We start from the raw sequence: 99,813 nt of genomic DNA on the forward strand, positions 1-99,813 counted from the left end.
CGGAGGCCCGCCGTCAACCCGTCGAGATCATTCCAGCGGCGAACCGTTCGACTCCTGCGACATCCAGTTCCACGATCCAAAGATCGCTGTCGAACCTGCGCCGACGCTCAATATAGCCCGAAAGTTCCTCTTTTTTCGTCAAGTCGTGCGGACCTGTCGGCGACCAGCGATAGTCCCCTTTTGGGTCAAGAAGCCGCTCGAGCAGCATTTTAGGGGCGCCGCGCTCGGCCAGCAGCAGCAGGATCGCGCCGGCTTCCGGATCGCCCCGCCGCAATACGGCGGCATGACCGCCCTCCCCTTCCACTCGACGGATCAGGGCGGACACCTCCACCCGCGCGGCGAGGCGCGCGCTCATCCTTTCGGGGCGGAGGCGCTGGCGTAGCCGGGCAGCGAGGACAGCGGGAAATGCGAGCGCATGAAGGTGCCCGTACCGCGCGACACTTCCTCGCCCGTGGAATCGAGCAGGCGCGCATCGGCCACCAGCACGCGCCGCCGGCCACTCACCCACCGTCCTTCCGCCACCGCGGGGCCCGCCTTGATCGGGCGGGTCAGGAGGAGGTTGAACGCGGTGGTCAGCACGAAGCGATCGCTGACCAGGCTGTTCGCCGCATAGAAGGCCGCATCGTCCAGCATCTTGAAATAGATGGTGCCGTGCGCCGCCCCGGCGGCGTGATAGAAACGCTCGTCCACGTCGAAATGGATGCGGGTGACGCCGGCTTCCGGGATTTCGAGGCGGGATGCGAACAGCTTGTTGATGGGCGCGGCCGCATAGAGCGATTCCAGCGCGGCGAAATGCGCGCGCTCGCCCGCGGGCGTGTCAGGGGCTCCGGTCACGCGGCGTCGCGGGTCTGGCTGTCGGCGAACAGGGCGTAGAGCGCGTCGGCCGATCCCGCGCCGCGCAGCTTGGCGACGAAAGCCCGGTCCCGGAGCCTGCGGCTCACCCGCGCCAGCGCCTTGAGGTGGTCGGCGCCCGCGTCCGGCGGCGAGAGCAGCAGGAAGACCAGATCGACAGGCATCCCGTCGATCGCGGCGAACTCGATCGGCTGGGGCAGCTTGGCGAACAGCGCCACGACATGGCCGAGATCGTCGATCTTGCCATGCGGAATGGCGACGCCGCCGCCGAAACCGGTGGAGCCCAGCCGCTCGCGTTCGGCCAGCCGCTCGCCAACCTGGCGCGCATCGAGGCCGAGCCTCTCCGCCGCCAGATTGGCGAGAGTCTGGAACAAAGCCTTTTTCGAGGCCGCCGCCAGATCATGGAAGACGGCCTCGGGAGGCAGGATATCGCTGAAATCGTCCACTGTGAATTAACGCGCGATCAGGCCCCCCGGTTCGGTTCGACCCACCCGATCGTCCCGTCTCCCCGGCGATAGACCATATTGAACGCTCCCGTACCCGAATTGCGGAACAGTAGCGCGTTGGTGTTACGCAAGTCGAGCATCATCACCGCATCGGATACCGTCGCATCGGGGATATCGACGCGGGTTTCGGCGATCACCAGCGGATGATCGATCGGCTCTTCCTCGTCCACCAGTTCGAAGACGGTGTAGCCGGCATTGGCGTCGATGCCGCCATCGATGTCGCCGGTCTGGCCGTTGCCGCTCCGCCCCTTCAGCCGCTTCACATAGCGACGGAGCTGCTTCTCGATCTTGCCGGCAGCCTCGTCGAAGGCGGGATGCGCCTCCATGCCCGAGCCGGACGCCTTCAGCACCACGCCCTGCATGACATGGGCGATGATGTCGCAGCTGAAGCCATTGTCGTGCGGCCCGGAGCCGAACGTGGCCGTCGCCGAGATCGCGCGGGCGAAATATTTGTCCGCGATGGAGCCGAGCCGATCCGAGACATGCTCACGAAGAGCCTCGCCGGTGTCGACCTGATGGCCGGAAACGCGGATGTCCATGTCTCGTCCTCCTTCTATTTGCGGGCGGGCTATGCCTGCCCACCCGACGCGTCAACCGTCTGGCCGATCGTGGCCCAGACGGGATTCACCAATGTTGCGACGAACGCCTCGTGCCGCTCCAGCTCGGCGGCGCTCGCCTGATGCGGACGCGGCGGGCGGGCCCGCGCGACCGCCATCGAGGCGTCCGCTCCCCCCGCCAGGATCTCGACGGCCGCCGCCGCAGGCGCCGCGTCGAGCAGGCCGAGCCCGATCTGCCGCCCCCCGCTCAGCTCGACATAGAGCTGCGCCAGAAGCTGGGCGTCGAGCAGAGCGCCATGCTTGACGCGATGGCTGCGATCGATGCCGTAACGCGAGCAGAGCGCATCGAGGCTGTGCTTCGCACCCGGATGGCGGGTGCGCGCCATCACCAGCGTGTCGACCATGCGGTCCATCGACACGGTGTCTCGCCCGCACATCGTCAGCTCGGCATTGAGGAAGCCGAAGTCGAAGGCGGCATTGTGCGCCACCAGCGGCGCATCGCCGATGAACTCGAGCAGCGCATCCACCGTCTCGGCGAAACGCGGCTTGTCGGAGAGGAAGGCGATCGACAGGCCATGGACCCGCTCGGCCTCGGCCGGCATGTCGCGATCGGGATGGAAATAGGCGTGGAAGGTGCGGCCCGTCTCGACCCGGTTGCTCAGCTCGATGCAGCCTATCTCGACCAGCCGGTCCCCATTCGCTGGGCTGAGCCCGGTTGTTTCGGTGTCGAAGACTATCTCACGCATGAACGACAATATCGGATTCCATGCGCCCGTAAGCAAGCGATCAGCGAAAAGAGCTTTGCGCGCGTCTCGACGCGGGTGACACCCGTGGGCAGCACGAAATCGGCGCGGCGGCGCTTCTCCGCGGCGGGCATCTGGCGGGCGAGAATATCGGCGAAGCGAGCCTGCGTCATGCCCGGCCGTGCGAGCACGCGGCGGCGCTGCACCCAGGCAGGCGCGGAAACCACCACCACCGCATCCACCCGCCGGTCGCCGCCCGTCTCGAACAGCAGCGGCACGTCGTCGACCACGATCCGGTGCGCGCGATGACGGCGGAGGAAGTCGGCCCGCGCCCGTGCGACGGCGGGGTGCACGATCGCCTCCAGCCGCCGGAGCGCGGCGCGATTGCCGAACACGGCCCGGCCAAGCGCGGCGCGATCGACGCCCCTGGGGCCAGTCGTCCCCGGAAAGGCTGCCTCGATCGCGGGCAACAGCGCGCCGCCCGGCCCCTGAAGACGGTGCACGGTCGCGTCGGCATCGAACACCGGAACGCCGGCCGCGCGGAACATGCCCGCCACCGTGGACTTGCCCATGCCGATCGAGCCGGTGAGCCCGATCAGGATCATGCCGTCAGCAGCGCCCGGAGCGCCGCATCCTCGCCGCGCGGCGGCGCAGCGCCGAAGAAGAGGCGGAAGGCGGCGTCCGCCTGCCCGATCAGCATTTCCAGTCCGTCGACGGTCGGCATCCCGCGCGCGCGCGCCGCGGCGAGCAAAGGCGTCTCCGGCGGAGCGGTGACGATGTCGTAGACGATGCTGCCCGGCGGGGCGTGGCTGAGATCGAAGGCGAGCGGCGGCTGGCCGGCCATGCCGAGCGCGGTCGCGTTGACAATGAGATCGAGGCAGCCGGCGCGGTCGTCGAAGGGGAAATCGGTCACGTCGGCAAAATGGCCGAGCGGCGCGACATGATGGTCGCCGGGTGCCAGTTCATCGAGCAACGCCCGCGCCTTCTCGGTGTCACGGCCGGCGAGGACCAGCGTGAAACCCTCCCCCGCCAGCGCGGTGATGATCGCGCGCGCGGCCCCGCCGGTGCCGAGGACGCGCGCCATACGGAACAGGTGCCGGCGCCGCAGCCACGGCCGGAGCGGTTCGAGAAAGCCGGATGCATCGGTGTTATGGCCCGTCAGCGTGCCGTCCGCGCCGCGCACCACGGTGTTGACCGCGCCGATCCGCTCGGCCGAAGGCTCGAGCTGGTCGAGCAGCGGGATGATCGCCTGCTTGTGCGGCATGGTGACGTTGCAGCCGCGCCAGTCCGGATCGGTGCGGCGGTCTGCGAGATAATCGGCAAGCCCCTCGCGATGGACGAGCTCGCGGCGATAATCGCCGGGAAGCCCCAGCGTCTTCAGCCAGAAGCCATGGATGACAGGCGACTTGGACTGGGCGATCGGATCGCCGATCACCTCGGCATAGGGAGCGTTCATGCCGGCATCTCGCCGACATCGCGCAGCCAGCCGAGCAACGGCATCAGCGGCATCCCGAGAATGGTGAACTGGCTCCCCTCGACCTTCGAGAAGAGCTGCACGCCCGGCCCCTCGATGCGGAAGCAGCCGACGCAGCCGGCAATCGCCGGCCATTCGGCATCGAGATAGGTCTCCAGAAAAGCGTCCGAGAAATCGCGGACATGGAGCTTCGCCACATCGACATGCCGCCACACCGGAACGCCGTCGCGCGCAGCCACCACGGCGCTCACCAGCCTGTGCGTGCCGCCGCGCATCAGGCGGAGCTGCTCCGCCGCGCGCTCGCGCGTGTCGGGCTTGTCGAGCATCGCGCCGTCGGCGAGCGCCACCGTGGAGTCGCTCCCGATCACGATCCGCCCCGGCGTCCGCCGCGACACCGCCAGCGCCTTCAGCTCTGCGAGCGCATCGACGAGGCCACGCGCCTCGATTCCCTCCGCCTTCAGGGCGTCCTTCGCGGCATCCTCGTCCACCTGCGGGCGGACGATCTCGAAGCCCACGCCGGCGGCCTCCAGCATGGCGCGTCGCGACGCGCTCCCCGATGCGAGAATGATGGTCATGCCTGCGCCTGTTGTTCGCGCCGCTCGGCGACGAGGTTGATGATCGCCGCGGCCGTCTCCTCGATCGAGCGCCGCGTGACGTCGATCACCGGCCAGCCATGGTCGGAGAACATGCGCCTAGCATAAGCGATCTCGCGCGCCACCCGCTCCTCGTCGACATAAGGCGTCGTCGTCGTTTCATTGAGCGAGAGCAGCCGGTTGCGGCGGATCTGGATCAGCCGGTCCTGGCTGGTGGTGAGGCCCACGACCAGCGGCCGCTTGAGGTTGAACAGGATCGGCGGCGGTGGGCTCTCGATCACCAGCGGGATGTTGGCGACGCGATAGCCGCGATTGGCGAGATAGATCGACGTCGGCGTCTTCGACGAGCGAGACACGCCCGCGAGCACGATGTCCGCCTCCTCCCAATCATCCGATGCGATGCCGTCGTCATGCGCGATCGTATAGTGGATCGCCTCGACGCGATCGAAATAGGCGGCGTCGAGCGCGTGCTGCCCGCCCGGCCGGCTGATCGTCTCCTTGCCGAGCAGCCGCGAGAGCGCGTCGATCACCGGATCGAGCGCCGACACCGCATGGAGCCCGAGGCCATGGCAGCGGGACTCCAGTCGCTTGCGCACCGTCGAGTTGACCAGGGTGTAGATCACCAGCCCCGGCTTCGCAGCGATTTCGAGGAGCACGCGGTCGAGATGCCCCTCCGATCGCACCATCGGCCAGAAATGCTTGACCGCCTCGACTCCCTCGAATTGGGCGAGGCCCGCCTTGGCCACCGTCTCGAGCGTTTCCCCCGTCGAGTCCGACAAAAGATGGAGATGCAATCGCGTCATCGCGGCCGGTTTCGTCCTCTCGTTCGATGCCTGTGGGGCAAAGGCTGTGGATAAACATGAGAGTCTTCTGGCGACAAGTCGGCGGGCGATCCGATTCGAACGATTCGCCCCCGTGACTCGAAACCGGCCGACGGATTCGCCCACAGCGTTCGAGTCTTTTCCCCCACCTGTGGATAACGGGGGGGAATCATTGCGACTCGTGACTCATTCACGAGTCGCTGAATCGGACTCATGTTGGCGAATCGAGCGAGTCGCGAATAAACCCCGATTCCGGCGGCCCCACTGCCTCCCCAGACTCAAGATTCAAAAAAGGATAGTTATGGAGTCGACCCGCGAGTCCGTACCGGATCGCCCTCTTCTCGCGGTGCTTCAGGGCGAGCGGCGAGACCCTCCGCCCGTCTGGCTCATGCGTCAGGCCGGCCGATATCTCCCGGAATATCGGGAACTTCGCGCCCAAAAGGGGGGCTTCCTCGATCTCTGCTACGATCCGGACTCCGCCGCCGAAGTGACCCTTCAGCCGATCCGGCGCTTCGGCTTCGACGGGGCGATCCTGTTCTCGGACATCCTCGTCATCCCCCATGCGATGGGTCAGCATCTGAGCTTCACGGCCGGTGAAGGCCCCCGTCTCGATCCTCCCCTGACCCAGGCTTCCCTGTCGTCGCTGGTCCCCCAGCCAGAGCGGCTGGACCCTGTGTATGAAACCGTGCGCCGGGTCGCCGCGGCCCTCCCCGCCCACACCACCTTCCTCGGCTTCGCGGGCGCGCCATGGACGGTCGCAACCTACATGGTCGCCGGCGAGGGCTCGAAGGATCATGCCGCAGCCCGGATCATGGCGTATCGCGAACCGCACGCTTTCGCCGAGCTGATCGAGCGTATCGTCGAGATCACGGTCGACTATCTGTGCGGCCAGATCGATGCGGGCGTCCACGCCGTGCAGATCTTCGAGAGCTGGGCCGGCAGCCTCGCTCCCGATCAGTTCGAACGCTGGGTGATCGAGCCGACGCGGACGATCGTGCGCGCCGTGAAAACGCGTCGCCCCGGCGTGCCGGTGATCGGCTTTCCGAAGGGCGCGGGCGGAAAGCTCGTGGCCTATGCCGAGGGCACGATGGTGGATGCGCTGGGTCTCGACGAGACGGTCGATCCGCTCTGGGCCGACAGCGTGCTGCCGCCGGGCCTTCCGGTGCAGGGTAATCTCGATCCGCTTGCGCTGCTGGCCGGTGGCGAGGCATTGGAGAACGCGGTGCGACGCATCGGCCAAGCCTTCGCGGCCCGCCCGCATGTGTTCAATCTGGGCCACGGCATCCTGCCGCAGGTGCCCGTCGATCATGTCGAACGACTGCTGGAGCTGGTGAGGGCGTGATGGCAGGTTTTATCGATCCCGCGCTCTATCCCTGGGTGAAGGCCGCGCACCTGATCTTCGTGATCTTCTGGATCTCCGGGCTGTTCATGCTGCCGCGATTCCTGATCTATCAGGTGTCGACCGTGCCCGGCTCGGCGGAAGATCTCGCCTGGGTGGAGCGCGTCCGCCGTCTGCGGTCGATCATCCTCAATCCATCGATGATTCTTGTCTGGCTGCTGGGGCTCAGCCTCGCGCTCGATATCGGCGCGTTCCAGATGGGCTGGTTCCACATGAAGCTGCTGCTGGTGCTGCTGCTGTCGGCCTATCATGGCTGGGCGGTGGGCGCGGCCAAGAAGATCGCGCGCGGCTTCCGGCCTGAATCCGACAGATCGCTCCGCCTGGCGAACGAGGTGCCGGGCATCGCCACGGCGCTGATCGTCATCCTCGTGATCGTGAAGCCGTTCTGAACCGGAATCTTAGCGGATGGGCGTGCCATGTGCATGACTCATCCGCTGCTGCTTGACTTGAATCCGCCTGCGCCGTAACCGCCGATTCAAGGCCGGTCGCCGTTCGCGCTGACCTCCATTCCCGACATCGGCGTTCCCGCCCCGTCCCAAGACCGTCGCGAAGCCTCTCCATCAGGATCCTCAAGGCACCCATGCATCTCAAAGACCTCAAGAAGACGTCCCCCGCCGAGCTGGTGAGCATGGCCGAGGAGCTCGGTGTCGAGGGCGCGTCCACGATGCGCAAGCAGGATCTGCTGTTCGCCATCCTCAAGGAGCAGGCCGAGCAGGGCGACCAGATCATGGGCCTCGGCACGATCGAGGTGCTGCCGGACGGCTTCGGCTTCTTGCGCAGCCCCGAGGCCAATTATCTGGCCGGTCCGGACGATATCTACGTCTCGCCGAACCAGGTCCGGAAGTTCGGCCTGCGCACCGGCGACACGGTGGAAGGCGAGATCCGCGCGCCCAAGGACGGCGAGCGCTATTTCGCGCTGACCCGCCTCATCTCGATCAACTTCGACGATCCGGACGTGGTCCGCCATCGCGTCAATTTCGACAATCTGACGCCGCTCTATCCGGAGCGGAAGCTCAACCTCGACACGCTCGATCCGACCGTGAAGGATCGTTCGGCCCGCGTGATCGACATCGTCGCCCCGCAGGGCAAGGGCCAGCGCTCGCTGATCGTCGCCCCGCCGCGCGTGGGCAAGACCGTGCTTCTCCAGAACATGGCGAAGGCGATCACCGACAACCATCCCGAAGTCTTCCTGATCGTGCTGCTCATCGACGAGCGCCCGGAAGAAGTCACCGATATGCAGCGTTCGGTGAAGGGTGAGGTCATCTCCTCGACCTTCGACGAGCCCGCCCAGCGCCACGTCCAGGTCGCCGAGATGGTGATCGAGAAGGCCAAGCGCCTCGTCGAGCACAAGAAGGACGTGGTGATCCTCCTGGACTCGATCACCCGCCTCGGCCGCGCTTACAACACCGTCGTCCCCTCGTCGGGCAAGGTGCTGACCGGCGGTGTCGATGCCAACGCCCTCCAGCGCCCGAAGCGCTTCTTCGGCGCGGCGCGCAACATTGAGGAAGGCGGCTCGCTCTCGATCATCGCGACGGCGCTCATCGACACCGGCAGCCGCATGGACGAGGTGATCTTCGAAGAGTTCAAGGGCACCGGCAACTCGGAAATCGTCCTTGACCGCAAGGTGGCCGACAAGCGCATCTTCCCGGCGATGGATGTCGGCAAGTCCGGCACCCGCAAGGAGGAGCTGCTGGTCGAGAAGTCGAAGCTGTCGAAGATGTGGGTGCTGCGCCGCATCCTCATGCAGATGGGCACCACCGACGCGATGGAGTTCCTGCTCGACAAGATGAAGGACTCGAAGACCAACGAGGACTTCTTCGACTCGATGAACCAGTAAGACCGGGGCGGCGTTCGCCCGGTCATGGATTTTTCCGACATCCTTACCGCCGGCGGGCTGGCGGCGCTGGTGCAGGTGCTGGCGATCGACCTGATGCTCGCCGGCGACAATGTTGTCGTGCTGGGCACGCTGGTGGCGAGGCTGTCGCCTGAACAGCGGCACAAGGTGCTGGCGATCGGCGTCGGCGTCGCGCTGGTCTGCCGGATCGCCTTCGCCCTTGTGGCGACGCAGCTCCTCAGGATCATCGGCCTGCTGTTCGCAGGCGGGCTCTTGCTGCTCTGGGTGGCGTGGAAGCTGTTCCGGGAGCTGCGCTCCTCCGGGCAGGAGGAGGAAGGCAAAGACGCCACCAGGCCCGTTCGCGGCTTCCGTGACGCGGTTCTTCAGGTGGCGCTGGCCGATCTGTCGATGAGCCTCGACAATGTGCTGGGCGTGGCCGGCGCTGCGCGGGAGCATCCCACCGTGCTCTTCCTCGGACTGGCGGGCTCGGTGGCGCTGATGGCGGTCGCCGCGAACCTGATCGCGGGGTTCATCGAGCGCCATCGCTGGATCGCGTATCTGGGGCTGGCGGTGATCCTGTGGGTGGCGGGGCGGATGATCTGGGAGGGTTTCGCCGATCCCGACATCGGCATGATCGGCCTGCTGCGCTGAGGCTTTAGCGGCGCGCGCCGAACAGCGCGGTGCCGACGCGGATATGGGTGGCGCCGATCAGTGCCGCCGTCTCATAGTCGCCCGACATGCCCATGCTGAGTTGCGACAGGCCATGCTCCTTCGCCAGCTTGGCGAGCAGCGCGAAATAGGGCGCGGGCTCGGTATCGGCCGGCGGCACCGCCATCAGCCCGACAATCGGAAGCCCCGCGGCGCGCGCTTCGTCGAGCAACGCCGGGAGCTCGGCGATCGCGACGCCGCCCTTCTGCTCCTCGTCGCCGATATTGACCTGAACGAAGCAGTCCGGCCGTCGCCCCTGCATCTCCATCGCCTTGGCGAGCGCAGTCACCAGCGAGGAACGGTCGACCGAATGGATCGCGTCGAACAGTGCGACCGCATCGGCCGCCTTGTTGGACTGGAGCTGGCCGACGAGATGGAGGCGGACGTCGGGGAAACGCGTGCGCAGCTCGGGCCATTTGGCCTGCGCCTCCTGCACGCGGTTCTCGCCATAATCGCGCTGGCCGGCCTCCAGCAGCGGGAGGATGCGCTCGGCCGGCACCGTCTTGGAGACGGCGATCAGCGTGGCCGCATCGGCCGGGCGGCCGCCAAGGGCCGCGGCATGGGCGATATGGTCGCGGATGGCGGCGAGGCGGCCCGCCGCGTCGAGAGCTTCGATTTCGGGCATGGCGCGCCTATAAGGCCGACGATGCCGTCCCGCCAAGCCCGCTCGCTGCCGAGCCTGTTCCTGATGACCGACGAGCGCATGGGAGACGCCTTGTGGCGTGCGCTCGAACGGCTGCCGCGCGGGGCGGGCGTGGTGTTCCGTCACTATCGGCTTTCCGCCGCCGAGCGGCGCGCGCTGTTCGAGCAGGTGCGGGTGATCGCGCGGCGACGCGGGCTCCTGCTGCTGCTGGCGGGGCCTGAGCGTCTGGCGCGGGCGTGGGCAGCCGATGGCGTGCATGGCCCCTCTCCCCACCATCTTTCCGCGCGTCCGCTGCTGCGTACGGCGCCGGCGCACGACCGGCCGGCATGGATCGCGGGGCGTCGGAGAGGATGCGACCTGCTGTTCGTCTCGCCACTCTTCTCCACGCGCTCCCATCCGGGGGCATCGGCGCTGGGCATGGTGCGAACGGGATTGATGCTCGGCCCTGATCGGGACCGGGCCGTGGCGCTGGGCGGCATGACCCATCGGCGCGCGCGCTCCTGCGCCGCCATCGGCATCCGGCGCTGGGCCGCGATCGACGCATGGACGGGAGCAGACGCCTAACGGCGACCGTTCGTCGTCGGTGAAACGGGTGGCGTCAGCCCGTCAGAAGCGAAAAGCCGTCCCGACATAGATCGCCTGGCTGTCGCGGCGATCATCGTTCAGATCGAGCAGCCGATCATGCTGCATCTTGTAGCGCAGGCCGCCCGTGACATCGAGGCGGCTGTTGATCGAATAGGAGCCACCCAGATCCACCGAAACGCCACGCTCGCCATCGACGAGGCGCGAAACCTCGCCCAGGCTGCGATCCGCCGCCACGGCCAGACGCGTGCTCCAATGCCTGCCGGCATAGCTGACGGCGACATCGGTCGCCTCATGGCTGCCCGGCACATTGCCGAGATCGACCTTGTTATAATCGCTGGTGACGGCGAAGCGCTTCCAGCCCACCGAGACGCCCAGATTATAGGCATAAGCGGTGAAGCCGCCATTGTTGCCCGTGATCCCGGCATGTTCGGCCTGCTCCGGCGTGCCGGCGCGGGTGCGCACGGCGACGGTGACGCGGCGATTGCTGCCGGGGGCGACCGACGGCGTGAAGCGGAAGCCGGACGACGCCAGCCCACCCCGCCCATAGGTCGCGCCGAAGCGCGGATCGGCGGCGGCAGGCGTGAACGACCCGATCGAGCCGGTCAGCGGTTGCGTGGTCCGCGGCGCGCGCTTCTTGTGAATCTGCTGGGTTTGCGCAGCCGGTGCGAGCGACGGAACGAACGCGAGCGCGAGCGCCGCGAGAACGACCCCCTTGCGCTTGTTGTTCATGTTCCGACTCACATTCATTTGTCTGGCAAACTCCCCTTGTGTCTCGCGGTAGCATGGCGGGCTTGGCGATGTCATCGATACCGGCGGGGTAGGCGTCGGAATCAGGCGGCCTGTTGCATCCAGCCCACAATCCGGCGGCCCCTCCCCTCCGCTGGCGCTTGCCGGGAACGGCCCAGCCTCTATAGATGCCAGTTTCCGAGGCTCTCCACGCGTCCGAAGGCACCCCGATGATGCTGTTTTCTGCCCGCTCCCTGCGTCCGATGACCGGCGCGTTCGCCGCCGCTCTCCTGCTGGGCGGCTGCGCCCACCACCATCGACTGGCCAAGGACGTCAATGCCGACCTCGCCGCGTCCAAGGTTACGCAGATCGGCGTCAACGCCTATCTGTGGCGCGCCGCGCTCGACACCGTTTCCTTCATGCCGCTCACCCAGGTCGATTCCAACGGCGGCGTGATCGTCACCGACTGGTATGCCAACCCGTCGACGCCGACCGAGCGCATGAAGCTCACCGTCACCATCCTCGACCAGGATCTGCGCGCCGACGCCGTCCGCGTCGCCGCCTCGCGCGAGATCAACCAGAATGGCCAGTGGGTCGATGCCCCCGTGGCCGCCCAGACCGTCCAGAAGCTGGAGGACATCATCCTCCAGCACGCGCGCGATCTGCGCCGCGGCGCGATCAGCGGCTGATCGTTCAAGGATTAGACGTTACCTATGTCCCACCCGATGGATCGCCGTTTCAATCCCGCTGCCGCCGACGGGCGCTGGCAACAGGCCTGGGACGAAGCGCAAGCCTTCCGCGCCGACGATGCCAGCCCCAAGCCCAAGGCCTATGTGCTGGAGATGTTCCCCTATCCGTCGGGGCGCATCCACATGGGCCATGTCCGCAACTATACGATGGGCGACGTGCTCGCCCGCTATAAGCGGATGACGGGGCATGAGGTGCTCCACCCGATGGGGTGGGACGCCTTCGGCATGCCGGCCGAGAATGCGGCGATGGAGAAGAAGGTCCATCCCGGCAACTGGACCCGTGCCAACATCGCCGCGATGAAGGCGCAGTTGAAGCGCCTCGGCTTCGCGCTCGACTGGAGCCGCGAACTGGCCACCTGCGAGCCCGATTATTACGGGCATGAGCAGGCGCTGTTCCTCGACATGCTCGAGGCGGGCCTGGTCTATCGCAAGGAAAGCGACGTCAACTGGGATCCGGTCGACATGACCGTGCTCGCCAACGAGCAGGTGATCGACGGGCGCGGCTGGCGTTCGGGCGCGCTGGTCGAGCGGCGCAAGCTGTCGCAGTGGTTCCTCAAGATCACCGACTTCGCCGACGAGCTGCTGGACGGGCTGGAGACGCTCGACCATTGGCCCGAGAAGGTGAAGCTGATGCAGGCCAACTGGATCGGCCGATCCAAGGGCTTGAAGATGCATTTCGCGCTGGCCGAGCCGGTCGCGGATATGGCCTCGATCGAGGTCTACACCACGCGCCCGGACACGCTCTACGGCGCGAGCTTCGTGGCGATCGCGGCGGATCATCCGCTGGCGCTCGCGCTGGCCGGGAAGGATGGGCGTCTCCACGCCTTCGCCGAAGAGTGCCGCCACACCGGCACCGCGACCGCCGACATCGAGACGGCCGAGAAGAAGGGTTTCGACACCGGCCTGTCGGTGGTCCACCCCTTCGATCCGGCGTGGAAGCTGCCGGTGTTCGTCGCCAACTTCGTGCTGATGGATTATGGCACCGGCGCCGTCTTCGGTTGCCCGGCGCACGACCAGCGCGACCTCGACTTCGCGCGCAAATATGCGCTGCCGGTCAAGCGCGTCGTCGCCCCCTCGCCCGAGGAGGCTGAGGCGCCGATCCATGACGAGGCCTACACCGGCCCCGGCAAGCTCGTCCATTCGGGCTTCCTCGACGGCATGACCGTGGAGGACGGCAAGGCCGCCGCCATCGCGCGCGCCGAGGCCGAAGGCTGGGGCCAGGGCACGACCGTGTGGCGCCTGCGCGACTGGGGCGTCTCGCGCCAGCGTTACTGGGGCACACCGATCCCGGTGATCCATTGCGAGGCCTGCGGCGTCGTGCCGGTGCCGAAGGATCAGCTCCCGGTCGTGCTGCCCGAGGACGTGTCGTTCGACATCCCCGGCAACCCGCTCGATCGTCATCCGACTTGGCGTCATGTCGCCTGCCCGACCTGCGGCGGCGAGGCGCGTCGCGAGACGGATACGCTCGACACCTTCGCGGATTCGTCCTGGTATTTCGTCCGCTTCGCCAGCCAGCCGAAGGACAAGGCCTTCGACCGCGAGACGGTCGCGCAGTGGCTGCCGGTCGGCCAGTATATCGGCGGCGTGGAGCACGCGATCCTGCACCTGCTCTACGCCCGCTTCTGGACGCGTGCTCTGAAGCGCATCGGCAAGCTCGATGTGGCCGAGCCCTTCGCCGGCCTGTTCACGCAAGGCATGGTGACGCACGAGACCTACAAGGCGCCCGACGGCCGCTGGGTTTCGCCCGAGGAGATCAAGGACGGGGTGATCGTCGAGACGGGCGAGCCGGTGACGGTCGGCCGCGTCGAGAAGATGTCCAAGTCCAAGAAGAACACCGTCGATCCGACCGAGATCCTCGATCAGTACGGGGCGGATGCGGCGCGCTGGTTCATGCTGTCGGACAGCCCGCCCGAGCGCGATCTGGAGTGGTCGGAAGCCGGCATCGAGGGCGCGTGGCGCTTCGTCCAGCGCATCTGGCGCCTCGCGATCGACCGCGAGCCGGCCGAGGGCACCGACAAGGATCTCGAGCGCAAGCTCCACAAGACCATCGCCGGCGTCGCCGAGGATATCGAGGCGTTGTCCTTCAACAAGGCCGTCGCCAAGCTCTATGAGCTGGCGAGCGCGCTGGAGAAGGCCGCTCCCTCCGCCTCGCGCACGCAGGCGATCGACACGATGCTGCTGCTCGTGGCGCCGATGATCCCGCACCTTTCCGAAGAGGCGTGGAGTGCGCGCGGGCATGAAGGCCTGATTGCGCAGGCCGGCTGGCCCGTCGTCGATCCGGCGCTGCTGGTCGACGACGAGGTGACGATCGCGGTGCAGATCAACGGCAAGCTCCGTGATACGCTCACCGCTCCCAAGGGCGCCGACAAGGCGACGCTGGAGGCGATGGCGCGCGCGTCGGAGAAGGTGATCGCCTTCCTCGAAGGCAAGGAGCCCAGGAAGGTGATCGTCGTGCCCGACCGTCTGGTGAACCTCGTCGCATGAAGCGGCTGGCCGCCCTCGCCCTGATGCCGATCGCGTTCGGCGCACTCTCCGGCTGCGGCCTGCATCCGATGTATGCGGGCGGCACGCATGGCCCGGTCGCCGAGAAGCTGGCGCAGGTCGAGGTCGGCCAGATCGGCGGGCAGGCCGGCTGGCTGATGCGCAACGCGCTGGTCGACCGGCTGGGCGCGAGCGGGAATGCCGCGCCCAAATATAAGCTGGAGGTCGAGCTGAGCGACCAGCTCACCGGGCTCGGCATCCGCTCCGACAACACCGTCACGCGCGAGCGGCGCACGCTGCGCGCCCGCTTCCGGCTGGTGACGGCGGATGCGGCGGGCACCACGCTGCTCGACGCCAGCGCCGGCTCCAACACGGGTATCGACGTGGTCAGCTCGGACTATGCGACCGTCGCCGCCGAGCAGACCGCACTCGAAAATCTGGTGGACGATCTCGCCGACCAGATCGTCGCCCGCGTGGCCACCTTCGCGCACCGCAGCCAGGGCCGCTGACGATGGCCAAGAGCGCCGCGATCGAGCGCGCGCTGGATACGGCGGACCCCTCGGTTCGCTGCTATCTCCTCTACGGCCCGGACGAATCCGGCTCGCGGGCACTGGCGCAGCGGCTGGCCAAGGCGCTTGGGCCGGACGCCGAGCGGATCGATATCGACGCCGCGCGTCTCGTCTCTGATCCGGCGATCCTCGCCGACGAGGCGGCGGCGGTGTCGCTGTTCGGCGGCGCGCGCCATATCCGCGTCGAGGGCGTGATCGATGCTTGCCTCCCTGCGGTCGAGGCGTTGCTGGAGGCGCCCGCGGCGGGCAATCCGGTGGTGCTGATCGGCGGTGCGCTCAAGAAGGACGCCAAGATCGTCAAGCGCATCGACGGCGATGGCGCGGCGATGCTGTTCGCGAGCTATCCGCCGGAAGGCGGCGATGCCGACCGGCTGGCCGCGATGCTGGCGCGCGAACAGGGGCTGAAGCTCGATGCCGATCTGGCGCGCCGGCTGGCCGATGCGGCGGGCGGCGATCGCGCCGTACTCGCCTCCGAGATCGAGAAGCTCGCCCTCTACGCCGATGCCTCGCCCGAGCATCCGCGCGAAGCGAGCCACGACATGATCGACGCCATCGGCGCGGACAATGGCGAGGCGGATCTCACCCGTTTCGTCGATGCCGTCATAGGCGGTCAGGAAGCCCTGCTGGAGCGCGAACTGGCGCGTCTGGCAGCAGAGGGTCAGGAAGGCATCCCGCTCGTCCGTGCCCTGCTCCGCAGGCTGATCTCGCTGGCTGCGGCACGGACGGAGGTCGAGCGCGGGGTTTCGCCCGCGCAGGCGGCGGATCGGATCGGGCGGGCGCTGTTCTGGAAGGAGAAGAATGCGATCGCGCGCGACGTCGGCCGCTGGCCGGCGGCGCGGATCGCGCGCGCGATCGACCGGCTGTCCCTGCTCGATCGCGAACTGCGGCGAAGTGCTGGTCCCGGCACGATCGGCGCCGACGCCGAATTCTTCGCCATCGCCCGCGCGGCGTCACGCAAGCGTTAGGCGTTCGAGGGGCGCACGGCCGTCGAATAGGGGCTGTGCAGACGCCAGCCGATCGCTTCGTACAGGGCTCTTCCCTCCGCCGTCGCGACCAGCAGACCATGATGTGCTCCGGCTGCGTGGGCGGCCGCACCGAGATGGCCCATGATCCTCCGGCCGAGCCCTTGCCGGCGATAGGCTTCGGCGGTTTCGATTCGATCGAAGATCGCAAAGCCATCGACCAGCACGACGGTGCCGCGGGCCGCGATGATGCCGTCCCGAACGATCTCCGCCTTCAGCAGATCGGGCGTTTCTTGCCGCAGCGACAGTCCGTCGGCCGAAGCCGTGCCCAACACCGGCTGTTCCATCAGGTATCCCGGCGGCTGCATCTCCCAGCCCGGCGCCAGGCAACGCGCCATCCTGTCGGGCGTGGAACAGACTTTCAGGAAAATATGAGGCTCCCGGATGGCCTCGGACGCTTCGGACAATCCTGTGGAGGCGGAGGCGAACACCAACCGCGCTTTTTGCTCAGGCAGGCCGACAGCAACATGCCAGCCTCCATTGGAGGCCGTCGGCAAGGGAGCGCCTCGCGCCCTGCACCAACCCTTCAACCAGACGTGGAGCAGCCTGGGATCGGCGGCCGGCACGCTCTGCGATGTTTCAAGCGAAGCGGGAGCACCCATCGAGCTGCCCCCTTCGTTCAGATGCGCTCGCCACTCAGTCGCTGGCAGATCATGTCGAGCTGATCGAGGGTCGAGTAGGACAGCGTGACGGTTCCTCCTGCCTCGCCATGTCCGATCTTCACCGCGAGGCCGAGCATGTCACCCAGCTGGCGTTCCAGCGCGGCGATGTCGGCGTTGGGCGCGGCCTTGCCGCTCTTCGGCTCTCGCGTCTCGCGCCCGGCGGGCTTCACCGAACGCGCCAGCTTCTCCGTCTCCCGGACGGACAGGCCGCGCTTGATGACGTCGGCGGCGAGCTTCTCGGGATCGGGCGCGGTGATCAGCGCGCGCGCATGGCCCATGGTGAGCGAGCCGTTCGCGACATCCTGTCGCACCGGCGCGGGCAGATCGAGCAGGCGCAGAAGATTAGCGACATGGCTGCGCGATTTCTGGACGAGTTTGCCGAGTGCCTCCTGGCTATGCCCGAAATCGCTGATAAGCCTCTGATAAGCCTCAGCTTCTTCGATCGCATTGAGATCGGCGCGCTGGATATTCTCGATGATCGCGATTTCGAGCGTCTGCGTGTCGTCCAGCTCGCGGACGAGCGCGGGGATTTCATGCAATCGCGCCCGCTGTGACGCGCGCCAGCGGCGCTCGCCGGCGACGATCTGATATCCCGTGCCGACCTTGCGGACGACGATCGGTTGCAGCACGCCGCGCTCGGCGATCGACTGCGCCAGCTCCTCGAGCTTCTCCTCGTCGAAATGGCGACGCGGTTGATCCGGGTGCGGGCGGATGACGGCGATCGGCAGCAGGCGCACGCCCTCGCTGCGTTCGGCATCGGCACCGACCGGCTGCTCGCGCTCCACCTCACCCATCAGGGCCGAGAGGCCCCGGCCGAGCCCGGCGGGCCGGCGGCGTGCGGGAATGGCGCCCTCGCTCATGCGGCGGCCTGTGCGGGCGCCGGCAGGCGCTGCATCAGCTCACGTGCCAAGGCAATATAGGCTTCCGAGCCCAGGCAGCGATGATCGTAGATCAGCGCCGGCACGCCATGGCTCGGGGCCTCCGACAGGCGGACGTTGCGCGGAATGATGGTCTCGAACACGAGCTTGCCGAGGCAGGCGCGCACATCCTGCGCGACCAGTTCGGACAGCCGGTTGCGGCGGTCATACATGGTCAGGGCGACACCCAGGATCTGAAGCTCGGGATTGAAGCGCGCCCTCACCCGCTCGATCGTCTGGAGTAGCTGGCTCAGGCCTTCGAGCGCGAAAAACTCGCACTGGAGCGGCACGAGCAGAGACGAGGCTGCGCTCATGGCGTTGATCGTGAGCAGGCCCAGCGACGGTGGACAATCGATGATGACGACATCCCAACGCCCCGGCGGCGCTTCGGTCAGCGCCATGTCCAGTCGATGGGCGCGACGCTCCATATCGACCAGCTCGATCTCGGCGCCCGACAGATCCACCGTCGACGCGACGATATCCAGTCGCGGCACCTTGGTGGCGATGGCCGCCTCGGCGACATCGCATCCGCCGACGAGCAGATCATAGCTCGAAAGCGTCCGCTCGGCGCGGTCGATGCCCAGACCTGTCGAGGCATTGCCCTGCGGATCGAGGTCCACGACCAGCACTTTCCAGCCGCTGGCGGCCAGCGCGGTGCCGATATTGATGGCGGTGGTCGTCTTGCCGACGCCCCCCTTCTGGTTCGCAACTGCGATACGAATCATCGAGCCCGTCTCCGTCGAACGCCCTCGGCTATGACGATGGCCGCCTCGGAATCCGTGATGCTCGGAATGAGGCGAAACGTACCCTGCCATGTCTGTCGCGCGGCTTCCAGTTCCGATGCTGCACTTCGGCCCTTCGGAAGCACCCAGCGTGTCGATTCATCGGCGAGATGAGCAGCCATGCCGAACAAGGCATCCAGAGAGGCCACAGCACGCGCCGTAATCGAGCGGACCGGCGGCAATTGGACCCGCTCGATCTTGCTGGCGTGTACGGTCACCCGTTGTCCGATTCCCAATGCCTGCGCTGTGGAGTCCAGGAAGGCCGCACGTTTGGCACGTGGTTCGACGAGATGGATCGGGTCCGTTCGGCAGCAGGCGAGGACCAGTCCGGGGAAACCGCCGCCGGATCCGATATCGACGAGCACGCCATCTTGCAGATGTGGCAGGAGCTGGAGCGAATCGAGAAGATGGCGTTCGTCGAACTGAGGGATCGTCGCGGCGGAGATCAGATTCTGCCGTTGCGACTCCGCGATCACCGTCTCTTTGAGGCGGTGGAGCAGTTCGGCTGTTTCACGTGGAACACTCGCCTCCCAGGTCATGCAGCGGCCCGCCGGGTAGCGACGAGGAGCGCCGTGAGCGCGGCTGGGGTGATCCCACGAACACGCGACGCCTGCGCCACGGTATCGGGACGCGCCGCTGTCAGCCGCTCGACCATCTCGCTCGACAGGCCTGCGACGGTGTCAAAGGCGAAGCCGACCGGGATGGGTTGCGACGAGGCTGCGATGCGTGCTGCCTCCGCGCGCTGGCGGCGTACATAGGGGGCATAGCGATGATCGCTCAGCAACTCGCGGATGACCGGATCGGGTAGATCTGCCCAACCCGAAACATGCTCGCGCGCGAAATCGAGGCTGATATTCTCGGCGAGCAATGCGGTCTGAGCGTTGGTTGCCGAACGATCAAGCGCGGCTTGTCCGACCTCGCGCTGATCGAGGCGGCGCCGAAGTTCCTCGGCCCGCCTGCCCCGTATGGCGCCACTCGAGAGCGCGGCCTTCCCGAGCCGGGCTTCCGCATTATCGGCGCGCAGATGAAGCCGATGTTCGGCGCGTGAGGTCAGCATGCGATAGGGCTCGGTGACGCCGTGCAGCGTGAGGTCGTCAAGCAGGACGCCGATATAGCTGCTCATGCGGTCGAAGCGGAGAGGCTCGCGCCCGTGCACGTCGGCAGCCGCGGAGAGTCCGGCGACGAGCCCCTGTGCGGCCGCTTCTTCATAGCCGGTGGTGCCGTTGATCTGGCCGGCCAGATACAGCCCCTTCATCGTGCTCACTTCCAGCGTGGTGGAAAGGATGCGGGGGTCGACATGATCATATTCCACCGCATAGCCTGGCTCGGCGATCACGGCCTGTTCGAGGCCGGGAACCGTGCGCACGAAGCGTTCCTGCACATCGGTGGGAAGCGACGTGGAAATGCCGTTGGGGTAGACCAGCGCGCCGTCGAGCGTTTCCGGCTCAAGAAAAATCTGGTGCCCGTCGCGATCGCCGAAGCGGTTCACCTTGTCTTCGATCGAGGGACAATAGCGCGGCCCCCGCCCTTCGATATCGCCGCTGAACAACGGAGAGCGATTCAGTGACGAACGGATCGCATCATGCGTCGCCAGCGTGGTGCGGGTGATGCCGCAGAAGAGCTGAGTATTGGTCCGCCGCCCTTCCACAGAGAGCGTCCAATCGCCACCATCGGAGTCCTGACGCTCCAGCCGTGCCCAGTCGATCGAGCGACCGTCGAGGCGCGGAGGCGTTCCAGTCTTGAGACGCGCGATGGGAAGGCCAAGGTCGCGAAGCTGCTGCGCCAGGCGGTGTGCGCCCGGCTCGCCGATTCGCCCTCCCTCGAAGCGCTCTTCTCCGCGAAACAAGCGGCCGCCGAGGAACGTGCCGGTGGCTAAAATCACACGCCCGGCGGAGATGTGCTCGCCGGTGGCCAGGATCACGCCCGCGATCCGGTCCTGCTCCAGAAGCAGTTCCACCACCTCGCCCTCCATGACCGAAAGGGTCTGGAGAGATGCCAGTCGGCGTTGGATCGAAGCCCGGAAAAGGCCGCGGTCGGCCTGGACGCGGGGACCATGGACAGCGCTCCCCTTGCTCGCATTGAGCATCCGGTAATGGATCGCGGCGTCGTCGGCGGCGGGCGCGATGAGTCCTTCGAACACATCGATCTCGCGAACGAGATGCCCTTTACCGACCCCTCCGATAGCCGGGTTGCAGGACATGGCACCGATGCCTCGGCGGTCGATCGCGAGCAACAGGACCGAGGAGCCGGCCCGGGCCGCTGCTGCTGCGGCCTCGCAGCCGGCATGACCGCCGCCCACCACGATGATGTCGAACCGATCGACCACTCTCACTTGTCCCGTTCCACGTGAAACATCATTTGCCGAGGCAAAATCGTCCGAACAGGGCATCGAGCATATCCTCGATGCCCGCCCCTCCGGTCAGGCTATCGATCCGTTCGCGGGCGATACGGATATGCTCGGCGCGTAACAGCGGATCGCTTGTTGCGAGGGCCGCGTCCAGTTCGGTGCGCACTTCATATAGCCGCTCCCGGTAGCGGCGGTCGAGAGCCACTTCGCCTTCCCGAGGCAGGAGGCGTGAGCCGATGTTCGCCAGGCGCGCGTGGAGCGTCGCGAGCCCCTCCCCCGTCATCGCGGATAGGGCAAGCGCACCGTCGCGGGAAGCGATGATGTCGGCCTTGGCCGACACGGAAATGACCGGCTGCTCCTCCTCTTCCATGTCTCCCCGGAGGTCGATGATGATGTCGGCCAGAGCACGCTGATTGTGCGCGCGTTCCACGCCGATGCGTTCGATGGGATCGTCCGTCTCACGGAGGCCCGCTGTGTCGACCAGCACGAAAGGCATACCGGCGATTGAGAGAGGGCGCTCGATCGCGTCGCGCGTCGTGCCGGGAATGTCGGAGACGATCGCCGCGTCACGCCCGACGAGTGCATTGAACAAGGTCGACTTGCCGGCATTGGGCGGGCCGACGATCGCTACTCGCAACCCATCCCGAAGGCGCTCGGCCGGTGGCACCGCCAGCGCGGCATCGATCTCTGCGGCGAGAGCCAGAATGGAGTCAGCGTTAGAGTCCGTATCGAGTTCGATTTCGCCGTCATAGTCGATCTCGGCCTCGATCCGCGCCGCGATAGCGAGCAATGCGCGGGTCCAATCGCCGAGCCGGCGAGCAAGAGCGCCATCGGCTCGGCGTAGGGCTTCCTTGCGCTGGCGTTCGGTTTCGGCCGTCAGCAAATCGGCGAGCCCTTCCACTGCGCTGAGATCCATTCGGCCGTTGAGCAGCGCGCGCCGGGTGAACTCCCCCGGTTCGGCGAGACGCAATCCAAGGTCGAGTTCGGAGAGTGTAGAGAGCACGGCATCCACCACCGCCCTGCCGCCATGCAGATGCAACTCCGCAAGATCCTCTCCGGTAGCCGTGGCGGGGCCAGGAAACCACAGTGCTAGAGCATGATCGAGAATGTCCCCAGCCGCATCACGCAATATACGCAGACCGGCACGGCGAGGCTCGGGGCGAATGCCGGCCAGCCTTTCCAGAGCGAGGCCAGCTTCCGGGCCGCTGATTCGGATGATGGCGATGGCGGCGGGCGGCTGCCCGCTGGATAGCGCGTAGATGGTATCGCTGGACGCGACCTTATTTCTTGTTGCCACCCATATGATCCAGAAGTTGGCGCCAGATGGCGAGTCCGGCCTCCCCCATCGGCCCCCAGCTCTGCGTCATGGCTTGCAGCATGTCAGGCGTGATGCCTTGATCGATCGCCGTGCGCATCTTGGAGAGATAGGCTTCGTGGACGGAGGAAAGATCCGGCAGACCCATGAAGCGACGGGCTTCTTCCGGCGTGCAGTCAACGTCGACGGTAATCTTCACCGGGTCGCTCCTTCGCCGAGAGTGGGTCCTGTGTAGCCGAGGAAAAGTGACAAGCCAACTCAGCGGATCATGAGGAACGATCCGGGCCTGAGCCGTGCCAGAAGCCCTGCTATTGTTTCACGTGGAACAGCGACGCAGCCTTCGGTCGTGTCTCCCTCGCGCAGATGCAGGAAGATGGCGCTCCCCATTCCGGCAACCGGCGGATCGTCATTATGGCCGAGGAGCAGAATGGCGTCGTACAGGCCGTCGTCCCTCCACAGCCGCTCGGCCGAGTAACCATGAGGGTGTCGCACCGGTCGATTATAGGCGGGATCACGCGGATCATCGCTCCAGCCGTCATCCTCGCGCAGCCAGCGCCAAGGAAGATGTTCCGGGGGAAGCAGGCCCCGATTCGGACGCAGCAGCGCGGCGCGGATCGGCCATCGTCCGAGCGGCGTGGCGCCATCCCCCTCGCGTTTGTCGGCCGCCTCACGCGCGCCGCCGCGACCGATGGCGCAGGAGACGACAGTGTTGCCGATCTGGAGGGTATGCGCCGAGCTATCGACGACAAGTTCGGTCACAGGACGTGACCGGTGCGGTCGCGCTTCGTTGCAAGATAGCCTTCATTGTGCGGATTGGCGGCGATCTGGTGGGCGACGCGTTCCACCACATCGATTCCGGCGGCCGAAAGTCCGGCGACCTTGGCGGGATTGTTGGTCAGCAGACGAACCTGATCCTGGCCGAGCAGTTCCAGCATCCGGGCCGCCACGCCGAAATCGCGCGCGTCGATCGCGAAGCCGAGCCGCAGATTGGCGTCGACCGTATCGAAGCCCTGATCCTGCAAGGCATAGGCCCGCAACTTGTTGATGAGCCCGATGCCTCTCCCCTCCTGGCGAAGATAGAGGAGCACGCCCCACCCTTCATGCGCGATGCGGTGGAGCGCCGCGTCGAGCTGCGGGCCGCAATCGCATTTGAGGGAGCCGAATACGTCTCCCGTCAGGCATTCGCTATGGAGGCGGACGAGCGGCGGTTTGCCATTGGGTGCGCCGATGACCAGCGCGACATGCTCCACGGCCTCTTCGGCGGATCGGAAGGCAACGATCTCCGTCCCTTCGTTCGCCTCAACCGGAAGGCGGGCGCGCGAGGCGATCCGCAGATGCGAGGGGGAATCATAATCCGCCACGTCAGCGGCCCGCAGCGTCGCGGTGCCTTCGTGCGGAGCGCTCTCGCGCACGAAGAAGGCCGGCAGCAGCCCGGCAAGGCGTGCGAGCTTCAGGGCAGCCGCGGAAAGCGCCGGGTTCCCGGCATCGATGGTGCGGAACGGCCCCTTGAAAGGGGTGGACAGATCCTGCGCCGGATCGGCGAGCGCTGTGGCAGTATCGAGATCGAGCCAGGGCGCATGCGCCACTCGCACGGCTCCCAAGGACCCGGCATCCGCAGCGGGCCGCTGGTTGGTGAGGGTCAAGGTCGCCGCACGCTCGGGCGACAGCAGGACATCGAAGCGGCCATCGGGAGCGAAGGCGGACAGCCGATCGGCATCGGCGGTTTCGATCGGCAACAGGGTAAGGTGATCGGCGCCGTCGTGCAGGATAACCGGCCAGCCCCGCCGCAACGCGTCGATGCCGCGCGCTACCTCCCGAGGGCCGCTCACCAGTTGAACTCGGTGACGAGCGGAACATGATCCGAGGGCTTGAGCCAGCTCCGGCAATCCTCATGGACGCGATGGGCTGTTGCGGTCTTCGCCACCTCTGGGCTCGCCCACATATGGTCGAGACGGCGACCGCGATCGGAGGCAGCCCAATCCTTGGCGCGATAGCTCCACCAGGTATAAAGTCGTTGCGGTGCCGGCACGAAATGGCGGCCCAGATCGACCCAGTCGTGCGCGGCCTGGAGCCGGCCCAACGCCTCCACCTCGACCGGCGTATGGCTGACCACGTCGAGCAGCTGCTTGTGGCTCCACACATCGGATTCGAGCGGAGCGATGTTGAAGTCGCCGACGATCAGCGTCGGCTCCCGCAGATCTTCGGACCAGCGGGTCATGCGCTCGACGAAGGCGAGCTTCTGTCCGAACTTCGGGTTCAGCGCGGGATCGGGGATATCGCCGCCAGCCGGGACATAGACATTTTCCAGCCGGATGCCGTTGGGCAGCCGCGCGCCGACATGCCGTGCTTCGCCATTGTCCTGCCAGTCATGCCGGCCATGCTCGCCGAGCGGCAGTTTCGAAAGGATGGCGACGCCATGGTGCATCGGCTGGCCCGCGAGGAGGCGGTGGACATAGCCTAGCTTCTCGAACGGCGCGTGCGGGAAGATCGGGTCGGCGACCTTCGTTTCCTGGAGGCACAGCACGTCGGGCTGCTCCTCGATCAGGAAGCGTTGGACGATGTCGATCCGCGCGCGGACGGAGTTGATGTTCCAGGATGCGATCTTGATCGTGGCAGACATTGTCGGCGATGTAATGAGTCGTATCCCGCTTCGCCAGTCGAACTGTGCGACAAATGGAAAGGCCCCCGTTCCGGGGGCATGGAACGGGGGCCGACCTAGCGTTCGTCACGCAGGCGGGACAGGAGGCGTATCCGTCCGGGCAACAGGGGGAATCCCGGAAAGGCCTCATGACCGCCTCTCCGATCTAGGCCCTTTTAGCTGTCGCTTCGATGAACGGGGCCAGCCCGCAAACCTGTCCCGTTTCGGTGCATCGTCGCCGACGCACCATTCATCCTCAGTGGTGCGGGCCGACAGGACGTGGGTCGTTCCAGCGGAAGGCCGAGTCGTCCACGGGGCTATTGAAGCGCTGGTTGGAGAGTCGGACCGTCGTGCGGTTGTTCTGGGCGTCGAGAACCGTCCAGCCATCGAGCTGGAGCCCGCCGGGCGCGCCCGCCGAGCGACGGAAGGCGACGGTGATGCTGCCATATTCGCGATGCTTGGCATCCTGCCCGGTGACGAGCAGTGTCTCGGGATCGCCCGAGGGCACGATCCGGGCGTAGCGCGCGATATCCTTGTTGGGATCGAGCAGCAGCGCGAGCGGCGTGTTGCCGATCGGCCAGCGCGACACCTGCTTCACCTGATAGTCGATCATGATGAGCGCCTTGCCGTCGCCGACGACGAGCAGAGGGACGCCCTTCTGATACTGGAAGCGGACGCGGCCGGGCTTCTTGATCTGGAGCGTGCCGGTCAGCGTGGCGCCGTTGCGGTCTGTCTGTGTGAAGTCGGCGGTCATCGTCGTCACGGCGCGCAGATGCGCCTGCACTTGCGCGAGATCAGGCGAGAGCGCGGCTGCGGGCGCGGGCGCCGCGGCCTGGGCGGCGGCGGGCGAGATCAGGGCGAAGGCGCCCAGCAGGGGCAGGACACGCATGGGGAAGCTCCGGGTCATGTGGGCGCGGCTAGCGCAGCGGATTTGAACGCGCACTGAACTTGCGCGGGTGTGAAACGATCCGTCCGCGACGATTCAGACCGGCTGGCCGTCGCGGTCGATCAGCACCTCGCGGCGGCCGACATGATCGGGCGCGCCGACCTTGCCCTCTTTCTCCATCCGCTCGATCAGGCGCGCGGCCGAGTTGTAGCCGATGCGGAGCTGGCGCTGGACATAGCTGGTCGAGGCCTTCTGCGATTCCGCCACCACCTGCACCGCCTTGCGATAGAGCGCGGCGTCGGGGGAGTCGTCGTCGGCCGGGGCGCCGTCGAGGGCGAAGCCGCCGTCCTCGGGCTCCTCGGTGACGGCGGAGATATAGTCGGGCGTCCCCTGCCCGCGCCAATGGTCGGCGATGGCGCGCACTTCCTCGTCGGACACGAACGGCCCGTGGACGCGGGCGATCTGCTTGCCGCCGGGCATGTAGAGCATGTCGCCCTTGCCCAGGAGCTGCTCGGCGCCCTGCTCGCCGAGGATGGTGCGGCTGTCGATCTTGCTCGTGACCGAGAAGCTGATGCGGGTCGGCAGGTTGGCCTTGATGACGCCGGTGATGACGTCGACCGAGGGGCGCTGCGTCGCCATGATGAGGTGGATGCCTGCCGCGCGCGCCTTCTGGGCCAGGCGCTGGATGAGGAATTCCACCTCCTTGCCGGCGGTCATCATCAGATCGGCCAGCTCGTCGACGATGACGACGATCTGGGGCAGCGTCTCGAAGTCGAGCTCCTCTTCCTCGTAGACCGGATGGCCGGAGTCGGCGTCGTAGCCGGTCTGGACGCGGCGGCCGAGGCGCTGGCCCTTGGACTTGGCGACCTTCACTTTCTCGTTGAACGAGGCGAGGCTGCGCACGCCGACCGACGCCATCATGCGATAGCGCTCCTCCATCGTCTCCACCGCCCATTTGAGCGCGCGCACCGCCTTGGCGGGCTCGGTCACGACCGGCGAGAGGAGATGGGGGATGTCGTCATAGATGCTGAGCTCCAGCATCTTCGGATCGATCATGATCATCCGGCACTGTTTCGGATTGAGCCGGTAGAGCAGCGAGACGATCATCGCGTTGAGGCCGACCGACTTGCCCGAGCCGGTGGTGCCGGCGACGAGCAGATGCGGCATGGGCGCGAGATCGGCGACGACGGGATCGCCGAAGATGTTCTTGCCGAGCACGATGGGGAGCTGGGCGGCGCCATCCTCGAAGGCCTGGCTGGAGATCAGCTCCGACAGCATCACCGATTCCCGCTTGGCGTTGGGCAGTTCGATGCCGATCACGGTGCGGCCGGGAATGGTGGCGACGCGCGCCGAGAGCGCCGACATGTTGCGCGCGATATCGTCGGCCAGCGCGATCACGCGCGACGCCTTGATGCCGGGCGCGGGCTCCAACTCGTACATGGTGACCACCGGGCCGGGGCGTACCTGGATGATCCGGCCCTTGACGTGAAAGTCCTCCAGCACGGTGGCGAGCAACTGGGCGTTGCGCTCCAGCGAGGCCTTGTCGACGGTCTGGCCGCTATTCTCGGGCACCGGCGCGAGCAGATCGAGCGAGGGCAGCACATAGTCGTCGCGCAGATCGAGCGAGGCCTGACGGCCGTTCTCGGTGCGCCGGGCGGCCGCAGCCTGACGGTCCGCGATGATCGGGCGGGCCGGCGCGCGCGGCGGCTCGGAGATCACCGGCGGCGTGTCATACGCGTCGTAATCCGCTTCCTCGTCTTCATCCTCGTCATAGAAGGCGTCGTTCTGCCGACCCTTCCCGCGCGAACGGGCGACGCGTGCGGCCGGGCGGGCACCGGCACGGCCGGCCTTGATGAACCAGGCACGTTCGTCGGCTTCCAGGCCGATCGCGACAAACCAGAGCCAGAGGCCCGCAATCAGGCCGATCCCCATCATGCCATAGCGCAGAGGCGTGATGAGCCCCGGCGCCGGGATCAGGCTGAGACCCGCATCGACCAGCTTGGCACCGATCAGCCCGGCGATGCCGCCCCACCCCGCGGGCAGCGCGAGGCTGGCGCCCTCGCGGAACAGCGATGCGGCGGTGCCGGCCAGAAAGAGGCCGAGGATAGTGAACAAAGTCACGCGGCCCCAGCGACCGGAATCGCGCCCCCGCACCAGCCGCACGCCGGCAAGCAGGACGATCGGCACCCACGCGCCGCCGAGTGGCCCGAAGGCGGAAAGGATGAGATCGGCGGCCCAGGCGCCCGGCTGGCCCAGCCAGTTCAGCGGCGGGCCGCCCGCGTCGGTGTTGATCGCGGGGTCGCTGCGCCGGTAGCTGACGAGCGCGAGCACGATCAGCACGGCGGCGGCGATCAGCGCGATGCCGGCGACCATCCCCCCGCTCCGCGCGAGGACCCGCGCCAGCTTGTCGCGCCAGGGCGCCCCCCGCGCCGCCACGTTGCTCGCCATGTCCGTCTTGCTCCCCGGAGGCTGTCCGTGCCCCAAATGTTCCGGTGCGGGCACCATGTCAGGCGGATGGGGCCGAGGTCAAGCCGAGCGCGGCGGGCCGTTGGATGTGCGCCGACGGTGGCGGTGCGCGCGCCGGATCGCTAGAGCGGCACCGGAGAAAGGGTTCATCATGTCGGATATCATGCGCAGCGACGTCATCATTCTCGGCGCGGGGCTGGTCGGCTCGGCGCTGGCGGTGGCGCTGGCGCGGGGCGGCGTGAGCAGCATCGTCGTCGATCCGGCCCAGCCCGACGCGATCCGCGACACGCGGGCGGACGGGCGCGCGTCCGCCATCTCCAGCTCGTCCTGGCGGATGATGAAGGCGATCGGCGTGCTCGATCATTTCGCGGCCGAGGCGAGCCCGATCGATCAGATCCAGGTCGGCGAGCAGGGCGCGCACGGCCTCCTCGCCTTCACGCCCGATCTCGAAGCCGACGGTCCGCTCGGCATGATGGTGGAGAATCGCTATCTCCGCATCGGCCTGCGCGAGGCGGCGGCGGCTTCTGACGGCGTGACCCTGTTGATGCCCGCCCGCGCGGCGCAGGTGGAGCGCGATGCCTCGGGCGTCCGCGTGACGCTGGAAGACGGCCGCCGCCTCGCCGGCAGCCTGCTGATTGGAGCCGAGGGGCGTCGTTCACCGACGCGCGACGAGGCCGGGATCGGCGTCGCGCGCTGGGAATATCATCATGTCGCGATCGTCGGGATGCTCGATCACGAGGTGGATCACGGCAATGTCGCGCACGAGCTTTTCTACACGGCAGGCCCGTTCGCGCTGCTGCCGATGAAGGGCGGGCATCGCTCGGCTTTGGTGTGGACGGTGTCGGAGAAGGATGCGCCGGCGATGCTGTCGCTCTCCGAGCGCGCCTTCCTTGCCGAGGCCAGCAAGCGGATCGGCGGGATGCTGGGCGAGCTGAAGCTGGCCGCGCCGCTGTCGAGCTATCCGCTCGGCTTCCACCATGCCGCGCGGATCACGGGCGAGCGGCTCGCGCTGGCGGGCGATGCCGGGCACGGCATCCACCCGATCGCCGGTCAGGGGCTCAATCTCGGTTTCCGTGACGTGGCTGCTTTGGCCGAGGTGCTGATCGAGGGCGCGCGGCTCGGGCTCGATCCGGGCGATCACCAGCTCCTTCAGCGCTACGAGCGCTGGCGCGGGCTCGACACCTTCATGGTGGCGGCGGCGACCGACGGCCTGACGCGCCTCTTCGGCGTCCCCGGCCGCACCGCGAGCCGCATCCGCCGCTTCGGCATCGGCATGGTCAATCACATCCCGCCGCTCAAGGGCTTCTTCATGGCTGAGGCGCGCGGCGAGAGCGGCACGCTCCCCCGGCTGCTCAACGGCCAGCAAATCTAGAGGCGGCGGGCTTCCTCGATCAGCATCACCGGCACGCCGTCGCGGATCGGATAAGCGAGGCCGGCCTCGTCGGACACCAGCTCTCCCCGCTCCGCATCAAGGCGCAGCGGCGCGCGGGTGAGCGGGCAGACGAGGATGGCGAGCAGTTCGGGGTCGATCATTGCAAAGTGGCTCCGTGGCCATCGTCTTCTTCGCCCAGGCGGAAGAAGCGGAGGAACTGGACGACGAGATCGGCGCGGCTCGCCATGTCGGGGGCTTCGAGCAGCGCCTGCTTGGACGCCGTGTCGAACGGCGCGACCTGCGCCACGCCGTTGACCAGTGATTCGTCGTCGAGCCGGCTCACCGCTTCCCAGTCGATCGCATAGCCCTTGGCCTCGGCATAGCGTTTGGCCTCACGCTCCAGATCGGCGCGCATCACCAGTGCCAGCGGATCGGGGATGACGGCGTCGCCAGCGAAGGGCTCCCAATCCGCCTCGACCTGCCGGAAGGGCGTCGACACCTCCAGCTCCTTCACGAGACGGAAGCGGCTGACTCCTTCCAGCACGATGTTGAAGCGCCCATCGTCGAGCGCCTCGATATCGCTGATCCGTCCGACACAGCCCACCTCGAACAGCGTCGGCCGGTGGGACTGGCCATCGCGCGGCTGGATCATGCCGATCCGCCGATCCCGCGCCATCGCGTCGGTGACGAGCGCGCGATAGCGAGGCTCGAAGATGTGCAGCGGCAGGTGGGCACGGGGAAAGAGCAGCGCGCCCGCCAGCGGAAAGATGGAGAGGCGCGCCACCCGTGCGGAACTCAGGTGAACAGCACGGCGGACAGGCGCCGGCGCTGCGCCGCCACCCACGGGTCCTCGAGGCCGACAGCAGCGAACAGCTTGAGCAGCCGGTCACGCGCGGCCCCGCCGTTCCAGGCGCGGTCCTGCGCGATGCTGGCGAGGAGCTGGTCCACCGCGCCGTCGCGGTCGCCGATCGCCATCAGGCCGCCGGCGAGTTCGTAGCGCTTCTCCAGATCCTCCGGCGCGGCCTCGACCTGGCGCGCGAGGCCGGCGAGATCCGCGACGGGGCTCGCCTCCCTGGCGAGCGTGACGCCGGCGCGGACCTGCGCGAGGGCGGCGTCCTTGGCCTTGTCAGCGGGGACGGCGGCGAGAAGCGCCTCCGCCTCGTCGACGCGGCCGAGATGGAGCAGCGCCTGCGCATGGCCGGCGATGGCCGGGATGTGATCGGGCGCCATCTCGGCGACCTGCTCGAACACCGAGAGCGCGCGCTGGGCATCGCCCTCGGCGAGCATCGCCTGCCCCATCGCCACGAATTGCTCGATGTCGGCGGCCATCGGATCGGCATCGCCCGGCTGTACGGGGAGCTGCGCCAGCAACTGGTCCAGCATCCGCGAGAGCTGCGATTCGGTGCGCGCGTTGGTGAGATCGGCGACCGGCTGTCCCTGGAACAGTGCGTAGACGGTGGGAATCGACTGGACGCGGAACTGGGCAGCGATGAACTTGTCCTTGTCGACGTCGATCTTCACCAGCTTCACGCCGCGGGACGCATAGTCGGCGGCGACCTTCTCGATCACCGGGCCGAGCTGCTTGCAGGGCCCGCACCATTCCGCCCAGAAATCGACGATGACGAGCTGCGTCATCGACGGCTCGACCACGTCGCGGCGGAAAGCCTCCACCGCCTCGCGTTCCGCCGCACTCAGTCCCAACGTCGCCACGCTCGATCACTCCATCTTGTGTCCGGCGTCTTATGTGGTCGCGGGGGGCGGGCTGCCAAGCCCCGGACGGGTTTCGGACGGCTTCGTGCAAAAAAGTTGTCCGAATGGGGTTGCCGACCCCAAAAGCCGGTGCTAGTGGCCCCCTCCACCGGCGGGGCACACCCCACACGGTAACGCCAGAGCGGGCGTAGCTCAGGGGTAGAGCACAACCTTGCCAAGGTTGGGGTCGAGGGTTCGAATCCCTTCGCCCGCTCCAGTTTTCCAAGACATTTCGGTTGAATGAAAAATCCCCCCGCGGGGTTCCCGATATCGTCTCGCCGCCCTTGCGGCCCTTCCCATCGCATGATTTAAAGCCTGCCCTTCCCGGCACTTCCGGTGCTGTCTTCAAGGGGCTTCCTTTCCATGCGAATCATCTCGCTCGCCTCGTGCGTTTCCCTCCTCATGGCGCTGGGTGCGCCGGCTCTTGCCGCTGACAAGGCGCCCAAGACCGATGCGAAGGAGGCCTCGAAGGACGCGGCGAAGCCCGATTCCGATCTCGAGCCCTTCCCCGCCGCCAAGTCGATCAAGCAGTCGGCGGTGATCGGCGGCAAGCGCCTCGATTACACCGCCACGGTCGGCTCGATTCCGGTCAAGGACGAGAAGGGCAAGACGATCGGCGAGGTGGTCTACACCGCCTACACCGTGCCCGGCCGCAGCGCCTCGCGCCCCGTCACCTTCGCCTTCAACGGCGGCCCCGGCGCGGCATCGGTCTATCTGAACCTCGGCGCGATCGGGCCGAAGCGCGTGCAGTTCGGCGCGCAGGGCGATGCGCCGTCCGACCCGGCCATCCTGCATGACAATCCGGCGAGCTGGCTCGACTTCACCGATCTCGTCTTCATCGATCCGATCGGCACCGGCTTCTCGCGCACCCGCACCGACGACGAGGCGACCAAGAAGGCCTTCTATAATGCCGAGGCCGACATCCATTATCTGAGCCGCGTCGTGTACGACTGGCTGCTCACCAACGACCGCATGACGAGCCGGAAGTATCTCGTCGGCGAATCCTATGGCGGCTACCGCGTGCCGCGCCTGGCCTATTATCTCCAGACGCAGCTCGGCGTCGGCATCTCGGGTATGACGATGGTGTCGCCCTATCTCGACCCGCCCGCGATCGGCGAGGACGACGCGCTTTCGCCGCTGCCGTGGATGATCAACCTGCCGGCGATGGCGGCGGGCAATTTTGAGCGCCAGGGCAAGCCGCTCAACGACGAGACGATGGGCCCGGTCGAACTCTATGACCGCACCCAGTTTGTGCAGGACTTCCTCGCCGGCCCCGAGGACAAGACGGCGACCGATCGCCTCTCGGCCAAGGTGGCGGAGCTGACCGGCCTCGACCCGACGCTGGTGCGCCGCATGAACGGCCGCGTCGACATCGCGACCTATCTGCGCGAGATTCGCCGCAGCGAAGGCAAGATCGGCTCGGTCTACGATTCGAACTTCACCGCTTACGATCCCTTCCCGGCCAGCGCCGACGCCAAGTACAACGACCCGCTGCTCACCACGCTGATCGCGCCGACCACCTCGGCGATGGTCGACTTCGTGACCAACCAGGTCGGCTGGAAGGTGACCGCGCGCTACAACGCACTGTCCTTCGAGGTGAACAACAAGTGGGATCGCGACAACAGCGACAACCCCGTCACCGACCTGCGCAAGGCGATCGCGATCGATCCGAAGATGGCGGTGACGATCGTCCATGGCTGGGACGACCTCTCCTGCCCGTATTACGGCTCGCGCCTCATCATGGCGCAGCTCCCCACCTATGGCGTGCCGAACCGGGTGAAGCTGCACATGTATCCGGGCGGGCACATGTTCTACGCGCGGCCGGACAGCGGCGCCGCGCTTCGCCACGACATCATGGCCGCCTACGGAGCGCTGTAAGATGAAGACGCCCGCCGCCCTGCTGCTCGCAACGCCGCTGCTCTGGGCGGCGGCGCCTGCGCCCGTCATCACTCCGGCCGAGTTGTCGGCCACGGTGAAGGTGATCGCCTCGGATGCCTATCAGGGCCGCGCGCCCGGCACCGCGGGCGAGACCAAGACGATCGACTATCTGGTCGGTCGTTTCCGCGCGTTGGGGTTGCAGCCGGGCGGTCCGGGCGGCCAGTGGACACAGGTCGTGCCGATGATCCACAACATCGCCGGCACGCCCGCTACACTGAAGGTCGAGGTAGGCAGTGCATCGCTGCCCATCGCGACGGGCAGCGACATCGCCCCCGCCACCACCCGCGCGACGGATCGCGTCACCATCCAGAATGCGCCGATGGTGTTCGTCGGTTACGGCGTCTCGGCCCCGGAGCGCGGCTGGGACGACTTCAAGGGCGTCGACCTGCATGGCAAGATCGCCGTCTTCCTCGTCAATGACCCCGATTATGAGGCGCAGCCCGGCGAGCCGGTGGCCGGCAAGTTCGGCGGCCAGGCGATGACCTATTATGGCCGCTGGACCTACAAATATGAGGAAGCGGCGCGGCAGGGCGCGATCGGCGCGCTGATCGTCCATGAGGACGGGCCGGCCGGCTATGGTTGGAACGTCGCGGGCAACACGGTGGGCGGCACCTATGCGCTGCCGCCCGCGGCCGGCGCGCCGGCACCGGTGGCGTTGCAGGCGTGGATCAGCCATGATTTCGCGACCCGGCTGTTCGCCAAGGCGGGGCTCGATCTCGCCCAGCTCAAGGTGAAGGCGCGCTCGGCGGACTTCCGCCCAGTGCCGCTCGATGGTGCGCATTTCTCGATCGACATGCCGGTCCAGTCGACCCGGATCGAGAGCCACAACGTCCTCGCCAAAATTCCGGGCAAGACCCACCCCGGCGAGACGGTCCTCTACGGCGCGCACTGGGATGCCTATGGCGTCGGCGCCCCCGACGCGCAGGGCCGGACCATCCGCCCCGGCGCCAATGACGACGGCTTGGGCGTCGCCGGCGTGCTGGCGCTGGCGAAGGCGTTCAAGGCCGGGCCGCAGCCCGACCGCTCCATCGTCTTCGGCCTGTGGACGGCCGAGGAGCGGGGCCTGCTCGGTTCCGAATATTATGCGCAGAATCCGGTCTATCCGATCGCCAGGACGGTCGGTGCGCTGACCATCGACATCCTCCAGACCGCCGGCCCCGCGCGCGACGTGGTGCTGATCGGCGCGGGGCAGGACAGCCTCGAGAAGGATCTCGCCGAAGCCGCCGCCAAGCAGGGCCGCACCGTCACTCCCGACGCCAAGCCCGAGCGCGGCCTCTTCTATCGCGCCGACCATTTCTCGCTCGCCAAGCGCGGCGTGCCGACTCTGCTCCTGATGGGCGCGGGCGGTGGCGCCGATCTCGTCACCGGTGGCCGTGAGGCTGGGGACAAGTGGGTGAGCGACTACACCGCGCACTGCTATCACCAGACCTGCGACACCTGGAGCGCGGACTGGGATCTGCGCGGCGCGGCACAGGATGTCGGGCTGTTCTACACCATCGGACGCCGCCTCGCGGACTCGCGCGAATGGCCTGTGTGGAACAAGGGGTCGGAGTTCGCCGCGACCCGTGAGAAAACGGCGTCGGAACGCCAATAGGAGCGCAGGGGAGGCTGGAAAAGACAACGCTGCCATCTAGCCTTTCCAGCCCCGTTGAGCCAAAGAAGCCCAGAGGCTCGCCAGAGCCCGCCAGCGAGAGATGCCTGCATGACCGATAGTTTCGCACGGACGCCCTCCACCGCCACCCTGCCCGCCAGCCGGCTGCTGCTGTTCGGCGCCACGGGGGATCTGTCGCAGCGGATGCTACTTCCCTCGCTCTTCTCGCTCCACGCCGAGGGGCTGATCGCGGCGGATGTGAAGATCATCGGCACCGCCCGGTCCGAACTCGACAATGAGGGCTTCCGCAAGGTCGCGGCCGAGGCGCTGGAGAAGTTCCTCTCCGCCGAGGCGCGCAAGCCGGATGCCGTGCCGTCCTTCCTCGAGCGCCTGCATTATGTGCCGCTCGACGCGTCGAAGCCCGAGAGCTTCACGGCGCTCAAGGAGGTGATGGGCAGCGATTACAACCAGCACACCGCGATCTATCTCTCGACCGCGCCGTCGCTGTTCGGGTCGACCATCGCGGGCCTCAAGCTCGCCGGGCTCGATGGGCCGAACGTGCGCGTCGGTCTGGAGAAGCCGCTCGGCCACGACCTCGCCTCTTCCGCCGTCATCAACGATGCGGTGGCCGATGCCTATAGCGAGGGGCAGACCTTCCGGATCGACCATTATCTCGGCAAGGAAACCGTCCAGAACCTGCTGGCGCTGCGCTTCGGCAACCGCATGTTCGAGCCGCTGTGGAACGCCGAGAATATCGAGCATGTCCAGATCACCGTCTCCGAGACGGTCGGGCTCGAAGGCCGCGTCTCCTATTATGACGGCGTCGGGGCTCTGCGCGACATGGTGCAGAACCATATGCTCCAGCTGCTCGCGCTGGTCGCGATGGAGCCGCCGGCCCGCTTCGGCCCGCGCTCGGTGCGCGACGAGAAGGTGAAGGTGCTGCGCTCGCTCCGCCGGATCGACCGCGCGACCGTCGCGACGCACACCGTCACCGGCCAGTACACCGAGGGCGCCGTCGGCGGGAAATCGGTGCCGGGCTATATCGACGAGCTGGGCAAGCCGTCCAACACCGAGACCTTCGTGGCGGTGAAGGCGCATGTCGACAATTGGCGCTGGCACGGCGTGCCCTTCTACCTGCGCACCGGCAAGCGCCTGCCCAACCGGCATTCGGAGATCGTGATCCAGTTCCGCGAGGTGCCGCACTCGATCTTCGCCGGTCGCGGCGCGGTGCTGCAATCCAACAAGCTGCTGATCCGCCTCCAGCCGGAAGAGAGCATCCGCCTGATGGTGATGGCGAAGGAGCCGGGCCTCGATCGCGACGGCATTCGTTTGCGCGAAGTGCCGCTCGATCTGTCGCTGACCACGGCCTTCGCCGGCTTCCGCCGCCGCATCGCGTACGAGCGGCTGCTGCTGGACCTGATCGAAGGCGACCCCACCCTCTTCGTCCGTCGCGACGAGGTGGAGGCGCAATGGAAATGGATCGACGCGATCCGCGACGGCTGGGATGCCGCCAATGTCACACCGCGCCCTTATGGTGCGGGGACGTGGGGCCCCTCGGCGGCGATCGCGCTGACGGAGAGAGATGGAGTGCACTGGCATGATTGAGGCCGAATGGTGGGAATATGACACGTCCGACGAGATGGCCGACGCCGTCGCGGGCGATGTCGGCTTCATCATCGAGAGCGCGCTGGACGCCCGCAATGACTGCCTGCTGGCGCTGCCGGGCGGCAAGTCGCCGATCCCGATCTTCGACCGTCTGAAGGACGCCAGGATCAACTGGAAGCGCGTCACCATCGTGCCGGGCGACGATCGCCTCGTGCCGGTGGACGATCCGCTCTCCAACGTGGCGTTGCTGGCCAAGCATTTCATGCCGCTCGGCGCGCGCGTGGTGCCGACGGTCAGCGCCAATCTCGGCTATCGTCAGGCCGGCGATGCCGCCGAGGCGCGGCTCAAGGATCTGAAGTGGCCGCCGGATCTCGTCTGGCTCGGCATGGGGACCGACGGGCACACCGCCTCGATCTTCCCCGGCCCGGACTATGACGAGGCGCTGTCGAGTCCGCGCCGCGCAATCGGCACCATGCCCGATCCGCTGCCGCCCGAAGCCCCGGTGGCGCGCGTGACGCTCACCAAGGCGGCGATCCTGTCGGCGCGCACGATCCTGCTCACCATCTCGGGCGACAAGAAGCGCGCGGTGCTGGAAGAGGCAATCGAGCAGGGCGCCAAGTCCGCCTACCCCATCGGCCGCGTGCTGGCCGACGCGGAGCAGGCGATCGACATCCACTGGAGTCAGGCATGAGTCTCCACCCCGCTGTCGCCGCCGTCACCGCCCGCATCGTCGAGCGATCGGCGCCGACGCGGAGGCGCTATCTCGATCTGATCGAGGCCCAGCGCGAGCAGGGCGTCGACCGGTCGCGCATGGGGTGCGGAAACCTTGCCCACGGCTTCGCGGCCGCGGGTGAGGACAAGGCGACGATCCGCGCTGGCGGCGCCATGAACATCGGCATCGTCACCGCCTACAACGACATGCTCTCGGCGCATCAGCCCTATTATCGCTACCCCGAGCAGATGAAGCTTTGGGCGCGCGAGGTGGGCGCGACCGCGCAGGTCGCGGGCGGGACGCCGGCGATGTGCGACGGCGTGACGCAGGGTCTCGCCGGCATGGATCTCTCGCTGTTCAGCCGCGACGTCATCGCGCTGTCGGCGGCGGTCGGCCTGTCGCACGGCATGTTCGAAGGCACCGCGATGCTCGGCATCTGCGACAAGATCGTGCCGGGCCTGTTGATCGGCGCACTGCGCTTCGGCCATCTGCCGGCGGTGCTGATCCCGGCGGGGCCGATGCCCTCGGGCCTCGCCAACAAGGAGAAGCAGCGCGTCCGCCAGCTCTATGCCGAAGGCAAGTGCGGCCGCGAGGAACTGCTGGAGGCGGAGGCCGCTTCCTATCATGGGGCTGGCACCTGCACCTTCTACGGCACTGCCAACTCCAACCAGATGATGATGGAGATGATGGGGCTGCATGTCCCCAACTCGGCCTTCATCAATCCGGGCACCAAGCTGCGTCAGGCGTTGACCCGCGCCGCCGTGCACCGCCTCGCCGAGATCGGCTGGGGCGGCGACGATTACCGCCCGATCGGCAAGGTGGTCGACGAGAAGGCGATCGTGAACGCGGCCATTGGCCTGCTCGCGACCGGCGGCTCGACCAACCATGCCATCCACCTCCCCGCCATCGCGCGGGCGGCGGGCATCATCATCGACTGGGAGGATTTCGACCGCCTCTCGTCCGTGGTGCCGCTGGTGGCGCGCGTCTATCCCAACGGCGCGGGCGACGTGAACCATTTCGAGGCGGCGGGCGGCCTCGCCTACGTCATCTCCTCGCTCTTGGAGCATGGCCTGCTCCATGGCGACATCCTGACGATCGCGAAGGAGGGCTTCGCCGCCTACACCACCGCGCCGCGCTTCAAAGACGAGGAGCTGGTGTGGGAGCCGGCCCCGGAGAAGCCGCTCGACGAGGCGATGCTACGCTCGGCGGGGCATCCGTTCCAGCCGGACGGCGGCATGCGTCTGGTCAAGGGCAATATCGGTCGCGCGATCTTCAAGACCAGTGCCGTCGATCCCTCGCGCTGGACAATCGAGGCACCGGCGCGCGTCTTCGCCGACCAGAACGAGGTGCTCGCCGCGTTCAAGGCGGGCGAGCTGGATCGCGACGTGGTGGTGGTCGTCCGCTTCCAGGGCCCGCGCGCCACGGGCATGCCGGAGCTCCACAAGCTCACCCCGCCGCTCGGCGTGTTGCAGGACAAGGGCTTCCGCGTCGCCCTCGTCACCGACGGGCGGATGTCGGGCGCGTCGGGCAAGGTGCCGGCGGCGATCCACGTCTCGCCCGAGGCGCTGGGCGGCGGCCCGCTCGCGCGCGTGCAGGACGGCGACATGATCCGTCTCTCGGCCGAGGAAGGCTCGCTCGAGGTGCTCGTCGATCAGGATGAGTGGGAGGGCCGCGATCCCGCGCCGCTCCCCCCGCCCCCGCTCGGCACCGGCCGCGAGCTGTTCGCCTTCATGCGCCACACGGCGGACGAGGCGGAGAAGGGCGGCTCGGCGATGCTGGCGGCGATGGACGCCATCGTCTGAGCCATAGCCGCACGTCTCAAGGATCGGGCCATCGGAGGCGACTCCGGTGGCCCTTTTTCTGGGATGCGTCGTGCGTTGCCGGGAAAATAGGTCTAAACTTCGCGGCGGCCCCTGTGGCATGGGGCGTTAACCCCAAACAACCGCCCGCCGGCGAGACGACAGGACACACGCGACGATGAGTAAGGCTTACAAGATTCTGACGGCGGGCCAGTGGGCGGGCTGGCAGGATCGGGGCGTGTTCACCGGCGCGCCGATCGACATCGAGGATGGCTATATCCATCTCTCCGCCGCCGATCAGGTCGCCGAGACGGCGGCCAAGCATTTCGCTGGCCTCTCCGATCTGGTGCTGGCCGAGGTCGATCTCGATGCGCTGGGCGATACGGTGAAGTGGGAGCCGTCGCGCGGCGGCCAGCTCTTTCCGCACGTTTATGGCGTGATCCCGCTCGACGCCGTCACCGACGCGCGCGCCATCCCCGAAGATTGATCGACGGGCGGCGCTCAGGCCGCCTCCCAGCGCTCCTCGTCGCCGAGCCGCACGCGCTCAGCCTGCGCGATGGCGTCGGCCGCGCGCAACGCCGCCAGGATGCGCATCAGATGCGCGAGATCGTGCACCTCCAGATCCACCAGGAAGGTGTGGAAGCTGCCGTCGCGGTGGACCAGCGTCAGGTTCAGGATGTTGGCCGCGTGTGCGCCGAGGATGCTCGCCATCGCGCCCAACGCGCCCGGCTCGTTGCGCAGGATCACCGATAGCCGGGCGGTGCCCCCATCCGACTTGTCGCCCCAGGCGAGATCGACCCAGTCCGCATCCGCCGATCCGCTTGCCAGCGAGGCGCAGTCGATGGTGTGGACCTCCACCGGCGCGTCCGGGCGGCGCAGGCCGACGATGCGGTCTCCCGGCACGGGATGGCAGCAATCGGCCAGCCGGAAGGCGACGCCGGGGGTGAGGCCCCGGATCGACACGGCATCGCGCTGCGGCAGCGGACGGGTGGCGGGCCGCGCGATCCCGGCGGCGCCCGGCATCAGCGCCTCGGCGACCGCGGCATCGTCGATGGTGCGGCGTGCGATCGCCTCCATCAGCGCGCTCTCGTCGCCGAGATGGAGCCGCTTCAGCGCCTGCCCCAGCGCGTCCGGCCCGAGCGGGGCGGGGAGCCGCGAGACGATCTCCTCGTAGAACTTCCGGCCGAGCGCGATCATCTCCTCGCGCTCCTTGTGGCGGACGAAGCGGCGCAGCGACGCCCGCGCCTTGCCCGTCACCACGAAGTTCAGCCATTCGGGCTGCGGCTGCTGGGCGGCGGACTTCAGGATCTGCACCTGGTCGCCGTTCTGGATCGCGGTGCGCAGCGGCACCAGCCGGCCGTTCACCTTGGCGCCCACCGCCTGATTGCCGAGATCGGTATGCACCGCATAGGCGAAGTCGATCGGGGTCGAGCCCTTGGGAAGCTGGATCAGCTCGCCGTTCGGGGTGAAGGCGAAGATGCGATCCTGATACATCGCCATGCGGGTGTGTTCGAGCAGCTCTTCCGGGCTCTCGGCATGGTCGAGGATCTCGACGAGATCGCGAATCCAGCTCACCTTGGTGCCGCCGATGTCGGCCGCGGTGCCCTGCTTGTAGGCCCAGTGCGCGGCATAGCCATATTCGGCCTGCGCGTGCATCGCCTCGGAGCGGATCTGGATTTCGATGCGCACCTTCTCGTTGTGGATCACCGAGGTGTGCAGCGAGCGATAGCCGTTGCGCTTGGGCGTCGAGACATAATCCTTGAAGCGTCCCGGCACCATCGGCCAGCGCTCGTGGATCAGGCCGAGCGTGCGATAGCATTGCTCGGTATCCGCGACGACGCAGCGGAAGGCCATCACGTCGGAGAGCTGCTCGAAGCTGATGTGGCGCTCGGTCATCTTGCGCCAGATCGAGTAGGGATGCTTCTCGCGCCCCGTCACCTCGGCCTGGATGCCGTGGCGGCCGAGCAGCAGCGTGAGCCCCGAGGCGATGCGCGCGATCCGGTCCCCCCCGCCCTCCTGAAGCTGGGCGAGCCGCTTGGTGATCGACTCATAGGCTTCGGGCTCGAGGATCTGGAAGGCGAGCGTCTGCATCTCCTTCATGAACTCGTACATGCCCACGCGCTCGGCGAGCGGCGCGTAGATGTCCATCGTCTCCTTGGCGATGCGGCGGCGCTTCGCCTCGTTGGGGATGTGATGGAGCGTGCGCATGTTGTGGAGCCGATCGGCCAGCTTCACCAGCAGCACGCGGATGTCGTCGGACATCGCCAGCAGGAACTTGCGCAGATTCTCGGCGGCGCGCTCGCTTTCGGATTGCGCCTCGATCTTGGAGAGCTTGGTGACGCCGTCCACCATCCGCGCGACGTTCGGGCCGAACAGCCGCTCGATCTCCTCATAGGTGGCGACGGTATCCTCGATCGTGTCGTGCAGGATCGCGGTGACGATCGTCTCGTCGTCGAGGCGCAGATCGGTGAGGATGCCGGCCACCTCGATCGGGTGGCTGAAATAGGGATCGCCCGACGCCCGCTTCTGCGAGCCGTGCGCCTGCATCGAAAAAACATAGGCGCGATTGATCAGCGCCTCGTCGGCCTCCGGGTCATAGCGGCGGACCCGTTCTACAAGTTCATACTGTCTGAGCACGCGCTATGATGTGGCTTTTCGCCGCCCAAGCGCAACCATGGATGTGGCCTTTGAGGCGCGCTTTTTGGCTTTCTGTGCTTTCCGTGCGTCGTGATTTGGGTTTTCGGCGCGAGCATCCTATCTAGGGGCCGTGGAGGAAAGCGACACCATCCGCCGGATCATCACCGGTTGCAGCCTCACCGCGGCGCTGGAGGCCGTGGGCGAGCGCTGGTCGTTCCTGATTCTGCGCGGTTCGTTCAACGGGCTCAGCCATTTCGAGCAGTTTCAGGCGACGCTCGGCATCGCGCGCAACATTCTCGCCAATCGTCTGGCGCGCCTCGTGGCGCATGGGCTGATGGAGCGCCTCCCCTGCGCGGACGATCGTCGCAAGGTGGAATATCGCCTCACCGAGAAGGGCATGGCGCTGATGCCGGCGCTGGTGGCGCTGCGCCAGTGGGGCGAGCGCTGGGGCGACGGGCCGCCCTGCAACACGCGGCTGGTCGATACGCGCGACGGTCTGCCGGTGGCGGAGGTGTCGGTGCAGGCGGCGGACGGCCGCAAGCTGAACCTCGATGAACTGCGCTGGATCGTGATCGGGCAGGACGAGGAATCGTCCGGGAAGAGCGAGGAAGCCTGGCCGAGCCACTCGGCGGCGGGCTGAGCCTTTAGCGCTTCGCCCAAAAGAAAAGGCCGCCGGCTCCCGAGGGAGCGGCGGCCTTTCCTGTTATCGGGCCTTACTCGTAGTCCGGCCCGACATTCTGGTTCCGGGCCGGCGCCGCGGCGGTCAGGCGGAGCGCCTCGGCCGACTGGGCCAGCGAACCCATCTCGTCGACGGCATCGTCCTCGTCCACGCGCACGCGCTGGAGGCCCGAGATGGCCGAATCCGAAAGCTGGGCCGGAGTGATCGTCTGGTCGGCGATCTCGCGGAGAGCGACGACCGGATTTTTGTCGCGATCGCGATCGATGGTGAGCTCCGCGCCGCCCGAGATCTGCCGGGCGCGATGCGCCGCCAGCAGCACGAGATCAAAGCGGTTCTGAACCTTGTCGACGCAATCCTCGACCGTAACGCGCGCCATGGTGGCTCCGTGCTTGCAAAACAGGAATGTCGGATAATCTCGACGCGCTAGCGCCTTGCCACGATTCTGTCAATGAAGAGGGAGACGCGCTTCGTGGGGTTGCAATCGCTCGGGCACCGTCCCCATCAAGGCTTATGGCGACACGCGAATGGATGCCGCAGGTGGAGGAGCCCGACCGATTCGAGGTCGACGGCAACCGTCTCGGCCTGCTGATCGACCGCGACGACCGGCTCGACGCGCTGATGGCGCTGATCGATGGCGCAGAGCGGGAGCTGCGCCTGCTCTATTACATCTTCACCGACGATGCCGTGGGCATCCGCGTCCGCGATGCGCTGACGGCAGCCTGTGGACGCGGCGTGGCGGTGTCGCTGCTGGTCGACGGATTCGGCAGCGAGGAGACGACCGAGGGCTTCTTCCAGCCGCTGCGCGATGCAGGGGGCTCGGTGTGCCGCTTCCTCCCCCGCTTCGGGCGGAGCTACCTGCTGCGCAACCATCAGAAGATCGCGCTGGCGGATCATGGCCGCGCGCTGATCGGCGGGTTCAACATCGACAGCGGCTATTTCGCTTCGGCCGAGGAGGGCGGCTGGCGCGATCTCGGCCTGCTGGTCGAGGGGCCGGCGGCGGCGCATCTCGTCGGCTATTTCGATGCGGTCATGGCCTGGGCGCACGATCCGCAGGCGAAAATCCGCGCCCTCACCCGCACGCTGCGCCGCTGGAGCCAGCGGCGGGGGCATCTGCGCTGGCTGTTCGGCGGCCCCACCCAGCGGCTGAGCCCGTGGACCAGTGCGCTCAAGACCGACATCGTGCGCGGCCGCCGGCTGGACGTGATCGCCGCCTATTTCGCGCCCAACCCCGGCACCTTGCGCCGTATCGGCCGGCTGGCGCGGCGGGGGGCGCTCAGGATCGTCACCGCGTCGAAGTCCGACAACATGATGACGATCGGGGCCGCGCGGCATTGCTATCGCCGGCTGCTCCGGCGCGGCGCGCGCATCTGGGAATATCGGCCGATGAAGCTGCACACCAAGCTCTTCGTCGTCGACGACAAGACCTATATCGGCTCGTCCAACTTCGACATGCGCAGCCTCTACATCAATTGCGAGATCATGCTGCGCATCGAGAACGCCGCCTTCGCCGAGCGGATGCGCCTCTATGTCGACGGCGAGACGGCGGACGGGCGCGAGGCCAGCCTCGACTATATCCGCGAGCATGTCGGCTGGCTGACCCGCCTCAAATGGCGGATCGCCTATTTCATCGTCGCGGTCGTGGACTACACCGTCACGCGCCGCATCAATTTCGGCAGCGCGGGTGCGGAGATCGGCTGAGCCTCAGTTGGTGTGAAACCACCAGAGCTGCGCCGGCGGCACGTTGATCGGCTCGAACGCATGGTCGACGCGGTGGAAGAAGGGCGCGATGATGTTCCGGACGCTCGGCCGGAACTGATAGACGAGGAAGGAGCCGCCGGGCTTCAGCGCCGCCGCCGTCGCCTTGGCGATCGCCGGGCCGATGCCCGCCGGCAGCGTCGAGAAGGGCAGGCCGGAGATGGTGTAGTCCGCCTTGCCGAAACCCAGCTCTTCGAGGATTTCCTCTACGTCGGCGGCCGAGCCGTTGACGATCTGGAGACGGGAATCGCTGATCGAGCGCTTCAGATAATCGCAGAAATCCGGGTTTGTATCGATCGCGACCAGCGTCGCGTCGGGTGCCAGCCGCTCCAGGATCGGCCGCGTGAAGGTGCCGACGCCGGGGCCATATTCGACGAACAGCTTGGTGTTCGCCCAGTCCACCGGCTCGAGCATCCGGTTGATGAGCGTTTTGGACGACGGGATGATCGACCCCACCATGACCGGATGCTTGAGGAAGCCGCGAAAGAACATCGCCATCGGCCCGAGGGCCTTCTTGGCGCGTTTGCGATCTGCGGTCTGTTCCGCGGAAAAGCCGGTCATGTCGTCTCCAGTATGGGGACTTGCCCCTCGCCCCAGCGTTGGCAAGCCAGCGCCGCGAAGGCAAGCATCCTTCGTGACGTTCGCGCGTATATGGCGTTTCAGGGGTGTGTCGGGCAAGAGACAGCGCGACGAACGGCGCCGTTTCATCCTGAGCCGAGGCCGGTCTATCTAGAGGATATGGTGAATCCTCCCCCCGGCGCGATCGCCGTCATCTTCCTCTCCGGCCGCACCGCCACCGACGCGGAGGGCTATGGCGCCGCCGCCGAGGCGATGGAGCAGGCCGCCCGCCAGCGCGACGGCTATCTCGGCATCGACTCTGCGCGCGACGCCGATGGCATCGGCATCACGGTGAGCTGGTGGCGCGACGAGGCCGCCGCCCTCACCTGGCGCGACGATCCCGATCATGCGCGCATCCGCGATCAGGGACGCGCGCAGTGGTACGACTGGTATCGCGTCGTCGTCGCCACGGTCGACCGCGCCTATGGGTGGACGCGGCCGGCCTGAGGCGTCTCAGCGAATCTTCACCTCGTCGCGCTGCATCGTGCCGGGCGTGACGAAGCCGATCGGTTGCAACGCCAGCGCATCCTGCTTCAGGCGTTGCGACATCTGCTCATATTCGCGCTCCATCTCGGGCGTGACGGAGGCGCGGGTTTCTTCCAGCGCCTCGTCGAAATGCGCCATGTGGACGGCCGTGGCGTCGAGCGACTGGCGCAGCGCGATCATGCCCGCGCGGCGGACCAGATCCTCCAGATCGGCGCCGGTGAAGCGCTCGGTCCGCGCGGCGAGCAGGTCGAGGTCGACATCGTCGGCCAGCGGCATGGTGCCGACATGGATGGCAAGGATGCGCCGCCGCCCGCCCTCGTCGGGCACGGGGACGTAGATCAGCTCGTCGAAACGGCCGGGGCGGAGCAGCGCCGGGTCGATCAGGTTGGGCCGGTTCGTGGCGCCGATGACGACCACCGACTGCAACTCCTCCAGCCCGTCCATCTCGGCGAGGATGGTGTTGACCACCCGCTCCGTCACCGCCGGCTCGCCGAGGCCGCCGCCGCGCGCGGGGACCAGCGAATCGAGCTCGTCGATGAAGATCACGGTCGGCGCCACCTGCCGCGCACGGGCGAACAGCTTGGCGATCTGCTGCTCGCTCTCGCCATACCATTTGCTCAGCATGTCGGAGGACTTGGTGGCGATGAAATTCGCCTCCGCCTCGCGCGCGACCGCCTTGGCGAGCAGGGTCTTGCCGGTGCCGGGCGGCCCGTAGAGCAGGAAGCCCTTGGCCGGACGGATGCCCATGCGGCGGAAGGCCTCGGGATGCTTCAGCGGCAACTCGACGCCCTCGCGCAGCCGCTCGCGCGCCGAATCGAGGCCGCCGACATCGTCCCAGCCGACATTGGGCGCCTGCACCATCACCTCGCGCATCGCCGACGGCTGGACGCGCTTCAGCGCCTCGAGGAAATCCTCGCGCGTGACCATCAGCTCGTCGAGCACCTCTGGCGGGATGGTGCGTTCCTCAAGGTTGAGGCGCGGCATGATCCGCCGCACCGCCTCGATCGCCGCCTCGCGGCAGAGCGCCGCCAGATCGGCGCCGACGAAGCCATAGGTGGTCCGCGCGAGCTCCTTGAGGTCGACCTTGTCGCCGAGCGGCATACCGCGCGTGTGGATGCCGAGCACCTCGCGGCGGCCGCGCTCGTCGGGGACGCCGATGACGATCTCGCGGTCGAAGCGGCCGGGGCGGCGCAGCGCCTCGTCGATCGCCTCGGGGCGGTTGGTGGCGGCGATGACGACGAGGTTGGAGCGTTTCTCCAGCCCGTCCATCAGCGTGAGGAGCTGGGCGACGAGGCGCTTCTCGGCCTCGCCCGTCACCTGCCCCCGCTTGGGCGCGATCGAATCGATCTCGTCGATGAAGACGATCGAGGGCGCGGCCTTGCTCGCCTCCTCGAACACCTCGCGCAGGCGCTTCTCGCTCTCGCCATAGGCCGAGCCCATGATCTCGGGGCCGGCGATGTGGAAGAATTCGGCATCGCTCTCGTTGGCGACGGCGCGGGCGAGGCGCGTCTTGCCGGTGCCGGGCGGGCCGTGGAGCAGCACGCCCTTGGGCGGCTCGACGCCCAGCCGCTCGAACAGCTCGGGGTAGCGCAGCGGCAACTCGACCATCTCGCGCACCTGGTCGATCGTCTCGCCGAGGCCGCCCAGGTCGTCATAGGTGACGTCGGCGCGCCGGGCCTCCTTGGGCTCCTCATATTCGGCGCGCAGCTCGACCTCGGTGTTCTGGTCGATATGGACCACGCCCTTGGGGGTGGTGGAGACGACCAGCAGGCGGATCTCCTGCAACGAATAAGCCGGGCGGTTGAGCATCTGGCGGAGCTGCGGCGGCAGATCCTCCTGCGTCACGCGCTGCTGTCCGGTGGTGGAGACGACGTCGCCCGAGGTGAGCGGCTTCATCTGGAAGCTGCGCTTCAACGCCTGCCCCGATCCCTGGAGCCGGAGATTCTGTTGCGCAGGCGCGAAGACGACGCGCTGCGCCGGCTTGCTCTCGATCTTGCGGACCTTCACGAAGTCGCCCGAGCCGACGCCCGCATTGGCGCGCTGGAGGCCGTCGAGCCGCAGGATGTCGAGCCCCTCGTCCTCGGGATAGGGCAGCACGGCGCGAGCCGGCGTCGCGCGCTTGCCCTCGATCTCGACGATATCCCCCTCGACCACGCCGAGAAGCTGCATCGCGCCGCGCGGCAGGCGGGCGAGGCCATGGCCCGAATCGTCCGGCCGGGCGTTCGCCACTTGCAGTCGATGGCTATGGTTCTCGCCATGGTTTTCGGGGTCGGGCATCGTTCCTGCTCCGTTATGGGTCGCGCCAACATAGGCAACGCCTGAGCGCGGCGTGAGAGGCAGGAGACGAAAAAAAGGCCGCCCGGGAAGGACGGCCTGAAGTTTTAGGAGAGGATGCCTGAAAGGCACGGCCCTTTTGCTCTGGTCCGATATATTGTGCAAATGCGAAGGGACTGGGGTATGGTTGCATTTTCTGCATCTAAGCTCTATTTCGCGCAATGAGGCTGGTAGCCGTCGTTGCAGGAAAGAGCCCGATGGCTTATTGCATCGCACAATCGACGCGAGTTTTTCGCACGAACGAGGTTGTCCGATGAGACGCTTGCCGCCGCTCACCGCCGTCGAGGCGTTCGTGCAGGTCGCGCGTCTTGGGTCGGTCAAGGCCGCCGCCGAGGAGCTGGCGCTGTCCTCCCCCGCTTTGAGCCGCCGCGTGCAGGCGATGGAGCGCTTCATCGGCCGCCCGCTTTTCGCCCGCCGCCATCAGGCGATGCTGCTCAACGCCGACGGCGAGCTGCTGCTCGCGCGTATCGCGCCCGCGCTCGATTCGCTGGGTGAGGCGATCGAGCAGGTGACGGGTGAGGCCGAGATCATGCGGCTCAAGCTCGGCGTGCTGCCGCTCTATGCGTCGCGCCAGCTCATCCATCGCCTGCCGGACCTGCGCGCCCGTCATCCGCATCTCCACATCGACATCGACACCGGCGGCCATGCGCTGACCCGTCTGAGCGACGGCCTCGACGCCGCGATCGTGCTGGCGCGGGAGATCGAGCCGCCGCTCTATGGCCGACGGCTGGGGCGCAACCGCATCATCGCGATCGGCAATCGCGATCTGGCGCTGTCCGGCCCCCGCGATCTCGCCAATATGACGATCCTTCTGCATCGCGACATGCAGGAGAATTTCATGCTGTGGCGTCAGGCGGCGGGCATTCCCGGCCTGGAGCCGCGCGCCATCGATCTGTTCGATTCGGGGCAGCTCATGCTGGAATCGGCGGCCGAGGGGCTGGGCGTCGCCTTCATGCTCGACTTCCATCTGGAAGGAGCGACCGATCCGCGGCTGGTGAAGCTCTTCGCCGAAGAGGCCGACAGCGAATCGAGCTACTGGTTCGTCTGTCGCCGCCCGGCCCTGTCGCGCCGGCCGGTCCGGCTGTTCCACGACTGGCTGGTGGGCGGGCCGGAGGCCTAGGCCCCCTCCCCGCGGGGAAGGGGCCGGACGGGGTCAGGCGTCCGCCGCGACCTTCATCGCGTGGATCTTGCCCGGAGCGCGGGGCGGCTCGCCCTTGGGCAGCGCGTCGACATGCTCCATGCCTTCGGTCACCACGCCCCACACGGTGTACTGGCGGTCGAGGAAGGTCGCGTCGTCGAAGCAGATGAAGAACTGGCTGTTGGCTGAGTTCGGGTCCGACGTGCGGGCCATCGAGCAGACGCCGCGGATGTGCGGCTCGGCGCTGAACTCGGCCTTGAGGTTCGGCTTCTTCGAGCCGCCCATGCCGGTGCCGTTCGGGTCGCCGCCCTGCGCCATGAAGCCCGGAATCACGCGGTGGAACACGATGCCGTCATAGAAGCCCTCGCGCGCCAGCTCCTTGATGCGCTCGACATGGCCGGGGGCCAGATCGGGGCGGAGCTGGATCACGACGTCGCCGCCGTCGAGGGTCATGATGAGCGTGTTTTCGGGATCGGCGACAGTCGCCATGGTCAATCTCCTTTGGGATCTGGAGGCGGGTCTAGAGCGATTCAGGGCGCGGGGAAATGGCGCGATGCGTTTTAGCCGATGGCCCGCCCGTGCGCCGGGGCGGAAAGGCCATGGTCATCTTCGCATGTCATTGTGTTGCGAAGCGGAAAAGCGGCTGACACGGCCGATTTCCCCGCTTAAGAGGCAGCAACGCGCACATTGGCAGGGAGGCGGAACCCATGAGCGACACCGACCTCGAGGCGCCTGCCCCTCCCGTGCTCGACGACGAGACGCCTCCGGCGCCCGTCGAGCCCAGCCATGACGAGGACAACCGCCTGACCCGCGACTTCGTCGACACCGTCGTCGAGCGCCTGGAGGAGGGCGACGACGAGGGCGCCCGCGCGCTGGTCCGCCCGCTCCATCCCGCCGACGTCGCCGACCTGTTCGAGCTGGCGCCCAACGAGTGGCGCGCGCCGCTCGCGACCGCGCTCGCCGAGCTGGTTGACGGCGACGTGCTGGCCGAGATGAACGACTGGGTGCGCGATGTCGTGCTCCAGGCGCTCGAACCGCAGCAGGTCGCGGCGCTGGCGACCGAACTCGATACCGACGATGCCGTCGCGATCATCGAGGACATGGACATCGAGGATCAGCGCGAGGTTCTCCGCGCGCTCGATCCCGATGACCGCGCCGCCATCGAAGAGGCGCTGAGCTACCCGGAGGAATCCGCCGGCCGCCTGATGCAGCGCGACCTGATTTCGGTCCCGGAGCATTGGCATGTCGGCGACGTGCTCGACTATCTGCGTCGCAACGAGGATCTGACGACCGATTTCTGGGAAATCTACGTCGTCGACGCCTCGCACCACCCGATCGGCACCTGCAAGCTGAGCTGGGTGTTGCGGACCCCGCGCGACATCGCCATCGCCGACATCATGCAGCGCGAGCAGACGCTCATTCCGGTCGACATGGATCAGGAAGAGGTGGCGCTCCGCTTCCAGAAATACGCGCTGATCTCGGCGGCCGTGGTCGATGCCTCGGGTCGTCTCGTCGGCATGATCACGGTCGACGACGTCGTCCACATCATCCAGCAGGAAGCGAGCGAGGATATCCTCGCCATGTCGGGCGCCGGCGACGGCGACATCAACGAGCCGCTGCCCTCCACGATCAAGACGCGCATGTGGTGGCTGTTCGTGAATCTCGGCACGGCAATGCTCGCGTCCGCCGTGGTGGCGATCTTCCAGGACACCATCTCGCGGCTCGTCACGCTGGCGGTGCTGATGCCGATCGTGGCGGGCATGGGCGGCAACGCCGCGACGCAGACCATGGCGGTGACCGTGCGCGCGCTCGCCACCAACCAGCTCACCTCGTCCAACACGCTGCGCATGATCGTGCGCGAATGGTGGATCGCCAGCGCCAATGGCCTCGGCCTCGGCGCGCTGATGGCGGCGGGGTGCCAGCTCGTCTATCACGACTGGGGGCTGACGCTGGTCCTGTTCCTCGCGATGCTGATCAACAGCCTCAACGCGGGCCTGTCGGGCGTGCTGATCCCGATCGGGCTGGAGAAGGTGCGGATCGATCCGGCCGTCACCTCCACCGTCTTCGTGACGACGATGACCGACTGCATGGGTTTCTTCAGCTTCCTTGGCCTCGCGGCGCTGTTCAACCTGCATTGAGCTTGCCGGTGGGCGCCCGAGCGCCCATCTGGCCGGCATGGCGGCAGAGTTGCACATCACCAAGGTCGCGGTCGGCTGCGCGGAGATCGAGACCCTTCGCGAGCGGCTGGGATCGCGCGCCCATTCGGGCGAGACCTTCATCACCACGCGCTTCCGGCCCAAGCGGGAGAGCGAGCTGATCGGCGGCTCGCTGTTCTGGATCATCAAGCATCGGCTGGTGGCGCGGCAGGAGATTCTCGGCTTCGAGGACGATCCCGACGGCAAGCGCTGCCGCATCCTGCTCTCGGCCGAGCTGAGGCCGGTGCGCGCGCACCCCAAGCGCGCGCATCAGGGCTGGCGCTATCTCGCGGGCGCGGACGCGCCGGCCGATCTCGGCGGCGACGAGGCGGAGGGCATGGCCGCCCTTCCCTCCGCCATGGCCGCCGAGCTGAGCGCGCTCGCCCTGATCTAGTTCTGCGTCTCGTGCGTGCAGTGGACGTCGCCTGAGCCGCTGCGCGAGATCGCGCAGGTGGCCGGGCCGGCGATGGTGATGTCGCCCGATCCGGCAAGGCTGCCCTTCGCGGTATGACGGGCGCCGATCGTCAGATCGCCGGAGCCGACGAGCCCGACCGTCGCATCGTCCACGGCGAGGCCCGCGGCCTTGAGGTCGCCCGATCCGGTGAGCGTGGTGCGCGCCTGGCGGCTGCGGCCGGCGAGTGACAGATCGCCCGATCCGGTGAGCGTCGCGGACAGGCCGGTGACGTCGATCGCCGCCACATCCAGCGTGCCCGATCCGGACAGCACCAGATCGAGCTGATCGCCCTTCGCCCGGTCGACCGAGACATTCCCCGATCCCGAGAGGACGACGTTCGACACCGCCGGCGCCATGACGTCGATCACGATCTTGCCGTGGAAACCGGTCGGCCAGCCACCCCACCCGCCGGGCAGCGGCTTGATGACGAGCTGGTTGCCTTGCTGCTCCACTGACAGGCGATCGATCGCCTCCTGCGGACCGGTGGCGCGTGCCGATGGCGATCCGCCGACATGGACGTGCACGTCGAACGGGCCGCTGACCCGAATCCGGTCGAAGCTGGTGAGGCCATAGCTCCGCGTTGCGGCCACGGCCGATCCGGTGGAGCAGGCGGCCGCTATGGGCAGCAGGGCGATAAGCCCGAGAATCTTGGCACGCATGATGAAATCTCCCCTCAACACGGGCGGGATATCAGCCGCAGCGGACGTTGCCGAGGCCGCTCTTGTGGACGGTGCAGCGTGGGCTTCCGCCGATCTCGACATGCCCCATGCCGGACATGGTGACGTCGACCGGCCCGTTCACCTGCGCGCGGATCTGGCCAGTGCCCGACATGGTGGCCCGGCCTTCCCGTGCCGCCAGACGGGCCGCATCGATCGAGCCCACGCCCGAAACGCGCGCGTCGACCCGGCCTGTCGTGCCGGCGACCGTGATCGTGCCGGTGCCGCCCATGGTGAGGTCCGCCCGGTTGCTGCGCAGCTGGCCGATCTTGATCGTGCCCGCGCCGCCGACATCGGCGGTGAAGGCCGGTGCCTCAGCACGGTCGATGGCGATGGTGCCGGCGCCCGACACGCCCGCGCCCGCGACTCGCGGCATGGTGACGGCGATGCGGAGAGGATTGTTGTGCGTCTCGACCGATCCGCTGTTCGGCTGCCAGCCGAGCACCAAAGTTCCGCCCCGGACATCGGCGGTAAGGCGCTGGAGCAGGCGTGGATCGCCGTCGGCATGGACGGCGAAGCGCGGCCCGGTGGTGATCGTCACCTCGGCGGCGGCGCGCAGGTCGACATGATCGAAGTCGCGCGCAGGATAGTCGCGCGTGGCGGCGCCGGCAGCGGACGGCGCCAGCGCGACAAGCGCGGTGGCGGCAAGCGAGCAGAACAGCAGACGCATCGACATCTCTCCAACTGTATTGCTACTACAATACACCTAGGGGAGATCGGCGCAAGGGGCGGTCCTCCGCATAACAAAAAGGGCGGCCGAAGCCGCCCTTCCCGTTCGCGTGGTCCTGGACCCGCTTACTTGGCGTGGATCGCAGCCGCCTCGCGGAGGATCTCGAGGATCTTCTCCTGCGCGCGGGGCTCGTCGGTCTCTTCCATCGCCGCGAGTTCGCGGGCGAGGCGGCTGGTGGCCGCTTCGAAGATCTGACGCTCGGAGTAGCTCTGCTCGGGCTGGTCGTCCGCACGGAACAGATCGCGCACCACCTCGGCGATCGACACGAGGTCGCCCGAGTTGATCTTCGCTTCATATTCCTGGGCGCGGCGCGACCACATGGTGCGCTTCACCTTGGGCTTGCCCTTGAGCGTGTCGAGCGCTTCCCGCAGCGTCACCGAGGAGGAGAGCTTGCGCATGCCCACGGATTCGGCCTTGTTGGTCGGAACGCGCAGCGTCATGCGCTCCTTCTCGAAGCGCAGAACATAGAGTTCGAGCTTCGCACCGGCGATTTCCTGGCTTTGCAGCTCGATCACCCGGCCCACGCCATGCTTGGGATAGACGACATAGTCGCCGACGTCGAAGCTCAGCGCCTTTGCAGCCATTTTACACCTTTCCGGACTGTCTGGCCGAAGAATCCCTTACGGTCCGCACTCCACTCCCCTAGCCGCGCGGCCGCAGGCAATCCGATCGACCACCCACAAGAAGATAGGGGGACGCTCCTTGCGATCACGCGAAATCGCAAGCCGTCCCCCGACAGGGTCGACTTGTAACACAGTTTCCACGGAAAGGGTAGCGTCTTGGGACGGGATGCGGCGAACCGCCCCCGGATCAGTCGCCCTGGCCGGGCTCCGGCGAGAAATGGTTCTCGTACTTGCCCTCGACACCCTTCCACTGATCGGCGTCGGCGGGCGCCTCGCGCTTGCGGGTGATGTTGGGCCACTGGGCCGAGAAGGTGGCGTTCAGCTCCTGCCACTTCTCCAGGCCGCCCTCGGTGTCGGGCAGGATCGCCTCGGCCGGGCACTCCGGCTCGCACACGCCGCAATCGATGCACTCGTTCGGGTTGATCACGAGCATGTTGTCGCCCTCGTAGAAGCAATCGACGGGGCAAACCTCCACGCAGTCCATATACTTGCAGCGGATGCAGGCATCGGTGACGACGTAGGTCATGGGATCGATCTCTTGAGCGTGTGAAACGGCGTCCCTGCTAGTCTCGGCCATAAGGGGCGTCAATGCCGCCCGTGCGATCAGACGAGATCGGTGTAGCAGGATTGCGCCTCGGGCGCCGGCCCGCGCCGCATCGGCAGCGCCTCGACGCGGACCACGCGGACATGCCCGCCGACCGGCAAGCCCAGCACCGAGCCGATGCGCACCTGCGTGGAGGATTTGGAGACGGGGCGGCCGTCGACCCGGATATGTCCCTGGCCGACAAGGGCCTGGGCGATGCTTCGCGTTTTGGCGAAGCGGGCGAAACAGAGGAACTGATCGAGACGGATCGCCGTGTCAGCCATGCGCACCTTCAGCCTGGGTGGGAAGAAGACGGGCGAGCGCGCCGAACGCGTTGCCGGGCCTCAGCCTCGGCGCATCGACCCGATCGGGACGGCGGCCGCGCCAGAGCCAGGCGACATGGCCGCCCTCGCCCTCGCGGCGGGCGAAGCCGAGCGTGCGCATCAGGCGCGCGACTGATGGCGGCTTCAGCCCAAGGGACGTGGAAAGGGAAGGATCGGGCACGAACGGGCGGCGGCCCTCGCGTGCGTCATGCGCCTGCCGGGCGAGCCGTTCGACGAGATCGACGCGCAGCATCTGGTCGCCGAGATCGCGGAAGCCCGCATGGAGCGCGGCGGCGCGGAGCACCGGGTCCGGCCGGTCGATCATCGCCGCGCCGGGGGTGGGGAGCGGCGGCATCACGTCGTCGGCGCGCGCCGCCAGCAGCGCCAGCCGCCAGCGGATCGCCTCGGGCTTGAGCAGCGCGCTCACGAACAGGTCCAGCGTGCCGATCTTGAGCCCGAGATGCACGGCGGTGCGGCGCTGATCGCGCGACAGAGCAGGAAGCGCGGCCTCCACCGTCTCGCGCGAGACCATGCCGCCCGCCTCGGCGACGGGCGCGAGGATGCCGCGCAGCGCCGGCGCGGTCGCGCGGTCGCGCCCGGCGGCGGCGATGGCGGCGAGCGGAGCGAGCTGCTTGCCGATCTGGCTCTGGAGCCATGTCTCCAGCCGCGCCGAAACGCGGGCCCGGTCATCCTGTGACAGCGGGTCGAGCGTGCGGTGGAGCGTCATCCGCGGAGCAGTCAGCGAGCGTCCCCGGCCGAGGCGGGCGACGACATCGCCTCGCCAGAAGATCGCGACCGGGCGGCCGGGGTCAGTCGCGAGGGTGAAAGCCTGATCGGGATCGGCGGCGAGCGCGCCTGCCCGGCGCGCCATCTCGACGCCGAGGCGACGCTCGGCGGCGGCCATCAGCCGCTTCATGTCGGCATGGCGGGCGTTGGCGTCGGCGACGAAGCGGAAGCCGGTGAGGTGCCCGATCGGCTCGTCGGCCACGCTCACCTGCCCGTCCTCGGCGATGGTGACGGGAAGCATGTCGTTGCCGCGTGCCGACAGGTCGCGCAGCAGCACCGAGGTGCGGCGGTCGACGAAGCGCTGGGTCAGCCGCTCGTGCAGCGCGTCGGAGAGCTTCTCCTCCAGCACGCGGGTGCGCTCGGCCCAATGGACGGGATCGACGAGCCAGTCGGCGCGGTGGGCGATGTAGGCCCAGGTGCGCGCCGAGGCGATGCGGTCCGCGATCGTCTCGACATCGCCCTGCACCGTGTCGAGCCGCTGGATCTCGTCGGCGAACCATTGCGCGGGAAGGCGATGATCGCCCTCGCTCAGATGCTGGAAGATCCGGCCGACGAGGCGGGCGTGGTGCTCGGCTCCGGTCTTGCGGAAATCGGGGAGGCCGCAGGCCGCCCACAGCCGCTGCGTCATCGCATGGCCGCGCGCGCGGTGGGCGACGTCGGGCTCGGCGGCGAGGCGCTTCAGCACCTTCAGGTCCACCGCCTCGGGCGCGGCGCGCAGGCCCGGTCTGTCGGGCTTGGTTTCGAGGCTCGCGATCAGCTTGTCGACGCTCGCGAAATCGGGGGTGCCGCAGCGCCAGTAGAGATGATCGAGCGGGGTGAAGTGATGGCCCTCGATCGCCATCACCTCCTCGGGCTCGAACGCCGCGCCCGAATGTTCGGAGCCGAGCGTACCGAAGGTGCCGTCGCGCTGGTGGCGGCCTGCACGGCCGGCGATCTGCGCCATCTCGGGGATGGTCAGCCGGCGCGAGCGGCGCCCGTCGAACTTGCGGAGCGAGGCGAAGGCGACATGCGCCACGTCCATGTTGAGGCCCATGCCGATCGCGTCGGTGGCGACGAGATAATCGACCTCGCCCGCCTGATACATCGCGACCTGCGCGTTGCGGGTGCGTGGGCTGAGCGCGCCCATCACCACCGCCGCCCCGCCCCGCAGCCGGCGCAGCATCTCGGCGACGGCGTAGACCTCTTCGGCCGAGAAGGCGACGACCACCGAGCGCTTGGGCAGGCGGGAGAGCTTCTTCGGCCCGGCATAGGTCAGCGTCGAGAAACGCGGCCGGCCGATGATCTCGATCCCCGGCACCAAGGCGCGCAGCATCGGGCGCAGCATCTCGGAGCCGAGGATCAGCGTCTCCTCGCGCCCCCTCGCGCGCAAGAGACGATCGGTGAAGACGTGGCCCCGCTCGGTATCGGCGCCGAGCTGCGCCTCGTCGAGCGCGACGAAGGCGAAGTCGCGGTCGGTCGGCATCGATTCCGCGGTGCAGAGGAAATAGCGCGCCTTGGGGGGGAGGATCTTCTCCTCGCCGGTCAAGAGCGCGACCTGATCCTTGCCCTTGATGGCGACCACCCGGTCATAGACCTCGCGGGCCAGCAGGCGGAGGGGAAACCCCATCAGGCCTGAAGAGTGGCCGCACATGCGCTCGATCGCATAGTGGGTCTTGCCCGTGTTCGTGGGCCCCAGCACGGCGACGAGCCGATCAGTGATCTTATTGCCCATCCTATTCAGAATCTGGGGTTTCGCGCGCGCGAACGCAAGAGTCCCCGAGCCGATGCCGACTCGGTTCGTCGCGGGTTTAGAATCGTCCGTCGCGCACCTCCTGCGATTAGCTTGACCTTAACCCTGTCGGGGCAGAGTCCCGCCACGTCGCCTGCCGGTGGCGGAAGACGGCAGCAGGGGAACAAGCGCTTGTATCAGCGCGAGAACCAGGAATTCGGATCGGGAACGGGGGGCGGTGCGGTGGCGCTGGCCCCGGCGACGTTCGGCCGGGCCGGGCTGGTCGAGGCGACCGGGCCCGCGCTGGAAGCGCCGCGCCGCCGCTCGTGGGGCGAGGTCGATCTGGTGGTCGATCTCGGCGTGCGGCTGGGCTCGCCCGAATGGTTCCGTGGCCTCGCGACGCTGGGCGGGATGCTGGCGGCTCTGTGGTATGTCGCGCCCGGTTTCACGCCGCTCCCCGGCAATGTCCCGGCGAAGCTCGCCCCCGCCCGGTTCGACGAGATGCGCGCGATCGGCGTCGCGCCCGCCGCTTATGGCGCGGACAGCGGCCGCCGCCTCGCCGCGACCGACCGTGCCGAGCCGCTGACTTCGACGCCCGAGCGCCCCCGCCTCGATCTGGTCGCGACTATTGGCCTGGGCGACGGCATTGCCCGCATGCTGGAGCGTGAGGGCGCGAGTTCGGCGGATGCCGCGCAAGCCGCATCGCTGGTCGCCGAGGCCGTTCCGCTCAGCGATATCGCGGGCGGTACCAAGCTCGCCATCACGCTCGGCCGCAGGCCCAATCGCGAGGTGGCGCGCCCGCTCGACGGCCTCTCCTTCCGCGCGCGCTTCGATCTGGCGCTGAGCCTGGAGCGCGTGAACGGCGCGCTCGTGCTGAATCGCCAGCCGATCGCGGTGGACGATACGCCGATGCGGCTGACCGGTGATGTCGGGGACAGCCTCTATCGCTCGGAGCGCTCGGCCGGTGCCACGCCCTCGGTGGTGGCGGACTATATCCGCGCCGTCGCGCCGCATGTGGACATCGGCGACATCTCGCCCTTCGACCGCTACGATCTCGTCTTCGAGCACAAGCGCGCGGCGACCGGCGAGGTGCAGACCGGGCGGCTGCTCTATGCCGGCATCACGCATGGGGGGAAGCAGACCCGCCTGCTGCGCTGGACGCTCGACGGGCGCGAGCAATGGTTCGATGCGGCCGGCGCCGGCGAGCGGCGCGAGGGCTTCTCGATGCCGGTCTCGGGCGCGCGGATGACGTCCAATTTCGGGATGCGCTTCCATCCGATCCTCGGCTTCAGCCGGATGCATCAGGGCATCGATCTCGCCGCCCCCTATGGCACGCCGATCGTGGCGGCGAGCGACGGCGTGGTGCGCTTCGCCGGCTGGCATGGCGGGCACGGCAATTTCGTCCAGATCGCGCATGCCGGCGGCATGGGCACGGGCTATGGCCATATGAGCCGCTACGTCGTCCGCCCCGGCCAGAGCGTGCGACAGGGGCAGCTCATCGGCTATGTCGGCTCGACCGGGCTTTCGACCGGCCCGCACTGCCATTTCGAGGTCTATCGCGGCGGCCACCCGATCAATCCGGCGACCGCGCGCTTCGCCATGACATCCCAGATCGCAGGCGATGCGCTCAAGCGCTTCCGGGCGACGCTGGCGCGGCTGACCGCGCTGCCGCTGGGCGGCCGGGCCGAGGTGGCTGCCAGCGCCAAGGCGTCGTCCCGCGGCTGATGATCGGCCCCGCCGTTCCGGGAAGGACGGCAGGGCCTTCCCTTACCGCCCCTGACGCCGCCAGCGGCCGATCACGCGGGCGATCATCTCCCCCTCGCCGCCCGACTGGGTCCAGAGTTCGGAGAAGAGCGGGTCGCTCGATGCCGGGCGCTTGCTCTCCTCCAGCGTGTCGAGCGCGACGCGCATCGGGATCGAGGTGCCCTCGCCGCACACCACGCATTCGCGGTTTCGGAGCGCCGGGATCGTCTCCATGAAGCCGCGCGCGCCCTCGGGCATGGCGGCCTTCACATGCGCCTGGTCGCGCTCGTTGTTGAGGCGCATCGCGATGATCGTGCCGCACTGGGAGAGCACGCCCTCGGCGAGGTCCGACGGGCGCTGGGTGACGAGGCCCAGCGAGACGCCGTATTTGCGGCCTTCCTTGGCGATCCGCTCGAGCACGTTGCGCACCGCCGAGCCGGTGACGACGCGATCGGACGGGATGTAGCGATGCGCTTCCTCGCAGACGAGCAGGATCGGGCGCGGCGTCTCATTGCGCGCCCAGATCGCGTAATCGAACACGAGGCGAGACAGCAGCGCCACCACCACCGACGTGATCTCGGAAGGGACGCCCGACACGTCGATGATCGAGATCGGCTTGCCGTCGGTCGGCAGGCGGAAGATGCGCGACAGCGTGGTCGCCATCGTGTCGCCCACCAGCATGCCCGAGAACATGAAGCTGTAGCGCGGGTCCGACCTTATTTCCTCGATCTTGGTCTTGAGCCGCATATAGGGGCCGGTGTCGCCCGCGCGGTCGAGCTTGCCCATCTCCTGCGTGATGAAGTTGACCAGATCGGACAGCAGATAGGGGATCGGGCTGTCGACGGTGAGCTTGGAGAGGCCCTCGGCCGCCCGGCTCTTCTGGCGCGCGGCGAGCAGGCATTTGGCCAGCACGTCCATGTCGCGCTGCCGCTCCGCGCCCTCCGAGGTGACGAGCACCTCGGCATGTTCCTCGAAGTTCATCAGCCAGTAGGGCAAAGCGAGATTGTCGACGTCGAACAGCTCGCCCTCGCCCTTGAACGCGGCGGGATATTCGCCGTGCGGGTCGATCATCACGATATGGCCGTGGGGCGCCATCGCGCAGATCTTGTGGAGGATGAGCGCGAGGCTGGTCGACTTGCCGGTGCCGGTCGATCCCACCAGCGCGAAATGGCGGCCGAGCAGCGAATCGATATAGAGCGCGCCGCGCACGTCGGCAGTCGGGTAGACGGTGCCGATCTCGATATGCGGGCGATCCTCGGCGGCGAAGATCTGGAGCATGTCGGCATGGACCGCCGGATAGACGCGGTAGCCCGGCATCGGATAACGCGTCACGCCGCGGCGGAAATCGAGCATCCGCCCGGTCGTCGGGCAGACGCGGCCTTCGCCGAGGAAGTCGATCTCGGCGATGATGAGGTCGCCGTCCGCCACCTCCAGCTTCAGCGAGCGGACGTTCGCCACCAGCCACAGCCCGCCGGACTGCATCTTGACCTGGCTGCCCACCTCGCCGGCCAGCGCCAGCCCCTCGCCGGGATCGGCTTCGTGGAGGCGGCGGACGGTGGGCCCGTCGAGGATGATGCGCGCGGTGCCGCCGCCGATGTCGACGACGCGGCCGATCTCGACCGGTGCGCTCCGGGGAGACATGTGCGACGGCGCTTCCGGCCTGCCGTCCGCGCCCTGCCAGGCCAATCCGTCCACCCGCTTGCTCCTCTGATCTGGGGAGCGATGATTCTAGGCGGCGGGGGGTAAACAAATCGCTCCGCCGGAGAGGTCAGCGGCGTCGGAACAGCGCGCCCGCGCCCCAGCCGATCGCGAGCGACATGCCCACCGCGACGAGCCCGTAGGCGAGCGACCAGCGATCCGCCGCCTGCGCCACGAAACGCTCGAAGCCGGACTTGTCGATGCGCACCTCGCGCACCGCGCCGGCCACCACCTTGCCGTCCTGGATCAGGAAGGTCTCGGCGACATAGCGGCCCACCGGCACGCGTGCCGGGATCGCGATGCGCGCGCGATAGAGCACGCCATCGCTGATCTCGACGCCATGCGCATCCTGCACATAGAGGCCGGCGCGGCGCTTGAGGTCGATCAGGCCCTGCTCGAAGCGATTCTGCTCGTCCGGCGGCGCGCTGGAGGCGGGCGACATCTGGAGGCTGTCGAGCCCCAGCTCGTAGATCGCGGCCGTCCGCCCGTCGACGAGCTTGCCGAGCGGGCGCGAGGTCGCGATCGCGTAGAAGGAGGGCGCCGAACGGAAACGCGCGCTGTCGGCGTTGAGCCACATGCCCGCCACCTTCTGCTTCTCGCGCACCAGGATCGACTGGGTCGGCCCCTTGAGCACCACCGCGATGTCGGCGGGGTGATTCGGCGCGCGGCCCTGCGGATAGAGGATCGCGCCGAACAGCAGCAGGTCCGCGCCGGTGAAGCTGTAGATGATCTGCACCTGCCGGTCCGACACGTCGGGCACCAGCACCGGCTTGCCCGCGCCGAGGCAGGCGAGCGCGGCTGCGACCCTCCACGCGCGCCTCATCCGAGCGTCACGCTGTAGATCTCGCCCGGCCGCCAGGTGAGCCCCACCGCCATGCGCACCGCCACCACCAGCACGAGCAGCGCCAGCAGAAGCCGCAGATATTCAGGCTTGAGCTTCATCGCGAAGCGGCTGCCGATCTGCGCCCCGATCGCGGAGCCTACGAGCAGCAGCAGCGCCAGCACGATGTCCACCGCCTTGGTGGTGGTGGCGTGGATCATGGTGGTCGCGGCGGTGACGAACAGGATCTGGAAAAGCGAGGTGCCCACCACCACCTGGGCCGCCATGCCGAGCAGATAGATCATCGCCGGCACCATGATGAATCCCCCGCCGACGCCGAGAACGACGGTCAGCACGCCCGTCAGCGTGCCGAGCAGGAAGGGCGCGAGCGGCGAGATATAGAGTCCCGAGCGATAGAAGCGCCAGCGCATCGGCAGGATCGCGATCAGCGGATTGTGGCGGCGCTGGCGGTGGCGCGGCGTCTCGCCCCGGCGGTGGGCGAGGATGGTCTGGATCGACTCGCGCGCCATCATCCCGCCGATGCTGCCGAGCATCACGATATAGGTGAGCGAGATCACCGTATCGATCTGGCCGAGCCGCTCCAGGATGCGGAACAGCATCGCGCCGAGGCCGGAGCCGACGATGCCGCCCGCCACCATCACGCAGCCCATCTGGAAGTCGACGCCGTTGCGCCGCATCTGCGCGAGCACGCCGGAGACGCTGGCGCCGGTGATCTGCGTGGCGGAGGAGGCGACTGCGACGGTCGGCGGGATGCCGTAGAAGATCAGCAGCGGCGTGGTGAGGAAGCCGCCGCCGACCCCGAACATGCCCGAGAGCAGACCGACGCCGCCGCCCAGCAGCACGATCACCAGCATGTTCACCGACAGACCGGCGATGGGCAGATAGACGTGCATGGCCTAGCGCTAACCGATCCGCGCGCGGAGGGCTAGAAGTCGCTCGCCAGGGTGAGCGCGGGGCCCGAGCCGGGCCGGGCCCCTCCTGCGACGCGCTGCCGCCAGTCGAGCGCGATGGCGATGGCGTGCTGGGCGACCGGGAGGCGGAGCACGGCGGATGGGCCGAGGTCGAGCCGCGCGGCACCGGGCTGCGCCGCGCCCCATGCTCCGCCGCCGAGCGCCAGCGATCGGCCATGCCCGAGATCCAGCGACCGGGCGACGCGGGCGGCGCCGTCGGCGTAAAGATCGCGGCGCTGGATGCCCACCACGCCCGCTTCGGCATAAGCGTCGAGCCGCCAGCCTTTCGCGACTGGCACGGCATAGACTCCGGTTGCCGCTCCGGCGGTCCAGGCGTTGCGGCCGCCCCGGTCGATCGCGAATCGGTGTTCGAGCATCAGGTGGAGCGGGATCGTCCTTGCCGGCTGCCAGTCGAGCCCGGTTGCGGCCTCGGTCTGGCGCGGCCCGCCGACGGTGCGCGAGAATCGGCCGGAGAGCGACAGGCGATCGGCTTCGTCGAGATGGTAGAGGATGCGGACACCCGCCTGTCCGCCGCCGATCTGCCCGCCCGGCGCGAGCGGGGAGGCCTGTCCTCCTCCTCTGGCGAGAAGCCACGCCGAGCCGGACCATCGCGACGCGTGTGCCGCCGGAGAGGGAAGCAGGATGGCAGGAGCGGTCTTGCCGGTGACGTCCTGATGAGACGGGGTCGTGAGAGGCGCAACGGGGGAAGAGGATTCGGGCTGCTCCCCTGTCGAAGCTTTCGCGGCCCATCGGATGGGCGTTGCAGGGCGGCGTGCCTTAGGGCGAATTGCAGTATCCACGGCCCTCTCGTCGGGAACCAGCTTCCCATTGGGGATCAGGAAGCCGTTGAAGTCTCGGGAGGTGCGCGGCCCCTGCAGGAGCGCGGGCACGATGGCCTTATGGTGGGCGATCCATCGCGGCGGAGCCGGGCCGACAGGATCCGTCACCGCTGGCTCGTCCGGCCTCCAGCCGGCGAGCACCACCCCGCGTCCGACCGTCCAGATCAGCACGACCCCGATCAGGAACCGGATAGGCGCCGCCCGGTGGAGCGAGCCCGTCACGCTCCCTCCCCGCCCAGTGGAAGCACGTGCGTCGTCTTGTCCCAGCGCACCCGCCCATGGCGGACGATGCCTGCATAGAGGCCGAACGCCCGCACCGCCGCCGCGATCGCGAGGAGGTTGCCGATCACCATGTGGATCGGCGTCAGCATCGCCATGCGCCAGCCATGCGAGCGCGCCGTCATAGAGAAGCGCATCCCGATCCGCCAACTTAGCAACCCGAGATTGGCGAGCAGAAGCGGCATGGGGATCGCAGGTTGCGGAGCAGCCTCGCCCAGCATCCGCGCGGCGAGATGCGTCGCGGCCCACCCCATCAGCGCCGCATAGCCGCACGTCAGCACCAGCGCGGCCAGCGGCGCGCGCCGATCCCGCAACCGCATCCAGCGCTCGGCGATCCCGCCCGACCAGCCCAGCCTGTCCCACCCCGCCAGCGCGATTCCGGTCAGCCAGCGGGACTTCTGCTTGACCGCGCCCACCACGCTGTGCGGGAAGCAGGCGCGCACGGCGACCATCCCGCGCCCGTCCCCTGCCGGCAGCCGCACGAAGACTCCCCGCCCGCCGAGAGCCCCGATGCGCAGGCCCAGCTCATAATCCTCGGTGAGGCTGCGGGGATCGAAAGGCCCGTCGCGCCCCTCTGCGATGGCGGCGAGCATCGACCGCTCGATCGCGCAGCCGACTCCCGCCGACGGCACCGCCGCTCCGACCGCTTCGCGCACCACGACCTGCTTGCTGTGGGCCTCCGAGAACTCTCCGCAATAATGGGACGAGATCAGCGCGGCGAAGGAGCCCGCCCCCCGCACCGTCACGGCATGGACCGGGAGCTGCACGAGATCGAAACGCCCGATCAGCGCGTCGTAGACGGTCAGCTCGTCGGGATGGACGACATCCTCGGCGTCATGGAGGATGACGGCCTTGAAGAGCGCGCCTTCCGCACGCTCATCCTCCAGCATCGCCTGCCAGATCCAGTTGAGACAGCCGGCCTTGGTCGTGCCGCCCGGTTCGTCGCCGACGACGACGCGCACGCGCGGATCGCCGCCGGATGCCCGTTCCACGGCGGCGATCGTCCCCGGATCGTTGGGATAGCAGCCGACATAGAGCCGCCAGTCGGGATGGCTGAGGCGGGCCAGCGCCGCCGACACCATGCCGCCGATCACCGCCTCCTCCCGCCAGGCGGCGACGAAGATGGCGAGGCGGCCGGGTTGGCTGGCGGCGGCGATCGTGGTGGCGCAGGCGCGGCGATGGCGGCGATAGACGATCAGCGATCGCCAGGCCGAGCGGCCGAGCCAGATGCCGTCGATGAGGAGATCGTCCAGCCCGCCGATCAGGAATCCGCAGGCTGCGAACAGCGCCAGCTCACGCGTCGCCAGCCCGGCGAGCAGGATCGGATACGCAACCATACACGGCCCCCCAACCGGAAGCCGGTGTACGGGAGAGGCGGGAGCGAATCGTAGCCGAAATGGCTTCAATCCGATGGCATCGGCCAAATGGCCGCCCGAAGAGGCTCGGGCTTGCTCCTGCCTCCGCCAATCGCGAAGAAGGCGGGATGACCAAACGCCAGTCCCTGCGGCTCGAAACCTTCCTTCCCTATCGGCTCTCGATCGCGTCCAACCGGGTGAGCGATCTGGTGGCGGAGGCTTATGATCGGCTGTTCGGCCTCAGCATCCCCGAATGGCGCGTGATCGCGGTTCTGGGCGAGGCGGCGCCGCTGACCCAGCTCGCCATCGTCCGGCAGACGGTGATGGACAAGATGACGGTCAGCCGCGCCGTGCGGCCGCTGGTCGAGCGCGGGCTGGTCGACCGCTCGCCCCATGCCGGCGACAAGCGTTCCAGCCTGCTGTCGCTGAGCGATGCCGGGCGCAGGCTCTACGAGAGCGTCGGGCCGGAGGCGCTGGCGATGGAGCGCGCCTTGCTGGAGGAATTTTCGGTCGAGGAGATCCGCAGCCTCGACGCCGCGCTCCGCAAGATGGAGGAGGCGGCGATCCGGCTCAGTCGGCGGCCGGCTTGACCGGCGCCGGGTGCGGCCCCTGCGGCGCGGCGGGCCAGCCCGAAGCGCCGGGCTGCGAGCGCGGCGTGCCCGGATCGAGCAGCGCGGCCGTCTCGATCTGGTCGAGCGCGGCGCGGCCGCTGAGATAGCGGCGGGCGGCCACGATCCAACTGTCGGCGGCGCGGTGATCGGGCAGGCGCGCGATCTCGGCCAGTGCGGCGTCGACCTGCCCCGCCTCCAGCCGCCGCCCGGCGCGGGCGACGCGATCGGCGGGGACGGTCGAGGGTTCGCCGCTGCGACGCACCACCACCAGCCCGGAAAGCTCGTGGCGGAAGCTCTGCCACCAGCTCTTCTGGGGCACGCCGCTGGCTGAAAGGGTCGGGGCGATGGCGTCGAGGCCGTTCTGGAGATCGACGAGCGTCACCGGCTGGCGCGCGGCGGAAAGGATGGTCGCCACCGCCTGCGGCTGGGTGTTGCCGAAGCGCTGGCGCAGCAAGCCTTCGAGATAGCCAAGTTCCACCCCGCGATCGAGCGCGCGGCGGGCGGCGAAGGTGACGAGCAGCCCTTCGGCCCGCGAGGCGTCTCCGGTGGCTTCCCGCGCCTGCGCCTCGATATCGTCGACCTTGTCTTCGAGCGTGGTGATGCGCGTCGCCATCTGCGGATCGGTGGCGGCGGCGCTGGGCGTGCCCGCCGGAGCCGGTTGGGCCGGGGGCGGCGGCCGCACCACGACATGCTGGGCGAGCGCCGCCTGCGCCTGGGCCTGCTCGATCGTCTGGAGGTGCAGCATCCGCGCGGTGCGCGCGTCATGCGTCACCGCATAGCCCATCGCGAAGGCGCCGCCGACGAACGCGGCCAGTACGAGCAGAAGGGCCCACAGCCAGGCGCGCGATCGGCGCTCATAAGGATCGTAATCGCGTTCCATGCAGGCCCCGTCTTCCTCAGGCCTCGTGATTGCACAGCTTGGCGGCCGCCGCCAGCAGGGAGGCGTCGGTGGGTCGCCCGGCGATAGCGGCGGCGCGCCAGCCCTCACCGGCCGCATCGCGCGCGGCCGGGCTGATCGCGGCGATGCGGATCGCCATGGGATCGACCAGGCTGGCGAAGAGCGCGGCGGCGCGCGGCGAATGCAGCAGCGCGACGGCACGGGGGAGCGCGGCGCGGGCCGCCTCGGGCAGCGCCGGGACAGGTTCGGCCGCATAGACGAGCCGGCGCTCGATGGTCATCCCTATGATCGTGGGCGCGCGATGCTCGCGGGCCGCGAGGTGAAGGAGCGAGCGAACGCCGTCGCGCGCAGCGCGGGCCACGACGGCGTCCACGCCCGCGTCGCCGACAAGGATGCGGGTGAAGCCGGCGTGCCGCGCGGCGGCGGCGGTGGCCTCGCCCACCGCATAGAGCGGACGGTCGCGGAGCAGCGCGAGCCCCGTCCCGCCGAGACGCGCGGCCTGCGCGCTGGTCATCAGCACGGCTTCGGGCGGCTCCGTGGGGGGAATCCAGTCGAGCGCGCGCACTTCGAATAATGGCGCCGCGATCGCCTCCAGTCCGAGCGCCCGCGCCGCCGAGACGGTCGCCGTGGCGCCGGGCTCGGGGCGCAGCACCAGCACGGCGGGCATCAGCGCCCCGTGAACAGCCGCGCCAGAGCAGGCGGCGCCTCGGCCAGCAACCGGTCGGCGAGCGTGCCGTCGGCCGCAGCCTCGCCGGATGCCTCGCCACCGACACGGAGTGCGCCGTCCTCGCTCAAAATCTCGGCGCGGATCGTCAGCGTGCCGTTCGCGATCGCCGCCATCGCGCCAACCGGCGAGTGGCAGCCCGCCCCCAGCGCCGCGAGGAAGGCGCGCTCGGCCAGCACACAGGCGTGGGTCTCGGCATGGTCGATGGCGGTGAGTAGCGCGAGGATGTCCTCGTCACCGGCGCGCGCCTCGATGCCGACCGCGCCCTGCGCCGGTGCGGGGAGCATGGTGTCGATCGGAATGGCGTGGCCAACCTCCGGCCGCTCCAGCCGGTCGAGCCCGGCGGCGGCGAGCAGGGTCGCCTCGGCCTCACCTTCCTCCAGCTTGCGCAGCCGGGTGTCGACATTGCCGCGAAAGGGCACGATCGCCAGATCGGGGCGCAGATGGCGAAGCTGCGCGGCGCGGCGCGGCGAGGAGGTGCCGATTCGCGCATTCCGGGGCAGCGCCGCCACGCTCTCGGCGCCCACCAGCCGGTCGCGCACGTCGGCGCGGGGGAGCATCGCGGCGATGCGGATCGCTTCCGGGCGGATCGTCTCGACATCCTTCATCGAGTGGACGGCGAAGTCGATCTCGCCATCGAGGAGCGCGCGGTCCAGCTCCTTGGTCCACAGCGCTTTTCCGCCGATTTCCGCCAGCGGGCGGTCCTGCACCGCATCTCCGGTGGTGCGGACTGTGTGGATGTCCACAGCCTCCGACGGCCAGCCATGGGCAGCGCAAAGGGCGGCCGCGACCATGCGGGCCTGGACCAGCGCGAGCGGCGATCCGCGCGTGCCGAGACGGAGGGGGCGGGAGGGCATATTCATCGGAAGGTTGCTCTAAAGGGCGGAAGCGGTGCAGGGAAGCGCGCCATGCCCCTGATCCTCGGACTCGAATCCTCCTGCGACGAGACGGCCGCCGCGCTCGTCGACGGGGACCGCACCATTTTCGCCCATCGCCTCGCCAGCCAGGAAGCGGCGCACCGCCCCTTCGGCGGCGTGGTGCCGGAGATCGCCGCGCGCGCCCATGTCGAGGCGCTCGGGCCGCTGATCGAGGGCGCGCTGGCGGATGCGGGCAAGACGCTTGCGGATGTCGATGCGGTGGCTGCGACGGCAGGGCCGGGGCTGATCGGCGGCGTCATGGTGGGGCTGCTGATGGCCAAGGGCATCGCGCTCTCCGCCGGCAAGCCGCTGGTGGCGGTGAATCATCTGGAGGGCCACGCGCTCTCGCCCCGCCTCGCCGACCCGGACCTGAAATTTCCTTATCTGCTGCTGCTGGTGTCGGGGGGCCATTGCCAGCTCCTCTTCGTCGAGGGCGTGGGGCAGTATCGCCGGCTGGCGACGACGATCGACGACGCCTCGGGCGAGGCTTTCGACAAGACCGCCAAGCTGCTGGGCCTGGGCTTCCCGGGCGGTCCTGCGGTCGAGCGGGCGGCGGCCGAGGGCGATCCGTGGGCGGTGCCGCTGCCGCGCCCGCTGGTGGGCACGGCCGAGCCGCATTTCTCCTTCGCCGGCCTCAAGAGCGCGGTGCTGCGCGCCCGCGACGCCGGCATCCACCGGACCGAGGATATCGCCGCTTCCTTCCAGCAGGCGGTGGTGGATTGCCTGCTGGACCGCACGCGTCGCACCCTCGCCAAGGCCGAAGGCGCGACCGCGCTGGTCGTGGCGGGCGGTGTCGCCGCCAACAAGGCAGTGCGCAGCGCGCTGGAGGGGTTGGCGGCCGAGCATGGCCTGCCCTTTTCCGCGCCGCCGCAATGGCTTTGCACCGACAATGCGGCGATGATCGCCTGGGCCGGAGCCGAGCGTTTCGGGGCCGGCATCAGCGATCCGCTCGACACGCCGGCACGGGCGCGCTGGCCGCTCGACCCGGAGGCGGAGAAGGTGCGCGGCGCAGGGGTGAAGGCATGAAGCTCGGAGTCGTCGGTGGAGGCGCGTGGGGCACGGCGCTGGCGCAGGTCGCGGCGGCGGGCGGCCCGGTGACGCTGTGGGCGCGCTCGGCCGAGGTGGTCGACGCGATCAATGGCGACCACGCCAACCCGGCCTATCTGCCGGGCATTCCCCTCTCCCGCGCGATCCACGCGACGACCGAGGCGGCGGACCTCGCCGACTGCGGCGCGCTGCTGCTGGTGACGCCGGCGCAGCATCTGCGTTCCGTGATGGGGAGCCTGCCGGTGACGAACCAGCCGCTGATCCTCTGCTCCAAGGGGATCGAGGCGGGGACGCAGCTTCTGATGTCGGAACTCGCCGCCGAGTTGCGGCCGGAGGCGCCGATCGCGGTGCTGTCGGGGCCGACCTTCGCGCATGAGGTGGCCAAGGGCCTCCCTACCGCCGTCACCCTCGCCTGCGCCGACGAGGCGCTGGGCCGGGCGCTGGCGATGCGGCTCGCGCGGCCGGGGTTCCGGCCCTATCGCTCGGACGATGTGCTCGGCGCGGAGATCGGCGGGGCGGTGAAGAACGTCCTCGCCATCGCCTGCGGAGTCGTCGCCGGGCGTGGGCTCGGGCAGAACGCGGCGGCGGCTCTCATCGCGCGGGGCTTTGCCGAGATGCGCCGCTTCGGCCATGCGCGGGGCGCGAAAGGCGAGACGCTGGCAGGCCTTTCCGGCCTCGGCGATCTGGTGCTGACCTGCTCGTCGACCAGCTCGCGCAATTTCAGCCTCGGTCTGGGGCTCGGCCGGGGCGAGAGTGCCGAGGCGCTGCTCTCCAATCGCCGCACGGTCGCGGAAGGAGCCGCCACCGCCCCCGTGCTCGCCGAAGCAGCCCGCGCGGCCGGCGTCGAGATGCCGATCGTCGAGGCGGTGCGCGATCTGCTCAGCGGCTCCGCGAGCGTCGACGCCGTGGTCGAGCGGCTGCTGGCGCGCCCGATCGGCGACGAGGCGCGCTGATGGCTAGAAGTCGATCGCGATTCCCTTGCGCTCCCAGTCGCCATAGCGCGTCGGGTCGAGCGCATCGCGCCTGTCCTCGGCGGCTTTCGGTGCGGGCACCGGCGGGCTGGCCGAGAGGTGGGCGGGGGCTTTCACATGCGGGGGGCGTTCGCCGGGGCGTCGTTCGGTCATCATCTGTCTCCAGACCCCAGATCGGCGGTCGCATCCTGATTGGCAAGCCATGAACTCGTCTCCCGCCGGCGATCCGCCCGGCACCCCCGCCCGCCGCGCCGCGCTGCGCCTGCTCGATGCCGTCATCCGTCGCGGACTGCCGCTGGAGGCCGCGCTGGGTGCGGTCGGCAGCCTGCCCAATCCGGCGGACCGGGGCCTCGCCCGCGCCATCGCCTCCGAGACGCTGCGCCGCCTGCCCGATCTCGACGCGTTGATCGATAGCGCGACCCAGCGTCCGCTCCCCGACGACGCCAAGGCGCGCTTCGCGCTGCGCATCGCGCTGGTGCAGGTGCTGACGCTGGACACGCCGCCGCACGCCGCGATCTCGACGGTGCTGCCGCTGGTCGACGGCGGCCCGCGCAAGCTCGTCCATGGCGTGTTCGGTACGCTGATGCGGAACGGCGCCACCCTCCCCTCTCCGCCCGAGCTGCCGGTGCCCGTGGCGATGCGCTGGCGCGCAGCGTGGGGGCCGGAGGCGACCGAGGCGGCGCGGGAAGGCCTCACCGGCCGCCCGCCGCTCGACCTGACGCTGGCGGACCCCACGAAGACCACCGAATGGGCCGAGCGGCTCGGCGCGAAGAGCCTGATGCCGGGGCATCTCCGCCTCGATGCCGGGCAGGACGTGACCACGCTGGCGGGCTTCGACGAAGGCGCGTGGTGGGTGCAGGATTTCTCCGCCTCGATGCCCGCGCGCCTGCTGGGCGCACCGACGGGAGAAGGTCGGGTGCTCGATCTTTGCGCCGCGCCGGGTGGCAAGACGCTCCAGCTCGCCGCCGCCGGCTGGCAGGTGACGGCGGTGGAGATGGCCGCGAGCCGTCTCGCACGACTCTCCGAGAATCTGGAGCGCACCAAACTCTCCGCCGAGACGGTGGAGGGCGACGTGATGCGCTGGGCGCCGCCCGCCCCGGTGGATGCGGTGCTGCTCGATGCGCCCTGTTCGGCGACGGGCATCTTCCGCCGCCATCCCGACGTGCTCCACCGTGTCCGTCCCTCCGCCATCGCCGAGCTGGCGGAGACGCAGGCCGCGATGCTGGCGCGCGCGGCCGACTGGGTGAAGCCGGGCGGCCGCCTCGTCTACGCGGTCTGCTCGCTGGAGCCGCGCGAGGGCGAGAAGGTCGCCGGAGCCTTCGCTGCACCGGGCTTTTCGCGCGATCCGATCCGCGCGGACGAACTCCCCGCCGGCCTCGCGCCCGATGGCGACGGCTTCCTCCGCATCGCCCCCGGCGCGCTGGCCGAAGAGGGCGGGTGCGACGGCTTCTTCGTCGCGCGCTTCGTGAAGGCTTGAAGCCGACCCTCGCTTGCGGTTACTCGCGCAGGGGATGGTAAAGCCTGTCCGCATCGCCCCCTCGATCCTCTCCGCCGACTTCGCGCGGCTGGGCGAGGAGGTGCGCGCGATCGATGCAGCCGGCGCCGACTGGATTCATGTCGACGTGATGGACGGCCATTTCGTGCCCAACATCACGATCGGCCCGGCCGTGGTGAAGGCGTTGCGCCCGCACACGACCAAGCCTTTCGACGTCCACCTGATGATCCAGCCGATCGATCCCTATCTGGAGGCCTTCGCGGAGGCCGGGGCGGATTGCATCACGGTTCACCCCGAGGCTGGCCCGCACGTCCACCGCACCGTCCAGACGATCAAGGCGCTCGGCAAGCGGGCGGGCGTCGTGCTGTGCCCGGCGACGCCCGAGGACGCGCTCGACTATCTGATCGACGAGGTCGACCTTGTGCTGATCATGTCGGTGAACCCCGGTTTCGGCGGGCAGCGCTTCATCCATTCGCAGCTCCGCAAGATCGCGGCCGTGCGCGCGATGATCGACCGTTCGGGCCGTGATATCGATCTGGAAGTGGATGGCGGGGTCGATCACACGACCGCCGCCTTGTGCATTGAGGCGGGGGCCGATGCACTGGTGGCGGGAAGCGCCACCTTCAGGGGCGGGCCGGACGCCTATGCTGCCAATATCCGCGCGCTGAGGGGGGGATAAGCCGCATATGACCGTCGTCCGCCGGATCGCTGAGGGCTCTGCCGTGCCCGTCCCGGATGCCGACGGTATCGAGCCCGGCCGCCGGCTGATCCGTGTCGGCGACGAGAAGGGCGCCTCGCTCGCGGAGCGCGTGGTCGCCCGCTTCAACCGGCTGACCTGGGGCACGCCGCTGCACAGCTTCCGCCTGCGCGGCCGCTTCCCGCTGAAGCTGCTCGGCGTGCCGCGCGATCCGATTCCCGGCGATCGCGAGGCGGGCCTCGACATCATGGATGGCGAGATCAGCCTCGGCCGCGAGCGCGCCTCTACCGCGACGCTCGATTTCGCCGAGCCCGGCCGGCCTGCGGGCTTCGCCGATCATATCCAGAGCTTCGGCTGGCTGCGCGATCTGGCGGCGGCGGGCACGCGGCTCGACGTCGCACCCTATGCCGAGCCGCTGATGCGCCGCTGGCTGGAGACGCATGGGCGAACGGCGGACGAGCTGGCGTGGCGGCCGGATCTGTGGGGCCGTCGCATCCTCAACTGGACGGCGCACGCGCCGATCATCCTGTCCTCCTCCGATCTGGTCTATCGTTCGGCGGTGTTGAACGCTTTGGCGCGGGGTGCGCGCCACCTCGACCGCACGGCCGACAAGGTGCCGGCGGGCCTGCCCCGCGTTGCGGCATGGGCGGGCACGATCGCGGCAGGCCTCCTCGTACCCGGCGGCGAGCCGCGCCTCGCCCATGGCGAGCAGGGCATGACCAAGGCGCTGGCGCAGGCCGTGCTGCCCGACGGCGGCATCGTCAGCCGCTCGCCGGTCGAGCTGCTCGAGCTGGTCGAGATCCTGTCGCAGCTCATGGCCGTCTATGACGAGCGCCGCCGCGAGCCTCTAGCCGCCATCGCCTCGGCATTGGCGCGTGCGGTACCGGCGCTGCTCGGCGTGACGATGGGCGACGGGGCGCTGTCGAGCTGGCAGGGCGGCGGGCCGCTCCGCGCCGATCGCGTCACCCGCGCGGTGGCGGCGTCGGGCGTCCGCACCCGGCCGCTGCGCCAGTCGCGCGAATGGGGTTTCCAGCGTCTCGCCGGCGGCAGCACCATCGCTGTCGTCGACTGCGCGCCCCCGCCCGCCAGCCGGCTGGGCCGTGGCGGCTGCGCCTCGACGCTGGGCTTCGAATTGAGCGACGGCGCCTGGCGCATCATCGTCAATTGCGGCGGCGACAAGCCATGGAGCGCGCTCCCCACCGCGATTTCCGAGGCGCTGCGCACCAGTGCCGCGCACTCCACCCTCGTGCTGGCCGATTCCAACTCGACCGCCATCCATGCCGACGGCTCGCTGGGGCGTGGCGTGACGATGGTCGACCTGGATCGGCAGGAGCAGGAGAGCGCCAGCCGGATCGAGGCCAGCCATGACGGCTATGTCCGCCGCTATGGCCTGACGCATCAGCGCAAGCTGGCCCTGTCCGCCGACGGACGGGAGTTCGGTGGCGAGGACGTGCTGTTGCCGGCCGGCTCGCGCAAGGCGGGCCAGGAGATCGGCTTCGCGGCGCGCTTCCACCTAGCGCCGGGCGTCGAGGCGACGCCGACCGCCGACGGCCTTGGCGCGCTGTTGCGCATCGAGGGCGGGCCGCTGTGGCAGTTCCGCTGCCGGGGCGGCGCGCTCGGCATCGAAGAAAGCATCTGGATCGACTCGCGCGGGCGCCCCGTGTCGACCAACCAGCTCGTCGTGACGGGGGAGACTCCGGCCGGCGGCACCAGCATTTCCTGGGCGTTCAAGCGGGCCGGTTGAGCCCGCCTTTTTCTTTCAAGGACCGATCATGTCGAACGTGAAGATCACCCGCGCACTGCTCTCCGTCTCGGACAAGAGCGGGCTTGCGGAGCTTGGGGCGGCGCTGGTGCGCCATGGCGTGGAGCTGGTCTCGACCGGCGGCACCGCCAAGGCACTGCGCGACGCCGGGCTCGAGGTGCGCGACGTGTCGGACCTGACCGGCTTCCCCGAGATGATGGACGGCCGCGTCAAGACGCTGCACCCGATGGTCCATGGCGGCCTGCTCGCGGTGCGCGACAATCGCGAACATGCGCAGGCGATGGTCGATCATGGCATCGCGCCGATCGATCTGGTGGTGGTGAACCTCTATCCCTTCGCCCAGACCGTCGCCAAGGGCGCCGAACGCGACGAGATCATCGAGAATATCGACATCGGCGGCCCGTCGATGGTGCGCTCGGCGGCGAAGAACCACGCCTATGTCGCGATCGCGACCGACCCGGCCGACTATGCGACGATCATCGAGGAGCTGGACGCCAACGCCGGCTCGACCACGCTGGCGCTGCGCCGCAAGCTCGCCGCCAAGGCTTATGCCGCGACGGCGGCCTATGACGCCATGATCTCGAGCTGGTTCGCCTTCGCCGATCAGGGCGAGATGCTGCCGGAGGCGCTCTCGGTGCCGCTCAGGAAGGGCGCTGAGCTGCGCTACGGTGAGAATCCGCACCAGTCGGCGGCGCTGTATCTCCCGCTCGGTCCCTCGGCGCGCGGCATTGCGCAGGCCGAGCAGATTCAGGGCAAGGAACTCAGCTACAACAATTACAACGACGCCGATGCGGCGCTGGAGCTGGTCTCCGAGTTCCGCGACGGTCCGCCGACCGTCGTCATCGTCAAGCACGCCAACCCCTGCGGCGTCGCCTCGGCCGACACGCTGATCGAAGCCTATCAGGCGGCCCTCGCCTGCGACAGCGTGTCCGCCTTCGGCGGCATCATCGCGGTCAACCGTCCGCTCGACGGGCCGACGGCGGAAGCGATCTCGGGCATCTTCACCGAGGTGGTCTGCGCGCCGGATGCCGATGCCGACGCCCGCGCCGTCTTCGCTAGGAAGAAGAATCTCCGCCTGCTGCTGACCGGCGAGCTGCCCGATCCGGCGCGTGGCGGCCTCACCATGAAGTCGATCGCGGGCGGGATGCTCGTCCAGTCGCGTGACAATGGCCGCATCACCCGCGACATGCTCAAGGTCGTCACCAGGCGCGAGCCGAGCGCTCAGGAGCTGGAGGACTGCCTCTTCGCCTGGACGGTCGCCAAGCATGTGAAGTCGAACGCTATCGTCTACGCCAAGGGCGGCTCGACCGCGGGTGTCGGTGCGGGCCAGATGAACCGTCTGGAGAGCGCCCGCATCGCCGCGTGGAAGGCCAAGGACGCCGCCGACAAGGCCGGCTGGGCCGAACCCCGCACGATCGGCTCGGCGGTCGCCTCGGACGCCTTCTTCCCCTTCGCGGACGGCCTGCTGGCGGCGGTCGAGGCGGGGGCGACGGCGGTGATCCAGCCGGGCGGCTCGATCCGCGACGAGGAGGTGATCGCGGCGGCGGACGAGGCCGGCCTCGCGATGGTCTTCACCGGAATGCGTCACTTCCGGCACTGATGAAGGAAAGGGCGGAGGCTTCGAAACCTCCGCCCCTTTCTCAGGCCGGTTGCGGCGAGGCGCCCGGCTTCATGCTGAACAGCAGCCGGTCCTCCTCGCCGAAGCCGCGATACCAGATCACCGCGCCATAGGCGCCGAGGATCAGCGGCACGCCCAGTGTCAGCTCGACCCACTCCGGGAACCAGGTCGCCACCGTGCCGACCACGATCCCCGCCGCCGCCGCCGGCACCAGCGGCCAGCGCCAGCCTGAGACGCGATGGTCGAGCAGCCGGCGCAGCAGTCGCGCCTTGGCGATCGAGGCCGCGCCCAGCATCAGCATCAGCGCGATGGCGGGGCCGGCTGCCGCGATCGCGTCATCCTTGAGATCGGCGACGGGGTGCGCGGCGCGGATCACGTAGATCAGGATCACCGACAGGATCGTCTGCCCGACGATCATCGCCACCGAGATGGCGAGGTTGCGCTTGGCCGCGATGTAGATCAGCGCTGCTTCGCTCACCACCGCGGTGGCCGCGATCGCCTCCGCGGCGAGCAGCACGCCGAGCGCGCCTGTCCCGCCGACGAAGCGCGGGCCGACCAGCCCCATCACCGCCTCGCCCGGAATGCCGAGCGCGAGCGCGATGCCGATCTGCGCCGCGATGATCCAGAAGCCGACCTGCCGCACCTGCTTCGCCACCGCCTCGCGATTATTCTCGGCGAGGTTCTGCGTGATGACCGGCCCGAGGATCGGATCGAAGCTGGTCTTGAGCTTCTGCGGCAGCGAGGCGACCTGCTGCGCGACATAGTAGATGCCGACGATCGCCGGCGAGAAGAACAGGCCGAGGATGGCGATGTCGAGTCGGCGCGAGCCCCATTCGATCGCGTCCGCGCCCGCCAGCGGCAGGTTGCGCTTCATCATCGAGAAGAGGCGCACGGGCTCGGGCGCCCAGCCGCGCGGCCGGCCATATTCGCGCATCAGCGGCAGGATCGAGGCGACCAGCGCCGCGATGGCCGACAGCGCGTAGGACAGGATCAGGCCGTCCCGCAGCGAATAGAAGGAGAAGGCAAAGGCCGCGATGCTGATCGTCCACGGCTCGATCAGCGAGCGCGCGGTGACGGTCGCGCCGATATTGCCGCGATAGGCGAGACCGGCGAGCGCGATGTCCGATCCCGTCCAGGCGAACACCGTCATCGGCAGCATCCAGTCGAACCCGTTCACCTCGGAGTTGGGGAAGAGCAGGATCGGCCAGAGCATCAGGATGCCGGCGGCGAGGATCGACACCAGCCAGCCGACCAGCATCCCGTCCCACACGACATGGACATGCGGGCGGCTGGTCTTGGCGAGCTGCTGCGCGAGGCCGCGCTTGAGGCCCAGCGTCGCGAGCTGGGCTGCGAACTCGACGATGATCGTCGCATAGGCGAAGCGGCCCAGCACATCGGCGCCGTAGATACGGCCGGCGATGAACAGGAACGGAAGCCTTGCCGCCAAACGCAGCAGGAAGCCGAAGAAATTGGTACGTCCGCCCTTGGCCAGCGTGGCGATGTCGCCGGGCCCTTCCTCGTTGGCGGTGAACGGTTGGCTCAATGCGCCGCTCCCCAGCTCGCGCCCGTGCCGATCTCGACGCCCAATGGCACCGAGAGGGTGATAGCGGGCTCGGCGGCGCCTTCCATCACACGGCGGATGACGGCGCTCGCCGCCTCGACATCGGCTTCGGGCAGCTCGAACACCAGTTCGTCGTGCACCTGAAGCAGCATCCGCACATGGCCGAGGCCGGCCTCCTTGAGTGCGGGCGTCATGCGCACCATCGCGCGCTTGATGAGATCGGCGGATGTGCCCTGAATCGGCGCGTTGATCGCCTGCCGCTCGGCCGCTTGCCGCTCGCCCTGGAGCTTGCCCTTGATGCCCGGCAGCCACGTCTTGCGGCCGAACAGCGTGGTCACGAAGCTCTTCTCGCGGACCAAGGTCAGCGTGTCGGCGATGTAGCGGCTGACGCCGGGGAAGCGCTCGAAATAGCGGTCGATGATCCGCTGCGCCTCGCCGCGATCGACACCGAGACGGCCCGCGAGACCGAAGGCCGAGATGCCGTAGAGGATGGCGAAGTTGATCGTCTTGGCGCGCCCGCGCGTGTCGCGGTTGACCTCGCCGAACAGCTCCTGCGCGGTCAGGTTGTGGATGTCCGTCCCCTGCCGGAACGCCTCGCGCAGTTCGGGCACGTCGGCCATGTGCGCGGCCAGCCGCAACTCGATCTGCGAATAGTCGGCCGAGAGGATGACGTTGCCCGGCGCCGCCACGAAGGCGTCGCGGATGCGGCGGCCAAGCTCGGTGCGGATCGGGATGTTCTGGAGATTGGGGTCGGTGGACGACAGCCGCCCGGTCTGTGCGACCGCGAGGCTGAAGCTGGTGTGGACGCGGCCCGTCTCGGGATTGATCTGCTGCTGGAGCGCGTCGGTGTAGGTCGACTTGAGCTTGGAGAGCTGGCGCCATTCGAGCACCAGCCGCGCCACCTCGACGCCCTCGCCGGCCAGACGCTCCATCTCGTTCACGTCGGTCGAATAGACGCCCGACTTGCCCTTGCGACCGCCCTTGAGGCCCATGCGCTCGAACAGCACTTCGCCCAATTGCTTGGGGCTGCCGATGGTGAAGGGGCCGCCCGCCGCTTCATGGATGATGCCTTCGAGGCGGGCGATCTCGGCGGCGTAATCGGTCGAGAGCCGCGCCAGCTCCGCCCGGTCGACGAGGATGCCCGCCGCCTCCATCGCGGCCACCACCGGCACCAGCGGGCGATCGACCATCTCGTAGACGCGCGTCGCGCCTTCCTTCGACAGCCGCGGCTTGAGGCGCTTCCACAGGCGGAGCGTCACGTCGGCATCCTCGGCAGCGTAATGCGTCGCGCGATCGAGGGGGACGAGATCGAAGGTCAGCTGGTTCTTGCCGGTGCCGCAGACGTCCTTGAAGCTGATCGTGGTGTGGGCGAGGTGCGTCTTGCACAGATCGTCCATGCCGTGGCCATGCTTGCCCGCGTCGAGATCGTAGCTCAGCAGCATGGTGTCGTCGTACGGCGCCACCACGGGGATGCCGGCGCGGGCGAAGACCAGCAGATCATATTTGATGTTCTGCCCGATCTTGAGCACCGCCGGGTCACCCAGCAGCGGCGCGAGCTTCTCCAGCACCAGCGCGCGGGGGAGTTGCACCGGCGCCTCGGAGAGCAGCCCGTCACCGCGATGGCCGACCGGGATGTAGCAGGCCTTGCCCGGCTTCGTCGCGAGGCTGATGCCGACGAGCGTGGCGCGGATCGCGTCGAGCTGGTCGGTCTCGGTGTCGACCGCGACGAAACCTTGGCGCGTCGCCTCGGCGATCCAGCGGTCGAGCGCTTCCTCGGTGACGACGGTTTCGTAGTCGTCATGCTTGAAGGGAGGTTCTTCCTCGGCGGCGGTCTCGGGCGAGGGCGTGGTCGCCGGCATGGCGGGCGCGTCGCCGAGCTTGGTCAGCAGCGAGCGGAAGCCATGCTCCTCGAGGAAAGCCCGCAGCGGCGCCGGCGGGATGCCCTGAAGCGCCAATTCCTCCAGCGGCTGCGGCAGCGGCGCGTTGCACTCCAGCGCCACCAGCCGCCGCGACAGGCGCGCCATCTCGGCATGGTCGATCAGCGACTGGCGGAGCTTGGGCTTGGTGATGGACGGCGCCGCCGCCAGCACCGACTCGAGATCGCCATATTGCTGGATGAGCTGCGAGGCGGTCTTGGGGCCGACGCCCGGCACGCCCGGCACATTGTCGACGCTGTCGCCCATCAGCGCCAGCACGTCGCCCAGCTTGTCGGGCGTGACGCCGAATTTCTCGACGACATGCTCCGCGCCGAGCCGGCGGTCGTTCATCGTGTCGAGCATGTCGAGGCCCGGTACGATGAGCTGCATTAGGTCCTTGTCGGAGGAGACGATCGTCACCTTCCAGCCCGCGCCGATCGCGGCCTGCGAATAGCAGGCGATGATGTCGTCCGCTTCCAGCCCTTCGGTCTCGATGCAGGGCACCGAGAAGGCGCGGGTGGCATCGCGGATCATCGGGAACTGGGGGACCAGATCCTCGGGCGCCGGCGGCCGGTGGGCCTTGTACTGATCGTACATGTCGTTGCGGAAGGTCTTGGACGAAGCGTCGAAGATCACCGCGAGGTGACTCGGCCCTCCCTCGCCCGACAGATCGGTGAGCAGCTTCCACAACATGGTGGTGAAGCCGTAGACCGCGCCGGCCGGCTGGCCATGGCGGTTGGTCAGCGGCGGGAGCCGGTGATAGGCCCGGAAAATATAGCTCGATCCGTCGACGAGGTAGAGATGCTGGGAAGACATCGGCGGGCTTTAGCAAGCGGGCGCGGCGAAGGCGACAGGCGGCTTGCGTTCCGGTCGCGCTTGGCAGCGAAGCTGTGACGCAGTTACCATAAGCGGCACGATCCTGGAGCACAGTGGCTGAACATGTATCCATCACGACTGGCGAATGCCGCGCTGCTGCTGGCTTTCCTCTGCGCGGCGCCGGCAGCCGCGGGGGTTTTCGCGAAGAAGGCGACGGTGCTCACCGATATTGTCGGCTCCTCGCGGCCGATGACGATCAGCGCCCCCGATGACCGCACCCGCGCCGTCGCCCGCTTCACCGAGGACAAGGAAGAGGACACGCTCATCGTCTATCTCGGCACGCGCGGCGGATTCCGTTTCCCCGGCGGTCCGGACGCGGAGCTGCTCTGGGCGCCGGACTCGCGTGCGCTGGCCGTCACCTACGAGGATGACGAGGAGAGGATGCGCACCGCCCTCCTCGTGCGGCGCAAGCCTCATGGGTGGCGGCGGCTGAATCTCGCCGAAGCGGTGGCGAAGGTCTATCGTGCGCCGGCGGGCTGCGCCGAGGACATGACGCCCGATGTGGTCACGCTCGGCTGGACGAGCGGACAGCGGCTGATCGTGGCGGCGACGATGCCCGAGAAGGCGGACTGCCCGGTGAAGGGACGCTTCACCGCCTATTTCGTCGACGTGCCGACGGGCAAGGTCCTGATGGAGGTCGATCAGCGGACCGCCGAGCGCCGCTATCGCGCGATGCTGGGCAAGCGGCTGGCCCCCGCGCGCCATCACGGCACGCGCCATCACCGACGGCACCGCGCCGACTAGGGGACGAGGATGGTGTCCTTGGCTTCGCCCAGCATCTCGGGATAGTCGAGCGTGTAGTGCAGGCCCCGGCTCTCCTTGCGGGCGAGCGCCGAGCGCACGATCAGGTCCGCTACCTCGACGAGGTTGCGCAGCTCGATCAGGTCGGCGGTCACGCGGAAATTGCCGTAATATTCCTCCACCTCGCGGCGGAGCAGCTTGATCCGGTGCTGCGCGCGCTCCAGCCGCTTGGTGGTGCGGACGATGCCGACATAGTCCCACATGAAGCGGCGGATCTCGCGCCAGTTGTGCTGGACGATGACCTCCTCGTCCGAATCGGTGACGCGGCTTTCGTCCCACGGGCGGATCGGCGGGGCGGAGGGCATCTCGTCGAAATGGCGGGTGATGTGGCCCGCCGCCGCCTCGCCGAACACGAAGCATTCGAGCAGCGAGTTGGAGGCGAGGCGGTTGGCGCCGTGCAGCCCCGACTGGGTGCATTCGCCCGCCGCATAGAGGCCGGGCAGGTCGGTGCGGCCCTTCAGGTCCACGATGATGCCGCCGCAGGTGTAGTGCTGGGCGGGCACCACCGGAATCGGATCGGTGGTGATGTCGATGCCCAGCGTCAGCAGCTTGGCGTAGATGTTCGGGAAATGCTCCTTCACGAACTCCGGCGGCTGGTGGCTGATGTCGAGATGGACATAGTCGAGGCCGAGCCGCTTGATCTCATGGTCGATCGCGCGGGCGACGATGTCGCGCGGCGCCAGCTCCTCGCGGGGATCGAAGTCCGGCATGAAGCGGTGGCCCGCGCCCGGCACGCCCGGCGGCAGCTTGAGCCGCCCGCCCTCGCCACGCATCGCCTCGGTGATGAGGAAATTCTTGACGTCGAGGTTCCACAGGCAGGTCGGGTGGAACTGCATCATCTCCATGTTGGAGACGCGCGCGCCCGCCCGCCACGCCATCGCGATGCCGTCGCCGGTCGCGCCCCTCGGTGCGGTCGAATAGAGATAGGTCCGCCCCGCGCCGCCGGTGGCGAGGATGGTCGCCTTGCCGGTGAAGGTCTCGACCTGGCCCGTCTGCCGGTTCAGCGCATAGACGCCCCAGACATGGCCGTCGCCCAGATAACGCTCGCCATGGCGCGAGGTGGCGAGGTCGATCACCGCCATGTCGGGCACGAGGGTGATGTTGGGATGGCGCCTGGCGGCCGTCTCCAGCGCCTGCTGCACCGCCCAGCCGGTCGCGTCGTTGACGTGGACGATGCGGCGATGGCTGTGCCCGCCCTCGCGGGTGAGGTGGAGGGCGTTGCCGTCCTGGTTGAAGGGGACGCCCAGCTCCACCAGCCGCTCGATCGAGCGCGGCGCATTCTCGATCACGAACTCGACGGTGGCGCGGTTGTTGAGGCCGGCACCGGCCACCATCGTGTCCTCGATATGGCTTTCGAAGGTGTCGCCCTCCTCGAGCACGGCGGCGATGCCGCCCTGCGCATGGGCGGTGGAGCCCTCCGAAAGCCCGCCCTTGGCGAGCACCGCCACCTGGAAGCGTTCGGCGAGGCTCAGCGCCGCGGTGAGGCCTGCGGCGCCGGAACCGACGATGACGACGTCGAACGGGCGCGTCACCATCAGGCGGCGGCCCGATCGCTGGTGAGGCTGAGGAACACATCCTCCAGATCGGCCTCGCGGGTGGACACATCGACCACGCCGAAGCCCGCCGCGCTGACCGCCGCCAGCACGTCGCCCGCGTTCGCGCGGTCCTTCTGATAGGTGATGGTGATGATGCGCTCGCCCTTGATCTCGGCTTTCTCGAACAGCGCGGATTGCGGCGCAGCAGTGAGATCGCGATCGACCGTCACCTCGACCACCTTCTCCTGCGCCTTGGAGAGCAATGTGGCGGTCGGCTCGTTGGCGATCAGGCGGCCATGGTTGATGATCGCGATCCGGTCGCAGAGCTCCTGCGCCTCTTCGAGATAATGGGTGGTGAGCACCACCGTCACCCCGCGTTCGTTCAACTGGCGGACATAGGCCCAGAGCTGCTGGCGAAGCTCGATGTCGACGCCGGCGGTCGGCTCGTCGAGCACCAGCACGGGCGGCGTGTGGACCATCGCCTTGGCGACCAGCAGGCGCCGCTTCATGCCGCCCGACAGCGTGCGGGCATAAGCGTTGGCCTTGTCCTCCAGATGGACGGCGCGCAGCAGCTCCATCGTGCGGCGCTCGGCGCGTGGGATGCCGTAGAGCCCGGCCTGAATCTCCAGCGCCTCCTTGGGCGTGAAGAAGGGGTCGAACAGGATTTCCTGCGGCACGATGCCGATCGAGCGCTTGGCGTTGCGCGGATGCTCGTCGATGTCGAAGCCCCAGATCGAGGCGCTGCCGCCCGTCTTGTTGACGAGGCCGGCGAGGATGTTGATGAGCGTCGACTTGCCCGCCCCGTTCGGGCCGAGAAGCCCGAAGATCTGCCCGCGCGGCACGTCGAAACTGACGCCGTGGAGCGCGGTCTTGCCGCCCGCGTAGGTTTTCTGCAGATTCTGGATGCTGATCGCCGCGTCGCTCATGCGAGGGCAGATAGACGCTCGGGCGGGCGCTCGCTAGGGGGCGCGGCGTTCACCATGTTGCTTGACGATCCGTTAAGCATTGAGGCGGACGCTCGCGCCATGACCGCGCTCGTCGCCCCGCGCCTGCTTCGTGGTTCGCAGATCGCGCTTCTGCTGGCCATGCTGGCGGCTGGCCTGCTCGCGGTGATGGAAGTGCCGCACGAGGCGCCGCCGCTGGTTCTTTCCTCGATCGCCACAGCCTGATCCGTGACCTGTGATTGCGCGGGTGCGCGCCTCTTGCTATGCGGCGGCTCGTGAGCACGAACCAGCCCGAAACGATCCGCGTCACCACCAGCCGCGTGGTGTGCGACGGCGCCAGCGACATCCCCACCGGGGCCGCGCTCGGCCATCCGCGCGTCTTCCTCGAAATCGACGAGACCGGCTTCGTCGAATGCGGCTATTGCGATCGCCGCTTCGTGCTGATCGGCGGCCCGGCGGATCATTCCGCCGCCGCCTGATCCCATGCGGGGATGACGCGGGCCGAGCCGGGGCCTATATGCCCGGCATGACGAGCCTCATCGATCCCCGCTCCTTCCTCTATCGCGACGGCGCGCTCGACCCGGATGCCGCGCTGCGCCTGACGGCCGATGCGCTCCAGCGGTCGGACGACGGTGAGCTTTACCTCCAATATATCGCGTCGGAGAGCTTCGGCTTCGACGATGGCCGGCTGAAGACGGCGGACTTCAACACCCAGGCCGGCTTCGGCCTGCGCGGCGTGTCGGGCGAGACGACCGCCTTCGCCCACGCCAACGAAATCTCCGAGCGCGCCATCCGCCGCGCCGCCGAGACGATGAGCCTGCTCGATCCGGCGGCCGGTGCCAAGGCCGCCCCGCCCGCCCGCACCAACCGGCACCTTTATGGCGACGCCGATCCGCTGGGCCTCGTGCCCTTCGCGAAGAAGGTCGAGCTGTGCCAGACGATCGACGCGATGGCGCGCGCCCGTGACCCGCGGGTGGCGCAGGTGTCGGTCGGCCTGTCGGGCTCGTGGAGCGTGGTCGAGATCGTGCGGCCGGACGGCTTCGTCGCGCTCGACGTGCGCCCGCTGGTGCGCCTCAACGTCTCGATCGTGGTCGAGCAGAACGGACGGCGCGAGACGGGCTTCTTCGGGCTCGGCGGCCGCTATCTCTACGACCGGCTGTTCGACCCCGCGACGGGTACGCGCGCCGTCGACGAGGCACTGGCGCAGGCGCTGGTCAATCTGGAGGCGGTGGCGGCCCCGGCCGGCGAAATGACCGTGGTGTGCGGCCCCGGCTGGCCGGGCGTGCTGCTGCATGAGGCGGTCGGCCATGGTCTGGAGGGTGACTTCAACCGCAAGGGTTCCTCGGCCTTCTCCGGCCGTATCGGCGAGCGCGTGGCGGCGCCCGGCGTCACCGTGATCGACGACGGCTCGATGGGCGAGCGACGCGGTTCGCTCTCGATCGACGACGAGGGCACGCCGACGCAGGCGAACGTCCTCATCGAGGACGGCATCCTCAAGGGCTATATGCAGGATCGCCTCAACGCCCGCCTGATGGGCGTCCCCGCGACCGGCAACGGCCGCCGCGAGAGCTTCGCCCATGCGCCGATGCCGCGCATGACCAACACCTTCATGCTCGGCGGTCAGGATGATCCGGACGAGATCCTCGGCCGCGTGAAGAACGGCATCTACGCCAAGAGCTTCGGCGGCGGGCAGGTCGACATCACGTCGGGCAAGTTCGTTTTCTCCTGCACCGAGGCGTACAAGATCGAGAACGGCAAGCTGGGCGCGCCGATCAAGGGCGCGACGCTGATCGGCGACGGCCCCTCGGTGCTCACCCGCGTGTCCGCCATCGGCAACGACATGGCGCTCGACGAGGGCATCGGCATCTGCGGCAAGGGCGGCCAGTCCGTCCCCGCGGGCGTCGGCCAGCCGACCCTGCTGATCGACCGCCTGACCGTCGGCGGCACGGCGGCCTGATCGGCATGGCGCTCGTCGAGATCGAGACCTTCCCGGATCACGCCGTCGCCGAGATGGCGCGCGGAATGCTGGCGGCCGAAGGCATCGAGGCCGTGCTGTTCGACAGCGGCCTCGCCAGCCTCGGCCTGGGTGGGCTCACGCCGGTTCGCCTGATGGTGGACGAGAGCGACCGCGCTATCGCCGAACGGCTGCTGGCCGAGCTCCCTGCCTAAATAACAGGCATCTTCTCCCGGATGCCCAAGCGCTAGGCGGTCATTCCGCCTCTGAATCGTGCTGCGCCGCAGAAACGCGCCTGCGGAAAACTGGCACGCCCCTTGCGACAGCTTCCTTCGGGACGGCCCCATGGGCCTGCGCAGGGAGGCGGCATGAAACTGATCATCGCGGTCATCAAGCCATTCAAGCTGGACGAGGTGCGCGAGGCGCTCTCGGCCATCGGCGTCGCCGGCATGACGGTGACGGAGGTTAAGGGTTTCGGCCGGCAGAAGGGGCAGACCGAGATCTACCGCGGCGCGGAATACAGCACGAACATGGTGCCCAAGATCAAGATCGAGGTCGCCTGCACCTCCGATCTGTCGCCGCGCGTGGTCGAGGCGATCCAGCAGGCGGCCAACACCGGCGCGATCGGCGACGGCAAGATCTTCGTCCTCGACCTCGCCGAAGCGGTGCGCATCCGCACCGGCGAGACCGACGAAACCGCGCTTTGAGGGAAGGGGGAATGATGAAGCCATCGACCAAGCTGGCCGCAGGCGCGGGAGCGCTCGGCCTCGCCCTGTTCGCGGCGTTTCCGGCCTGGGCACAGGCGGCCGCCGCGCCGACGGTCAACAAGGGCGACACCGCCTGGATGATGACCTCCACGCTGCTCGTGCTGATGATGATCGTGCCGGGCCTCGCGCTGTTCTACGGCGGCCTCACGCGCTCGAAGAACATGCTCTCGACCATGACGCAGATCGGCGCGGTCGCGGCGCTGGCGATGCTGATCTGGGTGATGTGGGGCTATGCGCTCGCTTTCGGCGACGGCGGCAATCCCTTCTTCGCGAGCCTGAGCAAGGCATTCCTCGCAGGCGTCACGCCGGACAGCACGGCGGCGACCTTCACGCCGGGCGTGGCCATCCCCGAATATGTGTTCATCTGCTTCCAGATGACCTTCGCGGCGATCACCGTGGCGCTGGTGCTGGGATCGGTGGTGGAGCGGATGAAGTTCTCGGCCGTGATGGTGTTCGGCGCGGTGTGGCTGACGATCGTCTATTTCCCGATCGCGCACATGGTGTGGGCGTCCAACGGCTTCTTCTTCACCAAGGGCGCGCTCGATTTCGCGGGCGGCACGGTGGTGCACATCAACGCCGGCGTCTCCGCCCTCGTCGCCTGCCTGATCCTCGGCAAGCGCATCGGCTATCCGCAGGAGCGGATCGTCCCGCACTCGCTGACCATGACCGGCATCGGCACGGGCCTTCTCTGGGTGGGCTGGTTCGGCTTCAACGCGGGCTCCGCGCTGGAGGCCAACGGTTCGGCGGCGCTGGCGATGATCAATACCTTCGTCGCGACCGCTGCGGCCGGCCTCGCCTGGATGCTGGTCGAGCGGCTGAACGGCCACAAGGGTTCGGCGCTGGGCTTCTGCTCGGGCATCGTGGCGGGTCTCGTCGCGGTGACGCCGGCGGCGGGCAATTCCGGACCGTTCGGTGCGATCGTGCTGGGTGCCGTCGCCTCGGTCGTCTGCTTCTACGCGGTGTCCGTCCTGAAGCCGCGGCTCGGCTATGACGACGCGCTCGACGCGTTCGGCGTGCACGGCATCGGCGGCATGATCGGCGCGCTCGGCACGGGCATCGTCTATGCCCCGTCGCTCGGCGGGCCGGGCAAGGCGCCCTACGCCATAGGGCACCAGCTTCTCGTGCAGTTCGAGACGGTCGCGACGACGATCGTCTGGGCCGCCATCGGCACCGTGATCGCGATCTTCATCGCCAAGGCGGTGACGGGCCTGCGCGTCACCCCGGAAGTCGAGCGCGAAGGCCTCGACCTCGGGGAGCATGGCGAGCGCGCCTACAACTGAGCTTCCTCCTGCGAAGACCTGGGCCGGCGGGGCAACTCGCCGGCCCTTTTTTGTTACTTCGCGAGGCTCTGGATCATCGGGAGCAGCGGCGAGACGTCGTAGCCGGCGTTGGCGGCCTTGGCGGCGATCCCGGTTGGCTCGTCTCCCGCGAGGCCGCGCGCGAGCGCCCACAGGAAGGTCGAGCGCGTGCCCGAGCGGCAGAAGGCGAGCGCTGGGGCCGGCTGACCGAGCGCAGCGGTCATCGCCTCGATCTGCTCCATCGAGAAGCCCGAATGGTCGACCGGGATGTGCGCATAGCCGAGCCCCGCGGCGGTCGCCGCCGCCTCGATCTCGGCGGAGGTCGACTGGCCGGGCTGCTCGCCGTCGGGCCGGTTGTTGATGATGGTGCGGATGCCCTGCGCCGCCGCCTCCGCCACGTCTGCGGGGCTGATCTGGCCAGATACCTGAAGCGTCTCGTCGATGATGCGGAACATGGGGGCCTCCTTGGGTGTGGGAGACCCCTAGCTCATCCCTGCCAGTTGCGCAGCACCTCGAGGAAGGTCTCGCCATAGGCGTCGCGCTTGGCCTGACCCACGCCGGTCACCTGCGCGAGGCCGGCCATGGTGGTGGGGTGGAGCCCCGCCATCTCGCGCAGAGTCGAGTCGTGGAAGACGACATAGGGGGGCACGCCGCGCTCCATGGCGATCTCGCGGCGCTTGGCGCGCAGCGCCTCGAACAGCGGATCGTGGGGATGTTCTTCCGCATCGCGGCTGCTGCGACGCTTGCGCTCGCGCTTGGGCGGCATGACGAGGCCGACCGACTCCTCGCCCTTGAGGATCGGCCGCGCGGCCGGCCCGAAGGAGAGGCCGCCATATTCGTCGGCGCGCAAGGCATCGCGGGCGATCAGCGCGCGCGCGACGGGGCGGACCAGCTTCAGCTCCTCCTCGTCGGCGATGCCGTAGACCGAGAGGCGGTTGTGGCCGTTGGAGATCACCTTGTCGGTGTCGCGGCCGGCCAGCACGTCGGCGAGATGGCCGACGCCGAAGCGCATCTCGGTGCGGAAGGCGGCGGAGAGGAGCTTGCGCGCCACCTCGGTCGCATCGACGGTCGCGGGCGGCGAGATACAGTTGTCGCAATTGCCGCAGCGCGCGCCCGGCTGCTCGCCGAAATAGCGCAGCAGGATGGCGCGGCGGCACTCCGCCGTCTCGACCAGATCGCTCAGCGCCGAGAGTCGCGCCCGCTCGCCGCGCTGGCGGGCTTCGTCGACCTCGGCGATGCGGCGCTGGGCGCGGGCGAAATCCTCCGCTCCCCAGAAGAGCTGCGCCACCGCCGGCTCGCCGTCGCGCCCCGCGCGGCCGGTTTCCTGATAATAGGCCTCGACCGACTTCGGCAGGCCGGCATGGGCCACGAAGCGGACGTCGGGCTTGTCGATGCCCATGCCGAAGGCGATCGTCGCCACCATCACCATGTCCTCGGAGGCCACGAAGTCGCGCTGGTTCTTGGCGCGGACATTGGCGTCGAGCCCGGCATGATAGGCGCGCACCGGCCGGCCGATCTGGGCGACCTGCGCGGCGATCTTGTCGGTCGCATCGCGGGTGGGGGCGTAGATGATGCCTGCGCCCGGCTGTTCGGCGAGGAAGGCTTTCAACTGCGCGGTGAGGCTGTCCCGCGGCGAGATGCCGTAGCGGATGTTGGGCCGGTCGAAGCCGGCGACGATCAGCCCGTCCTGCGGCAGCCCGAGCTGCTGGAGGATGTCGGCGCGGGTGTGCGCGTCGGCGGTGGCGGTGAGCGCGAGGCGCGGCACCTCGGGGAAGGCATCGAGCAGGGGCCGGAGGAGGCGATAATCGGGGCGGAAGTCATGCCCCCATTCGGAAACGCAGTGCGCCTCGTCGATCGCGAACAAAGCCAGCGGGGTCGAGCGGAGCAGGTTGCGGAAGCCCTCGCCTGACGCGCGTTCCGGCGCGACATAGAGCAGGTCCAGCTCCCCGTTGCGGAAGCGGCGCATCGTCTCGGCGCGATCATCGTCGGCGGACGTGAGCGTCGCCGCTCTGATGCCGAAGCCCTCGGCCGAGCGGACCTGATCGTGCATCAGCGCGATCAGCGGCGAGACGACCACCGCCGTCCCCGGCCGGGCCAGCGCAGGGAGCTGGTAGCAGAGCGACTTGCCCGCCCCCGTCGGCATCACCGCGAGCGTCCCCTGCCCCGTCATCACGCGATCGACGACGGCTTGCTGGACGCCGCGGAAACCGGAAAAGCCGAAGGTCGCGTGGAGGATGTCGAGAGGATCGGAGGCCATCGGCACCCGGTTACCGCTTGGGATCGCGCGCGTCACCCCGCCGGCCCCAAGATTTCGTCCCGCGTCGAGTCAAGCTGGGCTTGATGCGGTGCAGTAAAGCCTTGCTGGCGGCCAACCGGACCTCGACGCTAGCGTCCGCGCATGACGAAGCTCTCCGCGCTCCCCCTCTTCGCCCTTGCCGCCGCGGCTCTTGCGGCTCCGCTCGCCGCTCAGGCGCCCGCGCCCCGGCTCTCGATTACGAGCATCGACCAGCTCGCCCAGCCGCTCCCCTACCCCTATGACGAGCAGGCCGATGCCAAGGCCGCCGTCGCGCACGCCAAGGCGCAGGCGAAGCGCGAGCACAAGAAGCTCCTGATCGATCTCGGCGGCAACTGGTGCGGCGACTGCCGCGTGCTGGCCGGCATCCTCGATCTGCCGGAGCTGAAGCCCTATCTCGCGCGCCACTTCGTCGTGGTGAAGGTGGATATCGGCCGTTACGACAAGAATGGCGACATCGCCGGCCGCTATGGCATCGCCAAGCTGCAAGGCGTGCCCGCCATCCTCGCGGTCGATCCGGTGCACGACACGCTGCTCAACAACGGCCGCCTCTTCGCGCTCACCGACGCGCGCCACATGAACCCGCAGGCGCTGGCCGACTGGCTGGCCCAGTGGGCCTGAGCAAGCCGGCCTGACCCTTCGCCCGTCAGCCGATCGACTGGCGGGAGGTGATCAGCGACACTGTCTTGTTCTTGAAATCGATCGACACGCGGTCGAAGCTGCGCAGCAGGTCCATGCCGACGAGCATGCTGGGCTTCTTGTCCAGCCCGAAGCGCTCGAAGGCGTGGGCGTCGGAAAAGGCGATGGTCGATTGCTGGATATGCGTCGTGCCGAGCCGGATGTCGTTGATCTGGGCATAGTGGCCCTTGATGACGTGGCCGGCGACGTCGATGATGTCGACCGGCAGCGCCTGCGCCCGCTTCCGGCGGACCAGCTTGTCGCGCAGCACGATATTGCCGAGCGTCACGCTGCTGCCCGTGTCGATCACCGCATAGATGCGCGTGCCCACCGCGTCCGCGTCGGCCAGAACGAGCTGGCCGTAGCGGCGGCGCGCGGTGACGACGATCTCGCCGGGCTCGGTTGGGGAGCGGGAGTGACGGGCGGGCTCCACCTTCATCTGATTGTTTCTGAGGTCGATCACCACCCGCTTGTTGGCGAGCACGTCGATGCCGAGAATGCCGACGCCGCCGAGATCCGCCTCCGTCAGCACTGGCGCGATGATGGGCTGGGAGGGCATGTCGCTGAGCGAAAGGGAGGCGATCTTCACCGCCGCCACCTGACTCTCGCCGCCGACGCTGTGGAGCGTGACCGTCCCCGCTGACGGCAGCCCGAGCAGCGTCGCCAGCCGCCGCGAGATGACGGTGCGCGTCGCGCCGCTGTCGACGATGAAGCGGAACGGCCCCGAGCCGTTGATCATCACCTTCACCGTCATGCGCTGGTCCGCGTCGTGGAGCGGCACCGCGGTCGAGCTGGCGTCCTCGGGCGCGGCGGCGGCATCGGGAAGCGGCTGTCCGGGCGCGGGCGGCGGCGGCTGGAGCGTGACGCCCGTGGTGAGCGGCGCCGCCGGAGGGGACTGGACCAGGGCCAGGAACGCCGCCAGGGCGGCTGCGGGCGTCGACAATGGCATAGCTCTCCATTCCCCCCAAATGTGTTTTAGGAGGATGCTACACCGATGGCGGACGGGTTCAAGCGGCGGAAATCACTCCGCCGCCATCGCCTGCCCCGATTCACGCTCGGCGGCCTGCCGCGCCCACATCTCGGCATAGAGTCCGCCCGCGGCCATCAGCGAGGCGTGGGTGCCCCGTTCGGCGACGCGGCCCGCCTCCAGCACGACGATCTGGTCGGCATCGGCGATGGTGGAGAGGCGGTGGGCGATGGTGATGGTGGTCCGCCGCGCCGTCACCGCGCCGAGCGTCTGGAGGATGTCCGCCTCGGTGCGGCTGTCGAGCGCGCTGGTCGCCTCGTCGAGGATCAGGATCGGCGGGTCCTTGAGCAGCGTCCGCGCGATCGCGACGCGCTGCTTCTCGCCGCCCGAGAGCTTGAGCCCGCGTTCGCCGACCTCCGTGTCATAGCCCTTGGGCTGGGCCTCGATGAAGCCGTCGATGGCCGCGCCCCGCGCGGCCATGTGGATTTCCTCGTCCGAAGCGCCGGCGCGGCCATAGGCGATGTTGTAGCCGATCGTGTCGTTGAACAGCACCGTGTCCTGCGGGACGATGCCGATCGCGGCGCGCAACGATGCCTGCTCGACCTCGGCGATATCCTGTCCGTCGATGGTGATGCGGCCGGAGCTGAGGTTGTAAAAGCGGTAGAGCAGCCGCGCGATCGTCGACTTGCCGGCCCCCGACGGCCCGACGATGGCGAGCGTGCTGCCCGCCGGCACGTCGATGTCGATGCCCTTGAGGATCGGCCGCTCGCCCTCATAGCCGAAATGGACGTCCTCGAAGCGGACATGCCCGCGCCCGACCAGCAGCGGCGGCGCGTCGGCCATGTCGACCACCTCGGCCGGCGTGTCGAGCAGCTCGAACATCGCCGCCATGTCGAGCAACCCCTGCCGGACCGTGCGATAGACCATGCCGAGCAGATCGAGCGGACGGAAGAGCTGGGCGAGCAGCGTGCTCACCAGCACCGTGTCGCCCGGCGAGAACTGCCCGCGCGCCCAGCCGACCACCACCAGCCCCATGCCGCCCGCCATCATCACGTTGGTGATGAGGCTCTGCCCGATGTTGAGCCACGCCAGCGACGTCTCGTTCTTCACCGCGGCGTTGGCATAGGCGGTCACGGCGCGGTCGTAACGCTCGGCCTCGCGCTCCTCGGCGTTGAAATATTTGACCGTCTCGAAGTTCAGGAGCGAGTCGACCGCATGGGCCACCGAGCGCGTGTCGAGATCGTTCATCTTGACGCGGAGCGCATTGCGCCAGTCGGTCACCATGCGCGTGAAGACGATGTACGCCACCACCATCACCAGCGTGGAGGCGACCAGCCAGAAGCCGAAGCGGCTCCAGAAGATCTGCACCACCAGCGCCAGCTCGAGCACGGTCGGCGCGATGTTGAAAAGCAGGAAATAGAGCATCGTGTCGATGCTCTTGGTCCCGCGCTCGACCACCTTGGTGACCGCACCCGTCCGCCGGCCGAGATGGAAGCGCAGCGAGAGCTGGTGAAGATGCCGGAACACGGCGGAGGCGAGCCGGCGCGTCGCGTCCTGCCCGACCCGCTCGAACACCGCGTTGCGCAGATTGTCGAACAAGGTGCTGCCGAAGCGCGCCGCCGCATAGCCGACCACCAGCGCGACGATCAGCGTCGCGATCGAGCGATCGCCACGGGCCATGCGGTCGATCGCGCCCTGGAGCGCGAAGGGCGCGCCATAGACCTGCACGATCTTGGACAGGATGACGAACAGCAGCGCCACGACGATGCGCAGCCGGAGCATCGGCGCATCGGCCGGCCAGAGATAGGGCAGGAAGCGGCCGAGCGAGGCAAAGCCGACATCGGCCTTCGCGTCCGCCCCGCTGGAATGATCGGGTGGCATAGGCCGCTAACATAGGTCCGTCGGAGCCCGCCGCCAATGCGATGGCGCAGCTTTTGGAAGTGTCGGAAAAATTCCGCCAACACTTGGGAAATTTCGCGCAGCTCTCGGAATGTTTTCAGTGTTGATCTGGAATCCATCATCGCAACGCCCCGAAATCCGGGCTTTCCGCAACTTGGCACGCCCCCTGCAATACTCCTGACGTCCCGCCAAGCACGGCGAGACAAGGATCACAGAGGGAGATTTGCCATGTTCTCGATCGACTTTTCCGCCCTGCGTCAGCAGCTCGCTTCGATGGTTGGCGCGGTGTTCTTCGCATCGGTTCTGGTCGGCGCCGCCGTCCTGCCTGCGCAGCCTGCCGCTGCTGCCATCCTCGGGATCTGATCGACACGGATACGGAGGCACACATGTCCAACCGTTTCGTGATCGATCGCCGCCGGGGACTTTGGCTCGGCGTATGTCAGGGCGTTGCGGATTTCACCGGTCTGCCGGTCGCGCTGGTCCGCATCGCCCTGCTGGTTCTCACCGTGGTGAGCTTCGGCCTGCCCGGGGTCATCCTCTACTGCCTGATCGGCTGGCTGGCGGGGGAGCGCTGAGCGCTCCTTCCCGCCGCCCCCTTGCCTGCCGCGCCTCCGCCGACGATCTTCCGGCGATGCAGAGCGCCCAGGCCATCATCGACCAACTGAACCTCCAGCCCCATCCCGAAGGCGGCTGGTATCGCGAAACCTGGCGCGCCGAGGCCGAGCCCGGCGAGCGCGCGGGTGCGACCGCCATCTATTTCCTGCTCGAGGCGGGCCAGCGATCGCACTGGCACCGGGTGGACGCGGCCGAGCTCTGGCTGTGGCATGCGGGCGCGCCGCTGCGCCTGCTGACCGCGCCCGCGGATTCCGGCCCAGTCTCTGAACAGCGCCTCGGCCCCTTGATCGCGGACGGCGACGCACCGCAGGGCCTGGTTCCGCCCCATCACTGGCAGTCGACCGAGACGACCGGCGGCTGGGCGCTGGTATCGTGCATCGTCGCACCCGGCTTCGACTTCGCGGGCTTCACGCTCGCGCCCGCCGGCTGGACGCCGGGTGCGCTATGACCGACCCTGTCGACCCCATCGCCGATGTCGCGCGGGTGCGCGCGCTGATGGTCGAGGCCGCGCGTGCCGGCGAATCGATCAGCTATTCGGCCTTGCTCGCCCAGCTCGGCCACCGCTTCACCCGGCCGAAGATGCGCGCCGTCTGCCGCACGCTCGGGGCTATCGACGAGGCGGGCGCGACGGCCGGGGAGCCCGAGCTGGCCGTGTTGCTCGTGCGCGAGTCGGACGGGCTTCCGGGCCAGGGCTGGTGGGGCGGCGGCCATGCCATGGTGCTCGGCTATGACGGCCCGTGGGAAGGGCCGGAGGCGCGCGCCTTCGTCCACGCCCTCCAGCAGGAGGCCTTCGCCTACTGGCGCGATCGCTAGGCTCTTGCGTTGCACATTGCTTGCTGTACGATCGTGTAATAACGAGCGGAGGTCGGCATGGCGCAGGCGAAACCGGCGGGGCAGGAGCGGAGCGATCCCGACGCGGGCTGGAGCTTGCCCGCCTGGACCTATTCCGACCCGGAGTTCTTCGAGGCCGAGGTGGCGCGTGTCATCCGCCCCTCCTGGCAGGTCGTCTGCCACGAGAGCGACGTGCCCGGCGCGGGCGATTTCCACACGCTCGATTATGTCGGCGAGAGCGTCGTCGTCGTCCGCACGCGCGACGGCGGGATCAACGGCTTCACCAATGTGTGCCGCCACCGGGGAGCCCGGCTGCTCGACGGCCCCTCGGGCTGCGCGAAGAAGATCGTCTGCCCCTATCATGCCTGGACCTATGATCTCGACGGCCGCCTGACCGGCCTGCCGATGCGCGACACCTATGCGCTTGATCCTTCGAAGCATGGCCTTGCTTCCGTCGAGGTCGAGATCTGGCGCGGTTTCATCTTCGTGCGGCTGGAGGGCGGCGGGCCGTCTGTGGCGGAGATGATGGCGCCCTATGAGGCGGAGGTCGCGCCCTATCGTTTCGAGGAATTGCGCGCCTTCGGCCGGGTGACGCTCCGCCCGCGGCCGGTGAACTGGAAGAATGTCGGCGACAATTATTCGGACGGACTGCACATCGCGGTCGCCCATCCCGGTCTCAAGCGGCTGATGGGCCATGGCTATGGCGTCGAGGCCAGCGAACATGTCGACAAGATGTGGGGGCCGATCGTCGAGCGCCGTTCCGCGAACCCTTCCGAGCGGGCGTATCAGCATTTCCTCCCTGCCGTGCCGCACCTTCCGGCCGATCGGCAGCGGCTGTGGACCTATTTCAAGCTCTGGCCGAACATCGCCTTCGACATCTATCCCGATCAGATCGACTTCATGCAGTGGCTCCCCGTCTCGCCGACTGAGACGCTGATCCGCGAGATCGCTTACTGCCTCCCCGACGACCGGAGGGAGATGAAGGCCGCGCGCTATCTCAACTGGCGGATCAACCGGCAGGTGAACGCCGAGGACACCACGCTGATCGCCCGCGTCCAGCAGGGCATGGCGTCCCGGAGCTTCACCGTCGGCCCGTTGAGCGAGCAGGAAGTCGCGTTGCGTAACTTCTGCCGCAAGATCCGCCACGCCATCCCCGAATCCCGCCAGCACCGCGCGCCTGCGCCGGGCTGGAGCCGCCGTCCGCACGGAGTATCCTGACATGACCGAGCGCCTTGATGCCGTGATCATCGGGGGCGGCCATAATGGCCTCGTCTGCGCTTATTATCTCGCGCGCGCCGGCAAGCGGGTGCGCGTGCTGGAGCGGCGGCACATCGTCGGCGGCGCGGCCGTCACCGAGGAGTTCCACCCCGGTTTCCGCAACTCGGTGGCGAGCTACACGGTCAGCCTGCTTCAGCCGAAAGTCATCCGCGACATGAAGCTCGCCGAGCGCGGCCTGCGCATCGTCGAGCGGCCGATCTCCAACTTCCTGCCGCAGGACGACGGGCGCTACCTCAAGCTCGGCGGCGGGCTGGAGCGGACCCAGGCCGAGTTCCGCAAATTCTCGCAAGCGGACGCCGAGACGCTGCCCGCCTATTATGAGGCGCTCGACGTGGTAGCCGATGTGTTGCGCGATCTCGCTTTGGTTTCGCCGCCCAACATGGGCGAGGGCCTCGGCACCCTCCTCTCCGCTGCGCGGCAGGGGCGCCGGCTCGCCGGGCTCAACCTCGCCCAGCAGCGCGACGTGCTCGATCTCTTCACCAAATCCGCGCGCACCTTCCTCGATAGCTGGTTCGAGAGCGAGGCGGTCAAGGCGGCCTTCGGCTTCGATGCGGTGGTCGGCAATTTCGCCAGCCCCGACACGCCGGGCTCGGCCTATGTGCTGCTCCATCACGTCTTCGGCGAGGTGAACGGCAAGAAGGGTGTGTGGGGCCATGCCATCGGCGGCATGGGCGCGATCACGCAGGCGATGCGGCAGGCGTGCGAGGAGATCGGCGTCCAGATCAGCGTCGAGGCGCCGGTGGAGCGCGTGCTGGTCGACGGCGGCCGCACGGTCGGCGTGCGGCTGGAGGGCGGGCAGGAGGTAATGGCTCATTCCGTCGTCTCCAATGTCGGCCCGCGCCTGCTCTACGACCGGCTGATCGACCCGGCCGATCTCGCGCCGGAGTTCCGCCGCCGGGTGAAGGGCTTCAAGGTCGGTTCGGGCACCTTCCGCATGAATGTCGCGCTGAGCGAGCTGCCGAGCTTCGCCTGCCTGCCCGAGCCCGGCGAGCACCACCAGTCCGGCATCATCATCGCGCCGACGCTCGATTATATGGACCGCGCCTATACCGACGCGAAGCAGACCGGCATGTCGAAGGCGCCGATCGTCGAGATGCTGATCCCGTCCACCGTCGACGACAGCCTCGCCCCGCCCGGACAGCATGTCGCCAGCCTCTTCTGCCAGCAGTTCGCGCCGGAACTCCCCGACGGCCGGAGCTGGGACGAGGCCCGTGAGGAGGCCGCCGATCTCATCATCGATACCGTCGAGCGCTGGGCGCCGGGCTTCAAGGCCTCGGTGATCGCGCGGCAGATCCATTCGCCGCTCGATCTGGAGCGCAAGTTCGGCCTGATGGGCGGCGATATCATGCACGGCAATATGAGCCTCGATCAGCTCTGGTCGGCGCGGCCGATCCTCGGGCATGGCGCCTACAGGGGGCCGTTGAAGGGGCTCTATATGTGCGGCGCGGGCACGCATCCGGGCGGCGGCGTCACCGGGGCACCGGGCCACAATGCCGCGCGCGAGATCCTCGCCGACGGGGGCTTCTGGCGACGGATCACCCGCGCGGCCTGAGCGCCGGACGTTGACGAAGTTGACGCGAGTGCGGCCCATCACGCCGCCACGCGAGGTGTCATCGGCAGCCGCCAGCGGCCGAGCTCCTCATGCCATGTCCGTCCGTGCCAGCTTCGGACCAGCACCAGCTCGTCGACCAGCCAGCTGATCCCGTCGATCGGCCGCACGCCCCGCGCGTCCTTATAGCCGTAGCCGAGCGTGACATGCGGCACAGGCGCGGCATGCCGGCCGGGCTCCACGCCATAATGGCGCAGCATGTCGAGCACATGCGCCTGACATCGGAGCGCGCCGACCAGCGGCTGGCTGGCCTTGAGCAGGGTGCTGCGCGCGCTCACCACCACATCGTCGAACACGACATGGAAGGCGAGCGGCGGCATCGTCGCCATGATCCAGCGGACCAGCGCGATCGCATGATCCTCCGGCGCGTCGATGTCGCTCAGCCGCGTGATGGTGATGTGCCGCCGCGCGGCCGACACGAGATTCAGCCCCGGCAGCGCCGGCTCGATATCGTTCGACACGTCGAGATGGGCGCCGACGTCGTCCGGCAGGCGGGCGAAGAGATAGAGGCGGGATTCGACAGGCATGGCCATGAGCGGCTGTCCTTCCTGAATCTGTCCATCTCAATGTTCCATATTTGTTCTCGTTCGTCAAGCAGGCTTGGCAGCGCCGCCCACCCGCGCGATAGTTGCGGGCATGAACCTGATCTCGATCCTGATCGGTCTCGTCGCGCTCATCTGGGCGCTGGTCGCCTTCCTGCCGCTGTTCGGCTGGATGTACTGGCTGATCATCCCGATCGCGGTGCTGGGTCTGGGCTTCGGCGTGCTGTCGAGCCGGACGGGTGGGCGCAACCTCAACCTGCTGGTGATCCTCGTCGGGATCGTGCGCCTGTCGGTCGGCCACGGCATCTTCTGAAGCGCGTGGCGCTGCGTTAAGATCGGTGCGGGGCCGTCATGGCTCCGGCGAACGGGAGGGCGTCCGATGCGGAGGGCACATATGCTGGTCCTGGCGGCCGTGGCAACGGCGACCTTGGCGGCGGCGCCTCCGCGCGGGCCGAACTGGGTGCGGGTCGGGAGCCATATTGACGGCAGCCCGGTGGAGGTCGACACGCGCTCGATCGTGCCGTGGGGTGGGCTCGTGCGCGGCTGGTGGCGGCTGACCTTGGCCGAGCCCCGGCCCGACGGCACGGTGGTGGAGAAGCATCTCGACGCGGTCGACTGCGCGCGCGGGCTCAGCACGACGCTCGAGCAGGTGACGCTCCGCCCCGACGGAAGCCTCGTCGCCGACGCCCGCGAGAGCCCGAGCGCCGCGATCACGCGGCTCGGCCCGGCGACGCCCGGCACCACCGGCGAGATGGCGGTGCGCGCCATCTGCCGCCTGCGCCCGCCGCCCAAGCGCTAGCGGCGATACTCCACCAGATCCCAGCGATTGCCGTAGAGATCGAGGAAGACGGCGACGATGCCATAGTCGGTCCGCTGCGGCGCGCGCACGAAGACGACCCCCTTGGCGAGCATCGCCGCGTGATCTCGCGCGAAATCGTCGGTGGCGAGGAAGAGGAACACGCGCCCGCCCGCCTGATCGCCGACGAAGCGGGCCTGCTCCGGCGTCGCGGCGCGGGCGAGAAGGAGCGAGGCGCCCTGCGCCGGCGCGCCGGGCGGGGCGACCGTCACCCAGCGCTTGCCCTGTTCGGGCATGGCCATGTCTTCGGTCAGCGTGAAGCCGAGCGTGCCGCAGAAGAAGGCGATCGCCTCGTCATAATCGCGGACGAGGAGGGCGACATGAGCGAGCGACTGGATCATGGCGCGCGGCATATCATGGGCCGGCGGCGGGCTCCACGCGCGGGCGATTGACGCGCCGGCCGGTCTTCCGCACATCGGCGGCTCCGGGCAGGAGTCGAGGCGATGGGTGAAGGCGTTGGGGGCGTGAAGCTGCACGAGAGCTGGCGCGAGCCGCTCGGGGGCGAGTTCGCCAGCCCCTATATGGCCGCTTTGAAGGACTTCCTCGTCGCCGAGAAGGCCGCCGGCAAGCGCATCTTCCCCAAGGGCGGCGAATGGTTCCGCGCGCTCGACCTGACCCCGCTCGATCAGGTGCGCGTCGTGATCCTGGGGCAGGATCCCTATCATGGCGAGGGGCAGGCGCATGGCCTGTGCTTCTCGGTGCAGCCGGGGGTTCGGCCGCCGCCCAGCCTCGTCAACATCTACAAGGAGCTGAAGACCGACCTCGGCATCGATCCCCCCCGCCACGGCTTTCTGGAGCATTGGGCGAAGCAGGGGGTGTTATTGCTGAACTCGGTGCTGACGGTGGAGATGGGCCTCGCCGCCTCGCACCGCGACCGGGGCTGGGAGAAGTTCACCGACGCCGTGATCCGGCTGGTGGCGGCGAGGCAAGAGCCGGTCGTCTTCCTGCTCTGGGGCAGCTACGCGCAGAAGAAGGCGGGGTTCATCCCGTCGGTCGAGCGGGGCGGGCACCATCTGGTGCTGAAGGCGGCGCACCCCTCGCCGCTGTCGGCGCACAACGGCTTCTTCGGGTGCCGGCATTTCTCCAAGGCGAATGCGTTTCTGAAAGAGCGGGGGATGACGCCGATCGATTGGGCGCTTCCGGCCGCCGCAGGTATTGAACCGAGCTCGTAACGAGTTAGGTTTCGACCGGGCAAGCTTTGGGGGAGTGGCGTGATGACGGAGCAGTCTACGGATCGCGGCGTTGAGGCCAAGAAGGCTACGCCAGCTAGAAAGGTTAGAAGGCCGAGCCCCCGGCCCTATCCAATGTTCACCCTAGAAAAATCCTTGAAAGTTCCCTTATT

The 99,813-nt window shown here is 68.4% G+C and carries 103 protein-coding genes and 1 tRNA gene; 48 read left to right on the plus strand and 56 right to left on the minus strand.

The window, feature by feature from the left end:
- Positions 1-13: 13 nt before the first annotated feature.
- From ST3T6A_RS0117180 to ST3T6A_RS0117220, 9 genes are read right to left on the minus strand one after another with little or no spacing between them, the layout of a single operon-like run.
- Positions 14-355 carry a DUF1491 family protein gene (locus tag ST3T6A_RS0117180; protein ID WP_019834193.1) on the minus strand — a complete coding sequence of 114 codons (342 nt, stop codon included), beginning with the start codon at positions 353-355 and terminating at the stop codon, positions 14-16.
- Positions 352-834 carry a PaaI family thioesterase gene (locus ST3T6A_RS0117185; protein WP_019834194.1) on the minus strand — a complete coding sequence of 161 codons (483 nt, stop codon included), beginning with the start codon at positions 832-834 and terminating at the stop codon, positions 352-354. The genes ST3T6A_RS0117180 and ST3T6A_RS0117185 overlap by 4 nt, the downstream gene beginning before the upstream one ends.
- Positions 831-1,298 carry a PTS sugar transporter subunit IIA gene (locus ST3T6A_RS0117190; RefSeq protein ID WP_019834195.1) on the minus strand — a complete coding sequence of 156 codons (468 nt, stop codon included), beginning with the start codon at positions 1,296-1,298 and terminating at the stop codon, positions 831-833. The genes ST3T6A_RS0117185 and ST3T6A_RS0117190 overlap by 4 nt, the downstream gene beginning before the upstream one ends.
- 17 nt (positions 1,299-1,315) lie before the next feature.
- Positions 1,316-1,897, minus strand: a complete 582-nt coding sequence (hpf, locus tag ST3T6A_RS0117195) for a ribosome hibernation-promoting factor, HPF/YfiA family (protein ID WP_019834196.1) — start codon at positions 1,895-1,897, stop codon at positions 1,316-1,318.
- Between the two features lie 29 nt (positions 1,898-1,926).
- Positions 1,927-2,661 carry a DNA polymerase III subunit epsilon gene (gene dnaQ / locus ST3T6A_RS0117200; RefSeq protein WP_019834197.1) on the minus strand — a complete coding sequence of 245 codons (735 nt, stop codon included), beginning with the start codon at positions 2,659-2,661 and terminating at the stop codon, positions 1,927-1,929.
- A complete protein-coding gene (gene coaE / locus ST3T6A_RS0117205) occupies positions 2,649-3,263 on the minus strand; it encodes a dephospho-CoA kinase (protein WP_019834198.1) in 615 nt (204 codons plus the stop codon). The genes dnaQ and coaE overlap by 13 nt, the downstream gene beginning before the upstream one ends.
- The gene (locus ST3T6A_RS0117210) at positions 3,260-4,114 is read right to left on the minus strand and encodes a shikimate dehydrogenase family protein (RefSeq protein WP_019834199.1); all 855 of its coding nucleotides are present in this window, start codon (positions 4,112-4,114) and stop codon (positions 3,260-3,262) included. Before ST3T6A_RS0117210 ends, coaE begins: the two co-directional genes overlap by 4 nt.
- Positions 4,111-4,707: a Maf family protein gene (locus ST3T6A_RS0117215; RefSeq protein WP_019834200.1), complete on the minus strand. Its 597-nt coding sequence runs from the start codon at positions 4,705-4,707 to the stop codon at positions 4,111-4,113. Before ST3T6A_RS0117215 ends, ST3T6A_RS0117210 begins: the two co-directional genes overlap by 4 nt.
- A complete protein-coding gene (locus ST3T6A_RS0117220; protein ID WP_019834201.1) occupies positions 4,704-5,528 on the minus strand; it encodes a pyruvate, water dikinase regulatory protein in 825 nt (274 codons plus the stop codon). Before ST3T6A_RS0117220 ends, ST3T6A_RS0117215 begins: the two co-directional genes overlap by 4 nt.
- Positions 5,529-5,847: 319 nt before the next feature.
- Between ST3T6A_RS0117220 and hemE the strand changes: the two genes are divergently transcribed.
- The 4 genes from hemE to ST3T6A_RS0117240 all read left to right on the plus strand — a co-directional run bounded on the left by hemE (position 5,848) and on the right by ST3T6A_RS0117240 (position 9,430).
- A complete protein-coding gene (gene hemE / locus ST3T6A_RS0117225; RefSeq protein ID WP_019834202.1) occupies positions 5,848-6,888 on the plus strand; it encodes a uroporphyrinogen decarboxylase in 1,041 nt (346 codons plus the stop codon).
- A complete protein-coding gene (locus ST3T6A_RS0117230; protein WP_019834203.1) occupies positions 6,888-7,334 on the plus strand; it encodes a CopD family protein in 447 nt (148 codons plus the stop codon). Before hemE ends, ST3T6A_RS0117230 begins: the two co-directional genes overlap by 1 nt.
- A gap of 191 nt (positions 7,335-7,525) precedes the next feature.
- Positions 7,526-8,782, plus strand: coding sequence for a transcription termination factor Rho (rho, locus tag ST3T6A_RS0117235; protein ID WP_019834204.1), 1,257 nt, complete (start codon positions 7,526-7,528; stop codon positions 8,780-8,782).
- Positions 8,783-8,806: 24 nt separating this feature from the next.
- Entirely contained in the window at positions 8,807-9,430 is a 624-nt protein-coding gene (locus ST3T6A_RS0117240; protein ID WP_019834205.1) for a YjbE family putative metal transport protein, read from the plus strand.
- A gap of 4 nt (positions 9,431-9,434) precedes the next feature.
- Here the strand turns inward: ST3T6A_RS0117240 and ST3T6A_RS0117245 are convergent, their stop codons facing one another.
- Positions 9,435-10,112, minus strand: a complete 678-nt coding sequence (locus tag ST3T6A_RS0117245; protein WP_019834206.1) for a YggS family pyridoxal phosphate-dependent enzyme — start codon at positions 10,110-10,112, stop codon at positions 9,435-9,437.
- Between the two features lie 21 nt (positions 10,113-10,133).
- Here ST3T6A_RS0117245 and ST3T6A_RS0117250 point away from each other — a divergent pair, with 21 nt between their 5' ends.
- Positions 10,134-10,694: a thiamine phosphate synthase gene (locus ST3T6A_RS0117250; RefSeq protein ID WP_019834207.1), complete on the plus strand. Its 561-nt coding sequence runs from the start codon at positions 10,134-10,136 to the stop codon at positions 10,692-10,694.
- 42 nt (positions 10,695-10,736) lie between these two features.
- On the opposite strand, the gene ST3T6A_RS0117255 is transcribed toward ST3T6A_RS0117250, so the two are convergent.
- Complete coding sequence (locus ST3T6A_RS0117255; protein WP_019834208.1) at positions 10,737-11,444, minus strand: porin; 708 nt, start codon at positions 11,442-11,444, stop codon at positions 10,737-10,739.
- A gap of 227 nt (positions 11,445-11,671) precedes the next feature.
- Here ST3T6A_RS0117255 and ST3T6A_RS0117260 point away from each other — a divergent pair, with 227 nt between their 5' ends.
- Genes ST3T6A_RS0117260 through holA form a run of 4 tightly spaced genes read left to right on the plus strand, consistent with a single transcriptional unit; the run spans position 11,672 to position 16,205 of the window.
- Positions 11,672-12,130: a DUF3576 domain-containing protein gene (locus tag ST3T6A_RS0117260; RefSeq protein WP_019834209.1), complete on the plus strand. Its 459-nt coding sequence runs from the start codon at positions 11,672-11,674 to the stop codon at positions 12,128-12,130.
- A 36-nt stretch (positions 12,131-12,166) separates the two neighbouring features.
- Positions 12,167-14,674, plus strand: a complete 2,508-nt coding sequence (leuS, locus tag ST3T6A_RS0117265; RefSeq protein WP_019834210.1) for a leucine--tRNA ligase — start codon at positions 12,167-12,169, stop codon at positions 14,672-14,674.
- Entirely contained in the window at positions 14,671-15,180 is a 510-nt protein-coding gene (gene lptE, locus ST3T6A_RS0117270) for an LPS assembly lipoprotein LptE (RefSeq protein ID WP_019834211.1), read from the plus strand. The genes leuS and lptE overlap by 4 nt, the downstream gene beginning before the upstream one ends.
- A 2-nt stretch (positions 15,181-15,182) precedes the next feature.
- Positions 15,183-16,205, plus strand: a complete 1,023-nt coding sequence (gene holA, locus ST3T6A_RS0117275) for a DNA polymerase III subunit delta (RefSeq protein ID WP_019834212.1) — start codon at positions 15,183-15,185, stop codon at positions 16,203-16,205.
- Here the strand turns inward: holA and ST3T6A_RS20505 are convergent.
- From ST3T6A_RS20505 to ST3T6A_RS0117335, 12 genes are all read right to left on the minus strand, one after another.
- On the minus strand, positions 16,202-16,759 hold the full coding sequence (locus tag ST3T6A_RS20505; protein ID WP_157602954.1) for a GNAT family N-acetyltransferase: 558 nt from the start codon (positions 16,757-16,759) through the stop codon (positions 16,202-16,204). The genes holA and ST3T6A_RS20505 overlap by 4 nt on opposite strands.
- A gap of 122 nt (positions 16,760-16,881) precedes the next feature.
- Positions 16,882-17,784 (minus strand): ParB/RepB/Spo0J family partition protein, encoded by a 903-nt coding sequence (locus tag ST3T6A_RS0117285; RefSeq protein ID WP_019834214.1) that lies wholly within the window; start codon positions 17,782-17,784, stop codon positions 16,882-16,884.
- A complete protein-coding gene (locus tag ST3T6A_RS0117290; protein ID WP_019834215.1) occupies positions 17,781-18,566 on the minus strand; it encodes a ParA family protein in 786 nt (261 codons plus the stop codon). Before ST3T6A_RS0117290 ends, ST3T6A_RS0117285 begins: the two co-directional genes overlap by 4 nt.
- Complete coding sequence (gene rsmG, locus ST3T6A_RS0117295) at positions 18,563-19,162, minus strand: 16S rRNA (guanine(527)-N(7))-methyltransferase RsmG (protein ID WP_019834216.1); 600 nt, start codon at positions 19,160-19,162, stop codon at positions 18,563-18,565. Before rsmG ends, ST3T6A_RS0117290 begins: the two co-directional genes overlap by 4 nt.
- On the minus strand, positions 19,159-20,949 hold the full coding sequence (mnmG, locus tag ST3T6A_RS0117300; protein ID WP_019834217.1) for a tRNA uridine-5-carboxymethylaminomethyl(34) synthesis enzyme MnmG: 1,791 nt from the start codon (positions 20,947-20,949) through the stop codon (positions 19,159-19,161). Before mnmG ends, rsmG begins: the two co-directional genes overlap by 4 nt.
- A 28-nt stretch (positions 20,950-20,977) precedes the next feature.
- Positions 20,978-22,267 (minus strand): tRNA uridine-5-carboxymethylaminomethyl(34) synthesis GTPase MnmE, encoded by a 1,290-nt coding sequence (gene mnmE, locus ST3T6A_RS0117305; RefSeq protein ID WP_037538971.1) that lies wholly within the window; start codon positions 22,265-22,267, stop codon positions 20,978-20,980.
- Complete coding sequence (locus ST3T6A_RS0117310) at positions 22,251-22,484, minus strand: DUF6489 family protein (protein WP_019834220.1); 234 nt, start codon at positions 22,482-22,484, stop codon at positions 22,251-22,253. The genes mnmE and ST3T6A_RS0117310 overlap by 17 nt, the downstream gene beginning before the upstream one ends.
- A gap of 59 nt (positions 22,485-22,543) precedes the next feature.
- On the minus strand, positions 22,544-23,044 hold the full coding sequence (locus ST3T6A_RS21275) for a L,D-transpeptidase family protein (RefSeq protein WP_019834221.1): 501 nt from the start codon (positions 23,042-23,044) through the stop codon (positions 22,544-22,546).
- Positions 23,041-24,114: a GTP cyclohydrolase II gene (ribA, locus tag ST3T6A_RS0117320; RefSeq protein ID WP_019834222.1), complete on the minus strand. Its 1,074-nt coding sequence runs from the start codon at positions 24,112-24,114 to the stop codon at positions 23,041-23,043. The genes ST3T6A_RS21275 and ribA overlap by 4 nt, the downstream gene beginning before the upstream one ends.
- Positions 24,111-24,905, minus strand: a complete 795-nt coding sequence (locus ST3T6A_RS0117325; RefSeq protein ID WP_019834223.1) for an exodeoxyribonuclease III — start codon at positions 24,903-24,905, stop codon at positions 24,111-24,113. The genes ribA and ST3T6A_RS0117325 overlap by 4 nt, the downstream gene beginning before the upstream one ends.
- Before the next feature lie 274 nt (positions 24,906-25,179).
- Complete coding sequence (locus ST3T6A_RS0117330; RefSeq protein WP_019834224.1) at positions 25,180-25,812, minus strand: LolA family protein; 633 nt, start codon at positions 25,810-25,812, stop codon at positions 25,180-25,182.
- 93 nt (positions 25,813-25,905) lie between these two features.
- Positions 25,906-28,257, minus strand: a complete 2,352-nt coding sequence (locus ST3T6A_RS0117335; protein WP_019834225.1) for a DNA translocase FtsK — start codon at positions 28,255-28,257, stop codon at positions 25,906-25,908.
- Between the two features lie 169 nt (positions 28,258-28,426).
- Between ST3T6A_RS0117335 and ST3T6A_RS0117340 the strand changes: the two genes are divergently transcribed.
- The gene (locus tag ST3T6A_RS0117340) at positions 28,427-29,647 is read left to right on the plus strand and encodes an FAD-dependent monooxygenase (RefSeq protein WP_019834226.1); all 1,221 of its coding nucleotides are present in this window, start codon (positions 28,427-28,429) and stop codon (positions 29,645-29,647) included.
- On the opposite strand, the gene ST3T6A_RS21280 is transcribed toward ST3T6A_RS0117340, so the two are convergent.
- Genes ST3T6A_RS21280 through ST3T6A_RS0117355 form a run of 3 tightly spaced genes read right to left on the minus strand, consistent with a single transcriptional unit; the run spans position 29,644 to position 31,357 of the window.
- Positions 29,644-29,808, minus strand: a complete 165-nt coding sequence (locus ST3T6A_RS21280) for a Trm112 family protein (RefSeq protein WP_019834227.1) — start codon at positions 29,806-29,808, stop codon at positions 29,644-29,646. The genes ST3T6A_RS0117340 and ST3T6A_RS21280 overlap by 4 nt on opposite strands.
- The gene (locus tag ST3T6A_RS0117350) at positions 29,805-30,431 is read right to left on the minus strand and encodes an LON peptidase substrate-binding domain-containing protein (protein WP_019834228.1); all 627 of its coding nucleotides are present in this window, start codon (positions 30,429-30,431) and stop codon (positions 29,805-29,807) included. The genes ST3T6A_RS21280 and ST3T6A_RS0117350 overlap by 4 nt, the downstream gene beginning before the upstream one ends.
- An 11-nt stretch (positions 30,432-30,442) precedes the next feature.
- Positions 30,443-31,357 carry a tetratricopeptide repeat protein gene (locus ST3T6A_RS0117355; RefSeq protein WP_019834229.1) on the minus strand — a complete coding sequence of 305 codons (915 nt, stop codon included), beginning with the start codon at positions 31,355-31,357 and terminating at the stop codon, positions 30,443-30,445.
- Positions 31,358-31,538: 181 nt separating this feature from the next.
- On the opposite strand from ST3T6A_RS0117355, the gene ST3T6A_RS0117360 reads away from it, so the two are divergent.
- The 7 genes from ST3T6A_RS0117360 to ST3T6A_RS0117390 all read left to right on the plus strand — a co-directional run bounded on the left by ST3T6A_RS0117360 (position 31,539) and on the right by ST3T6A_RS0117390 (position 39,528).
- Positions 31,539-31,613 (plus strand) — tRNA-Gly (locus ST3T6A_RS0117360).
- Between the two features lie 146 nt (positions 31,614-31,759).
- Entirely contained in the window at positions 31,760-33,274 is a 1,515-nt protein-coding gene (locus ST3T6A_RS0117365) for a S10 family peptidase (RefSeq protein WP_019834230.1), read from the plus strand.
- A gap of 1 nt (position 33,275) precedes the next feature.
- A complete protein-coding gene (locus ST3T6A_RS0117370) occupies positions 33,276-34,928 on the plus strand; it encodes a M28 family metallopeptidase (RefSeq protein WP_019834231.1) in 1,653 nt (550 codons plus the stop codon).
- 108 nt (positions 34,929-35,036) lie between these two features.
- Positions 35,037-36,530, plus strand: coding sequence for a glucose-6-phosphate dehydrogenase (gene zwf, locus ST3T6A_RS0117375; protein WP_019834232.1), 1,494 nt, complete (start codon positions 35,037-35,039; stop codon positions 36,528-36,530).
- Positions 36,523-37,221, plus strand: a complete 699-nt coding sequence (gene pgl / locus ST3T6A_RS0117380; RefSeq protein WP_019834233.1) for a 6-phosphogluconolactonase — start codon at positions 36,523-36,525, stop codon at positions 37,219-37,221. Before zwf ends, pgl begins: the two co-directional genes overlap by 8 nt.
- Entirely contained in the window at positions 37,218-39,044 is a 1,827-nt protein-coding gene (edd, locus tag ST3T6A_RS0117385; RefSeq protein ID WP_019834234.1) for a phosphogluconate dehydratase, read from the plus strand. Before pgl ends, edd begins: the two co-directional genes overlap by 4 nt.
- 175 nt (positions 39,045-39,219) lie before the next feature.
- Positions 39,220-39,528 carry a DUF952 domain-containing protein gene (locus tag ST3T6A_RS0117390; protein WP_019834235.1) on the plus strand — a complete coding sequence of 103 codons (309 nt, stop codon included), beginning with the start codon at positions 39,220-39,222 and terminating at the stop codon, positions 39,526-39,528.
- A 14-nt stretch (positions 39,529-39,542) separates the two neighbouring features.
- On the opposite strand, the gene ST3T6A_RS0117395 is transcribed toward ST3T6A_RS0117390, so the two are convergent.
- Positions 39,543-41,678, minus strand: coding sequence for a RelA/SpoT family protein (locus ST3T6A_RS0117395; RefSeq protein WP_019834236.1), 2,136 nt, complete (start codon positions 41,676-41,678; stop codon positions 39,543-39,545).
- 130 nt (positions 41,679-41,808) lie between these two features.
- Between ST3T6A_RS0117395 and ST3T6A_RS20515 the strand changes: the two genes are divergently transcribed.
- Positions 41,809-42,318 carry a winged helix-turn-helix transcriptional regulator gene (locus tag ST3T6A_RS20515; protein WP_019834237.1) on the plus strand — a complete coding sequence of 170 codons (510 nt, stop codon included), beginning with the start codon at positions 41,809-41,811 and terminating at the stop codon, positions 42,316-42,318.
- A gap of 73 nt (positions 42,319-42,391) precedes the next feature.
- Here ST3T6A_RS20515 and rpoZ read toward each other — a convergent pair whose 3' ends face one another.
- Positions 42,392-42,733 (minus strand): DNA-directed RNA polymerase subunit omega, encoded by a 342-nt coding sequence (rpoZ, locus tag ST3T6A_RS0117405; protein WP_019834238.1) that lies wholly within the window; start codon positions 42,731-42,733, stop codon positions 42,392-42,394.
- A gap of 134 nt (positions 42,734-42,867) precedes the next feature.
- On the opposite strand from rpoZ, the gene ST3T6A_RS0117410 reads away from it, so the two are divergent.
- Positions 42,868-44,055, plus strand: a complete 1,188-nt coding sequence (locus ST3T6A_RS0117410) for a phospholipase D-like domain-containing protein (RefSeq protein WP_019834239.1) — start codon at positions 42,868-42,870, stop codon at positions 44,053-44,055.
- A gap of 3 nt (positions 44,056-44,058) precedes the next feature.
- On the opposite strand, the gene ST3T6A_RS0117415 is transcribed toward ST3T6A_RS0117410, so the two are convergent.
- Positions 44,059-44,673, minus strand: a complete 615-nt coding sequence (locus tag ST3T6A_RS0117415; protein WP_019834240.1) for a class I SAM-dependent methyltransferase — start codon at positions 44,671-44,673, stop codon at positions 44,059-44,061.
- A gap of 177 nt (positions 44,674-44,850) precedes the next feature.
- Here ST3T6A_RS0117415 and ST3T6A_RS0117420 point away from each other — a divergent pair, with 177 nt between their 5' ends.
- On the plus strand, positions 44,851-45,177 hold the full coding sequence (locus ST3T6A_RS0117420; RefSeq protein ID WP_019834241.1) for an antibiotic biosynthesis monooxygenase family protein: 327 nt from the start codon (positions 44,851-44,853) through the stop codon (positions 45,175-45,177).
- 6 nt (positions 45,178-45,183) lie between these two features.
- On the opposite strand, the gene ST3T6A_RS0117425 is transcribed toward ST3T6A_RS0117420, so the two are convergent.
- Positions 45,184-47,493 (minus strand): CDC48 family AAA ATPase, encoded by a 2,310-nt coding sequence (locus ST3T6A_RS0117425; protein WP_019834242.1) that lies wholly within the window; start codon positions 47,491-47,493, stop codon positions 45,184-45,186.
- A gap of 310 nt (positions 47,494-47,803) precedes the next feature.
- On the opposite strand from ST3T6A_RS0117425, the gene ST3T6A_RS0117430 reads away from it, so the two are divergent.
- Positions 47,804-48,670, plus strand: a complete 867-nt coding sequence (locus ST3T6A_RS0117430) for a LysR substrate-binding domain-containing protein (protein WP_019834243.1) — start codon at positions 47,804-47,806, stop codon at positions 48,668-48,670.
- Between the two features lie 33 nt (positions 48,671-48,703).
- Here the strand turns inward: ST3T6A_RS0117430 and ST3T6A_RS0117435 are convergent, their stop codons facing one another.
- A complete protein-coding gene (locus ST3T6A_RS0117435; RefSeq protein ID WP_019834244.1) occupies positions 48,704-49,177 on the minus strand; it encodes a peptidylprolyl isomerase in 474 nt (157 codons plus the stop codon).
- Positions 49,178-49,395: 218 nt separating this feature from the next.
- Between ST3T6A_RS0117435 and mgtE the strand changes: the two genes are divergently transcribed.
- The gene (gene mgtE / locus ST3T6A_RS0117440; protein ID WP_019834245.1) at positions 49,396-50,826 is read left to right on the plus strand and encodes a magnesium transporter; all 1,431 of its coding nucleotides are present in this window, start codon (positions 49,396-49,398) and stop codon (positions 50,824-50,826) included.
- A gap of 37 nt (positions 50,827-50,863) precedes the next feature.
- Positions 50,864-51,277, plus strand: coding sequence for a DUF1489 family protein (locus tag ST3T6A_RS0117445; protein WP_037538978.1), 414 nt, complete (start codon positions 50,864-50,866; stop codon positions 51,275-51,277).
- Here ST3T6A_RS0117445 and ST3T6A_RS0117450 read toward each other — a convergent pair.
- The 6 genes from ST3T6A_RS0117450 to ST3T6A_RS0117475 all read right to left on the minus strand — a co-directional run bounded on the left by ST3T6A_RS0117450 (position 51,274) and on the right by ST3T6A_RS0117475 (position 56,809).
- Positions 51,274-51,996 (minus strand): head GIN domain-containing protein, encoded by a 723-nt coding sequence (locus tag ST3T6A_RS0117450; RefSeq protein WP_019834247.1) that lies wholly within the window; start codon positions 51,994-51,996, stop codon positions 51,274-51,276. The two genes, ST3T6A_RS0117445 and ST3T6A_RS0117450, sit on opposite strands and share 4 nt — an antisense overlap.
- 31 nt (positions 51,997-52,027) lie before the next feature.
- Positions 52,028-52,723 carry a head GIN domain-containing protein gene (locus tag ST3T6A_RS0117455; protein WP_162140546.1) on the minus strand — a complete coding sequence of 232 codons (696 nt, stop codon included), beginning with the start codon at positions 52,721-52,723 and terminating at the stop codon, positions 52,028-52,030.
- Positions 52,724-52,848: 125 nt separating this feature from the next.
- Positions 52,849-53,367 (minus strand): CarD family transcriptional regulator, encoded by a 519-nt coding sequence (locus ST3T6A_RS0117460; RefSeq protein WP_019834249.1) that lies wholly within the window; start codon positions 53,365-53,367, stop codon positions 52,849-52,851.
- A 226-nt stretch (positions 53,368-53,593) separates the two neighbouring features.
- Positions 53,594-53,932 (minus strand): ferredoxin FdxA, encoded by a 339-nt coding sequence (fdxA, locus tag ST3T6A_RS0117465; RefSeq protein WP_019834250.1) that lies wholly within the window; start codon positions 53,930-53,932, stop codon positions 53,594-53,596.
- Between the two features lie 77 nt (positions 53,933-54,009).
- Positions 54,010-54,273: an RNA-binding S4 domain-containing protein gene (locus ST3T6A_RS0117470; RefSeq protein ID WP_019834251.1), complete on the minus strand. Its 264-nt coding sequence runs from the start codon at positions 54,271-54,273 to the stop codon at positions 54,010-54,012.
- Positions 54,266-56,809, minus strand: coding sequence for a helicase-related protein (locus ST3T6A_RS0117475; protein ID WP_019834252.1), 2,544 nt, complete (start codon positions 56,807-56,809; stop codon positions 54,266-54,268). Before ST3T6A_RS0117475 ends, ST3T6A_RS0117470 begins: the two co-directional genes overlap by 8 nt.
- A gap of 189 nt (positions 56,810-56,998) precedes the next feature.
- On the opposite strand from ST3T6A_RS0117475, the gene ST3T6A_RS0117480 reads away from it, so the two are divergent.
- On the plus strand, positions 56,999-58,531 hold the full coding sequence (locus ST3T6A_RS0117480; RefSeq protein WP_019834253.1) for a M23 family metallopeptidase: 1,533 nt from the start codon (positions 56,999-57,001) through the stop codon (positions 58,529-58,531).
- A 42-nt stretch (positions 58,532-58,573) separates the two neighbouring features.
- Here the strand turns inward: ST3T6A_RS0117480 and ST3T6A_RS0117485 are convergent, their stop codons facing one another.
- From ST3T6A_RS0117485 to ST3T6A_RS0117505, 5 genes are all read right to left on the minus strand, one after another.
- Positions 58,574-60,190: an ATP-binding protein gene (locus ST3T6A_RS0117485; RefSeq protein WP_051103496.1), complete on the minus strand. Its 1,617-nt coding sequence runs from the start codon at positions 60,188-60,190 to the stop codon at positions 58,574-58,576.
- Positions 60,191-60,317: 127 nt separating this feature from the next.
- On the minus strand, positions 60,318-61,070 hold the full coding sequence (locus ST3T6A_RS0117490; RefSeq protein ID WP_019834255.1) for a TIGR02186 family protein: 753 nt from the start codon (positions 61,068-61,070) through the stop codon (positions 60,318-60,320).
- Positions 61,067-61,981, minus strand: coding sequence for a sulfite exporter TauE/SafE family protein (locus ST3T6A_RS0117495; protein WP_019834256.1), 915 nt, complete (start codon positions 61,979-61,981; stop codon positions 61,067-61,069). Before ST3T6A_RS0117495 ends, ST3T6A_RS0117490 begins: the two co-directional genes overlap by 4 nt.
- Positions 61,982-62,013: 32 nt before the next feature.
- Positions 62,014-63,099, minus strand: a complete 1,086-nt coding sequence (locus ST3T6A_RS20980; protein ID WP_019834257.1) for a hypothetical protein — start codon at positions 63,097-63,099, stop codon at positions 62,014-62,016.
- A complete protein-coding gene (locus ST3T6A_RS0117505; protein ID WP_019834258.1) occupies positions 63,096-64,493 on the minus strand; it encodes a glycosyl transferase family protein in 1,398 nt (465 codons plus the stop codon). The genes ST3T6A_RS20980 and ST3T6A_RS0117505 overlap by 4 nt, the downstream gene beginning before the upstream one ends.
- Positions 64,494-64,639: 146 nt before the next feature.
- Here ST3T6A_RS0117505 and ST3T6A_RS0117510 point away from each other — a divergent pair, with 146 nt between their 5' ends.
- Positions 64,640-65,101, plus strand: a complete 462-nt coding sequence (locus ST3T6A_RS0117510) for a MarR family winged helix-turn-helix transcriptional regulator (RefSeq protein WP_019834259.1) — start codon at positions 64,640-64,642, stop codon at positions 65,099-65,101.
- Here ST3T6A_RS0117510 and ST3T6A_RS20520 read toward each other — a convergent pair.
- The 3 genes from ST3T6A_RS20520 to hemC are packed head-to-tail and all read right to left on the minus strand — an operon-like array spanning position 65,082 to position 67,607.
- Positions 65,082-66,002, minus strand: a complete 921-nt coding sequence (locus ST3T6A_RS20520) for a COG4223 family protein (protein WP_019834260.1) — start codon at positions 66,000-66,002, stop codon at positions 65,082-65,084. The two genes, ST3T6A_RS0117510 and ST3T6A_RS20520, sit on opposite strands and share 20 nt — an antisense overlap.
- 16 nt (positions 66,003-66,018) lie before the next feature.
- The gene (locus ST3T6A_RS0117520; RefSeq protein WP_019834261.1) at positions 66,019-66,687 is read right to left on the minus strand and encodes a uroporphyrinogen-III synthase; all 669 of its coding nucleotides are present in this window, start codon (positions 66,685-66,687) and stop codon (positions 66,019-66,021) included.
- Positions 66,687-67,607 carry a hydroxymethylbilane synthase gene (gene hemC / locus ST3T6A_RS0117525; protein ID WP_019834262.1) on the minus strand — a complete coding sequence of 307 codons (921 nt, stop codon included), beginning with the start codon at positions 67,605-67,607 and terminating at the stop codon, positions 66,687-66,689. Before hemC ends, ST3T6A_RS0117520 begins: the two co-directional genes overlap by 1 nt.
- A gap of 45 nt (positions 67,608-67,652) precedes the next feature.
- On the opposite strand from hemC, the gene tsaD reads away from it, so the two are divergent.
- Together tsaD and ST3T6A_RS0117535 are read left to right on the plus strand one after the other, a co-directional pair.
- Entirely contained in the window at positions 67,653-68,687 is a 1,035-nt protein-coding gene (tsaD, locus tag ST3T6A_RS0117530) for a tRNA (adenosine(37)-N6)-threonylcarbamoyltransferase complex transferase subunit TsaD (protein ID WP_019834263.1), read from the plus strand.
- Positions 68,684-69,661, plus strand: a complete 978-nt coding sequence (locus ST3T6A_RS0117535) for an NAD(P)H-dependent glycerol-3-phosphate dehydrogenase (protein ID WP_019834264.1) — start codon at positions 68,684-68,686, stop codon at positions 69,659-69,661. The genes tsaD and ST3T6A_RS0117535 overlap by 4 nt, the downstream gene beginning before the upstream one ends.
- A gap of 3 nt (positions 69,662-69,664) precedes the next feature.
- Here the strand turns inward: ST3T6A_RS0117535 and ST3T6A_RS21285 are convergent, their stop codons facing one another.
- Positions 69,665-69,835 (minus strand): DUF1674 domain-containing protein, encoded by a 171-nt coding sequence (locus ST3T6A_RS21285; protein WP_019834265.1) that lies wholly within the window; start codon positions 69,833-69,835, stop codon positions 69,665-69,667.
- A gap of 46 nt (positions 69,836-69,881) precedes the next feature.
- On the opposite strand from ST3T6A_RS21285, the gene ST3T6A_RS0117545 reads away from it, so the two are divergent.
- From ST3T6A_RS0117545 to purH, 4 genes are read left to right on the plus strand one after another with little or no spacing between them, the layout of a single operon-like run.
- Positions 69,882-71,156, plus strand: coding sequence for an RsmB/NOP family class I SAM-dependent RNA methyltransferase (locus ST3T6A_RS0117545; protein ID WP_019834266.1), 1,275 nt, complete (start codon positions 69,882-69,884; stop codon positions 71,154-71,156).
- Positions 71,157-71,190: 34 nt separating this feature from the next.
- Positions 71,191-71,853 (plus strand): ribulose-phosphate 3-epimerase, encoded by a 663-nt coding sequence (gene rpe, locus ST3T6A_RS0117550; protein WP_019834267.1) that lies wholly within the window; start codon positions 71,191-71,193, stop codon positions 71,851-71,853.
- Between the two features lie 7 nt (positions 71,854-71,860).
- On the plus strand, positions 71,861-73,615 hold the full coding sequence (locus ST3T6A_RS0117555; RefSeq protein ID WP_019834268.1) for a heparinase II/III family protein: 1,755 nt from the start codon (positions 71,861-71,863) through the stop codon (positions 73,613-73,615).
- A gap of 28 nt (positions 73,616-73,643) precedes the next feature.
- On the plus strand, positions 73,644-75,233 hold the full coding sequence (gene purH / locus ST3T6A_RS0117560) for a bifunctional phosphoribosylaminoimidazolecarboxamide formyltransferase/IMP cyclohydrolase (protein ID WP_019834269.1): 1,590 nt from the start codon (positions 73,644-73,646) through the stop codon (positions 75,231-75,233).
- Between the two features lie 40 nt (positions 75,234-75,273).
- Here the strand turns inward: purH and ST3T6A_RS0117565 are convergent, their stop codons facing one another.
- On the minus strand, positions 75,274-76,794 hold the full coding sequence (locus tag ST3T6A_RS0117565) for a lipopolysaccharide biosynthesis protein (protein WP_019834270.1): 1,521 nt from the start codon (positions 76,792-76,794) through the stop codon (positions 75,274-75,276).
- Complete coding sequence (polA, locus tag ST3T6A_RS0117570) at positions 76,791-79,544, minus strand: DNA polymerase I (protein ID WP_019834271.1); 2,754 nt, start codon at positions 79,542-79,544, stop codon at positions 76,791-76,793. Before polA ends, ST3T6A_RS0117565 begins: the two co-directional genes overlap by 4 nt.
- Positions 79,545-79,667: 123 nt before the next feature.
- On the opposite strand from polA, the gene ST3T6A_RS0117575 reads away from it, so the two are divergent.
- Complete coding sequence (locus tag ST3T6A_RS0117575) at positions 79,668-80,348, plus strand: hypothetical protein (RefSeq protein WP_019834272.1); 681 nt, start codon at positions 79,668-79,670, stop codon at positions 80,346-80,348.
- On the opposite strand, the gene nadB is transcribed toward ST3T6A_RS0117575, so the two are convergent.
- Together nadB and ST3T6A_RS0117585 are read right to left on the minus strand one after the other, a co-directional pair.
- A complete protein-coding gene (gene nadB, locus ST3T6A_RS0117580) occupies positions 80,345-81,940 on the minus strand; it encodes an L-aspartate oxidase (protein ID WP_019834273.1) in 1,596 nt (531 codons plus the stop codon). The two genes, ST3T6A_RS0117575 and nadB, sit on opposite strands and share 4 nt — an antisense overlap.
- Positions 81,940-82,866, minus strand: coding sequence for an ABC transporter ATP-binding protein (locus ST3T6A_RS0117585; RefSeq protein ID WP_019834274.1), 927 nt, complete (start codon positions 82,864-82,866; stop codon positions 81,940-81,942). Before ST3T6A_RS0117585 ends, nadB begins: the two co-directional genes overlap by 1 nt.
- 99 nt (positions 82,867-82,965) lie before the next feature.
- On the opposite strand from ST3T6A_RS0117585, the gene ST3T6A_RS21620 reads away from it, so the two are divergent.
- The 6 genes from ST3T6A_RS21620 (at position 82,966) to ST3T6A_RS0117615 (ending at position 86,885) form a co-directional block, all read left to right on the plus strand.
- Positions 82,966-83,109: a hypothetical protein gene (locus tag ST3T6A_RS21620; RefSeq protein ID WP_019834275.1), complete on the plus strand. Its 144-nt coding sequence runs from the start codon at positions 82,966-82,968 to the stop codon at positions 83,107-83,109.
- 38 nt (positions 83,110-83,147) lie between these two features.
- Positions 83,148-83,363 carry a zinc-finger domain-containing protein gene (locus ST3T6A_RS0117595; RefSeq protein WP_019834276.1) on the plus strand — a complete coding sequence of 72 codons (216 nt, stop codon included), beginning with the start codon at positions 83,148-83,150 and terminating at the stop codon, positions 83,361-83,363.
- 47 nt (positions 83,364-83,410) lie between these two features.
- Entirely contained in the window at positions 83,411-84,841 is a 1,431-nt protein-coding gene (gene tldD / locus ST3T6A_RS0117600) for a metalloprotease TldD (protein WP_019834277.1), read from the plus strand.
- Between the two features lie 5 nt (positions 84,842-84,846).
- Positions 84,847-85,053, plus strand: a complete 207-nt coding sequence (locus ST3T6A_RS0117605) for a putative signal transducing protein (protein WP_019834278.1) — start codon at positions 84,847-84,849, stop codon at positions 85,051-85,053.
- Positions 85,054-85,206: 153 nt separating this feature from the next.
- Positions 85,207-85,545 carry a P-II family nitrogen regulator gene (locus ST3T6A_RS0117610; RefSeq protein ID WP_019834279.1) on the plus strand — a complete coding sequence of 113 codons (339 nt, stop codon included), beginning with the start codon at positions 85,207-85,209 and terminating at the stop codon, positions 85,543-85,545.
- A 14-nt stretch (positions 85,546-85,559) separates the two neighbouring features.
- Complete coding sequence (locus tag ST3T6A_RS0117615) at positions 85,560-86,885, plus strand: ammonium transporter (protein WP_026359836.1); 1,326 nt, start codon at positions 85,560-85,562, stop codon at positions 86,883-86,885.
- A gap of 53 nt (positions 86,886-86,938) precedes the next feature.
- On the opposite strand, the gene ST3T6A_RS0117620 is transcribed toward ST3T6A_RS0117615, so the two are convergent.
- Complete coding sequence (locus ST3T6A_RS0117620; RefSeq protein ID WP_019834281.1) at positions 86,939-87,358, minus strand: TIGR01244 family sulfur transferase; 420 nt, start codon at positions 87,356-87,358, stop codon at positions 86,939-86,941.
- Positions 87,359-87,390: 32 nt separating this feature from the next.
- Complete coding sequence (gene recQ, locus ST3T6A_RS0117625; RefSeq protein ID WP_019834282.1) at positions 87,391-89,160, minus strand: DNA helicase RecQ; 1,770 nt, start codon at positions 89,158-89,160, stop codon at positions 87,391-87,393.
- A 141-nt stretch (positions 89,161-89,301) separates the two neighbouring features.
- On the opposite strand from recQ, the gene ST3T6A_RS0117630 reads away from it, so the two are divergent.
- Positions 89,302-89,817, plus strand: a complete 516-nt coding sequence (locus tag ST3T6A_RS0117630; protein ID WP_019834283.1) for a thioredoxin family protein — start codon at positions 89,302-89,304, stop codon at positions 89,815-89,817.
- Positions 89,818-89,842: 25 nt separating this feature from the next.
- Here ST3T6A_RS0117630 and ST3T6A_RS20525 read toward each other — a convergent pair whose 3' ends face one another.
- Both ST3T6A_RS20525 and ST3T6A_RS0117640 read right to left on the minus strand, forming a co-directional pair.
- Positions 89,843-90,823, minus strand: a complete 981-nt coding sequence (locus ST3T6A_RS20525; RefSeq protein ID WP_083937578.1) for a retropepsin-like aspartic protease — start codon at positions 90,821-90,823, stop codon at positions 89,843-89,845.
- Between the two features lie 72 nt (positions 90,824-90,895).
- Entirely contained in the window at positions 90,896-92,722 is a 1,827-nt protein-coding gene (locus ST3T6A_RS0117640; protein WP_019834285.1) for an ABCB family ABC transporter ATP-binding protein/permease, read from the minus strand.
- Between the two features lie 246 nt (positions 92,723-92,968).
- On the opposite strand from ST3T6A_RS0117640, the gene ST3T6A_RS22175 reads away from it, so the two are divergent.
- The 6 genes from ST3T6A_RS22175 to ST3T6A_RS0117670 are packed head-to-tail and all read left to right on the plus strand — an operon-like array spanning position 92,969 to position 97,016.
- Positions 92,969-93,103 carry a hypothetical protein gene (locus ST3T6A_RS22175; protein WP_019834286.1) on the plus strand — a complete coding sequence of 45 codons (135 nt, stop codon included), beginning with the start codon at positions 92,969-92,971 and terminating at the stop codon, positions 93,101-93,103.
- Between the two features lie 23 nt (positions 93,104-93,126).
- Complete coding sequence (locus ST3T6A_RS20530; protein ID WP_019834287.1) at positions 93,127-93,315, plus strand: PspC domain-containing protein; 189 nt, start codon at positions 93,127-93,129, stop codon at positions 93,313-93,315.
- Positions 93,316-93,371: 56 nt separating this feature from the next.
- The gene (locus ST3T6A_RS0117655; protein ID WP_019834288.1) at positions 93,372-93,803 is read left to right on the plus strand and encodes a cupin domain-containing protein; all 432 of its coding nucleotides are present in this window, start codon (positions 93,372-93,374) and stop codon (positions 93,801-93,803) included.
- The gene (locus tag ST3T6A_RS0117660; protein ID WP_019834289.1) at positions 93,800-94,168 is read left to right on the plus strand and encodes a hypothetical protein; all 369 of its coding nucleotides are present in this window, start codon (positions 93,800-93,802) and stop codon (positions 94,166-94,168) included. Before ST3T6A_RS0117655 ends, ST3T6A_RS0117660 begins: the two co-directional genes overlap by 4 nt.
- Positions 94,169-94,225: 57 nt before the next feature.
- Positions 94,226-95,404 carry an aromatic ring-hydroxylating oxygenase subunit alpha gene (locus tag ST3T6A_RS0117665; RefSeq protein WP_019834290.1) on the plus strand — a complete coding sequence of 393 codons (1,179 nt, stop codon included), beginning with the start codon at positions 94,226-94,228 and terminating at the stop codon, positions 95,402-95,404.
- Between the two features lies 1 nt (position 95,405).
- Positions 95,406-97,016 carry a phytoene desaturase family protein gene (locus tag ST3T6A_RS0117670; RefSeq protein ID WP_019834291.1) on the plus strand — a complete coding sequence of 537 codons (1,611 nt, stop codon included), beginning with the start codon at positions 95,406-95,408 and terminating at the stop codon, positions 97,014-97,016.
- Between the two features lie 38 nt (positions 97,017-97,054).
- On the opposite strand, the gene ST3T6A_RS20985 is transcribed toward ST3T6A_RS0117670, so the two are convergent.
- Positions 97,055-97,606, minus strand: coding sequence for a hypothetical protein (locus ST3T6A_RS20985; protein ID WP_019834292.1), 552 nt, complete (start codon positions 97,604-97,606; stop codon positions 97,055-97,057).
- Between the two features lie 103 nt (positions 97,607-97,709).
- Between ST3T6A_RS20985 and ST3T6A_RS0117680 the strand changes: the two genes are divergently transcribed.
- A complete protein-coding gene (locus ST3T6A_RS0117680; protein ID WP_019834293.1) occupies positions 97,710-97,928 on the plus strand; it encodes a hypothetical protein in 219 nt (72 codons plus the stop codon).
- Positions 97,929-98,009: 81 nt separating this feature from the next.
- Positions 98,010-98,414: a surface-adhesin E family protein gene (locus tag ST3T6A_RS0117685; protein ID WP_019834294.1), complete on the plus strand. Its 405-nt coding sequence runs from the start codon at positions 98,010-98,012 to the stop codon at positions 98,412-98,414.
- Here ST3T6A_RS0117685 and ST3T6A_RS0117690 read toward each other — a convergent pair.
- Positions 98,411-98,824 (minus strand): VOC family protein, encoded by a 414-nt coding sequence (locus ST3T6A_RS0117690; protein ID WP_019834295.1) that lies wholly within the window; start codon positions 98,822-98,824, stop codon positions 98,411-98,413. The genes ST3T6A_RS0117685 and ST3T6A_RS0117690 overlap by 4 nt on opposite strands.
- A gap of 90 nt (positions 98,825-98,914) precedes the next feature.
- Here ST3T6A_RS0117690 and ung point away from each other — a divergent pair, with 90 nt between their 5' ends.
- Complete coding sequence (ung, locus tag ST3T6A_RS0117695; protein ID WP_019834296.1) at positions 98,915-99,643, plus strand: uracil-DNA glycosylase; 729 nt, start codon at positions 98,915-98,917, stop codon at positions 99,641-99,643.
- Positions 99,644-99,813: the final 170 nt, after the last annotated feature.

It is taken from the genome of Sphingomonas sp. PR090111-T3T-6A (assembly GCF_000383095.1).
Taxonomy (GTDB): Bacteria; Pseudomonadota; Alphaproteobacteria; order Sphingomonadales; family Sphingomonadaceae; genus Solisphingomonas.

What these genes read in the sequence shown, in the direction of transcription:
- ST3T6A_RS0117180 (WP_019834193.1), bottom strand. Translation starts at nt 355, where the DNA reads ATGAGCGCGCGCCTCGCCGCGCGGGTGGAGGTGTCCGCCCTGATCCGT.
- hpf (WP_019834196.1), bottom strand. Translation starts at nt 1,897, where the DNA reads ATGGACATCCGCGTTTCCGGCCATCAGGTCGACACCGGCGAGGCTCTT.
- dnaQ (WP_019834197.1), bottom strand. Translation starts at nt 2,661, where the DNA reads ATGCGTGAGATAGTCTTCGACACCGAAACAACCGGGCTCAGCCCAGCG.
- coaE (WP_019834198.1), bottom strand. Translation starts at nt 3,263, where the DNA reads ATGATCCTGATCGGGCTCACCGGCTCGATCGGCATGGGCAAGTCCACG.
- ST3T6A_RS0117210 (WP_019834199.1), bottom strand. Translation starts at nt 4,114, where the DNA reads ATGAACGCTCCCTATGCCGAGGTGATCGGCGATCCGATCGCCCAGTCC.
- ST3T6A_RS0117215 (WP_019834200.1), bottom strand. Translation starts at nt 4,707, where the DNA reads ATGACCATCATTCTCGCATCGGGGAGCGCGTCGCGACGCGCCATGCTG.
- ST3T6A_RS0117220 (WP_019834201.1), bottom strand. Translation starts at nt 5,528, where the DNA reads ATGACGCGATTGCATCTCCATCTTTTGTCGGACTCGACGGGGGAAACG.
- hemE (WP_019834202.1), top strand. Translation starts at nt 5,848, where the DNA reads ATGGAGTCGACCCGCGAGTCCGTACCGGATCGCCCTCTTCTCGCGGTG.
- ST3T6A_RS0117230 (WP_019834203.1), top strand. Translation starts at nt 6,888, where the DNA reads ATGGCAGGTTTTATCGATCCCGCGCTCTATCCCTGGGTGAAGGCCGCG.
- rho (WP_019834204.1), top strand. Translation starts at nt 7,526, where the DNA reads ATGCATCTCAAAGACCTCAAGAAGACGTCCCCCGCCGAGCTGGTGAGC.
- ST3T6A_RS0117240 (WP_019834205.1), top strand. Translation starts at nt 8,807, where the DNA reads ATGGATTTTTCCGACATCCTTACCGCCGGCGGGCTGGCGGCGCTGGTG.
- ST3T6A_RS0117245 (WP_019834206.1), bottom strand. Translation starts at nt 10,112, where the DNA reads ATGCCCGAAATCGAAGCTCTCGACGCGGCGGGCCGCCTCGCCGCCATC.
- ST3T6A_RS0117250 (WP_019834207.1), top strand. Translation starts at nt 10,134, where the DNA reads ATGCCGTCCCGCCAAGCCCGCTCGCTGCCGAGCCTGTTCCTGATGACC.
- ST3T6A_RS0117255 (WP_019834208.1), bottom strand. Translation starts at nt 11,444, where the DNA reads ATGAACAACAAGCGCAAGGGGGTCGTTCTCGCGGCGCTCGCGCTCGCG.
- ST3T6A_RS0117260 (WP_019834209.1), top strand. Translation starts at nt 11,672, where the DNA reads ATGATGCTGTTTTCTGCCCGCTCCCTGCGTCCGATGACCGGCGCGTTC.
- leuS (WP_019834210.1), top strand. Translation starts at nt 12,167, where the DNA reads ATGGATCGCCGTTTCAATCCCGCTGCCGCCGACGGGCGCTGGCAACAG.
- lptE (WP_019834211.1), top strand. Translation starts at nt 14,671, where the DNA reads ATGAAGCGGCTGGCCGCCCTCGCCCTGATGCCGATCGCGTTCGGCGCA.
- holA (WP_019834212.1), top strand. Translation starts at nt 15,183, where the DNA reads ATGGCCAAGAGCGCCGCGATCGAGCGCGCGCTGGATACGGCGGACCCC.
- ST3T6A_RS0117285 (WP_019834214.1), bottom strand. Translation starts at nt 17,784, where the DNA reads ATGAGCGAGGGCGCCATTCCCGCACGCCGCCGGCCCGCCGGGCTCGGC.
- ST3T6A_RS0117290 (WP_019834215.1), bottom strand. Translation starts at nt 18,566, where the DNA reads ATGATTCGTATCGCAGTTGCGAACCAGAAGGGGGGCGTCGGCAAGACG.
- rsmG (WP_019834216.1), bottom strand. Translation starts at nt 19,162, where the DNA reads ATGACCTGGGAGGCGAGTGTTCCACGTGAAACAGCCGAACTGCTCCAC.
- ST3T6A_RS0117325 (WP_019834223.1), bottom strand. Translation starts at nt 24,905, where the DNA reads ATGTCTGCCACGATCAAGATCGCATCCTGGAACATCAACTCCGTCCGC.
- ST3T6A_RS0117330 (WP_019834224.1), bottom strand. Translation starts at nt 25,812, where the DNA reads ATGCGTGTCCTGCCCCTGCTGGGCGCCTTCGCCCTGATCTCGCCCGCC.
- ST3T6A_RS0117335 (WP_019834225.1), bottom strand. Translation starts at nt 28,257, where the DNA reads ATGGCGAGCAACGTGGCGGCGCGGGGGGCGCCCTGGCGCGACAAGCTG.
- ST3T6A_RS0117340 (WP_019834226.1), top strand. Translation starts at nt 28,427, where the DNA reads ATGTCGGATATCATGCGCAGCGACGTCATCATTCTCGGCGCGGGGCTG.
- ST3T6A_RS21280 (WP_019834227.1), bottom strand. Translation starts at nt 29,808, where the DNA reads ATGATCGACCCCGAACTGCTCGCCATCCTCGTCTGCCCGCTCACCCGC.
- ST3T6A_RS0117365 (WP_019834230.1), top strand. Translation starts at nt 31,760, where the DNA reads ATGCGAATCATCTCGCTCGCCTCGTGCGTTTCCCTCCTCATGGCGCTG.
- ST3T6A_RS0117370 (WP_019834231.1), top strand. Translation starts at nt 33,276, where the DNA reads ATGAAGACGCCCGCCGCCCTGCTGCTCGCAACGCCGCTGCTCTGGGCG.
- zwf (WP_019834232.1), top strand. Translation starts at nt 35,037, where the DNA reads ATGACCGATAGTTTCGCACGGACGCCCTCCACCGCCACCCTGCCCGCC.
- pgl (WP_019834233.1), top strand. Translation starts at nt 36,523, where the DNA reads ATGATTGAGGCCGAATGGTGGGAATATGACACGTCCGACGAGATGGCC.
- edd (WP_019834234.1), top strand. Translation starts at nt 37,218, where the DNA reads ATGAGTCTCCACCCCGCTGTCGCCGCCGTCACCGCCCGCATCGTCGAG.
- ST3T6A_RS0117390 (WP_019834235.1), top strand. Translation starts at nt 39,220, where the DNA reads ATGAGTAAGGCTTACAAGATTCTGACGGCGGGCCAGTGGGCGGGCTGG.
- rpoZ (WP_019834238.1), bottom strand. Translation starts at nt 42,733, where the DNA reads ATGGCGCGCGTTACGGTCGAGGATTGCGTCGACAAGGTTCAGAACCGC.
- ST3T6A_RS0117410 (WP_019834239.1), top strand. Translation starts at nt 42,868, where the DNA reads ATGGCGACACGCGAATGGATGCCGCAGGTGGAGGAGCCCGACCGATTC.
- ST3T6A_RS0117415 (WP_019834240.1), bottom strand. Translation starts at nt 44,673, where the DNA reads ATGACCGGCTTTTCCGCGGAACAGACCGCAGATCGCAAACGCGCCAAG.
- ST3T6A_RS0117420 (WP_019834241.1), top strand. Translation starts at nt 44,851, where the DNA reads ATGGTGAATCCTCCCCCCGGCGCGATCGCCGTCATCTTCCTCTCCGGC.
- ST3T6A_RS0117425 (WP_019834242.1), bottom strand. Translation starts at nt 47,493, where the DNA reads ATGCCCGACCCCGAAAACCATGGCGAGAACCATAGCCATCGACTGCAA.
- ST3T6A_RS0117430 (WP_019834243.1), top strand. Translation starts at nt 47,804, where the DNA reads ATGAGACGCTTGCCGCCGCTCACCGCCGTCGAGGCGTTCGTGCAGGTC.
- ST3T6A_RS0117435 (WP_019834244.1), bottom strand. Translation starts at nt 49,177, where the DNA reads ATGGCGACTGTCGCCGATCCCGAAAACACGCTCATCATGACCCTCGAC.
- mgtE (WP_019834245.1), top strand. Translation starts at nt 49,396, where the DNA reads ATGAGCGACACCGACCTCGAGGCGCCTGCCCCTCCCGTGCTCGACGAC.
- ST3T6A_RS0117445 (WP_037538978.1), top strand. Translation starts at nt 50,864, where the DNA reads ATGGCGGCAGAGTTGCACATCACCAAGGTCGCGGTCGGCTGCGCGGAG.
- ST3T6A_RS0117450 (WP_019834247.1), bottom strand. Translation starts at nt 51,996, where the DNA reads ATGCGTGCCAAGATTCTCGGGCTTATCGCCCTGCTGCCCATAGCGGCC.
- ST3T6A_RS0117455 (WP_162140546.1), bottom strand. Translation starts at nt 52,723, where the DNA reads ATGCGTCTGCTGTTCTGCTCGCTTGCCGCCACCGCGCTTGTCGCGCTG.
- ST3T6A_RS0117460 (WP_019834249.1), bottom strand. Translation starts at nt 53,367, where the DNA reads ATGGCTGCAAAGGCGCTGAGCTTCGACGTCGGCGACTATGTCGTCTAT.
- fdxA (WP_019834250.1), bottom strand. Translation starts at nt 53,932, where the DNA reads ATGACCTACGTCGTCACCGATGCCTGCATCCGCTGCAAGTATATGGAC.
- ST3T6A_RS0117470 (WP_019834251.1), bottom strand. Translation starts at nt 54,273, where the DNA reads ATGGCTGACACGGCGATCCGTCTCGATCAGTTCCTCTGTTTCGCCCGC.
- ST3T6A_RS0117475 (WP_019834252.1), bottom strand. Translation starts at nt 56,809, where the DNA reads ATGGGCAATAAGATCACTGATCGGCTCGTCGCCGTGCTGGGGCCCACG.
- ST3T6A_RS0117485 (WP_051103496.1), bottom strand. Translation starts at nt 60,190, where the DNA reads ATGTCTCCCCGGAGCGCACCGGTCGAGATCGGCCGCGTCGTCGACATC.
- ST3T6A_RS0117490 (WP_019834255.1), bottom strand. Translation starts at nt 61,070, where the DNA reads ATGAGGCGCGCGTGGAGGGTCGCAGCCGCGCTCGCCTGCCTCGGCGCG.
- ST3T6A_RS0117495 (WP_019834256.1), bottom strand. Translation starts at nt 61,981, where the DNA reads ATGCACGTCTATCTGCCCATCGCCGGTCTGTCGGTGAACATGCTGGTG.
- ST3T6A_RS0117505 (WP_019834258.1), bottom strand. Translation starts at nt 64,493, where the DNA reads ATGGTTGCGTATCCGATCCTGCTCGCCGGGCTGGCGACGCGTGAGCTG.
- ST3T6A_RS0117510 (WP_019834259.1), top strand. Translation starts at nt 64,640, where the DNA reads ATGACCAAACGCCAGTCCCTGCGGCTCGAAACCTTCCTTCCCTATCGG.
- ST3T6A_RS20520 (WP_019834260.1), bottom strand. Translation starts at nt 66,002, where the DNA reads ATGGAACGCGATTACGATCCTTATGAGCGCCGATCGCGCGCCTGGCTG.
- ST3T6A_RS0117520 (WP_019834261.1), bottom strand. Translation starts at nt 66,687, where the DNA reads ATGCCCGCCGTGCTGGTGCTGCGCCCCGAGCCCGGCGCCACGGCGACC.
- hemC (WP_019834262.1), bottom strand. Translation starts at nt 67,607, where the DNA reads ATGAATATGCCCTCCCGCCCCCTCCGTCTCGGCACGCGCGGATCGCCG.
- tsaD (WP_019834263.1), top strand. Translation starts at nt 67,653, where the DNA reads ATGCCCCTGATCCTCGGACTCGAATCCTCCTGCGACGAGACGGCCGCC.
- ST3T6A_RS0117535 (WP_019834264.1), top strand. Translation starts at nt 68,684, where the DNA reads ATGAAGCTCGGAGTCGTCGGTGGAGGCGCGTGGGGCACGGCGCTGGCG.
- ST3T6A_RS21285 (WP_019834265.1), bottom strand. Translation starts at nt 69,835, where the DNA reads ATGATGACCGAACGACGCCCCGGCGAACGCCCCCCGCATGTGAAAGCC.
- ST3T6A_RS0117545 (WP_019834266.1), top strand. Translation starts at nt 69,882, where the DNA reads ATGAACTCGTCTCCCGCCGGCGATCCGCCCGGCACCCCCGCCCGCCGC.
- rpe (WP_019834267.1), top strand. Translation starts at nt 71,191, where the DNA reads ATGGTAAAGCCTGTCCGCATCGCCCCCTCGATCCTCTCCGCCGACTTC.
- ST3T6A_RS0117555 (WP_019834268.1), top strand. Translation starts at nt 71,861, where the DNA reads ATGACCGTCGTCCGCCGGATCGCTGAGGGCTCTGCCGTGCCCGTCCCG.
- purH (WP_019834269.1), top strand. Translation starts at nt 73,644, where the DNA reads ATGTCGAACGTGAAGATCACCCGCGCACTGCTCTCCGTCTCGGACAAG.
- polA (WP_019834271.1), bottom strand. Translation starts at nt 79,544, where the DNA reads ATGTCTTCCCAGCATCTCTACCTCGTCGACGGATCGAGCTATATTTTC.
- ST3T6A_RS0117575 (WP_019834272.1), top strand. Translation starts at nt 79,668, where the DNA reads ATGTATCCATCACGACTGGCGAATGCCGCGCTGCTGCTGGCTTTCCTC.
- nadB (WP_019834273.1), bottom strand. Translation starts at nt 81,940, where the DNA reads ATGGTGACGCGCCCGTTCGACGTCGTCATCGTCGGTTCCGGCGCCGCA.
- ST3T6A_RS0117585 (WP_019834274.1), bottom strand. Translation starts at nt 82,866, where the DNA reads ATGAGCGACGCGGCGATCAGCATCCAGAATCTGCAGAAAACCTACGCG.
- ST3T6A_RS21620 (WP_019834275.1), top strand. Translation starts at nt 82,966, where the DNA reads ATGACCGCGCTCGTCGCCCCGCGCCTGCTTCGTGGTTCGCAGATCGCG.
- ST3T6A_RS0117595 (WP_019834276.1), top strand. Translation starts at nt 83,148, where the DNA reads ATGCGGCGGCTCGTGAGCACGAACCAGCCCGAAACGATCCGCGTCACC.
- tldD (WP_019834277.1), top strand. Translation starts at nt 83,411, where the DNA reads ATGACGAGCCTCATCGATCCCCGCTCCTTCCTCTATCGCGACGGCGCG.
- ST3T6A_RS0117605 (WP_019834278.1), top strand. Translation starts at nt 84,847, where the DNA reads ATGGCGCTCGTCGAGATCGAGACCTTCCCGGATCACGCCGTCGCCGAG.
- ST3T6A_RS0117610 (WP_019834279.1), top strand. Translation starts at nt 85,207, where the DNA reads ATGAAACTGATCATCGCGGTCATCAAGCCATTCAAGCTGGACGAGGTG.
- ST3T6A_RS0117615 (WP_026359836.1), top strand. Translation starts at nt 85,560, where the DNA reads ATGAAGCCATCGACCAAGCTGGCCGCAGGCGCGGGAGCGCTCGGCCTC.
- ST3T6A_RS0117620 (WP_019834281.1), bottom strand. Translation starts at nt 87,358, where the DNA reads ATGTTCCGCATCATCGACGAGACGCTTCAGGTATCTGGCCAGATCAGC.
- recQ (WP_019834282.1), bottom strand. Translation starts at nt 89,160, where the DNA reads ATGGCCTCCGATCCTCTCGACATCCTCCACGCGACCTTCGGCTTTTCC.
- ST3T6A_RS0117630 (WP_019834283.1), top strand. Translation starts at nt 89,302, where the DNA reads ATGACGAAGCTCTCCGCGCTCCCCCTCTTCGCCCTTGCCGCCGCGGCT.
- ST3T6A_RS20525 (WP_083937578.1), bottom strand. Translation starts at nt 90,823, where the DNA reads ATGCCATTGTCGACGCCCGCAGCCGCCCTGGCGGCGTTCCTGGCCCTG.
- ST3T6A_RS0117640 (WP_019834285.1), bottom strand. Translation starts at nt 92,722, where the DNA reads ATGCCACCCGATCATTCCAGCGGGGCGGACGCGAAGGCCGATGTCGGC.
- ST3T6A_RS22175 (WP_019834286.1), top strand. Translation starts at nt 92,969, where the DNA reads ATGTTCTCGATCGACTTTTCCGCCCTGCGTCAGCAGCTCGCTTCGATG.
- ST3T6A_RS20530 (WP_019834287.1), top strand. Translation starts at nt 93,127, where the DNA reads ATGTCCAACCGTTTCGTGATCGATCGCCGCCGGGGACTTTGGCTCGGC.
- ST3T6A_RS0117655 (WP_019834288.1), top strand. Translation starts at nt 93,372, where the DNA reads ATGCAGAGCGCCCAGGCCATCATCGACCAACTGAACCTCCAGCCCCAT.
- ST3T6A_RS0117660 (WP_019834289.1), top strand. Translation starts at nt 93,800, where the DNA reads ATGACCGACCCTGTCGACCCCATCGCCGATGTCGCGCGGGTGCGCGCG.
- ST3T6A_RS0117665 (WP_019834290.1), top strand. Translation starts at nt 94,226, where the DNA reads ATGGCGCAGGCGAAACCGGCGGGGCAGGAGCGGAGCGATCCCGACGCG.
- ST3T6A_RS0117670 (WP_019834291.1), top strand. Translation starts at nt 95,406, where the DNA reads ATGACCGAGCGCCTTGATGCCGTGATCATCGGGGGCGGCCATAATGGC.
- ST3T6A_RS20985 (WP_019834292.1), bottom strand. Translation starts at nt 97,606, where the DNA reads ATGGCCATGCCTGTCGAATCCCGCCTCTATCTCTTCGCCCGCCTGCCG.
- ST3T6A_RS0117680 (WP_019834293.1), top strand. Translation starts at nt 97,710, where the DNA reads ATGAACCTGATCTCGATCCTGATCGGTCTCGTCGCGCTCATCTGGGCG.
- ST3T6A_RS0117685 (WP_019834294.1), top strand. Translation starts at nt 98,010, where the DNA reads ATGCTGGTCCTGGCGGCCGTGGCAACGGCGACCTTGGCGGCGGCGCCT.
- ST3T6A_RS0117690 (WP_019834295.1), bottom strand. Translation starts at nt 98,824, where the DNA reads ATGCCGCGCGCCATGATCCAGTCGCTCGCTCATGTCGCCCTCCTCGTC.
- ung (WP_019834296.1), top strand. Translation starts at nt 98,915, where the DNA reads ATGGGTGAAGGCGTTGGGGGCGTGAAGCTGCACGAGAGCTGGCGCGAG.